The organism is Kordiimonas sp., assembly GCF_048264555.1.
In the GTDB taxonomy this organism is placed as follows: domain Bacteria; phylum Pseudomonadota; class Alphaproteobacteria; order Sphingomonadales; family Kordiimonadaceae; genus Kordiimonas.
Map to the genome: position 1 here is coordinate 111,062 of NZ_JBLXCX010000004.1, position 114,096 is coordinate 225,157.

General features: G+C 54.8%; 100 protein-coding genes (2 of these 100 only partly in view). 44 read left to right on the forward strand and 56 right to left on the reverse strand.

The genetic code is table 11. The annotated features are described in order from the left end of the window. Positions 1-865: the 3' portion of an alkaline phosphatase family protein gene (locus ACN0XZ_RS12510; RefSeq protein ID WP_417458111.1), read on the forward strand. 281 nt of this gene lie to the left of the window's left edge; 865 of the gene's 1,146 nt are visible here — the last part of the coding sequence; its start codon lies off the left edge, out of view; its stop codon occupies positions 863-865. A gap of 64 nt (positions 866-929) precedes the next feature. Here ACN0XZ_RS12510 and ACN0XZ_RS12515 read toward each other — a convergent pair whose 3' ends face one another. From ACN0XZ_RS12515 to ACN0XZ_RS12550, 8 genes are all read right to left on the reverse strand, one after another. Further along, positions 930-2,024 (reverse strand): alkaline phosphatase D family protein, encoded by a 1,095-nt coding sequence (locus ACN0XZ_RS12515; protein ID WP_417458112.1) that lies wholly within the window; start codon positions 2,022-2,024, stop codon positions 930-932. Between the two features lie 60 nt (positions 2,025-2,084). Beyond that, the gene (locus ACN0XZ_RS12520; protein WP_417458113.1) at positions 2,085-4,421 is read right to left on the reverse strand and encodes a TonB-dependent receptor domain-containing protein; all 2,337 of its coding nucleotides are present in this window, start codon (positions 4,419-4,421) and stop codon (positions 2,085-2,087) included. Positions 4,422-4,724: 303 nt separating this feature from the next. After that, entirely contained in the window at positions 4,725-5,309 is a 585-nt protein-coding gene (gene betI / locus ACN0XZ_RS12525; RefSeq protein ID WP_417458114.1) for a choline-responsive transcriptional repressor BetI, read from the reverse strand. A 67-nt stretch (positions 5,310-5,376) separates the two neighbouring features. Beyond that, positions 5,377-6,555, reverse strand: a complete 1,179-nt coding sequence (locus tag ACN0XZ_RS12530; protein WP_417458115.1) for an MFS transporter — start codon at positions 6,553-6,555, stop codon at positions 5,377-5,379. Between the two features lie 85 nt (positions 6,556-6,640). Beyond that, the gene (locus ACN0XZ_RS12535; RefSeq protein ID WP_417458116.1) at positions 6,641-7,741 is read right to left on the reverse strand and encodes a phosphonoacetaldehyde reductase; all 1,101 of its coding nucleotides are present in this window, start codon (positions 7,739-7,741) and stop codon (positions 6,641-6,643) included. Next, positions 7,741-8,868: a phosphonopyruvate decarboxylase gene (gene aepY / locus ACN0XZ_RS12540; RefSeq protein ID WP_417458117.1), complete on the reverse strand. Its 1,128-nt coding sequence runs from the start codon at positions 8,866-8,868 to the stop codon at positions 7,741-7,743. The genes ACN0XZ_RS12535 and aepY overlap by 1 nt, the downstream gene beginning before the upstream one ends. Further along, positions 8,868-10,166 (reverse strand): phosphoenolpyruvate mutase, encoded by a 1,299-nt coding sequence (gene aepX, locus ACN0XZ_RS12545; RefSeq protein WP_417458118.1) that lies wholly within the window; start codon positions 10,164-10,166, stop codon positions 8,868-8,870. The genes aepY and aepX overlap by 1 nt, the downstream gene beginning before the upstream one ends. A gap of 33 nt (positions 10,167-10,199) precedes the next feature. Beyond that, positions 10,200-12,221: a tetratricopeptide repeat protein gene (locus ACN0XZ_RS12550; RefSeq protein WP_417458119.1), complete on the reverse strand. Its 2,022-nt coding sequence runs from the start codon at positions 12,219-12,221 to the stop codon at positions 10,200-10,202. 247 nt (positions 12,222-12,468) lie between these two features. On the opposite strand from ACN0XZ_RS12550, the gene ACN0XZ_RS12555 reads away from it, so the two are divergent. Then, positions 12,469-13,494 (forward strand): hypothetical protein, encoded by a 1,026-nt coding sequence (locus tag ACN0XZ_RS12555; RefSeq protein ID WP_417458120.1) that lies wholly within the window; start codon positions 12,469-12,471, stop codon positions 13,492-13,494. A gap of 46 nt (positions 13,495-13,540) precedes the next feature. Here ACN0XZ_RS12555 and ACN0XZ_RS12560 read toward each other — a convergent pair whose 3' ends face one another. The 3 genes from ACN0XZ_RS12560 to ACN0XZ_RS12570 form a co-directional block, all read right to left on the reverse strand. Next, positions 13,541-14,626, reverse strand: coding sequence for an efflux RND transporter periplasmic adaptor subunit (locus tag ACN0XZ_RS12560; RefSeq protein ID WP_417458121.1), 1,086 nt, complete (start codon positions 14,624-14,626; stop codon positions 13,541-13,543). Between the two features lie 44 nt (positions 14,627-14,670). Then, the gene (locus tag ACN0XZ_RS12565) at positions 14,671-17,793 is read right to left on the reverse strand and encodes an efflux RND transporter permease subunit (protein WP_417458122.1); all 3,123 of its coding nucleotides are present in this window, start codon (positions 17,791-17,793) and stop codon (positions 14,671-14,673) included. 173 nt (positions 17,794-17,966) lie between these two features. Further along, entirely contained in the window at positions 17,967-18,347 is a 381-nt protein-coding gene (locus ACN0XZ_RS12570; RefSeq protein WP_417458123.1) for an ArsR/SmtB family transcription factor, read from the reverse strand. A gap of 135 nt (positions 18,348-18,482) precedes the next feature. On the opposite strand from ACN0XZ_RS12570, the gene ACN0XZ_RS12575 reads away from it, so the two are divergent. Next, complete coding sequence (locus tag ACN0XZ_RS12575; protein ID WP_417458124.1) at positions 18,483-19,133, forward strand: response regulator; 651 nt, start codon at positions 18,483-18,485, stop codon at positions 19,131-19,133. Here the strand turns inward: ACN0XZ_RS12575 and ACN0XZ_RS12580 are convergent. From ACN0XZ_RS12580 to ACN0XZ_RS12590, 3 genes are all read right to left on the reverse strand, one after another. Beyond that, a complete protein-coding gene (locus tag ACN0XZ_RS12580; RefSeq protein ID WP_417458125.1) occupies positions 19,102-21,165 on the reverse strand; it encodes an ATP-binding protein in 2,064 nt (687 codons plus the stop codon). The two genes, ACN0XZ_RS12575 and ACN0XZ_RS12580, sit on opposite strands and share 32 nt — an antisense overlap. Positions 21,166-21,322: 157 nt before the next feature. Beyond that, the gene (locus ACN0XZ_RS12585) at positions 21,323-21,913 is read right to left on the reverse strand and encodes an N-acyl amino acid synthase FeeM domain-containing protein (protein WP_417458126.1); all 591 of its coding nucleotides are present in this window, start codon (positions 21,911-21,913) and stop codon (positions 21,323-21,325) included. A gap of 211 nt (positions 21,914-22,124) precedes the next feature. Next, a complete protein-coding gene (locus ACN0XZ_RS12590; RefSeq protein ID WP_417458127.1) occupies positions 22,125-23,360 on the reverse strand; it encodes an MFS transporter in 1,236 nt (411 codons plus the stop codon). A 144-nt stretch (positions 23,361-23,504) separates the two neighbouring features. On the opposite strand from ACN0XZ_RS12590, the gene ACN0XZ_RS12595 reads away from it, so the two are divergent. Beyond that, positions 23,505-25,853 carry a glycoside hydrolase family 65 protein gene (locus ACN0XZ_RS12595; protein ID WP_417458128.1) on the forward strand — a complete coding sequence of 783 codons (2,349 nt, stop codon included), beginning with the start codon at positions 23,505-23,507 and terminating at the stop codon, positions 25,851-25,853. A 25-nt stretch (positions 25,854-25,878) separates the two neighbouring features. Further along, on the forward strand, positions 25,879-26,535 hold the full coding sequence (gene pgmB, locus ACN0XZ_RS12600; RefSeq protein WP_417458129.1) for a beta-phosphoglucomutase: 657 nt from the start codon (positions 25,879-25,881) through the stop codon (positions 26,533-26,535). Here the strand turns inward: pgmB and ACN0XZ_RS12605 are convergent. After that, a complete protein-coding gene (locus ACN0XZ_RS12605; protein ID WP_417458130.1) occupies positions 26,532-27,554 on the reverse strand; it encodes a LacI family DNA-binding transcriptional regulator in 1,023 nt (340 codons plus the stop codon). The genes pgmB and ACN0XZ_RS12605 overlap by 4 nt on opposite strands. A gap of 252 nt (positions 27,555-27,806) precedes the next feature. Here ACN0XZ_RS12605 and ACN0XZ_RS12610 point away from each other — a divergent pair, with 252 nt between their 5' ends. Next, positions 27,807-30,074 (forward strand): TonB-dependent siderophore receptor, encoded by a 2,268-nt coding sequence (locus ACN0XZ_RS12610; protein ID WP_417458131.1) that lies wholly within the window; start codon positions 27,807-27,809, stop codon positions 30,072-30,074. A gap of 186 nt (positions 30,075-30,260) precedes the next feature. Here ACN0XZ_RS12610 and glmS read toward each other — a convergent pair whose 3' ends face one another. The 3 genes from glmS to ACN0XZ_RS12625 are packed head-to-tail and all read right to left on the reverse strand — an operon-like array spanning position 30,261 to position 34,502. Then, positions 30,261-32,078 (reverse strand): glutamine--fructose-6-phosphate transaminase (isomerizing), encoded by a 1,818-nt coding sequence (gene glmS / locus ACN0XZ_RS12615; protein ID WP_417458132.1) that lies wholly within the window; start codon positions 32,076-32,078, stop codon positions 30,261-30,263. 3 nt (positions 32,079-32,081) lie between these two features. Further along, complete coding sequence (gene glmU, locus ACN0XZ_RS12620; protein ID WP_417458133.1) at positions 32,082-33,452, reverse strand: bifunctional UDP-N-acetylglucosamine diphosphorylase/glucosamine-1-phosphate N-acetyltransferase GlmU; 1,371 nt, start codon at positions 33,450-33,452, stop codon at positions 32,082-32,084. Then, positions 33,453-34,502: a phytanoyl-CoA dioxygenase family protein gene (locus tag ACN0XZ_RS12625; protein WP_417458134.1), complete on the reverse strand. Its 1,050-nt coding sequence runs from the start codon at positions 34,500-34,502 to the stop codon at positions 33,453-33,455. Between the two features lie 308 nt (positions 34,503-34,810). Between ACN0XZ_RS12625 and ACN0XZ_RS12630 the strand changes: the two genes are divergently transcribed. Next, on the forward strand, positions 34,811-35,920 hold the full coding sequence (locus tag ACN0XZ_RS12630) for a sensor histidine kinase (RefSeq protein ID WP_417458135.1): 1,110 nt from the start codon (positions 34,811-34,813) through the stop codon (positions 35,918-35,920). 35 nt (positions 35,921-35,955) lie between these two features. Next, positions 35,956-36,747: a hypothetical protein gene (locus ACN0XZ_RS12635; RefSeq protein ID WP_417458136.1), complete on the forward strand. Its 792-nt coding sequence runs from the start codon at positions 35,956-35,958 to the stop codon at positions 36,745-36,747. On the opposite strand, the gene ACN0XZ_RS12640 is transcribed toward ACN0XZ_RS12635, so the two are convergent. Further along, positions 36,744-37,643 carry a LysR family transcriptional regulator gene (locus tag ACN0XZ_RS12640; protein WP_417458137.1) on the reverse strand — a complete coding sequence of 300 codons (900 nt, stop codon included), beginning with the start codon at positions 37,641-37,643 and terminating at the stop codon, positions 36,744-36,746. The genes ACN0XZ_RS12635 and ACN0XZ_RS12640 overlap by 4 nt on opposite strands. Positions 37,644-37,687: 44 nt before the next feature. Beyond that, a complete protein-coding gene (locus ACN0XZ_RS12645; RefSeq protein WP_417458138.1) occupies positions 37,688-38,890 on the reverse strand; it encodes a DUF547 domain-containing protein in 1,203 nt (400 codons plus the stop codon). Between the two features lie 420 nt (positions 38,891-39,310). On the opposite strand from ACN0XZ_RS12645, the gene ACN0XZ_RS12650 reads away from it, so the two are divergent. The 5 genes from ACN0XZ_RS12650 (at position 39,311) to mmsB (ending at position 46,967) form a co-directional block, all read left to right on the forward strand. Further along, entirely contained in the window at positions 39,311-40,816 is a 1,506-nt protein-coding gene (locus ACN0XZ_RS12650; protein WP_417458139.1) for a CoA-acylating methylmalonate-semialdehyde dehydrogenase, read from the forward strand. 145 nt (positions 40,817-40,961) lie between these two features. Beyond that, positions 40,962-43,757 (forward strand): M16 family metallopeptidase, encoded by a 2,796-nt coding sequence (locus ACN0XZ_RS12655; protein WP_417458140.1) that lies wholly within the window; start codon positions 40,962-40,964, stop codon positions 43,755-43,757. Positions 43,758-43,864: 107 nt separating this feature from the next. Then, positions 43,865-45,004: an acyl-CoA dehydrogenase family protein gene (locus tag ACN0XZ_RS12660; protein ID WP_417458141.1), complete on the forward strand. Its 1,140-nt coding sequence runs from the start codon at positions 43,865-43,867 to the stop codon at positions 45,002-45,004. Positions 45,005-45,007: 3 nt separating this feature from the next. After that, positions 45,008-46,060 (forward strand): enoyl-CoA hydratase/isomerase family protein, encoded by a 1,053-nt coding sequence (locus ACN0XZ_RS12665; protein ID WP_417458142.1) that lies wholly within the window; start codon positions 45,008-45,010, stop codon positions 46,058-46,060. 16 nt (positions 46,061-46,076) lie between these two features. Beyond that, positions 46,077-46,967 carry a 3-hydroxyisobutyrate dehydrogenase gene (gene mmsB / locus ACN0XZ_RS12670; protein ID WP_417458143.1) on the forward strand — a complete coding sequence of 297 codons (891 nt, stop codon included), beginning with the start codon at positions 46,077-46,079 and terminating at the stop codon, positions 46,965-46,967. Between the two features lie 69 nt (positions 46,968-47,036). On the opposite strand, the gene ACN0XZ_RS12675 is transcribed toward mmsB, so the two are convergent. Continuing rightward, positions 47,037-47,759: a LuxR C-terminal-related transcriptional regulator gene (locus ACN0XZ_RS12675; protein ID WP_417458144.1), complete on the reverse strand. Its 723-nt coding sequence runs from the start codon at positions 47,757-47,759 to the stop codon at positions 47,037-47,039. 287 nt (positions 47,760-48,046) lie between these two features. Here ACN0XZ_RS12675 and ACN0XZ_RS12680 point away from each other — a divergent pair, with 287 nt between their 5' ends. The 4 genes from ACN0XZ_RS12680 to astB all read left to right on the forward strand — a co-directional run bounded on the left by ACN0XZ_RS12680 (position 48,047) and on the right by astB (position 53,280). Beyond that, positions 48,047-49,306, forward strand: a complete 1,260-nt coding sequence (locus ACN0XZ_RS12680) for a hydrolase (protein ID WP_417458145.1) — start codon at positions 48,047-48,049, stop codon at positions 49,304-49,306. A gap of 109 nt (positions 49,307-49,415) precedes the next feature. Further along, positions 49,416-50,462, forward strand: a complete 1,047-nt coding sequence (locus ACN0XZ_RS12685; RefSeq protein WP_417458146.1) for an arginine N-succinyltransferase — start codon at positions 49,416-49,418, stop codon at positions 50,460-50,462. 5 nt (positions 50,463-50,467) lie between these two features. Next, entirely contained in the window at positions 50,468-51,946 is a 1,479-nt protein-coding gene (astD, locus tag ACN0XZ_RS12690) for a succinylglutamate-semialdehyde dehydrogenase (protein WP_417458147.1), read from the forward strand. Next, the gene (astB, locus tag ACN0XZ_RS12695; RefSeq protein WP_417458148.1) at positions 51,946-53,280 is read left to right on the forward strand and encodes an N-succinylarginine dihydrolase; all 1,335 of its coding nucleotides are present in this window, start codon (positions 51,946-51,948) and stop codon (positions 53,278-53,280) included. The genes astD and astB overlap by 1 nt, the downstream gene beginning before the upstream one ends. An 18-nt stretch (positions 53,281-53,298) precedes the next feature. Here the strand turns inward: astB and ACN0XZ_RS12700 are convergent, their stop codons facing one another. Then, positions 53,299-53,895 (reverse strand): PAS domain-containing protein, encoded by a 597-nt coding sequence (locus ACN0XZ_RS12700; protein ID WP_417458149.1) that lies wholly within the window; start codon positions 53,893-53,895, stop codon positions 53,299-53,301. Between the two features lie 356 nt (positions 53,896-54,251). On the opposite strand from ACN0XZ_RS12700, the gene msrP reads away from it, so the two are divergent. Both msrP and ACN0XZ_RS12710 read left to right on the forward strand, forming a co-directional pair. Then, positions 54,252-55,220: a protein-methionine-sulfoxide reductase catalytic subunit MsrP gene (gene msrP / locus ACN0XZ_RS12705; protein ID WP_417458150.1), complete on the forward strand. Its 969-nt coding sequence runs from the start codon at positions 54,252-54,254 to the stop codon at positions 55,218-55,220. Beyond that, positions 55,220-55,849, forward strand: a complete 630-nt coding sequence (locus ACN0XZ_RS12710; protein ID WP_417458151.1) for a sulfite oxidase heme-binding subunit YedZ — start codon at positions 55,220-55,222, stop codon at positions 55,847-55,849. The genes msrP and ACN0XZ_RS12710 overlap by 1 nt, the downstream gene beginning before the upstream one ends. A gap of 34 nt (positions 55,850-55,883) precedes the next feature. On the opposite strand, the gene ACN0XZ_RS12715 is transcribed toward ACN0XZ_RS12710, so the two are convergent. Then, on the reverse strand, positions 55,884-56,336 hold the full coding sequence (locus tag ACN0XZ_RS12715) for a MaoC family dehydratase (protein ID WP_417458152.1): 453 nt from the start codon (positions 56,334-56,336) through the stop codon (positions 55,884-55,886). Between the two features lie 165 nt (positions 56,337-56,501). On the opposite strand from ACN0XZ_RS12715, the gene ACN0XZ_RS12720 reads away from it, so the two are divergent. The 7 genes from ACN0XZ_RS12720 to ACN0XZ_RS12750 all read left to right on the forward strand — a co-directional run bounded on the left by ACN0XZ_RS12720 (position 56,502) and on the right by ACN0XZ_RS12750 (position 61,877). After that, positions 56,502-56,849, forward strand: a complete 348-nt coding sequence (locus tag ACN0XZ_RS12720) for a CidA/LrgA family protein (RefSeq protein WP_417458153.1) — start codon at positions 56,502-56,504, stop codon at positions 56,847-56,849. Continuing rightward, entirely contained in the window at positions 56,846-57,529 is a 684-nt protein-coding gene (locus ACN0XZ_RS12725; protein ID WP_417458154.1) for an LrgB family protein, read from the forward strand. The genes ACN0XZ_RS12720 and ACN0XZ_RS12725 overlap by 4 nt, the downstream gene beginning before the upstream one ends. Positions 57,530-57,568: 39 nt before the next feature. Further along, positions 57,569-58,489: a DUF3108 domain-containing protein gene (locus ACN0XZ_RS12730; protein WP_417458155.1), complete on the forward strand. Its 921-nt coding sequence runs from the start codon at positions 57,569-57,571 to the stop codon at positions 58,487-58,489. Between the two features lie 100 nt (positions 58,490-58,589). After that, positions 58,590-59,894 carry an amidohydrolase family protein gene (locus ACN0XZ_RS12735; RefSeq protein WP_417458156.1) on the forward strand — a complete coding sequence of 435 codons (1,305 nt, stop codon included), beginning with the start codon at positions 58,590-58,592 and terminating at the stop codon, positions 59,892-59,894. A gap of 98 nt (positions 59,895-59,992) precedes the next feature. Continuing rightward, positions 59,993-60,646 carry a hypothetical protein gene (locus ACN0XZ_RS12740; protein ID WP_417458157.1) on the forward strand — a complete coding sequence of 218 codons (654 nt, stop codon included), beginning with the start codon at positions 59,993-59,995 and terminating at the stop codon, positions 60,644-60,646. A gap of 53 nt (positions 60,647-60,699) precedes the next feature. Next, positions 60,700-61,362: a hypothetical protein gene (locus ACN0XZ_RS12745; RefSeq protein ID WP_417458158.1), complete on the forward strand. Its 663-nt coding sequence runs from the start codon at positions 60,700-60,702 to the stop codon at positions 61,360-61,362. Between the two features lie 41 nt (positions 61,363-61,403). Further along, positions 61,404-61,877: a putative signal transducing protein gene (locus ACN0XZ_RS12750; RefSeq protein WP_417458159.1), complete on the forward strand. Its 474-nt coding sequence runs from the start codon at positions 61,404-61,406 to the stop codon at positions 61,875-61,877. Here ACN0XZ_RS12750 and ychF read toward each other — a convergent pair. The 3 genes from ychF to ACN0XZ_RS12765 are packed head-to-tail and all read right to left on the reverse strand — an operon-like array spanning position 61,874 to position 64,378. Further along, entirely contained in the window at positions 61,874-62,977 is a 1,104-nt protein-coding gene (ychF, locus tag ACN0XZ_RS12755; protein WP_417458160.1) for a redox-regulated ATPase YchF, read from the reverse strand. The genes ACN0XZ_RS12750 and ychF overlap by 4 nt on opposite strands. Position 62,978: 1 nt before the next feature. Then, positions 62,979-63,692, reverse strand: a complete 714-nt coding sequence (gene pth / locus ACN0XZ_RS12760; RefSeq protein WP_417458161.1) for an aminoacyl-tRNA hydrolase — start codon at positions 63,690-63,692, stop codon at positions 62,979-62,981. Between the two features lie 53 nt (positions 63,693-63,745). Beyond that, positions 63,746-64,378 (reverse strand): 50S ribosomal protein L25/general stress protein Ctc, encoded by a 633-nt coding sequence (locus ACN0XZ_RS12765; RefSeq protein ID WP_417458162.1) that lies wholly within the window; start codon positions 64,376-64,378, stop codon positions 63,746-63,748. Positions 64,379-64,777: 399 nt separating this feature from the next. Here ACN0XZ_RS12765 and ACN0XZ_RS12770 point away from each other — a divergent pair, with 399 nt between their 5' ends. Further along, positions 64,778-65,587 carry a substrate-binding periplasmic protein gene (locus ACN0XZ_RS12770; RefSeq protein ID WP_417458163.1) on the forward strand — a complete coding sequence of 270 codons (810 nt, stop codon included), beginning with the start codon at positions 64,778-64,780 and terminating at the stop codon, positions 65,585-65,587. A gap of 145 nt (positions 65,588-65,732) precedes the next feature. Then, positions 65,733-66,467, forward strand: a complete 735-nt coding sequence (locus tag ACN0XZ_RS12775; RefSeq protein ID WP_417458164.1) for a CPBP family intramembrane glutamic endopeptidase — start codon at positions 65,733-65,735, stop codon at positions 66,465-66,467. Positions 66,468-66,519: 52 nt separating this feature from the next. On the opposite strand, the gene ACN0XZ_RS12780 is transcribed toward ACN0XZ_RS12775, so the two are convergent. Further along, a complete protein-coding gene (locus ACN0XZ_RS12780) occupies positions 66,520-67,452 on the reverse strand; it encodes a ribose-phosphate pyrophosphokinase (protein ID WP_417458382.1) in 933 nt (310 codons plus the stop codon). Between the two features lie 156 nt (positions 67,453-67,608). Continuing rightward, a complete protein-coding gene (pgeF, locus tag ACN0XZ_RS12785) occupies positions 67,609-68,370 on the reverse strand; it encodes a peptidoglycan editing factor PgeF (RefSeq protein ID WP_417458165.1) in 762 nt (253 codons plus the stop codon). Positions 68,371-68,445: 75 nt separating this feature from the next. On the opposite strand from pgeF, the gene ACN0XZ_RS12790 reads away from it, so the two are divergent. Continuing rightward, positions 68,446-69,765, forward strand: a complete 1,320-nt coding sequence (locus ACN0XZ_RS12790; protein ID WP_417458166.1) for a hypothetical protein — start codon at positions 68,446-68,448, stop codon at positions 69,763-69,765. A 77-nt stretch (positions 69,766-69,842) separates the two neighbouring features. Next, positions 69,843-71,390: an amidohydrolase family protein gene (locus tag ACN0XZ_RS12795; protein WP_417458167.1), complete on the forward strand. Its 1,548-nt coding sequence runs from the start codon at positions 69,843-69,845 to the stop codon at positions 71,388-71,390. Here ACN0XZ_RS12795 and ACN0XZ_RS12800 read toward each other — a convergent pair. Together ACN0XZ_RS12800 and lgt are read right to left on the reverse strand one after the other, a co-directional pair. Next, positions 71,387-72,451 (reverse strand): class I SAM-dependent methyltransferase, encoded by a 1,065-nt coding sequence (locus ACN0XZ_RS12800; RefSeq protein WP_417458168.1) that lies wholly within the window; start codon positions 72,449-72,451, stop codon positions 71,387-71,389. The genes ACN0XZ_RS12795 and ACN0XZ_RS12800 overlap by 4 nt on opposite strands. Further along, positions 72,448-73,260, reverse strand: coding sequence for a prolipoprotein diacylglyceryl transferase (gene lgt / locus ACN0XZ_RS12805; protein ID WP_417458383.1), 813 nt, complete (start codon positions 73,258-73,260; stop codon positions 72,448-72,450). Before lgt ends, ACN0XZ_RS12800 begins: the two co-directional genes overlap by 4 nt. A 155-nt stretch (positions 73,261-73,415) precedes the next feature. Between lgt and ACN0XZ_RS12810 the strand changes: the two genes are divergently transcribed. The 3 genes from ACN0XZ_RS12810 (at position 73,416) to proC (ending at position 75,448) form a co-directional block, all read left to right on the forward strand. Next, entirely contained in the window at positions 73,416-73,667 is a 252-nt protein-coding gene (locus tag ACN0XZ_RS12810) for an accessory factor UbiK family protein (protein ID WP_417458169.1), read from the forward strand. A 317-nt stretch (positions 73,668-73,984) separates the two neighbouring features. Continuing rightward, on the forward strand, positions 73,985-74,497 hold the full coding sequence (locus ACN0XZ_RS12815; protein ID WP_417458170.1) for a YbjN domain-containing protein: 513 nt from the start codon (positions 73,985-73,987) through the stop codon (positions 74,495-74,497). 117 nt (positions 74,498-74,614) lie between these two features. Beyond that, positions 74,615-75,448, forward strand: a complete 834-nt coding sequence (proC, locus tag ACN0XZ_RS12820) for a pyrroline-5-carboxylate reductase (protein WP_417458171.1) — start codon at positions 74,615-74,617, stop codon at positions 75,446-75,448. On the opposite strand, the gene ACN0XZ_RS12825 is transcribed toward proC, so the two are convergent. After that, positions 75,445-76,311, reverse strand: coding sequence for a hypothetical protein (locus tag ACN0XZ_RS12825; RefSeq protein ID WP_417458172.1), 867 nt, complete (start codon positions 76,309-76,311; stop codon positions 75,445-75,447). The two genes, proC and ACN0XZ_RS12825, sit on opposite strands and share 4 nt — an antisense overlap. Before the next feature lie 619 nt (positions 76,312-76,930). On the opposite strand from ACN0XZ_RS12825, the gene ACN0XZ_RS12830 reads away from it, so the two are divergent. Next, positions 76,931-78,637, forward strand: a complete 1,707-nt coding sequence (locus tag ACN0XZ_RS12830; RefSeq protein ID WP_417458173.1) for a peptidylprolyl isomerase — start codon at positions 76,931-76,933, stop codon at positions 78,635-78,637. A 9-nt stretch (positions 78,638-78,646) separates the two neighbouring features. Here ACN0XZ_RS12830 and ACN0XZ_RS12835 read toward each other — a convergent pair whose 3' ends face one another. After that, entirely contained in the window at positions 78,647-79,540 is an 894-nt protein-coding gene (locus ACN0XZ_RS12835; protein WP_417458174.1) for a LysR family transcriptional regulator, read from the reverse strand. Positions 79,541-79,690: 150 nt separating this feature from the next. On the opposite strand from ACN0XZ_RS12835, the gene ACN0XZ_RS12840 reads away from it, so the two are divergent. Next, positions 79,691-79,990, forward strand: a complete 300-nt coding sequence (locus ACN0XZ_RS12840) for a hypothetical protein (RefSeq protein ID WP_417458175.1) — start codon at positions 79,691-79,693, stop codon at positions 79,988-79,990. A 50-nt stretch (positions 79,991-80,040) separates the two neighbouring features. Here ACN0XZ_RS12840 and ACN0XZ_RS12845 read toward each other — a convergent pair whose 3' ends face one another. From ACN0XZ_RS12845 to ACN0XZ_RS12880, 8 genes are all read right to left on the reverse strand, one after another. Next, positions 80,041-81,909, reverse strand: a complete 1,869-nt coding sequence (locus ACN0XZ_RS12845) for a PAS domain S-box protein (RefSeq protein WP_417458176.1) — start codon at positions 81,907-81,909, stop codon at positions 80,041-80,043. Between the two features lie 191 nt (positions 81,910-82,100). After that, a complete protein-coding gene (gene trxB / locus ACN0XZ_RS12850) occupies positions 82,101-83,069 on the reverse strand; it encodes a thioredoxin-disulfide reductase (protein ID WP_417458177.1) in 969 nt (322 codons plus the stop codon). A gap of 197 nt (positions 83,070-83,266) precedes the next feature. After that, complete coding sequence (locus tag ACN0XZ_RS12855; RefSeq protein WP_417458178.1) at positions 83,267-84,253, reverse strand: aldo/keto reductase; 987 nt, start codon at positions 84,251-84,253, stop codon at positions 83,267-83,269. A gap of 140 nt (positions 84,254-84,393) precedes the next feature. Continuing rightward, a complete protein-coding gene (locus ACN0XZ_RS12860; protein ID WP_417458179.1) occupies positions 84,394-84,651 on the reverse strand; it encodes a hypothetical protein in 258 nt (85 codons plus the stop codon). A gap of 87 nt (positions 84,652-84,738) precedes the next feature. Then, positions 84,739-85,251 (reverse strand): hypothetical protein, encoded by a 513-nt coding sequence (locus ACN0XZ_RS12865; RefSeq protein ID WP_417458180.1) that lies wholly within the window; start codon positions 85,249-85,251, stop codon positions 84,739-84,741. A gap of 39 nt (positions 85,252-85,290) precedes the next feature. Further along, positions 85,291-86,154, reverse strand: coding sequence for a hypothetical protein (locus tag ACN0XZ_RS12870; protein WP_417458181.1), 864 nt, complete (start codon positions 86,152-86,154; stop codon positions 85,291-85,293). A gap of 104 nt (positions 86,155-86,258) precedes the next feature. Next, positions 86,259-87,188: an aldo/keto reductase gene (locus ACN0XZ_RS12875; RefSeq protein WP_417458182.1), complete on the reverse strand. Its 930-nt coding sequence runs from the start codon at positions 87,186-87,188 to the stop codon at positions 86,259-86,261. A 156-nt stretch (positions 87,189-87,344) separates the two neighbouring features. Then, positions 87,345-88,028 carry an ArsR/SmtB family transcription factor gene (locus ACN0XZ_RS12880; RefSeq protein WP_417458183.1) on the reverse strand — a complete coding sequence of 228 codons (684 nt, stop codon included), beginning with the start codon at positions 88,026-88,028 and terminating at the stop codon, positions 87,345-87,347. An 80-nt stretch (positions 88,029-88,108) separates the two neighbouring features. Here ACN0XZ_RS12880 and ACN0XZ_RS12885 point away from each other — a divergent pair, with 80 nt between their 5' ends. Continuing rightward, positions 88,109-88,468, forward strand: coding sequence for an NIPSNAP family protein (locus tag ACN0XZ_RS12885; RefSeq protein ID WP_417458184.1), 360 nt, complete (start codon positions 88,109-88,111; stop codon positions 88,466-88,468). Then, on the forward strand, positions 88,465-88,809 hold the full coding sequence (locus ACN0XZ_RS12890; protein ID WP_417458185.1) for an antibiotic biosynthesis monooxygenase family protein: 345 nt from the start codon (positions 88,465-88,467) through the stop codon (positions 88,807-88,809). The genes ACN0XZ_RS12885 and ACN0XZ_RS12890 overlap by 4 nt, the downstream gene beginning before the upstream one ends. Here ACN0XZ_RS12890 and ACN0XZ_RS12895 read toward each other — a convergent pair. The 3 genes from ACN0XZ_RS12895 to ACN0XZ_RS12905 all read right to left on the reverse strand — a co-directional run bounded on the left by ACN0XZ_RS12895 (position 88,800) and on the right by ACN0XZ_RS12905 (position 90,612). Next, entirely contained in the window at positions 88,800-89,234 is a 435-nt protein-coding gene (locus tag ACN0XZ_RS12895; protein ID WP_417458186.1) for a GFA family protein, read from the reverse strand. The two genes, ACN0XZ_RS12890 and ACN0XZ_RS12895, sit on opposite strands and share 10 nt — an antisense overlap. A 273-nt stretch (positions 89,235-89,507) precedes the next feature. Beyond that, positions 89,508-89,933 (reverse strand): organic hydroperoxide resistance protein, encoded by a 426-nt coding sequence (locus ACN0XZ_RS12900; protein ID WP_417458187.1) that lies wholly within the window; start codon positions 89,931-89,933, stop codon positions 89,508-89,510. Between the two features lie 211 nt (positions 89,934-90,144). After that, complete coding sequence (locus ACN0XZ_RS12905; protein ID WP_417458384.1) at positions 90,145-90,612, reverse strand: MarR family winged helix-turn-helix transcriptional regulator; 468 nt, start codon at positions 90,610-90,612, stop codon at positions 90,145-90,147. Positions 90,613-90,801: 189 nt separating this feature from the next. Between ACN0XZ_RS12905 and ACN0XZ_RS12910 the strand changes: the two genes are divergently transcribed. Beyond that, entirely contained in the window at positions 90,802-92,229 is a 1,428-nt protein-coding gene (locus ACN0XZ_RS12910; protein WP_417458188.1) for a KAP family P-loop NTPase fold protein, read from the forward strand. A 137-nt stretch (positions 92,230-92,366) separates the two neighbouring features. Here the strand turns inward: ACN0XZ_RS12910 and ACN0XZ_RS12915 are convergent, their stop codons facing one another. The 4 genes from ACN0XZ_RS12915 to ACN0XZ_RS12930 all read right to left on the reverse strand — a co-directional run bounded on the left by ACN0XZ_RS12915 (position 92,367) and on the right by ACN0XZ_RS12930 (position 97,253). Continuing rightward, complete coding sequence (locus ACN0XZ_RS12915; RefSeq protein WP_417458189.1) at positions 92,367-93,689, reverse strand: M20/M25/M40 family metallo-hydrolase; 1,323 nt, start codon at positions 93,687-93,689, stop codon at positions 92,367-92,369. A gap of 142 nt (positions 93,690-93,831) precedes the next feature. After that, the gene (locus ACN0XZ_RS12920) at positions 93,832-94,482 is read right to left on the reverse strand and encodes a hypothetical protein (RefSeq protein WP_417458190.1); all 651 of its coding nucleotides are present in this window, start codon (positions 94,480-94,482) and stop codon (positions 93,832-93,834) included. A gap of 17 nt (positions 94,483-94,499) precedes the next feature. After that, positions 94,500-96,497, reverse strand: a complete 1,998-nt coding sequence (locus ACN0XZ_RS12925) for a hypothetical protein (protein WP_417458191.1) — start codon at positions 96,495-96,497, stop codon at positions 94,500-94,502. Between the two features lie 150 nt (positions 96,498-96,647). Next, positions 96,648-97,253 (reverse strand): peroxiredoxin, encoded by a 606-nt coding sequence (locus ACN0XZ_RS12930; RefSeq protein ID WP_417458192.1) that lies wholly within the window; start codon positions 97,251-97,253, stop codon positions 96,648-96,650. A 372-nt stretch (positions 97,254-97,625) separates the two neighbouring features. Here ACN0XZ_RS12930 and ACN0XZ_RS12935 point away from each other — a divergent pair, with 372 nt between their 5' ends. Both ACN0XZ_RS12935 and ACN0XZ_RS12940 read left to right on the forward strand, forming a co-directional pair. After that, positions 97,626-98,684 carry a helix-turn-helix domain-containing protein gene (locus ACN0XZ_RS12935; protein ID WP_417458193.1) on the forward strand — a complete coding sequence of 353 codons (1,059 nt, stop codon included), beginning with the start codon at positions 97,626-97,628 and terminating at the stop codon, positions 98,682-98,684. Between the two features lie 242 nt (positions 98,685-98,926). Beyond that, on the forward strand, positions 98,927-99,418 hold the full coding sequence (locus tag ACN0XZ_RS12940; RefSeq protein WP_417458194.1) for a DUF2147 domain-containing protein: 492 nt from the start codon (positions 98,927-98,929) through the stop codon (positions 99,416-99,418). Between the two features lie 78 nt (positions 99,419-99,496). Here ACN0XZ_RS12940 and ACN0XZ_RS12945 read toward each other — a convergent pair whose 3' ends face one another. From ACN0XZ_RS12945 to ACN0XZ_RS12960, 4 genes are all read right to left on the reverse strand, one after another. Continuing rightward, a complete protein-coding gene (locus tag ACN0XZ_RS12945; RefSeq protein WP_417458195.1) occupies positions 99,497-100,915 on the reverse strand; it encodes an amidohydrolase family protein in 1,419 nt (472 codons plus the stop codon). Positions 100,916-101,082: 167 nt separating this feature from the next. After that, the gene (locus ACN0XZ_RS12950) at positions 101,083-101,301 is read right to left on the reverse strand and encodes a DUF4287 domain-containing protein (RefSeq protein WP_417458196.1); all 219 of its coding nucleotides are present in this window, start codon (positions 101,299-101,301) and stop codon (positions 101,083-101,085) included. 143 nt (positions 101,302-101,444) lie between these two features. Then, complete coding sequence (locus tag ACN0XZ_RS12955; RefSeq protein WP_417458197.1) at positions 101,445-102,422, reverse strand: TraB/GumN family protein; 978 nt, start codon at positions 102,420-102,422, stop codon at positions 101,445-101,447. A gap of 94 nt (positions 102,423-102,516) precedes the next feature. After that, entirely contained in the window at positions 102,517-104,211 is a 1,695-nt protein-coding gene (locus ACN0XZ_RS12960; protein WP_417458198.1) for a hypothetical protein, read from the reverse strand. Between the two features lie 245 nt (positions 104,212-104,456). Between ACN0XZ_RS12960 and ACN0XZ_RS12965 the strand changes: the two genes are divergently transcribed. Beyond that, positions 104,457-104,936 carry an Lrp/AsnC family transcriptional regulator gene (locus tag ACN0XZ_RS12965; protein ID WP_417458199.1) on the forward strand — a complete coding sequence of 160 codons (480 nt, stop codon included), beginning with the start codon at positions 104,457-104,459 and terminating at the stop codon, positions 104,934-104,936. A 39-nt stretch (positions 104,937-104,975) separates the two neighbouring features. On the opposite strand, the gene ACN0XZ_RS12970 is transcribed toward ACN0XZ_RS12965, so the two are convergent. The 3 genes from ACN0XZ_RS12970 to greA form a co-directional block, all read right to left on the reverse strand. Continuing rightward, a complete protein-coding gene (locus ACN0XZ_RS12970; RefSeq protein ID WP_417458200.1) occupies positions 104,976-105,656 on the reverse strand; it encodes a class I SAM-dependent methyltransferase in 681 nt (226 codons plus the stop codon). Next, on the reverse strand, positions 105,653-106,147 hold the full coding sequence (locus ACN0XZ_RS12975) for an Rrf2 family transcriptional regulator (RefSeq protein ID WP_417458201.1): 495 nt from the start codon (positions 106,145-106,147) through the stop codon (positions 105,653-105,655). The genes ACN0XZ_RS12970 and ACN0XZ_RS12975 overlap by 4 nt, the downstream gene beginning before the upstream one ends. A 124-nt stretch (positions 106,148-106,271) precedes the next feature. After that, positions 106,272-106,745, reverse strand: a complete 474-nt coding sequence (gene greA, locus ACN0XZ_RS12980) for a transcription elongation factor GreA (protein WP_417458202.1) — start codon at positions 106,743-106,745, stop codon at positions 106,272-106,274. A gap of 267 nt (positions 106,746-107,012) precedes the next feature. On the opposite strand from greA, the gene ACN0XZ_RS12985 reads away from it, so the two are divergent. Together ACN0XZ_RS12985 and ACN0XZ_RS12990 are read left to right on the forward strand one after the other, a co-directional pair. Beyond that, positions 107,013-108,101, forward strand: a complete 1,089-nt coding sequence (locus ACN0XZ_RS12985) for a calcium-binding protein (protein WP_417458203.1) — start codon at positions 107,013-107,015, stop codon at positions 108,099-108,101. A 295-nt stretch (positions 108,102-108,396) separates the two neighbouring features. Beyond that, complete coding sequence (locus ACN0XZ_RS12990; RefSeq protein ID WP_417458204.1) at positions 108,397-109,125, forward strand: hypothetical protein; 729 nt, start codon at positions 108,397-108,399, stop codon at positions 109,123-109,125. A 70-nt stretch (positions 109,126-109,195) separates the two neighbouring features. Here ACN0XZ_RS12990 and carB read toward each other — a convergent pair whose 3' ends face one another. Both carB and carA read right to left on the reverse strand, forming a co-directional pair. Continuing rightward, the gene (gene carB, locus ACN0XZ_RS12995; RefSeq protein WP_417458205.1) at positions 109,196-112,447 is read right to left on the reverse strand and encodes a carbamoyl-phosphate synthase large subunit; all 3,252 of its coding nucleotides are present in this window, start codon (positions 112,445-112,447) and stop codon (positions 109,196-109,198) included. A 17-nt stretch (positions 112,448-112,464) separates the two neighbouring features. After that, positions 112,465-113,646, reverse strand: a complete 1,182-nt coding sequence (carA, locus tag ACN0XZ_RS13000) for a glutamine-hydrolyzing carbamoyl-phosphate synthase small subunit (RefSeq protein WP_417458206.1) — start codon at positions 113,644-113,646, stop codon at positions 112,465-112,467. Positions 113,647-113,910: 264 nt separating this feature from the next. Between carA and ACN0XZ_RS13005 the strand changes: the two genes are divergently transcribed. Further along, positions 113,911-114,096 carry the 5' portion of a GatB/YqeY domain-containing protein gene (locus tag ACN0XZ_RS13005; RefSeq protein ID WP_417458207.1) on the forward strand. The gene runs 270 nt beyond the window's last position, so 186 of the gene's 456 nt are visible here — the first part of the coding sequence; it begins with the start codon at positions 113,911-113,913; the stop codon falls past the right edge of the window.

A 114,096-nucleotide genomic window follows, 5' to 3' on the forward strand; every position in this document is an offset into this window, starting at 1 on the left:
CTATGGCAATAGAGATAAAGGTAGCGTGGGCCAGCTTACCAACACCTATCACTTCTCTTACCCCGGCTATAGCGAGATCCTCACCGGTTTTGCGGATGATGCGCGCATCACCAGTAATGACAAGTTCCTGAACCCTAACCAGACCATTCTTGAGTGGTTGAACGCCATGCCAGAAAACGCTGGCAAGGTCGCCGCTTTTGGGTCGTGGGATGTATTTCCCTATATCATTAACGAGGAACGCTCCGGCGTACCGGTCAACGCGGGGTTTGAGGTTTATGACGGGCTGGGTGCCAATGTCTCAATCCTCAATGAGTTGCAGGAAAAAATCCCCAGCCCATGGGATACCGTGCGGCTGGATGCCTTCACGATGGGGTTCGCGCGTGCCGCTCTCAATGAGCAGAAAATGAAGTTCGTTTATATCTCCGTTGGGGAGACGGATGACTTTGCGCATGACGGGCATTATGACCAATACGCTCATGCTGCCCACAGGAGCGACGCCGCAATCGCTGAATTGTGGACGTGGCTTGAGAGTGATCCTCGCTATGCCGGTAAAACAACACTCCTGATTACAACTGACCATGGCCGTGGCAGCGATAGTCTGGAAGCTTGGAAATATCACGGGCGCTTCCCCTACACCCGGGAGGACGGCACTAAAGCGGTAAGCGACTTCAAGGGTGACGACGCGATCTGGATGGCAGCGATGGGGCCTGACACTCCAGCCCTTGGTGAGGTTTCGGGTGGGGAGCCGGTTATACTCACTCAGGTCGCCGCGACAGCTGCCAAACTACTCGGGTATGCCTATAAGGGAAGCCATGAAACCCTGCGCCCCGGTGCGCCGATCCTGCCAATGCTGGGCGGAGAATAACCCATAATAAAGGGATCAGGTGTTCCCTGATCCCTTGTTCTCTGCCAGGTAGTTTGAGCCAGCGTCAGCGGGGAGCAAGTTGGCTCAAGAGCAGAGATTTCTCGAATACTGCCTCACCAGCCACATTCCTCGCCTGCAGCACCACGTGCGGGTCAGGCACGTTCCAGTCCACCTCGATAATGCCGAAGTTCGCTCTGGTGTACATGCAGCCGGGCAACCGGTACGCGTTTGGGCTCATGTTGTGCCATGTTTCCGTCAGGCCGCTTGAAGTGAAATCATACAAGGGGTAGGGCGTCTTGCCGTCGTCCTGACGCGAGATTTCTGCCCAGTGTGTGTCGCCACTGATGAAAACAACACCGCGGGCGTCTGTGGCTCGGATCAGTTCAATCATGCGAGCGCGTTCACGGGGGAACAGGCTCCATGCCTCCCAGCCGGGGAATGTGGATATGAACTGCAGACTGGAGCCTATAATGCGCAGGTCGGCGGGTTTGCGAAGTTCCCGCTCAAGCCAGGCCCACTGCTTTTCTCCCAGCATGGTGGCATCCGCCGCGCTCGTGGGTAGGTAAGGGCCAAACCCCATCTGGTCACGCCGTTTTGCGGCGGCTTTGCTCACATGGGTTAGCGCTGTGCGGTTCCACCTGAGGTCAAGAAGAATAACCTGTGTGCGTTGGCCCTCTTCACCATAGGTGTAGGACGTATAAATACCGTCGTCCGCACGGCGGCGGGGGCTATCCTTGGGCTCATTCCAAAACTCGAGAAACAGTTCCTTGGAGTGCTCTTTCTCCGGGTATTCAAAGCCTGCATCGTTCTCGCCATAGTCATGGTCATCCCATGTGGCGATGATGGGTGTGTTTTGCCGCAAGGCCTTGAAGCCTTCAATGCTGCCGAGCTTTTGATATTTCGCGGCCATCACATCCATGTCGCGCGTATCGCCATAGATATTGTCACCGAGAAAGATGAAAAGGTCGGGCTCAAGGGCGTTGATAGGTCCCCAGATCGGCTGGGGTTTGTTCTGGTTCGCGCATGAACCAAACAGGATACGGGAAACGGCGGCTGGCTTCTCCGCGCGGGCTTTGGTGCTGGCCAATAGTGCGGGGCCAAGCGCGGCAGTACCTGCGGCGGCAGCCATAAGTTTGAGCCCTGTACGGCGTGTGATCATGAGAACATCCCTATCTGAAAAAGGGCGGACGGCCGAAGCCGCCCGCAAGTTGCTTCGAACTTAAAACTTCAGTGTCAGGTTTGCGGTGACCTGACGGTCAGCACCAATGAAGTATGAGCCCGGCGTACCGCCACCAAGGTAGTTTTTGTTGGTGAGGTTCGTGACGTTCAGGCTTACGTCGATGGTCTGGATGCCAGGGATGACATTCTCGTCCACCGTATAGCCGACCCATGCGTCAACCAGTGTGAAGGACGGCATTTCCTGCGTGTTGGCAAAATCGCCGTAACGCTCCCCAACATGCTTGGCAGAAACACCGGCCCGCACACCATCCTTGAAGTAGCTGAGCGTACCCACGAGCTGGAACTCAGGGGCGAGCGCAACCTTGTTGCCTTCAATAACCTCTGCTGTGGTTTCGGTATACTCTGAGCTGTTGATGGTGAGCGAGCTGTAGATATTCCAATAGTCTGCGAAGTCGGCCGAAATGCTGGCTTCCACACCTTTGGATTTGATACCGCCAACGTTCAGGTATGTGCCTTCCCCTTCTTCCAGATAGTCGATGCCCCCGATTGGGTCGCCTTCCGAAACGAAGGTGATGCGGTTGTTGAATTTGATGTAATAGCCGGTCAGCGTTGCGCGCAGCCAATCATTGCTGAAGCGGAAACCGATGTCATAGTTGTCAGCCGTTTCACCCTCAAGATCAGGGATGTTCGGGTTGGTGGCACTTGCCTGGCCTTCAATGATGCCGTCTTTAATGGCGGCGAAGTTCTGCGAGAAGCCCGCGAACACCTCAAGGTTATCGGTCAGGTTATAGATGGCACCAGCGGAAAGCAGGATGTCTGAATTTGATTCGAGCGACTGGGTAGCCTCATTGCCAAAATTGTCGTTCCGCTCAAGGTCCACAAAGAATTTCTTCACACCACCACGAAGCGTCAGGTCACCAATTTCAAACGTGTCTTCCGCGTATGCCATGAAGGTATCGGTGATGAAATTGCGGTCATACTGGCGCCAGTAGGCTGTTTCGTCGAATTCGATTCCCACCATTGAATCAATGACTTTGTGCCAGTCGCGTGATTCGTCACGGTCGGAGCGTTCCCACCAGATACCGGCACGCAGGGTGTTCATCTCACCTATGCGGTAGGCCGCATCAGCTGTCGCGCCGATACGGGTTTTGGCATAGTGGGTGTGACGGTAAGACCCAACAGGGATGGCACCTGTTTGGTAACATGCCGGGTTGTTGGCCGGTGCGCCGCCGCCATAAGGGAAGGTGAGGGTCGCTGTGCAGCCCTCAATCGGCGCAAGCGGTGTACCGTTCGAATCCGTATAGGTGTATGAACCCGCTGCGCTACCGCCAAAAATGGTGCCGTTTGACTGCTCGTCACCACCGGTTACAGCCACAAGGTAAGGCGGGATCCAGTCACCGCGGCCCTCATTCTTGTGATAGTAAGGCGCGACGGTGAAGTCGAAACTATCGCCCTCATACTCTGCTTTCACATAGGCGAACCAGTTTTCACGCAGCGTGCCCCAGCCCGGACGATAAACCTGGTCTACATACGGAATACCGGTGATTGTATCCGTCAGGCGGTCCCAATCAGGGTCTTCCTCAAACTGGGCGAGGGAAATACGCTGGTAGTTGTTCTCATGGGTGTCATCCCAGGAAAGGCGACCGGTGAAGGTCCATTCATCCTGCTCAGACACAATTTTTGCCGCGAAGTGATCGCGTGTGGTGCCGCCAGCGTCGCCGATCCAGGCATCGTTGGTGGTGTTGGAGTAGCTGAGGTAAGCCCTTGTGCCAGAAGCGATTTCGCCAGTGTCATAGCGGAAGAAATACCGCTGTGCATTATTTTCCCCCACACTCAGGCTGGCCCAGAAACGCTGCTCTTCAAATGGGTTGCTGGTCACAAAATCAATGGTGCCACCGAGCGCTTCATGGGATGGGGAGGCGATATCGGCTGTGCCTTGCGATACCACAGCACGCGCGAGGTTTTCGCTATCGATATAACGGTTGGCTTTCGCGCCGCCGCCATAGTTGGAGTTACCGTTCGGCAGGCCGTCGATGGTCATGCCAACCTGTTGTTCTGAAAGGCTTACGGTGAAACCACGGATAGAGAGGGTGGTGGACCAGTCATCAGACCCGAAGGTGCCACCTTCCGAGACAAAGATGCCCGGCAGGTTGTCGATCACGGAAAGCACGCTCGCCGCGTCCGGTTCCTGGTCTTTCATGATGCTGTCGGTTGCGTTGTTCGCGAAGGTGGTTTTCTCAGCAGAAACAACGATTTCTTCAACGCCTGCGTCGTCAACGTAAGCGTCCGCAGCAGTTTCCTCCGAATGTGCTACAGCAGAAACGGCAACAAGACTGCACGCCCCCAGTAGCATTTTTTTTGTAATGTTAACTGTCATAATTCTGCGCCCTTGAAATGATAAAATTGATGCCGATTTTTATTGAATAATCATTCAATAAAAATCCCGCAGCAGCCTTAATGCGCTGAATTCTTTACGGTTTAGTGACGGAAATATGAGACCTCTGCAAAACTTTGCCGTGGGAGGGCGCGCTCTGCGTGTGGGTGGTTTTGCCAGCCAAAAGCACGGAGCCGGGGGTGTGGCACAGGTGTGGCGCAAGTGTGCGCGTTTCTGTGGCGTAATGTGGGTATATCGTGGGTGGATGTGGGGCGTATGTGTGGCGCAAAGTGTGGCGGGGAGTGGTTATGCCGTCGCGCGGATATAGCGGTTGATGCTCTCTTCAATTTGTCGCCTGATGGCAGGCAAATCCGGCGCGGTTTTCGCCATGGTGGACCGAAGCCAAAACCCGTCGATGAGTGAGGCGAATATCTCTGCGCCGTCCCTCGCGGCATCACCTGGCACCAGCTGGCGAAGTTCAAACGCAAGGTTTGAGATCAAACGCCGGTTATATATCCCCTGCAGGCGCTTCAACTCCGGTGAGAAGGGAACCTGCGCCCAGAAGGAAAGCCAGGCTCGCACTATTTCGGGTTTATATTGGTCGTCCTCAAAATTGGTATCGATAATGGCGGAGAGCCGCTCCCGCGGGCCGTTTGCGCCCTCAAGGTGTGTGAGGAAAGCATCATGCAGTTCAAAAAGTACCTGCGCCATGCTGGCTTCAAGAAGTGCCTGTTTGCCGCCAAAATAATGCGAGATAATGCCGACCGAAAGCCCGGCCTCCTTGGCGATCCGGCTCACGGTCGTCTCGGAATATCCCACACGGGCGATGGTGCGGATCGTCGCATCAATCAGTTGTTGCCGCCTGATTGGCTGCATGCCGACCTTAGGCATAAATCATCTGCTCCAATAAAACGGGGGTGTTCAGTGCTGCCATATTTTCCACAGAAGGGTCAAACCTTTACGCAGTTGCGGGCTTCATCAGGCGCGCGAAGAGGCGGAAGAGGTAGATGCCGCCAATCAGCAGGTGCACAAGCGTGAGGGTGATGAAAAGCGAGGCATCTCCCCACCATAGGCTCATGCCGCCAATCACAAGCGGCCCAATGAAAGAGCCAAAACCATTGAGGATGAGAAGCCCGCCGCTTGTGGCGATGCGTTCCCCCTCATCCACCGTATCTTGAATTTGCGCGACAGCGAGCGCGTAGATCGGCAGGGCAAAGGCCCCAAAGGCGGCGGCACATGCCATCACCATAACCTTATGCACGGCTGCAAGCAGCAGGAGGGCGCATAGGGCGGCGAGGAAGGTAAAGGCCGTCAGCACCAGCCGCCGGTCCAGCCGGTCTGAGAGGGCACCCGCGATATACTGGGTCAGCCCACCCCCAAATATAAAGGCGGCCACAAAAAAGGCGGTCTCGCTTGCGCTCAGGCCCTTATGCTGCCCGTAAGCGGCGGTGAGCCCCAACACAGCGCCAAAGCTCACCCCCACCAGCAGTGTCGCAAAAAAGCCGGAAGGGCTTGCCGTCATCACGGGCCGAAGTGGCATGGGTAGTGCAACCGCACCCTGCCAAACTTCATTTCGGATACGAAACATTAAAAAGCCTGACACGAGTACAAGGCCCGCCGCCACGATGAAGAGCACCCCGTGGCCCTCAGTATGCAGGCTCATGAACAGCGGCCCGCCGCCCGCGCCCAGAAACCAGAAAAACATATAAATGCCAAAGATGCGCGCGCGGTGGGTGCTGTCAGCTTCCAGGTTGAGCCAGCTTTCCACCACCACATACTGGCAGGCAATACCAAACCCCGTGACCAGTTGCAGAATGAGAAAAGTTGGCACACTGCCGGTGAAGGAGAAGAGCGCCGTGCAGGGCGCGTATAAAAAGGTAACGGCCATGAAGAGCCGAGCGAGGTTTAGCCGTGCCGCCAGCCGAGGTGCCACACAGGCCCCGAAAAGAAACCCCGCAAAATAGGCGCTCATCACCACGCCGGTGACAAGCGAGCTGGCGCCCGCACGCGCGAGGTCATAGGCCACCAAAGCATTCTGGAGGCTGCCGGCCGCCACAAATGCCGCCACTGCCGCAAAAAGCGGCCAAAGCGTGCGCAGTGCCTTGGTGATATCTGCTGTGCCGTGCTGCTGTGGCATCTGGTTTCCCTGCAAACGATAATCGGCGTTGGGTACAGTGCCAGTGTTTAGCTTGTGTGACAATAAAGCGAGATTGCGCGCCTTCCTAGGTCAGCAAGGCAGTGGTCAGGTCATCTTCCGTGAGGGTAATGGGGTGGTTGCCAAGCCGCTCAAGGTTGACCTGTGCGGCAAGCGCGCGCGCGTCTTCCGGGCTGATGTCTGCAATCTCCCGCACACGGGTTTTTAGTCCGGTCGCGGTCAATAGCGCGGTAAACCACGCTTTCGCGCCAGCGCCGTCCCGTACATCAAGAAGCTCAAAAATCTCACCCATGCGGGCTTTGGTGTCAGCATCGCCGCGCTCGGCATTCAAACTGAAAAAAGCGGGCAGGGTCAGCGCAACCGCTTGCCCGTGCGGCACGCCATATCGTTTGGTGATGCCGTAGGAAAGCGCATGCGGGGCTGTGGTTTTGGAGATGTTGATCGCACGACCAGACAGGTTGGCGGCTTTCGCCATATTGGTCGCGACGCTGAGGTCATCACCGGTCACATAAGCTTTCACATTGTCCCTGAGGAGCGGGATGGCTTCTGCGGCATAAACGCGGCTCTCCTCTGTTGCGTCCTTCGCCCAATATGATTCGATAGCCTGGCATAGCGCATCAATCGCGGTGCTGGCCCTGACGATGGGCGGGGCTGAGAGCGCAAGCGCTGGGTCAAGCACATAAGCTTCCGGCAAGCCTGCCTCGTGTGAGAGTGAATATTTCGCGTCCCCGATATAAACAGCCGCAAACTGTGTGCTTTCTGAGCCGGTGCCGAAGGTGGTGGGCACGGCAATGAAATGCCGGTCCGCCGCTGGTGGCGTGAGGTCTTTTTCACCCCTGAGGAGGCTCGCATGGTCGCTCGCATCATGCCCAGCCAATATATGCACCGACTTGGCGATGTCGATGGAACTGCCGCCGCCGATGGCGACGATGAGGTCACACCCACTTGCGCAGAATTTCTCCACGCCTGCGGTTATTTCGCTCAGTTGCGGGTTTTCGGTGAAGTCAGAAAACCGTACCACGGGGGTTTCACCGCACGCGACTTGAAACTTGGCCTTCGCGCCGGAGGCGGAGAAAGACCCGGTGCCTGCAACCAGAAACACGCCGCGCGCGCGGCCCAGATACTCTTCGCCCAAACTGGCCCATGATATCTGTTTCTGGCTTGGCATCAGGGTTTGTCCGCCTTGAGGAAGCGCATGAAGTCACCCTTGTTTTCCTGCGGGCTGGAGGTTGGCCGACCAAGGTCGGACCGGTGACCTTGTTTGACATTCACCTCAATAAGGGCTGGCTTCGGCAAATCGCTTTGCAGCAGGTTGGTAAGGGCCGTTTCATCATCCACACTATGCACGGCCTTATAGCCACAACCTTCGGCAATCTGGGGCATGCTGATATCGCGGGCCACTGTTGGCTGCCCGCCCACAGAGCCATGCACACCGTTGTTGATAACGATATGAATGAAGTTTGCGGGCGCCTGATTGGCGATGATGGCCATGGCCCCCATATGCATGAGCGCAGCCCCGTCCCCATCAAGGCACACAACAGTGCGCTCAGGCTGGTTGAGCGCAATACCAAGTGCGATTTGAGAGGCATGGCCCATGCCGCCCACGGTAAGGAAATCCCGGTGATGCCCTGTGCCTTCATGGGCGCGGGCTTCAAACAGTTCACGTGAGGCCATGCCGGTTGTGCCAACTACGGCGGCGTCTTCAGGTAATGTGCCAATGATGGCCTTGATCGCCTCTTCCCGCGTCATGGGCAGGTCTTCGGTTATGCCAGCGAGCTTATAGTCCGCGAAAGCACCTTTCTCGACCAGCAGCGCGTAGGGGGCATTATGCTCGGCGATATAGCCAAGCGCTTTATCAAGGGCGGCTTTGGCGCTCTCGCCGTTATGCCCGATGTTCGCGTAGGGGATTTCCATCGCGTCCAGCATGGCGCACATCACACGGCCCTGTTTTACGTGCTGCGGTTCATCCTTCACGCCCGGTTGCCCGCGCCAGCCAATCAGCATGAGCATGGGGGTGCTATATACCTCACGGTCAGCCAGCGACAGCAGCGGGTTGACGATATTCCCGAGGCCGGAGTTCTGCATATACACCAGCGGCACTTTGCCGGTTGCCATATGATAGCCGAGCGCAAGGCCAACCGCCCCGCCTTCATTGGCGGCGATGATATGCTGTTCGGGCGGCATGGTGGCTGTCACATAAGCGCAGAAGCTTTTAAGGAGCGAGTCCGGCACCCCGGTGAAAAAAGACACCCCGGCTTTCTGTAGCTCAGCATAAAAGGCCTGCGGTTCAATCATCACCGTGTTCCCGGAATGAGGTCGAGGATTTCCTTGATCGGCATGCAAAGCTCACTGCTTTCTGCGGACCGGCCGTGATGGAGGATGCTTTCCGCCACTTTCATCATGCTGGGGTATGCTGCGCGCAAAAGCTGGTTGGCGTATATCACGATCTTCACGCCGCGTTCCTGAAGCTCATGTTCATACACTTCATTGAAACTTGAAGGCACCACCACGAGCGGCTTGTCTGCACCAAGCGCCGCATACATCTCGCAGAAGGCGTAAATCTCATCCGGTGATTTCTGGCGGCTGTGGATCATGATGCCGTCTGCGCCCGCTTCGAGGTACGCTTTCGCGCGCGTGATGGCATCCTCAAGCCCTTGCTCAAGGATCAGGCTTTCAATGCGCGCGATGATCATGAAGTCGCGCGTGACCTGCGATGCCTTGCCGGTGCGGATCTTGTCGCAGAAGTCTTCAATGCTGGCCTGCTGCTGTGCAACCTCGTTACCGAAGAGGGAGTTTTTCTTCAAGCCAACCTTGTCTTCAATGATGACAGCAGAAACGCCAAGGCGTTCAAGCGAGCGCACGGTGAAGGCAAAATGCTCCGGCTTGCCGCCGGTGTCGCCATCAAAAATCAGCGGTTTGGTGGTAACCTCAAAGATCTCATTGAGGGTGGAAAGGCGGGTGGAAATATCCACCACTTCAATATCCGGTTTGCCTTTGACGGTCGATTCCGTGAGGCTGCTGCCCCACATGCCGTCAAACTCCAGTGTGCGGCCATCCTTGGATGACTTGGCGTGTTCGACAATCAGGCCGGAGATGCCGTTATGGGCTTCCATGATGCGCACGATGGGTTTGGCGTCGATCAGGCGCTTGAGCGTGCGGCGGCGGATATCGGGCGTGGTGCCCACTTCCTTGATGCTGCCATGAAGCTGGGTTGAGGAGATGCCTTCCGTGTAGGGAAACTCAACCAGCTTGCCGCCCCATTCAGCCAGCACTTCAATAACGCGCGCGCGGGTTTTTTTCTGTACGCCGGTTTTCCAGTCGTCCCCATGTACTACAATGTCGGGCTTATAGGTACGCAGATTAGGCTCATAATTGAGGGTTTCCTGTGGCACCACACGCACCACGCCCTTGATGTTCTCAACAACGCTTTTACGCTGCTCAAAAGTGAGAAAGGGCAGGCGCTTGTAGCTCGCGATGGCGCTATCTGTCAGCAGGCCGATGGTCAGCTCGCCAAGCTCGGCGGCTTTCTTGATAATGTTCACATGACCCGGGTGCAGGAGGTCTGCGCTCATCCCCATATATACTGTCGGCATTCGTATCGTTCCTGATCGTCTTCTTGTGTTTAATTAATGGTCTGTTTCCCAAAGAAACTCTGGCAAGGCTGCTTCAATCTGCCTGATCGCGTCCTGGTCTGCATAGGCTTCATGAAGTCGCACATTGCGGCCAGAGACTTCGGGGTCGAAATATTTATGTCTCGAAAGATGCGCGCCGATATTAAGCCGGCCCGCAAGTGCCATGCGATAGTCCTCCGATAGCACAAATTCCTCAAACTGGACGACAGTAATTTGGCCGCCCTTTAGCTGGGTGTTTTTCTGATCGCGCTCAAATTTTTGCCGGTAATCACGATAGCTTTTGATAAAGCGCGGCACGTCGCGGTGGAAGTTCGGGTTTTCCGCCATATTGGCGGTGAACTGCGCGCGCGGGTCTCGAAACACCGCAAAATAGTGGAAGTTTTCCAGATAGTCGCTCAGGGCCACATTCTGGCAGTGGATCACATTATCGAGAAGGAAGGTTTTGCCATGCTCAGGCGTGCAGCCAAGGATCGCCTCAATCACCGCATCCACCAGCGCATTGGTGGCGGCCTGAAGGGGCGCGGGGGATTGCCTGCCACCTTCCACAAAGCTGCCGTAGGCTCGCAGTACATTACCAACGGCCTCCGCGTATGTGGCGCTGTCGTTGCCCGCGCACCAGCGGGCTGACTGCACCGGGATATAACCGCCTTTGTCATCATAGGCCGCAAGGCCCAGTGCGATTTTAGCAAAGAAGGCTTGTGCGTGCGGCTCAAGCGCGCGTTTGCGCTTAATACCCTGCAAGCCGTCGCTATGCTCGATATGGCGAAACTCACCGTGGACCGGGGTGACACCTTCAAACTCGCGGAAAAAATCATAAAGCGCGCCGGAGCCGGACCAGCCGGTGCCCGCCACCATGATTTTCTGTAACGCGGGTGCGTGCAGAATGGTGGGTACAGCACCGGGCGTGGTTATACCACTGAGCGCATCGAAGGCTTCCAGCCACGCCTGCGCGGAGGTTTTGAGGCCAGCGGTATCAAGTGCCTCCGCGAAGCGGGCTCGTGCGGCCTCCTTGTCACCCGCATCCATCAGTTCGTAGGCGTCCTCCGCAATCGCGGTCGCGAGCTCAAACCGGGCCTCGGTCATCACTTTCTGGATGCTCGCTTCGGCTTTCAGTTCAGCGGGCAGGGTGTCTATAAGCTCAAGCGTGTGGGCCCACGCCTTGCTGCCGAATGCCACATGCACTTGTTTTTTGATGAGAGAGGGCTGGCCGGGGTGCTGCCTGAGACCCTCACCAATCACGCGCTCGGCATCATTGCGCTCGCCAGCGTTCAGGTGAGCGTCCGCGAGGCGAATGTATAGGCCGGGCACGGGGGTGGCTGGCGCTTGCTCGATGGCTTTTCGCCACTGCGCAGCAGCAGCGTCCCACTTGCGCTCAGCCATCAACAGTTCACCGAGCGTAACCTCAAGGTCAAATGTGTGCGATAGCGTTTCAAGGCCACTACGGATGACCTTATGGGCATCATCAAAGCGGTAAGCGTGCCTCAGACCCGTGGCGAGCTTGGTATACAGCGGCGGGATATCAAACGGGTGTTTCGCCTGCCAGATGGGCCACAGGATATCCGCCACCTTGGGCCACTTGTTTTCATGCTCAAGCGTGTTGATCTCTGCCATCAGCTTTGTGGTGCCCAGCACCGCTTGCAGCCTGGCGCCGTCTTTACACGCGGCGAGCAGACGCGCGTAGCCCGCGTGTTTGCCAAGGGCCGCGACCTTTGTGGTGCATAGGGCGAGCGCATCCCTCGCCTCCCCCATTTCAAGAAGCAGTGACGCCTTCTGGAACAGAAGCCCGGTGTGGTCTGGCTTCGCGCTTAGGGCTGGTTCAAGGCACTGAATGGCGGCCTGGAATTCTTGCATCTGCCGGTAAGCGCGCACCAGAAGGATAACCCCTTCCGGCCGCGGCGCGGGCCGTGCAGCAAGCGGCGCGAGGGACAAGGTAACACCTCGCCAGTCACCACGGTCAAACACCAGCCGCGCGCGGCGTATTGCCTGCTTGTCGCGCAACTTTTGTATCGATCTCATGGGATTGAACATAGGGTAGGCCTTGCGCTTCTGTTGGCGCGGTTTCTCGTCAGGTTGCTGAATGCATCTTGGTGTAGCATTTCCTTCACCGAAATGTCACGCAACCAGATGCCGTGCGCGCGAAGTTTCATGGATGGCAGATGAAGGCAGGATGAATAGGGCATTGCCTTGGGCTAAAGTGCGGGGCTATATGGTCCGCATGTGATTGGCGTTGCGGCAGCACACCACCACACGACCGGAGCGATAGATGACCACCACCTTGTATATTTATGTTGGGCATGAGAACTGCGGCAGCGGTTTGATCCGTCAAACGCTGGCGGCGGGCCATGGTGCGCTCATGAGTGCGGGTATTGGTCTATGCTCAGCGGCCTTTTCGGTGGTGGGCAAAAAAGCCAGCGTGACATTTCCTGATGCGCTGATAGCGGGCAAGTTAGAGGCGCAGCAGGCGGGTAAAAAGGTGGACCTCGCGGCTGAGTTTCAGGCGCTACATGCCAAGGCTGAGGCGCTGAAGCTGAAGGCGGTGATCCTCACAGGCGAAGGCCTGAATACGCCCGCAGCCGCTGATATGCTCGCCGCCGCAAAATCCTATTTCGACTGCAAGATCATCTATTATTTCGCCCGGCAGGATGACTGGCTGGTGGAAAGCTGGCGGCGCGGCGCGTTCAAAACGGGCGTTGGGCTGCACACTTATGTACAAGAGCAGCTATCGGCTGCAGACAAGGGCATCTACCAGGGTGTGCTGAGCGCTTACATGGGCGTGTTTGGCGCTGAACATATGCGTGTGCGCCTTACCTGGCCAAAGGTGCTGGAGGGCGGGCATATTGCCGCTGACTTCTGGTCTGCGGTTGGGGCAGAAGCCGTTTTGGCCCCTGAGCTGCCCACAGAAGAAGCCGGGCTGACCGATGAGTTGCGCAGTGCGCTCAAGGAAAGCCCCTATCTGTTTGATGGCACCAACGATAGTGAGCTGACGGATTTTATCACCAGCCTGCATGTCACCTCGGGCAGTGCGCAGGGCTATCCGCTTGACGACGACACGCGCCGGGAGATCATGGAGCGGTTCAAGGCCGAGAACCACTGGATCAAACACACTTTCCTCAAGAACTTCGCCATGCCGGGCTGGAACTCCGTGCCCAAGCGGCAAGGGGCTGAGCCGATTGAGAATGACCCGGTAACGGTGGCGGGGGTGACAGAAGCCTTGAACCTTAACCTCATGCTCCTTAAAGAGCTGCGGGAAGATATCAGCAAGATCAAAAAGAATATGGGCCTGAAGTAGCCACTACCTCAAGCCCATGGTCTTGGTTGTAGGGTCTAAGGGTTAGTTACCGACCCTGACCTTCGCTCTTGATCATGACGTCTTGACCGGGCATCAGCCGTTCACCGCCACGGATCACTACCTTATCGCCTTCAGCCAAGCCGTCTTTCAGGGAAACCCAAAGCCCGATCGCAGCCTGAACGTCTGCGGTGATCTGCTCGGCTTTGTTATCCGCGCCAACTTTGAAAAGGTACTGCGTGCCGCCCTTGAGGATAAGGGCGTCGCGCGGCACGGCCACGGCCTCTTGCGCCTCTTCCTTGGGCAGGCTTACCTTCACAGGTGTGCCCACCATCCAGAACTCGGGTTTTGAGGTCAGGCGAACTTCCACCATGCGTGAAACCATGTCCCCCACCGGCACAACGGCGCGGATGGGCAGCATGCGGCTTGTGCGCCCGTCATGAACCGCGACACTATCACCCGCCTTGAGGAAAGGCGTGATTGCGATGGGCGCCGGGATCACAACTTCGATATGCTCGTTGTCGACAAGACGGACAATCGGGTCGGCAATATTGACATACTCACCCTTGTTCGCGAGGCGCTGCACAACATGGCCTGGGAAAGGCGCACGGATTTCAGCGCGCGCGAGGTCGCCTTTCGCGCGGTCAAGCGTTGCTTCGGCATCGGCGATCTCCTGCATCAGCATATCGCGCTGGGCAGTGACTTCTTGCAGCTTGGCCTGTGAGGTGTTGTCGCTTTTCGCCAGTTCCTCATAGCGCTTCACATCCTGCTCGCGGAAGGCAAGGCTGGCCTGTAGCCGCTTGAGGTTTGCTTCCGCGCGCCGCGCTGCCACAGAAAGCAGCCTGTTGTCGATCCGCGCGATTACATCACCTTCTTTTACCGCTGTGCCAACCTGCGCAATCCAGGCAAGCGGGCCTTCAACTTCGCTCGCGATGCGGCTGTCATTGAGGCTGATCACCGTGCCTGATACCAGCATCTCGGGTGCCATCATGCGCGTCTCTGCCGTGGCTACTTCTACTTGCGCGGGCGGCATCTGCGGCATGTCCTGCGCCACAACAGGCGCGAGGGCTGTAAGGGCGAGGAGAAAAGCCGCACCCGCTGTTCGGGTTTTATGAAAAGAAATGTTCAAGGCCATCGTAAACTCGTTTCTATGCTGTTTTTTAAATGCTGGGCGCCCGGCTATTCTGCCGCTTTCGCCTTATTATCAAAATTGTCGTCACTATCCATGTCCGCGCCTTCGCTCGTCACGTTGCTGCCGGGCGTCAGTTGCAGCAGGCTTGGCAGTAACACGAGGGTGAAAAGCGTGGAAACACTCATGCCGCCCACAATTGCCGCTGCCATGCCGCGGTAAATCTCGCTGCCGGAACCCGGGAACAGGAGAAGGGGCGCCATGCCAAACAGGCTTGTCAGCGTGCTCATGAAAATGGGCCTGAGGCGCAGGCGCAAGGCCTGACGCACGGCATCAACCCTGCTGAACCCGCGGCTTTCCGCCCGGCGTGTCTGTTCAACAAGCAGAATGGCGTTGTTGACCACAAGACCCAGGAGGATGATGAAACCAATCATGCCAAGAAGATCGAGCGGCTGGAAGTTGATCAGGTTCATCAGGTTGATCGCAAGCACACCGCCAACCCACGCAAGTGGGATGGAGATGGCAACAAGGAGCGCATCGGTGAGTGACTTGAAAAGCCCTGCCATGATCAGGATAAGAAGCGCCGCCGCGAGAAGGAAGTTATTGATCAATTCGGCTACACCCTCATCAAGGTCTGCCGCGCTGCCCGCATAGGTGATGGTGCTGCCCTGTGGCAACATGGCCATCAGTTGCGGTTCTATGTCAGATTTCAGTGTAGCAATCAGTTCCTCAAGCGACATGCCTTCCGGCGGGTTGACCGAGAGACTATAGGCCCGGCCCCGGTCGAAGCGCGCAATCGTGTTGGGCCCCAGCGTTGTTTTGAGGGTTGCCAGTTCACCCAGCGGCACAAGCCCGCCTTTCGGTGTCATCACTGGCAGGTCTGCCATCTGTTCCGGTGTTTTGAACCGTTCGGATTTCAGGTAAATATCAAGCCGGGTTGTGCCGTCAAAATATTCACCAAGCCATGCCCCTTGACCAAGTTCCAGCACAACCATGGTGAGGTCGTCACGGGTCCAGCCTACTTCTGCAAGGCGTTCATCATTGGGCTCGAACCTCAACTCGGTCGCCTCGGCGAACGGGTCAGGCATCGGGTTTGCGTTAGCGCCGGGAATGGCGCCCATCACGATACCCATGCCGGCCATGGCCGCGTTCTTCACCGCGTCAAGGTCAGGGGACATCAGGCGCATTTCCACGCTGTTGCTGTCATCAAAGCCGCCAAAAAGGCTGCGGCGCATGGTGAAGCCAAACATATCCGGGATACCGGAGATAATCTCGGTTTGCACCACATTCTGCAGTTCTTCGAGCCGTGACCCGTCTTCACCGTTGAGCGCCAACCAGCCGCCGGTCGCGCCGGGGAAGGACCAGAAGAAATAGTCGCTGATCTTCGGTTCTTTTTCACCGTTCAGGTATGGCTGGATACGGGCATCGATCACTTGCGCGATCTCTTTGTCCGCTGTTTCCACATTGGTGCCGGGCGGGAAGAAGAGGAAGCTGTCCACCGTGTCCCGCTTCATGGAAGGCATGAAGTTGAAAGGCGGGCGCAGCACAAAAATAAGGGTCAACGAAATGGTGATGAGGCACCCAACCCACAGCAGCCGTTTCACGTGCGTGTTGGTCGCGGTCATTAAGCGGTCGGTGAGGCGGTCCCATATGGTGATGCCTTGCTCCGGCTCCGGCAGTTGGCGCATCCAGAACCGTGCCGTTGTCGGCAGGATCGTGACCGCAACAATAAGCGATACGCTTACGCCAATCGCGATAGTGAGAGCGAGGTCGGCGAACATCTGCCCCACAGCACCCTGAAGGAACATGATCGGGATAAAGATAGCAACCGTGGTGGCGGTGGAGGCGAGAAGCGCACCCCATACCTGTGTTGCACCCTTGTCGCTTGCCTCAAGCGGGCGTTCACCGCGTTCACGCAGGCGCACGATATTCTCAAGCACCACGATGGCAGCATCAAGTACCATACCGCTTGCAAACGCGAGACCCGCGAGCGAGATGACGTTGAGCGTGCGGCCTGTCATCTGCAGCACAAGGAATGTGGTCAGAAGAGACACTGGGATCGCAAGCGCAATCAGCATGGTTGCGCGCCACTGGCGCAAGAACAGCCAAAGCGCAAAAACCGCAAGCAGCATGCCGACAACAAGGTTGCCAGACAGCAGGCTGATGGACCGGTTGATGTAAACGCTCGGGTCAAAAGAGAACTGTGCCTTCAGGCCGCGTTCGGCAAAGGGACCTGCGTTCAGTTGGTCCATCTTTGCCTTCACGCCTTCAAGCGCTTCAAGCACGTTGGCGTCGTTGTTTTTTGAGATACCCATACGGAAGGACGGGTTGCCGTTCTGGTAGATAAAACCGTCAGCGCGGCCGATATCGATCTTGACCGTGGCCACATCACCAAGGCGTACCGGCAGGCCGTTCCGCCATTCGAGAATGAGGTCTGCAAGCTCGTCAGCGTCATACCGGCCTTCAAGGCGCACGGTATATTGCTTGCGGCCCACATCCACAAAGCCGCTGGAGATATCTACTGACCGACCAACACGGGCCGGTACCTTGGCAATGTCAATGCCGAGTTCTGCCGCGCGGTAGGGGTCGAAGATGATTTGAAGTTGCTCACCCGTGCCGCCGCTGCCATCATCAAACTCGATACGCGACACGCCATAGAGCGACTGCATCTCAGGCACGATCACGTCACGGATATACCGGCGGTTTTTGGCGACCTGTTCGGGGTTCAGGTCTTCCATCTGGATGTAGTAGTCGATCAATGTGTCGTTCGCGTCGCCCCATTCACCCATGAAAATCTGCGGTTTTTCGGCACTTGCGGGCAGAGGGCGCAGGCGGTTGAGACGGCTGATCACCTCGATAAGGGCGGTGGTCATATCCGTATCAAGCGCGAACTCAAGCTGCATGAAACCAAAGTTGGCCATATTCCAGGAAACCATCTCGGTCATGCCGGGGGTGCCCTGCAGCACTTCCTCAACCGGCACGGCGATTTCCGATTCCATCTCTGCGGGCGAGGCACCCGGCCACGAATTCACCACAGAAATGATAGGTTTCTGGATTTGCGGCAGCAGTTGCGCAGGCATATTCACGACCGACATGATACCCAGCAGCATTACAACTGCAGATACAATAGCAACGGCCGCCGGATTGTTGAGGCTTTGGCGTGTTAGTTTCATGGTTTGTCTCTGTCGTGTGTTGTGTTCTGTGCCTTGAGCGCCAAAAGTTCTCTATTCGTTCTTCTCTGGCAAGCGGTTTTGGCACTCTCGTTTGGCGTTTATATTACATTGCTCAAAACTGTCTGAAAAATGTCACGCTTTTGCGTGGTTCGCGTTTTGCGAGGTAATGGTTTCTAGCCTTTCGGTGATACTTTAGTTTGGTTTTGTGCCTGAACCCCGTCCTCGTCTTCCTGCACTTTGGTCAGGTAAGCGTCGAGCCGATCAAATCGTTCGCTCCAAAGCGCGCGTTGGCCGATCAGCCAGTCTTCGGCTGTGTCCAGCGTGGCGGGCTCAAGCTCACAGGTGCGAATACGCCCCGCCTTCGTTGACCGGATCAGACCGCTGCGTTCCAACACCTTGAGATGCTGCATAAAAGATGGCAGGGCCATGCCAAAGGGGGCTGCCAGTTCGCTGACCGTGATCGGGCCGTCAGACAGGCGCCGGATAACCGCGCGGCGTGTCTTATCCGACAGGGCATGGAAAACCTGATCAAGTGCTGCATTATTGTTAGTCATGTGCCTAACTATCATCCTCGGGTTATGTTGGCAACCAATATTTAGGTGGTTTGCTAACTATTATTGTGGGTGCATTCCATTGACGCCCTAGCTGGGTCCCCCTATGGATGATGACCATGGCCGTTGGGGGTGCTGATGAGCGATGACCGTAAAAAAGACAATAGCAGGAACGCTGTGCTCGCGGATGATGCGGCGGCGCTGGTCCATGACCTGCGCACACCGCTTTTGACCATTCGGGCGCTTGCAGCCCTTCTGGATGACGATGGCGCACAAGCCTCACCAGCACGCGAGATCGAAAACCAACTGGACCGGTTGAGTTGCCGGCTGGATGCTTTTGCACAGCTTATAGCGCCAAGCGTTCGGCAGGTGATGCCTGAGAGCGCAACGGGAACTCGCGCCGCATACCATGTGCTTTATGTTGATGATGACGAGCTGCACCGGGATATCGGCCGCAGGATGCTCGAACAAAGCGGGTGTAGCGTGGTGTTATGCGCGAATGGTGCGGAAGCCTTGACGTGGTGTGAGCGGGAGCATTTCGACCTTATTTTCCTCGACCGGAACACACCGATTATGAGCGGCGTTGAAGCTGCACGTGAGCTGGCATCAAAGAACGGGGGAGTTGTCCCCTATATGGTTGGCATGTCTAACGACCCACGCGGCGACCAGATGCGCGAGGAGTGTATGGGAGCTGGTATGAAGGACTATTTTGCCAAACCGCTAACGACGGAGAAGCTGGCGGTGGTGCTGCAGAATATCAGTTGCCACCAACCACCCGAAGACCGGTAGCGCCGCTGTCTCTCGGTTTCATGCGCTTTGCTGCGGGCAGGGAGAGATGAAACTCCGTGCCCTCACCGAGCGTGCTGGTGGCAGTGATGGTGCCGCCATGTTCCGCCACAATACGTTTGATAACCCCCATGCCAATGCCGGAACCGCCTTGAGCCCGGTGGCCGGTTTCAGACTTGTCCCACAGCGTTGCAATACGTTCCTTGCTCATGCCCGCGCCGTTATCCCTGATGGTGCAACTGATCATATCCTGATCGGCGGATGTTGAGATGGTGACGCTTGATTTCGCCTTGTTCAGCGCCCGGAAGGCATTTGAGAGGATGTTTGAGAGCATGATGCCGATCTCTTCCTCATAGCCATCGAACGGTGGCAGGTCATCAAGCTCAAGGCGCACGAGGCTCGCGTGGGTCGGGAAGCTTGAGACAACATCGCGAATGGTTTCATTGAGGTTGAAACGGCTGAAGGTCTTTTTATGTTGGCCCTTCAGCATGCGGGCCATGGTGGAGACAAGCGCATGACCCTTTTTCACCTGTTCAAGAATTCTGGCCTGCTGCTCCTCAGGTGAAAAGGCGTCGCCCGCCAGCAAAAGCGCTTCGATATTGGAAAATGGCGTTTTGACGTCATGGTTATATTCGTTGAGGCGAGACACAACGGTCAGGGTTTTCTCGGCTTCGTTCAGGCTGCTTTCAAGCAGGTCGTGTGCCGTCAGCCGCTCAAGCGCCGGGCCAATCTCAGTTGATATCCAGTCCAGCAGGCGAATGTCGTCTGCGGTAAATTGTTCGCTCTTGAGCGGGCGGCCAAGGGTAATGAAACCGGCGATATCCCCACGCAGCATGATCGGCACACAGGCACTGGCGCGAACGTCAGCAAAAGCCGGCCTGCTATCTTCAGGTGCCTCGTCATGGAAAGTGATGCCGCGCTGGTTGGTAAGGTGTTTGAGAAGTGCCTGGCTACCGTCAGGTGTTGCTTGCAAAGACGCTTGTTTGCTGTCGCGCATTGTGTGCAGGCGCAGCCAGTCTGATTGACCGTCCGTACCAAAATGCGCCGCATTCAGGTCTATCGCATAGTCCTGGACCTGCACGAGCTTCAGGAAAACATCGTCACACAGATCTGTTAGCCCGCTGAGGGAGGAGCAGTTTTTCAGCCCCTTCAGCATCCATGTGGTGGTGTATTCATAATTATAGCTGGGCCGGGTGAAATATTTATCACGCAAGCCGGTAAGCGCGAGCGTGAGGCGCGGGTAAGCTTCTACCATGGCAAAGAGCGCTGTGAAACGCAGGAAGCCAAGCTCATAAAGCGTCAAGCTGGTTTGGGCGATCGCGAGCTCAAGCAGCGCGAAACCCGCACCAAGGCTGACCAGTGAGATCGCCTTGATAAGGCCTGTATGCACCGCCGCGCCAACGCTGATCATATGGTGCCGCAACAGCGCATAAGCGAGGATGGATAGGCCAAGTATGTTGCCCGCCATGCCAAAAAGTTTCGAGGAACCAAAACTGATGATGCCAAGTGTGGTGCCGCTGATAATGGCAACCATCAGCCAGCGCATGCGCTGCCGCTCCCGGAAGATTGCTGTCTTGAGGGTGTGCCCAACAAGCATCAGGCAGAACAGGCTGGCGCCGACAAAATTGACCTCATGCACCGTTGATATCAGGTCAGGGGCTGTGACAAAGCCTTCTGCTGTGGCCATCAGTTGGCTTGGTTTCCAGAGCAGGTTCGCGCCGTAGAGCGCGAGGCTTGTCAGCGATGAAACTGCAATTACCCCCTTGAGGGCGGGGTTTAAGCGTGCCTGTGTGATCTGGGTAAAAAATATAATCATGCAGGGTGCTATAAAGAACATGCCGAAGCGCAAGCCGTGGAACCACGGCGCGAGGGCAGTGATGTCCGCCACTGATGACGCGAGGAACAGGTCAAGGGACCAGATGCCGAAGCAGAACCACAGAAGGGCAAAAGACACGGCTGTCTTGCTGCGCGAAGCGCGCAGGACGTAGATCGATACCGCGAAGTCGATCAACGCAACAACAAGATAGCCAGTCACTTGTTAATCCCCTGTCTCCATCAATATGGAGTAATTGTGCATACTACATACTATAGGGCTTTATTCTTTCGCGCTACATGTATCACGTGTTTTTTTGCATCTTTAGATGAAATAAGTGTTAACCGGGGCCAAAAAATGGCCCCGGCTTTAGTCGTGTTTAACAAAGCCCGAAACGCCGCAGGGTCTTATATTTGGGGTCGCTGTTCACAAGTTGACGTGCTTCGCGCAGGTTGCACGCCATCAGCACAACGTCAAAATCCAGGGCGAGGGAACGTTTTACGCCCGATATGGGTTCGAACTGCATGCTTTTGTAAAAATCAACCTGGGTGGCGCGGGGGGAGGTGACAATATAGTCGGCACCAACCTCGAGCGCCTTGTCGAAGACATTTTTGAAAAGCTTGAACTTCAGGCGCAGCGCCTTGTGCTGGAAGGTGGGGTGAACCACGAACTTATTGGATTCCACCACCCGGGCATCGAATCCGATATGGCCTTCCATCTCATCGGGGAAAAGTTCCTGCGCCGGGATGCCGAGGTCCGGCCGTTCAGGCTGATAGACACACGCGCGGATCGAACCAGCGGGAATGCCCTCAATATATTCAATGAAGGAATGACAGTTGGGGGCTGTGTCATAGGGGTCCATGAAGGTGTGCTGGTTGTTCTCCTTGATGGACGCTTTGTCGAGATAGGCTGTGTAGCGGAGCTCGTAAATTTGCTGTTCCGCTGATTTCTGGGTTTGGGTCGTTAACATGAGTTTCTCCTGTTCAGCTAAAAACGTTAGCGGGCATGCTATCCCACACTTATTTTAAGCTGTAAGGAAACTCTTGGTTACAGGAATACACTTATTAGACGTAAAATATTGGTTTCACGGGAAAAATTGCGGCTCAAATGCAACAAAACCGCCGGAAATCCGGCGGTTTAGATGAAGCTCTATAGGCTTTTAGGGCCTTTTTTTGCGCTGCTTATTCGACCGTTTGGTTCTTCACCGTTTCCCGTTTGAAGAAAAACAGGGCGATGAGAATGCATGTAAGCGGCACGAGGGAGAGATAAAAGGCGGTGCTGCCGCCAAAGTTGCCGAACACGTTACCGGTGATGATGGACCCTGTGGTGCCGCCAAGGGCTGAGAAAATGACGATGAGCCCGGTCATCTCCGAATGCTGGTATTTGGGTAGTGCGCTCAAGACCGCTGAATTGATCGCGGGATAGATGGGCGCAAGAAATAGCCCGATCAGCGGGAAGATATAGGCGGCCGCCGGTGCATCGGTCCAGGTCACATTTGGGTTGTGCATGATGTTTTCCGCCATGGGCAGGCTTATAAGTACAAGCGCACCAACCGCGAGAATGCATACATTCAGCACCGGATACCAATCGAAACGCGCCATCACAACGCCTGCGCTCAGGCGACCAATCGCCAGTGTGGCTGCAAAAATACTGGTGGCCTGAATGCTCATGCTCTCCGGCAGCATCAACACTTCATTGTTGAAGGTTGGCAGCCATGTGCCAATGCCCTGTTCAATCAGCACATAAAGGAAGGCGGAGATGACAAAAATGTACCCAATGGGCCGAATGACAAGACGCATCATATCCATGAAGTCGTCTTTGAGACTGCTGCCTTCGTGATGGGCCTCGCTTTCATCAAGCGGGGTGAAGTAAATGATGACAATGCTCAGTGCCGTCAGCACAGCAAGCGGCCAATATACACCGAGCCATGTTTGTGAGTAGCGGTTCCCGTCCTCAACGAAGTAGCTGAACATGCCGTAGCCCGTCAGCACGCCAACCATGAAAATACCCTCAAGCGTATTCATGAAACTGGCGTGAGATTTTTTGCCGTCAGTGATCAAGCCGACCGTGGAATAAACCGAGACTTTCACCAGTGCAAAAGAAACGCCAACCGTCAGGAAAAGCAGCTTGGTGGTCAGGAAGGTGGGCACAAGCGGCATCGCGATACAGGCTAGCGTGACGAGCAGAAGCCCGGTCATCATGGCGTTACGGAAGCCAAAGCGGGGGAGGAAGGATGCGACCAGAAAGGACACTATTGCGATGGGCAGGTCTTTATAACCTTCAAGCACGCTCGCGTCCGCGTGTGTCAGATCGAAGTTTTTGATCACTTGCAGGATCACCGTGCCAACGCTGTTCAGCAGTATGGCAAAAACGAAATAGATCAAAAACAATGAGAACCTGATACGCCAGTTGCTCATAACGCCTCCCACAACTTTCCCCTCAGCATCACAGTAGGATCTTCCCAATCTCTACTGAAGCCGAAAGCGAACATATCAGTATTGCAATCGATTGCAAAGAAGATATTATAGCGGTGATTCTAGGGGTCGAGTGAAGGGAAGATTGTGACCGTGAGTTCTGCTGATAAGCGCGGCAATGCCGCACCTCAATTCAAGGCCGACCCATGGTGTTTGGTGGAAGAAGGGTTTGATGGGGAAGCGCTTGCGGTCGGGGAAACCTTGTTTGCCCAAGCGAATGGCTATATTGGCACACGCGGCACATTCGAAGACCCCGTCGCACCCGGCGCCCCGTCGGTTGAAGGCACATTTATCAATGGTGTCTACTTGAGAGAACCCATCCATTACGATGAAGGCGCTTTTGGCCTCGCGACCCATAATAACAAAATGATCCTTGTGCCGGACGGCAAGCGTTTTGAGCTGAGCGCCGGTGGTGACGTGTTGGTGCAGGGTAAAAGCGCCTCTGTTTCCCAGCGTCGTTCGCTGGATATGCGCACGGGCGTGCTGGAGCGGCTAACCCGGTGGCAACTGGGGGCGGGGCAATATCTCGATGTCAGGTGTGAGCGTTTTGTCTCACTTGCCCAGCCCGGGTTAATTGCCTTCCGTTACACTGTTGTCTCAGACGGATACCGCGGTGAGGTCAAGATCAAGACAGGCCTTGACGCTGCCTACGGTGCGACAGGCCGCGGCGGAGACCCGCGGGCGGGTGCACTTTCAATCAAAGACTGCCTGACCACACCAAAGGCTGAGCTGGTTGCCGGTGGCCGTGTGGTCAGCCATAGCGTGACCGACAGTGACGCTGTGGTAAACGCTGGTTATGTGCTGAGCTTTGGTGAGCGGATGAGTGGCGGTGAGGTTTTGTCTCCCGGCTTTTGGGGGCACGAGGTTTCCGCGACACTGACCCCGGGCAGCGAGATTGAGCTTACCAAATATGTTGCCTATAGCGACGGGAAGGTAGCTGAACAACCGCGTTTGATGGCTCTTTTGCGGGCTGAGCTGGAAGCGGCGCAGAAAACCGGTTTCGGCCGCTTGTTGGCCGAGCATAAAAAACGCTTTGAGGATTTCTGGGGCACGGCAGACATTACTGTTGCGGGGCCGGTCGCCGTGCAGCAAGGCATGCGCTTCAATCTCTTTCATCTGTTCCAGAGCGCCGGCAAGGACGGCAAGCGCGCGTTAAGCGCCAAGGGCCTTACTGGTGCAGGGTATGATGGGCACTATTTCTGGGATACGGAGATATATGCCGTCCCGTTTTTTGTTTTCACCAAGCCGGAGGTCGCGCGGGCGCTGCTTTCTTACCGTATCAGCACGCTTGATAAAGCGCGCGAACGGGCCCGCACCATGGCGCATAAAAAGGGTGCTTTGTTCCCCTGGCGCACCATCGGCGGTGAGGAATGCTCAAGCTATTTCCCGGCAGGGACCGGACAGTATCACATCAATGCGGCCATCGCCTATGCGGTGCTTCAATATGTGGGGGCAACGGGTGATGACGCTTTCCTAAAGGAAGGCGGTGCCGAGCTGTTGTTTGAAACCGCCCGTATCTGGATGGACCTTGGCCACTTTAATGCGCGGAAGGGTGGCAAGTTCTGCCTGAGCGAGGTAACAGGCCCTGACGAATACACCGCAATGACGGACAATAATCTCTACACCAACATGATGGCGCAGCATCACCTTGAAAACGCAGCCGCACTTGCCGGGCGGATCAAGGCAGATATGCCGGATGTATATGCATCCCTGAAAGCGAAGATCGGGCTTGAAGAGGCGGAGGTTCAGGCATGGGCGGAGGCGGCCGCAAACATGTACCTGCCTTATGACGCGGCGCTCGGCATTCATGAGCAGTGTGACGGGTTCCTCGATAAGCCGGAGTGGGATTTTGAGGGCACGCCGAAGGATCATTATCCGCTTCTCCTGCATTATCACCCGTTGGTGATCTACCGGCATCAGGTATTGAAACAGCCGGATGTGGTGCTTGCGCAGATGCTGCTCTCAGACAAATTTGATGCGGCAGACAAGCGCCGGAACCTTGCCTACTATGAGCCCCGCACCACGCATGACAGCACACTTTCAGCCTGTATGTATGCAATCGCTAACGCCGAGGTAGGGGACAAGGCGAAGGCGCTGGAGTTCTTTGAAGAAACCTATCGTATGGACATCGATAACAGGCACGGCAATACCCACTATGGTGTGCATATTGCCTGTATGGCCGGGTCGTGGATGGGCGTTACCTATGGTTTTGCGGGCATGCGCTTTGGGGCTGGTAAGCTCTCATTCAGGCCGTATTTGCCTGAAGGTTGGGATAGGTACAGTTTCAAGGTTCAGTTTCAAGGCCAGGTGCTTGAGGTAGAGGTCAGCGCAGAGGGGGCCGCGTATAAGCTTCTGGGCAACAATCAGCTGTCGATTGACCATGCCGGTGAAACCATCAAGCTGCTTCCCGGTGAGCCCAAGTTGATGGAAATCTAACCCCTATATGTGCAGGAGTGTTCGTGTGTCTTGTTTTCGAGCCTGTATTTTTGATCTTGATGGGGTGATTACTGATACCGCCCATTATCATTTCCTCGCGTGGCAGCGGCTTGCGCGGTCTGTGGGCGTTGAATTTGATCATGCTGACAATGACCAGTTGAAAGGCGTGGGGCGGATGGAATCGCTGGAGTTCATTCTGGCGAAGTCTGCCAGGGTTTTCTCTGACCCCGAGAAGGCCGCGCTCGCACATCAGAAAAATGAAGATTACAAAGAGTTGATCCGTGAGATATCCCCCAAAGACATTCTGCCCGGTATCCAAGAGGCGTTTGATTGGCTTAAGGCGGTAGGTTGGAAGATCGGGCTGGCTTCAGCCAGTCGCAACGCGCCACAAGTGATCAGCAGTCTCGGAATAGAAGGCGTGTTTGATTATGTTGCTGACGCGGGTGCGATCCCGAACGGGAAACCGGCGCCAGATATATTCCTTGATGTCGCTGATGCCTTTGGTTTGCGTGGCAGCGAATGTATTGGCGTTGAAGATGCGGCAGCAGGCGTTACGGCGATCAAGGCTGCAGGCATGACGGCAATCGGGGTGGGGGACGCGGAAACCTTGCGCGAGGCAGATTTGGTGTTGCCCACAACAGAGATGCTTCTGGAAAACGGATTGAAAGTTCTGGCGCGTTAGGCGTTCCCGCACGACTGCCGTACAACCAGCTCAATTGGCATGGCTGTATGATCTACGGTTTTCCCGCCAATGATATCGAGCAGGTTGCGTACCAGCAGTTTGCCACCAAGGCGAATATCTTGTCGCACAGTCGTAATGCCCGGGGTAGCGAAGACCGCCAGCGGGTTATCGTCAAAACCAACAATTGCCACATCATCGGGTACGGCAACGCCAGCTTCGCTCAACCGTTTCACGACGCCAAGCACGATGTTGTCGCTGACCGCAAAAATCGCATCACACTTGAAGGTGGGGTCAAGGATGATGTGATCGGTTTTCATGTAACCGTCTGAGCGGGAAAAATCGGTGGGGATCACTAGGTCTGCATCAAAGGGTATGCCAGCATCCCGCAGTGCGTCACAGTATCCATCAAGCCGGTGTTCCATCTCCGGGTGGCGGGCGTCTCCCATGAAGGCGATGCGCTTGCGCCCGTTCCTGATCAGGAGAGAGGTGGCTTCATAGCCGCCGGTGCGGTTGTCACTACCGACGGTAAGATAGTCATGTTCCGGCATCTCAGCCCCCCACACAATGAAGGGCGTACCGCTGGCTGCCAGACGGTCAAGGCGCGGGTCATTGCGTCCCTGGCCGATGATGATCAGGCCGTCCGCACGCTTGCTGTCGATGTAATAATCGGCAAGGTCGTCAATATCATGCGGGTTGGTGGACAGCAGCAGGTCATAGCCATGATGCGCTGCTTCATCGGCGATGCTGCCCAGAAGCACCATCAAAAACGCGTCTGAAACCTCATGCCCCCACTCTTTATCAACCAGCAACACCACGGCCAGTGTGTGGGTCTTCTGGGTGCGGAAGTTCCGCGCGGCGGTGTTGACCTTGTAGTTATGTTCGCGTGCGATGCCCTGGATGCGTGCACGCGTTTCTTTGTTGATCAACTCACTGTTTTTAAGCGCGCGAGAGACCGTCGCCTCAGAGACGCCAGCCAGTTGCGCGATATCCGCCATGGTCAGGGTTTTGCTTTTGTTCATAGGTTTTTACTACATGCAGTTTTGCCTCATTGTCGAGGATTATTACAAAATCATGCAATCGATTGAAATTTTGTATTGCAATCGATTGCAAAGAAGCGTAGCTATAATGCATCAACGCCTCTGTGCGCGGTTGGCTATAAGTATTATTTGCCGGTTGGTAGCTTTATAGGTCAGGCTCCCATCATGGTATCAGCCCAACAGGTCGCGGCGTTAAGAGGTCAAGGAAATGTAAGGCGTGGGAGGGCCAAACTGATGCGTTTTTCACATAGAGTATTAAAATCATCGACCGCGATTGCGGCGATTGTTGCCATGTCGGCAACGGCTGTTTCGGCGCAAGACGCGGAAGCGAACGCAGATGCCGACAACATGGCATTTGAAGAGATTGTCGTTTTGGGTACACCTGGCGGTGCCGGTGTGCGCAAGCAGGATGCAAGCTTCGCTATCACAACAATGAATGCTGACACCATCGGCCTTGCAGGCGCCAAAAGCACCGCAGAGCTGTTTACGCTCGTGCCCGGTGTTTGGGCGGAAAGCTCAGGCGGTATCGCTGGTGCGAACATTGACGTACGTGGCCTGCCGGGTGGTGGTGATGCACCTTTCGTGACCATGTCGCTGAACGGCGCCCCTATCTACGGCACCGAGATGCTGTCGTTTTTTGAACAAAGCTCCATCTTCCGGGTGGATGAGACCATCCAGTCCGCAGAAGCGCTGCGCGGTGGTCCCAACTCAGTATTCTCGAACGGTGAACCGGGTGTGACACTTAACTTCAACCTGAAGAAGGGCGGCCCTGAAACCGAAGGCCGCGTGAAATACACCACGTCAGATTATAACCTGCAGCGCGTTGATGCCGTGCTTTCGGGCCAGATTGATGATGGCCTTTATTATATGGTGGGTGGTTATATCCGCAGCTCGCACGGTGTGCGCGACGCTGAGTTCAACTCCGAGAAGGGGAACCAGTTCACTGTTCACCTGACTAAAGAGTTTGATAATGGCGAGATCAGCGCATTCACCCGTGTGACCGATGATCACGGACAGTGGTACCTGCCAATGGCGCTGTTTACCGGCAATGATCTTGGCGAGTTTTCGCAACTTGGCAACAACACCCGTTTCCGTACGCTTCAGGTGCATGGCAACGGCGAGACGGAACAGTTTGATTTTGCCGACGGTCGCGGTTGGGATGGTTCCATCTCCGGCCTGAAGATCGACTTTGATCTGGGCGATGGCTGGCGTGTTCGTAACAACACATCCTACACCAAGGGTGCGGCCGATACATATGGCCTGGTGCCTGATGGGAGCCCGGTGCAGGTGTCTGCGCTTGCAAGCGGTTCCGCAACCACACTCGGCGGTGTTGACCTCGCGGGCAGCGAGTATGTCCAGAACTATGGCCACTGGGTGGTGCAGAAAGATTTGGAAAGCTTCACCAACGACCTCAGCCTCAACAAAATGGTTGGCGATCACGACGTTACCTTCGGTTACTATAAGGCAACATGGTCGTCTGATGATTTCTGGACGATCGGTAACTTTACCCCGCTGCATAACGTGGCAAATGGTGATTTCCTCGACGCGGGTACAGCCTGTTCTGCCCTCGCGGACGCAGGCTCAGGCTCCGGCTGCTGGGCCTATGGTCTCGACAGTGCGGGCGACGCGACGGCAGATGCGCTCTATATCGCCGATAGCTGGCAGATCACACCTGAGTTGCGGTTTGACTTTGGCCTGCGCCATGAGTGGTTCGAGATCGACTATACGCTCGATAGCGGCCCGGGCTTCCCTGACGGCACACGTGATCTTGCAACAACGCTCAATGACAAAGAGTGGGCATACACTGCCGCTGTAAACTATGATTTCAGTGACGATCTGGGTGTGTTCGCGCGCTATTCCGATGGTTACCTGATGCCTCACTTCGATGACGTGCGGGAAAACAACCTCAACGTCAACGGCGTGAAGCAGCTTGAGGGTGGCGTGAAGTTCTCGAGCGACCATGTTGGCCTGTTCGCGACTGTTTTCTATAACAAGAACGACAGCTTCTCGAGCGTGGTAGGCAGCACCGTTGGTGCGGTTGCGTTTAAAACCCGCTCCGTTGGGGTGGAGTTTGAAGGGCACTATACGTATGACGCCTTCAACCTCTCCTTCCTTGGCACATTGCAGGATGCGGAGATCACCGAGTCCACCACAGCGACAGACATCGGCAATCAGGTTCTTCGTCAGCCAAAATGGCAGGCTCGCATCTCACCAAGCTATGATTTCGAGATCGGCGATATGACAGCAACGCTATATGGTGCTGTACAGCTTGTCGGCAAACGTTTTGGTGACAACGGCAACTCTGTTGAGCTGGCGGGTTACGAGAAGGTTGACGCTGGCGTGCTCGTGCGCACAAGCTCAAATCTCTTCTTCCAGGTTCACGCAGATAACCTCACAGACAGCCACGGCATCACCGAAGGTGACCCGCGGAACCCTGCTGCGCCGAACGGTCGCCCGATCCTGGGTCGGTCCTTCAAGTTCAGCATTGGCTACGACTTCTAAGTTTCGAGTATTGGCCATGGGCGTTAGTTCGCCCTTGGCTACTCCCTATGGTTTCCCACCCAGTATTTGGGGCCTGGCGCTACATCTCTTCCCGGGGTGTAGCGCCTTTTTTATATGTACTGGTTTGGTTACAGAACCTAGGCTGTGAGATTTCACTAGCGGCTGGTTCAGAAAAGAAGTTGAGCCTTATTCGACAGTGACCGATTTGGCCAAGTTACGTGGCTGGTCAACGTCCGTACCTTTCTCAACGGCTGCATAATACGCCAGAAGCTGCACCGGTATGGCGTAGATGATCGGGGCCACAAGCTCACCTGCGGTTGGCATTTCAAAGCGGGCAAACATGCCTTCGGCTTCGCTTTCAGCATTGTCAGACAGCAGGATAACCTTGCCTTGCCGCGCCATAATTTCCTGAAGGTTTGAAACGGTTTTGTCGATCAGGTCATCGTTCGGGGCAATGCCGATCACAGGCACATTCTCGTCGATCAGCGCGATGGGGCCATGCTTCAGCTCGCCGGCGGCATAACCTTCAGCGTGGATATAGCTGATTTCCTTGAGCTTGAGCGCGCCTTCCATCGCGATGGGGAAGTGGATACCCCGCCCGACAAAGAGCACATCACGGGCATGCGCGATGGAGCGCGCGATATCCTGCAACTTCTCGTCATGATGCAGCACCTGCGCCATGAGCTTGGGGGCTGTCTCCAGCTCGCTCACATAGGCGTCTTCCTGCTCGTCGTTGATCTGCCCTTTGGCTGCGGCGAGATTGATGGCGAATGCGGCCAGCACGCTAAGCTGACACGTGAATGCCTTCGTGCTTGCGACCCCAATTTCCGGCCCGGCATGGATGGGCAGAATAACATCTGCTTCCCGCGCCATGGTGGACCCCATGACGTTTACCAGCACACCAATGTGCTGCCCGGCGGCTTTTGCGTGCCTTAGGGCGGCCAGAGTGTCTGCTGTCTCTCCTGACTGCGAGATAAAGAGGGCGAGCCCACCGTCAACATACACCGGGTCGCGGTAGCGATATTCTGACGCGATATCCACATCAACCGGTACACGGGCGATTTTCTCGATCCAGTAACGGGCGACAAGGGCCGCGTAATAGCTCGTGCCGCAGGCAACCAGCGTGATCTTGGGCACTGTCGCCAGTTCAAACGGCATGTCGGGCAGGCGTACTTTGCCTTTGTTCGGGTCCAGGTACCGCCCCAGTGCTTGCGCCACTACCGTCGGCTGCTCAAAAATTTCTTTCTGCATGAAGTGGCGATGGTTGCCCTTGTCCACCATCGTTGCGGCAACCTGACTGATGGTGGTGGGGCGTGTGACAGCCTTGCCTGCCGCGTCGTACACTTGCACGGCCTCGCGGCTCAACTGGGCCCAATCACCTTCCTCTAGGTAAATGAGCCGGTTTGAGAGGCTCGCAAGCGCCATGGCATCCGAGCCCAGGTAGTTCTCACCATCCCCAAGGCCAACAACCAGTGGGCTGCCTTCCCGCGCGCCGAACATCATATTCTGTTCGCCCTTGATCAGTACACAAAGGGCAAAAGCCCCTTCCAGACGACCAAGGGTTTTATGGAAAGCGTCTTTAGGCGCGAGACCTTCACTCAGGTAACGGGTCAGAAGGTGAGCAACGACCTCAGTGTCGGTTTCGCCTTCAAACTTGGTGCCTTTGCCCAGCAGTTCTGCCTTCAGGCTGCGGAAGTTTTCAATAATGCCATTATGAACAATGGCAATGCGGTCGGTCATGTGAGGGTGGGCGTTGGCCTCTGTTGGTTCCCCGTGGGTTGCCCAGCGGGTGTGACCGATGCCGCTGTTGCCAGCCAGAGGCGTTTGCCCGAGTTTGGCGCTTAAGTTTTCAAGCTTGCCCGGCGCACGACAGCGGGTTAATTCACCGCCATCAAGCGTGGCGATGCCTGCGCTGTCGTATCCGCGGTATTCAAGCCGTTTCAGGCTCTCCAGAATGCGCGGTGTAGCCGCAGATTTGCCTAATATTCCGACGATCCCACACATGGACTAGCGCCCCTTTTTCTTGTCTGACTGTGCCGCTTTTTTTGCGGCTTGTGTTTCACGGAAAGTGGCAGCGAAGCCAGCACGGTTACGCTGTTGGCCACGGGCGACAGCAAGTGCGTCACTTTCTACATCCTTGGTGATCACGCTACCGGCACCAACAAGGGCGCCGTCGCCAATGGTGACCGGAGCAACAAGAGCGGAGTTGGAGCCAATAAAAGCCCCAGCGCCGATATGTGTCTCAAACTTGAGGAAACCATCATAATTACAAGTGATGGTGCCCGCACCAATGTTGGCTTCTGCGCCAATGGTTGCGTCACCGATATAAGACAGATGGCTTACCTTCACCCCCTGCTCAAGTTTGGCTTTTTTCACCTCAACAAAATTACCGACCTTGGCATTTTCACCAACATCCGCACCTGGCCGCAGGCGTGCGAAGGGGCCGATGGTCGCGCCGGTCCTGATGTAAGCCCCGTCAATATGGGAATAGGCCTTGATGGTGACACCATCTTCAATAGTTACGTTCGGGCCGAAGACCACGCCGGGTTCAATGATCACATCAGTGCCGATGTGTGTGTCATGGCTGAAATACACGGTGGACGGGTCGGTCATCGTGACGCCGCCAGATAAAGCCCGTTGGCGCATTTTGTTTTGGAACGTTGCTTCCGCGAGGGCGAGGTCTTCACGGCTGTTGATGCCGAGCACGTCTTTCTCCGAGGCTTCAACCACGCTGACGTTATAATCGTCCGCACGAGCGGCAGCGACCAAATCAGTCAGATAATATTCACCAGACGCATTATTGTTGGAAAGGGACGCCAGCCACGGGAACATCTTGCTGCCGTCTATCAGCATCATGCCGGAGTTGCAGAGGTCGATCTGGCGCTCACTGTCCGTTGCATCCTTAAATTCAACGATCCGTTCCAGAGCGCCATCAGGGGTGGTGACAAGGCGGCCATATTTTGCAGGGTCTTTCGGGCGGAACCCCAGCACAACAAGACCTGTGTTTGCGGTGGCCGCCTTCGCAGTGATCATCTGCTCCATCAGCGCGGTTGGGATGAAAGGCACGTCGCCGTATAAAACCAGCACATCGCCTGCGGTGCCTTGAAGAGCGGGTTTGGTGACCATAACAGCGTGGCCCGTGCCCAATTGTTCCGTTTGCGTAACAACCTCACAGTTGCGGGCCTGGGCCTCAACCTGCTCACGGTCAGCACCAACGACCAACACCGTTTTCTGTGGTGACAGTTCCTCGACGCTATCCAGCAGATGATGCAACATGGGTTTGCCGCCAATGGCATGCAAAACCTTATGCAGCTTGGATTTCATTCGTGTCCCTTTGCCCGCTGCAAGAACAACGACTGAAATTTGGTGCTTAGGCATCTATTTTTCGCTCCCCGGCTGGATATCCCCCAGCATGTCTTTTGCATCAATAAGATGCCAGCTTGACCTTACCCCCCGCTTTTTAGCCTGTTTGTCCATATGACGCCAATAGGCTTGCAGGAAAAAGTGTTGAACGGCCCCCATGAAGCGAAAGCCAAAACCCGGCCATGGGTTAAAGGGGTTATGGCGACTGAACGCCCATATCTCAAGCCGGTTGGCACCGTGCTTGGCCTGCCCGCGACCATGGAAACCGTTGGTGTTGGCGATAACAAGCGTACCTGCTGTTGCCGTGATACCCTCCGGCGCAGGCAGGTTCATTTCTGTGAGATCAGCGGCATCTGCGCGAAATGACCCTTTTTCCGAGTATCCGTCCCGCAGGTGAGATGCATTGCAAGACCGCCGGTATTCCCACTTTAGCCGCCGGAAGGTAAGGCGATTTGAGGTGCGAACATAGGTGAACGGGCCTTGCTCAGGTTTCACATCCTCCAGAAACAGCCAGGCTTTCATGGTGGGGTGGAACGTATCGGAATGCATGGTTTTCTGGGGGTCTGCCTTGCCCTCCTGATATCCGTTGCGAATGCGCTGGATATAGAGCAGGGGCATGGTTACTTTCGCACCGGCATATTGTAGCAAGCGTAGTAAGCGGCGGCCTTTGGTCACAGAAGCGAGAGTAGGGCGCGCCACGAGTGCATTTTCGGTGATCAGGATACGCTGGGTTGCGGTATTGCCCTGAACCATCTGCCGGGTTTCCCCATCAAAGCTTGAGAGTTCTCTTCTGATGGCCATTACGTCATCACGGCTTAGAAAATCAGGGATGATGCAAAAGCCGTTCTCCGCATATTCTCTGCGAAGCGCGCGCGGCATCTTGTAGCGCAGGAAAAACCAGCGAAGGTGTGCGGCACCGCGGGCAACGAGCAGGCGGATTATATGAAGCCCCAGAATATTGAGGAGACGTGCGCCAATGATGGGGTTTGCCTTGAACGATTTCCCCTGACCAAACACACCAAAAAGCCATATGGGCCACATGTAAATTTTAAAAAATCTCGGCATGATATGGCTGATCAGATATCCTGTGGAAGCATCAAGGTGTTGATAGCTGTTTTGCCGCAGTGGCTACCCAAGCGCAATGACATAATCTCATAGTATCAAGTTTGAGGACCTGGAAGCGAGCGCCGGAACGGGCGCCGAGACCTATATTTTTTTCGGGACAGGCAAAACCCGGAAGAAATGTTAGACACCAATGCAGGTAATTTGCTTAAATCTGCTATGCTCGACCGGTTTATTGGGGACCTTATGTCAGATCAACAGCTGTATTTGCGCGGCGGATGCGCCATTAGCTCTTCCCGGAGGAGGCGCTGATGGGCATTTTGCATGCGGACCTGCTTATCCTGATCGGCGTGGTATTGGTGCCGGTTACGCTTCTTGCCAAGGTACGGCGGTTGACCGGGCTGGACCGTGGTTTGAAGCTTATACTGCTCGGTTCATTTTTCCTGTGTATGGCAGCGCTCGTTGATTATCTGGAAGAAACGGCGCTTAAGCCCCATCTCGATGCAATGGCCAGCAAGGATGCCTGGAATTTGATGGTTGCCGCTTTCGGGTATGTGCCGGGCCTATTCCTCACAGCCCTTGGTCTCTCCCGCTGGTTTAAGGTCTCCCTGTTGTGGGAAGAAGAAGTAAAGCGCCGAAAAGCGGCGGAAGCTGAGCTGAGACACAGAACCAAGCAGTTGCAGCAGGCTGTGGAAGAAGCCGAGCGCGCGAGCCGGGCGAAAACAGAATTTCTGGCCAAAATGAGCCATGAACTTAGAACACCCCTCAATGCAATTATCGGGTTTTCCGAGGTGATGAACATGCAGGTGTTTGGCCGCCTTGGTGAACGCCGGTATGAAGAATACAGCCATCTGATCAACCGGAGCGGTAAGCTGCTATTGGATATTATCAGCGATATCCTTGACCTCGCGAAAGTGGAAGCGGGTAAGCTGGAGCTGGACGAGGAAGATTTCTGCCTCGGGGAACTGCTTGAAGAATGCTTGCCGATTGTGGAGTTTAACGCGCGAGATAAGGGCCTGATTCTCGAACAACAGATCGTAAAACCGTTGGAGTTGAAGGCCGATCGGCGGATCGTAAAACAGATGATCCTCAATCTGTTGTCTAACGCTATCAAGTTTACAAAAGCAGGCGGTACTATCACGGCCATATCGCTCAAGATGCCAGATGGTAGTTATGCCTTGATGGTCAACGATACCGGCGAGGGCATGCTGACGGAAGAGATTGCCATTGCGCTTGAACCGTTCGGGCAGATCGAAAGTGTTATGACCCGCAGTCATGAAGGAACCGGGCTCGGGTTATCACTTGTGCGCACCTTCATTCAGCTGCATGGCGGCGAGATTTTTATTGAGAGCAAAAAGGGTGTAGGTACAAGTGTCTGCCTCAAGTTCCCTGAAAGTAGGGCGCTTAAAAACGCATCCTAGCAAGTTGGCTTAACCTCTTAATTTGTGAGTGACCTGTGAGACATATAGTTCTGATATCTCTATCGTTAGCCATTGCTGTGTCGAGCAGTGTCTTCGCTCAGGATAAGGCGGACAACCCATTCACGCCGGGTAGCTGCCTTGCCGCTCAAAGTGATGGCGTGCGCTGGAAGCAATATTGTGATGAGGCCCAGGCGCTTCATGCAGGCCTTACTCAGAGATCAAGAACAGCCTCTATCGAGCTTGCGCAGCTTAAGAAGCTGCTACTGGATGCTGGCGATCTCTCCATGTGGCAGTTCCTCTCCTTGAGCCTGGCCGAGCGTGGCCCCTATTACGCAAGCGTGCCGCGAAAGATGGCCTTGATGGATGAGATTGAGGCGACACTCAACCTTGAAGCTAAACCTGACAGGTTCGTGGGGCTGGCGATCAAGGTTGTCCGGGCAAACACAGTGGGGAATGGCCCCGCTGAAGGCGTGGTTGAAGAGGCCATCTCGTTAATTGAGGGGGAGACGAACCCCCATCTTTTGGAGATGCTAAGCTCAAGCCTGATCAAGCACACTAACGCCCTTGTCGGTGTTGAAAATTATGACGCGGCCACAGCATCGCTTCACGCTTGTGAAAGCGCTTCGGATGCTTGGGGAAACCCGCTTATGCCGCAGCGGTGTTATAATCTTGTGCGGTTAACCGGGCGCGAACCAGCGACATTTTTGCAAACCGTGGCGCTGCGGGAAGAAGCACTGACCTGTGGGCGTGACCTGGTTCCGCTTTGCAATTTGTTCAGGAAGTCAGGCCACGGCAAATATCTGCCCGACGCCAGAGCCGAGGGTTAATTGGCCCCAAGTAATGCCCGGCGCTCTGACGTAACCAGTGTTTTCAGGAATGATGCAACCCGGTCGATGTGCGGCTCGGAATGTAGTTCCGCGTGTACCACCAGCCACAGGTCACGCAGGATCGACAGCTCATTCGGCAAAACGGTAGTCAATCCTTTCATTCGGTCAGCCAGATAGCAGGGTAGAAGCGCGATGCCCAAACCCGCTTCTGCGGCATGTGCCTGGCCTGTAACGCTGGTCGTCCGAAAAATTACCTGCGGGTTACCGATGGCTTTATCGAGCATCTGCAACTCCGGCACGGGCAAGAGGTCCTCAACATACCAGATAAAATGATGATGGCTCAGGTCAGGCAAGCGCACCACCGGCGGATGTTTTTGCAGGTAGCTAGGGGCGGCATATAGCCGGAGGCGATAATCGCCAAGTTTTTCAGAGACCACGCGGCCGTGTCCGGGCGGCGAAAGAGTGATGGCAGCATCCGCATCCCGGCGACTGAAGTTGAGGGACCTGGTCTCCGCAACAAGTTCAAGCGTGATGCCGGGGTTGTGGCTTCGAAAGCTGGTGCAATGCCGGGCGAGAAACTGGCTGCCAAATGCCTCTGGTGTTGCCAGTCGTACCGTGCCGGATGGCCCTGCGGTTGCCGCCGGGGCGATCTCATCCAGAAGGGCAACGGACCCTGCTTCCATCTTCTCGGCATGAACAAGAAGTCGTCTGCCGTTTTCATTCATCTTGTAGGAACGGTTCTCGCGGTCAAAAAGCTTGAGGTCAAGTTGGTCTTCAAGTGCTGCAATCCTGCGCGCCACAGTGGTGTGGTCAACACCAAGACGCAAAGCCGCCGCAGCAAGTTTGCCGCGGCGCGCGAGTTCGAGAAAGTAGCGCAGGTCATTCCAGTCAAACATGCCGTATCCTTACGACAAGGAATGCCCTGCGCAAAGGGCTTTAGTTATTTCGGTGTTTCTTCCGTTTTGCCCTCATCAACTTCTTCAATCTCAACTTGGCCTTGTTTGGCAGCTTTGTTCTTCCGCATCTGCCTCAGGTAGTCCACCACATGCGGTGGGAAGCGCACACCGATATCTGTTGAAGGCATGCCGCTATAGTTCTCGAACGAGAAGTTGCTGATGCCGTTGCTGGAGCCTGCAGCCGCTGGTTTACCTGCGTTCACATGTACAATACTGTCGTAAAGGGCTGCTTCATTGGTGGCAGCGGAGGAACCAACAGCAGAGTCACCACCAAAGAGATCGGCAATAAAATAGTCCTTGGTTTTTGCCTTGATCTTTTTGGCGTTTCTGATGCGGGAATGCAGCCCGGAATCGGTCAGGCTGATAAAGTGTTTTTTCAGGTCCTCTTCCCAGTTTGGAAACAGGGCTTCATTTTCCTTGTAGAGGGTGGAAATTTCAAGAGATGAACCTACGGGCCGCATGCCACGGTTTGAGTTAACAAACTCTTTGGCATTGTCGACCAGTTGCCGGTGCACCTGATCGCCTGTATAGGCTTCCTGGCGTACATTGGGGCCACCCACAAATCCTTGGAACAAACCGTACATCACGAGGGTAGAATCCCATTTTTCAATAAGGATTTCGTGAATATCATCAAGCGAGAGGTTTTGCCCTGCGACGGTCAGTACCTTTCTTTTCCATGGTGAAGGATGTTTCTTTGAGCCTTCCCGCAGCTTCTTGAGCGACTGGACAGGATATTCTTCCGCCAGAAGTTCAATGAGCGTCATGTTGTAGAGGTTCAGCCAGTAGGCCAGCTGTTCATTTTTCGTCCAGGTGTTCATCGGTGCCTGATCGGGCACTTTTTCCAGCTCTGTGCGAATTTTATGGAGGAAAGCTATATTTTCCTCAGTGTAGGCGGGGAACAGAAGGCGGTTGCCTTCATTGCGTGTGCGGCTCATGTTGCCCCTTACCACCCGCGTGCCAATTTGAGCCTCTGGGGCGGAAGCCAGCTCTCTGCCGGCTGTGCCGGAGTCGATGACGGTGGAGCGCAGTATGGCAGTCCAGTCATCATATCGTATCTGAATGGGTGACCCGCGTGTTTCCCCCCGGAACACTTCGGGAATGTTTTTCTCGTCAGCAAAACCTGGCGCACTGAACAAACCGGCTGTCGCCAACAGTAAACCTGTAACTAAAGCGGTCGTTTTTTTCATGTCGTCCCCCTGTAACGTAAGTGCCCTATCTCAACTCACAACAACCCCATAGGAAAGTTTATGACTTTCGATATTATTTTAGGGGCGAGGCGGGAAAAAATTCAAGCCAAAGTATGGGGTTTTGGATAGTTTCGACCGGCTACATGAGTCTTTTGTTTATTTTAAATAACTTTAGTTTATTTGCTTCATCACGCACGCGCCACAGTGGCTCGCGGCGATGTTTCTGCTGAATAGCGACAAGTGGAAATATGTGCATTAATGCACAAAATATGATGCAAAACTTCTTGATGATCTGCAATATCGCATGATGTATGCTCCGCGGGATTTTGGGACGGAGCATGCTGCTCAAAGGACAATAACCGTAATACCTGCTTGCCCCGGAGGGGCTTGTTCTTAAGCGGCTAATTTGGAGATTTTATCATGTATGAGCGTCATCATTATATTAATGGCGAAACTGTAGAAGGCACATCCGGTCGTTTTGGCCCTGTGTTTAACCCATCAACTGGCGAGCAGGCTGGTAAAGTTGCCCTCGCGAGCAAATCTGAAGTTGAAAACGCTATCGCTGCAGCCGAGGCTGCATTTCCTGAGTGGTCTGCCACCTCGGTTGTGAAGCGCGCACGTGTGTTGCAAAATCTTGTTCACATTCTCTATCGTGAAAAAGACAAGCTGGCAGAGGCGCTTTCTTCTGAGCACGGCAAAGTGTTCTCGGACGCGCAAGGCGACGTACAGCGCGGCCTTGAGGTTGCAGAGTTTGCGCAAGGCATCCCGCACCTCATCAAAGGCGAGTTTTCAGATAATGTCTCAAGCGGCATTGATATGTATTCCATGCGCAAGCCGCTTGGCGTGGTAGCGGGCATCACGCCTTTTAACTTCCCTGCCATGATCCCGCTGTGGATGAGCTGTGTGGCTATCGCATGCGGCAACACCTATGTGCTGAAGCCAAGTGAAAAAGACCCAAGCGTGCCGTTGATGCTGGCGGCATGCTGGAAAGAAGCAGGGTTGCCAGACGGCGTGTTTAACGTGGTGAACGGCGACAAGGAAGCCGTGGACACGGTGTGCACAGATCCCCGTGTGAAGGCTGTGTCTTTCGTGGGTTCCACGCCGATTGCGCAATATGTCTATGCGACAGCCACGGCGCATGGAAAACGGTGCCAGGCTATGGGCGGCGCGAAGAACCACATGCTGATCATGCCTGACGCAGACCTTGATCAGGTAACAGACGCCCTTGTTGGCGCGGCCTATGGTTCAGCCGGTGAACGCTGCATGGCGATTTCTGTTGCTGTTCCGGTTGGTAAAGCAACCGCTGACAAGCTGGTAGAGATGCTGAAGCCGCGTGTTGAAGCGCTCAAGATCGGCCATTCCATGGATATGGAAGCGGAGATGGGTCCGCTTGTGACCGCTGATCACCTCGCGAAGGTTCGTGGATATCTTGATCTTGCCGAACAGGAAGGGGCGACAGCAGTCGTTGATGGCCGCAACTTCGAATACAAGATGCAGGGCTTCGAGAATGGCTATTACCTTGGCGGTTCTCTCTTTGACAATGTCAAACCCGGTATGCGCACCTACAAGGAAGAAATCTTCGGGCCAACGCTTCAGGTTATGCGGACCGAAAGTTTTGATGAAGCTGCAAGCCTGCCGTCTATCCATGAATTCGGCAATGGTACGTCAATCTACACCCGTGACGGTGACACGGCGCGCGAATATGTGAACCGTGTTGAGGTTGGCATGGTTGGCGTGAACGTGCCGATCCCTGTGCCGCTCGCGTTCCATACTTTTGGTGGCTGGAAGAACTCAGCCTTCGGCGACATCAACCAGCACGGTATGGAAGGGGTTCGCTTTTACACCAAAACAAAAACGGTCACTTCCCGCTGGCCAACTGGCATTCGTTCAGGCGCGGAGTTTGTCATTCCGACGCTGAACAGCTAAATTACGAAACCCGAAGGGCTTGAGCCCTTCGGGTTTATCCGTCACGAGGCAAAATAATAATAGTATCAAGTGCTTCAGCGCCTTCGTGACAATGTGCAGACCGTAAACCATGCCGTCTGCTTGAACACGCGGGGAGATGATTCTCATGATGATTAAAAACTTTATAGCTGGCGCCGCGATTGTTACCGCGCTGGCAGGGTGCCAAGCTGAGAACAGTGGCTCGGCAACCAAGGGTGAGCAGCCAGTTGTTGATACCAGCGTTGACCTGAACGTTGAGATACCGTTTGAGAAGTTTACGCTCGATAACGGCCTTCGGGTGATTGTACATGAAGACCGCAAGGCGCCAATCGTGGCTGTTGGTGTTTGGTACCATGTTGGTTCGAAAGACGAGCCAGCAGGTAAAACCGGGTTCGCGCACCTTTTTGAACACCTTATGTTCAATGGCTCCGAAAACTATAACGACGAGTTTTTCAAGCCGTTCGACGCTGTTGGCGCCACCAACATGAACGGTACAACGTGGTTTGACCGCACAAATTATTTCCAGAACGTACCAACCCCGGCGCTTGATATGGCGCTGTGGATGGAATCTGACCGCATGGGTCACCTCCTTGGTGCTGTCGATCAGGAGAAGCTCGATAACCAGATCGGTGTTGTGCAGAACGAGAAACGGCAAGGCGATAACGCGCCATATGGTCTCGTGGAGTATCGCCAACTGGAGGGCCTTTTCCCGGTTGGACACCCTTATCGCCATTCTACCATTGGTTCGATGGAGGATTTGTCCGCCGCGTCGCTCGAGGATGTGAAAGGCTGGTTCCGTGAATATTATGGCGCCGCCAATACGGTGATCGTGCTCGCGGGCGATATTGACGCCACCACAGCCAAACCTTTGATGGAAAAATATTTCGGCGACATTGAGGCTGGCCCAGCGCTGAAACAGCATAAAGCATGGGTGCCGACCCGTGTGAACAACACGATTGAAGAAATGGTGGACCAGAAGGCCCCGCAGGTGCGCATCTACCGCAACTGGGCCGTGGCACCACGTACCGACCTGACTTCTGCAGAAATGTTCCTGACAGCGGACCTTCTTGGCGGGGGCAAAAACTCGCGCCTCTATCAAGCGCTTGTGTATCAAAACCAGCTTGCCGTGAGCGTGAGCGTGAGCATGCAGCCGTTTGAACTGGCGTCCATGTTTGAAATTCAGGTTACCCTGAAGCCGGGTGCGGATGAAGCAGAGGTTGAGCGCTTGATCAATACGGAGCTGGAGAAGTTCCTGGCGGAAGGCCCCACCAACGAAGAACTGAAGCGGGTGAAAACCAGTATTCTCGCGAACCAGATCAGAGGGCTGGAACAGATTGGTGGTTTTGGTGGTAAGGGCACGGCGCTGGCGCGCGGTGAACTATACGCTGGCGACGCGGGCTTCTACGCAAAAACCATTGACCGGCTGAACCATGCAAGTGCTGCGGACGTCAAAAGCGTTGCCAATAAATGGCTTGGCCAAGGCTATTACCAGCTGACAGTGCGGCCTTACCCTGAATATAAAACTGTGGCGTCAGACGTTGACCGCTCGAAAGGGTTGCCAGAAGTTGGCGATTTGCCAGACCTGACCTTCCCTGCGATTGAGGAAGCCACGCTTAAAAACGGTATGCGGGTTGTAGTTGCTAATCGTCCAACCGTTCCTGTGGTGACAATGGCGATGCAGTTTGATGCCGGTTATGCGGCAGATGCCGGGCGAGCCCTTGGTACGGCAAGCTTTGCGCTTGCGATGCTTGATGAGGGCACGACGTCCCGTTCTGCGCTTGAAATATCAGCAGAAGCTGAGGGGCTTGGTGCAAACCTTTCAACTGGCTCCAACCTCGATATGAGCACCGTTACGCTTTCCGCGCTGAAGCCGAACCTGAATGCGTCCCTTGCCCTCGCATCTGACGTGGTGCGCAACCCGGCGTTTGATCAGGGCGAGATGGACCGGTTGCGTCAGCGCTGGATACAGTCTATCGCTCAGGAGAAGGCCCAGCCGGTTCAACTGGCGCTGCGGACTTTGCCTGCGATCCTCTATGGTGAAGGGCATAGCTACAGCGTGCCATACACCGGTTCTGGCACGGAAGCGGCCATTGAAGGCCTCAGCCGTGATGATCTGGTGAAATTCCACACCGATTGGATACGCCCAGATAACGCGACCATCTTCATGGTTGGTGATATCACGCTTGATGAAGCAACAACATCGCTTGAGAAAGCGTTTGGTGATTGGTCCGCGCCTGCGAGCCCAGTACCAACCAAAAATATCACCGACGCAGACCTGCCGTCTGAAGGCCGTGTGATCATCATGGACAAGCCGGGCTCGCCGCAATCCCTGATCCTGGCGGGGCATCTTTATCCGTCAACGGGCAACGACGCCTATATGACACAAGAGATGGCCAGCAGTATCCTGGGCGGTGAGTTCACGTCCCGGGTGAATATGAACCTCCGTGAGGACAAAGGCTGGGCATATGGTGCTTACACATTCACAACCGATGCTCGCGGGCAGCGTATGTGGCTTGTTTATGCACCAGTTCAGACGGATAAAACCAAAGAGTCGATTGCGGAACTCAATAAAGAGTTCGCGGCTTATCTTGGCGACCGTCCGGCCACACAGGAAGAGCTTTCCCTGTTTGTTGCCAAACAGACCAACAGCCTGCCGGGTGATTTTGAAACGGCGGGTGCCGTTCTTGGCAGCCTTCTCTCCAACAACCGCTTTGGCCGCTCGAACGATTATGTGCCGAGCTTGAAGGCGAAATATGAGGCACTTGATATCGACGCGATCAAGGTCGAAGCCAAAGCAAACATTCACCCCGGTAAACTGGTGTGGCTGATTGTTGGTGACCGTGCGCAGATTGAAGCAGGTGTCCGTGAACTTGGCCTAGGTGAGGTTGAGGTCTGGGACGCAAACGGTAACAAGCTGAACTAGAGTTTTGCGGGCGGGGTTTTGGCCCCGCCTGTCCTGCCACAGATTGGGCCTGCGGCTTGTCGAGGCAGCTGTATTCCTGCCGATTATTTGTAACCAAGGGGGTAGTCTTGGACTTTTCACTCAATGAAGATCAACGTGCTATTCAGGAAATGGCGCGCACATTCACAGCGGACATGATTACGCCAGACGCCCATAAGTGGGATGAAGATAAAGTCTGGCCCAAGCATGTGGCGAAAGCTGCTGGTGAGCTGGGTTTTGGCAGCATTTATGTATCTGAAGACGGTGGCGGTTGTGGGCTCAGCCGTGTTGAGAGTGTTCTGATTTTTGAACAGTTGGCTCAGGGCTGCCCCTCCACGGCGGCAATGATCTCCATCCACAATATGGCGACATGGATGATCGATTGTTTCGGGAACGAAGATCAGCGCGCCCGTTTGGTGGGTGATCTCGCAACGCTCGATAAAATGGCGAGCTATTGCCTGACAGAACCGGGTGCCGGGTCAGATGCAGCCAGCCTCAAGACCAAAGCCGTTAGAGACGGTGATGACTATGTGCTGAACGGTGCCAAGGCTTTTATATCCGGCGGCGGCGAGAGCGACGTTTATGTGGTGATGGCCCGTACGTCTGATGACGGCGCCAAGGGCATCAGCTGTTTCATCGTTGAGAAGGGCACCGAGGGCCTCTCATTTGGCGCGCAGGAAAAGAAGATGGGATGGCATAGCCAGCCTACCTCTGCCGTTATGTTTGATGACTGCCGCATCCCGGCCGCAAATCTTGTCGGGGAAGAGGGGCAGGGTTTCAAGATCGCCATGCAAGGTCTTGATGGTGGTCGTTTGAACATTGCCGCCTGCTCGCTTGGCGGCGCACAGCGCGCCCTTGATGAGGCGGTTACCTATACAAAAGATCGTAAGCAGTTTGGCCGTGCGATTGCCGATTTCCAGGCTACTCAGTTCCGTTTGGCTGACATGGCGACAGAGCTTGAAGCAGCCAGGCTGCTGCTTTATTCGGCCGCGCAGAAGGTGACAGCGAAAACCCACGATGCTGCTTCTGCGGCGGCGATGGCAAAACGCTTTGTGACAGATGTGGGCTTTGATGTCACCAATGCGGCGCTTCAGCTACATGGTGGTTATGGTTATCTGCAGGATTATCCGATTGAGCGCATCTTGCGCGACCTTCGTGTGCATCAAATTCTGGAAGGTACCAACGAGATTATGCGCGTGGTGATTTCCCGTGCGCTGTTGAAGGATTGATTTATGAGTGAAGCGGAAATTCTGTTTGAAACGCGCGGGAATATTGGCCTTGTTACGCTTAACCGACCGCGGGCGCTTAATAGCCTGACACACAATATGGCTGTTGAGCTCAAGCGACAGCTGGACGAGTGGGCGATTATGCCGTCGGTTCAGGCCGTTGTTGTGGTTGGTGCGGGCGATAAGGCATTTTGCGCGGGCGGTGACGTGGTGAAGGTCACTCAGTCCTATCAGGCAGGTACAACCGAGTGGCGCGATTTTTTCCACGACGAGTATCTGATGAATATCGCGATTGATGAGTTCCCCAAGCCCTACATCAGCCTCGTTGATGGAATAACCATGGGCGGGGGCGTTGGGGTTTCTATCCCCGGTGACCTGTGGGTCGCGACGGAGAAAACCCTGTTTGCCATGCCGGAAACGGGCCTGGGTCTTTTCCCCGATGTGGGTGGCGGATGGTTCCTGCCGCGCCTGCCGGGTGAGACGGGCATGTATCTGGCGCTTACTGGCGCGCGGATAAAAGCGCCGGACCTCTATGCGCTGGGTATTGCCAGTCACGTGATTTCATCTGAGCAAGTGGGTGCAGTGATTGAAGCCTTCGCGGGGGCAGAGATCAAATCGCTTGATGATGCAAAGGCGGTGCTCGATAGCTTCCATACAGACCCAGAACCAGCGCCGCTCGCAGAAGTGATGGACGATATCGACGGCGCTTTCTCAGGTGTGCGGGTAGATGAGATTTTGCACGCACTTGAGCTTGATGAAAGCGAGTGGGCGCAGAAGCAGTTCAAGATTTTGATGAGCAAGTCGCCTACAAGCCTGAAGCTGACCTTCGCCCAGTTGCGGCGCGGCGAGGTGCTGGAGAACTTCCGCGACAACATGCGTATGGAATACCGCATGGTGAATCGTGTGATGGAAGGCAATGACTTCTTTGAAGGTGTGCGTGCAATTCTGATCGATAAGGACAATGCGCCGGTTTGGTCTCCAAACACGCTCGCTGAGGTAAGCGACGCTGAGATCGACGGCTATTTTGCAAGCCTTGATGCGCTTGAGCTGAAAATTTGAGTTGGGAGGAAAAGAAATGACAACAGTTGCGTTTATTGGCCTTGGAAACATGGGCCTGCCAATGTCCAAAAACCTGCTTGGCGCCGATATGACGGTGCGGGGTTTTGACCTTTCAGCTGATGCGCTTGACGGTTTGCGCCGCGCAGGGGGTGAGGGCTTCACGAGTGTAGGCGAGGCCGTGAAGGGGGCAGATGTGGTCATCACCATGCTGCCTTCAGGCACCATCGTTAAAGGTGTTTATGAGAGCGAAGACGGCGTGCTCGCGAACGCCAAAGAGGGTGCGCTGCTGATTGACAGTTCAACCATCGACGTAGAGACCGCACGGGCTGTTGCTGAAGCCGCCAACCAAAAAGGGTTCGAGATGGTGGATGCTCCGGTATCGGGCGGTGTGGGTGGCGCGGCCGCCGGCACGCTGGCCTTCATGGTTGGTGGTTCAGACGCGGCGTTTGAGCGCGCGAAACCTGTGTTGGAACCCATGGCAGGCAAGATCGTGCATTGTGGGCCATCGGGTAACGGGCAAGCCGCAAAAGTTTGTAACAATATGTTGCTGGCTATTTCTATGATCGGTGTATCGGAAGCTTTCAACCTTGGTCGTGCGCTTGGGCTTGATGACCAAGTGTTTTTTGATGTGGCCTCTAACGCATCCGGCCAATGCTGGTCGCTTACCTCCTATTGCCCTGTACCGGGGCCGGTGCCAACATCTCCTGCCAATAACGACTATAAACCCGGCTTTGCGACCGCATTGATGTTGAAGGACCTCAAGCTTGCGATGCAGGCCGTGGCATCTGTCTCCGCGAATACACCGATGGGGGCAAAGGCGGCAGAGATTTATACCGAGATGGACGATAACGGCCATGGCGGGGTGGATTTTTCCGGTGTGCTAAAGCACCTCACCGGCGCGCTCTAAAAAGGTAAAGATAAACACAAAAAAGGCTGCCAATCTGGCAGCCTTTTTCCGTTTCGGTTTTAAACTTGTTTAGCTCGCGTTCGCGTACATCCAGCTATCGTTTTGCGACGGACGCGGATTTACGTTTCCCACTGCGCCATACCGAATAACGGCTTGCGTGCGGTTGGAAACGCCCAGCACCTTGAAGATCGCATGCATGTGCGCCTTCACCGTGCCCTCAGCAATAGAGAGGCGAGCAGCAATTTCCTTGTTGGGAAGACCATCTGCAGCCATCGCCAGAATTTGTTTCTGACGGTAGGAGAGGCGGCCAAGGTCGATGCTGTCGATTGCTGAACGACTTGGTGCGGCATTTTCCTGGAAACGGTCAAACTCATGCCGCAAGGCGCCACGGACATCAGGGCGCGAAGGTTGGTTGGAAACAGAACCAAAACCATCAAGGGGAAGTTTAAGCGCGCGACGAATGGCTGTAACCATCTGCCCCACACTTGCGTTGCGCAGCACGGTTACCATGTTGCCCAGGTCGCCAACGTTTTGGCCTTCTCTGTCAAGCATGGCGACAAGCGCCGCGTCAGGGTAAAGCCGTTGAACAAGGCGCAGGCAATCAGCGCCGTCGTTACCTAGACTGGAAGGATGAACGACGATCAGGGACAATTCGTCGTGGCTGGCGGTGCGCGCCAGAAATTCGTGTTGGCTACCAGCTTCCAGAATTTCCTGGAAGTTGCTGGAGACAGAAATGACCTCCTTCAGGGAAAGGCGGATCAGTTCCTCACCGTCGACTATTAGTGCTTTCATTGTATTTCCTCGCTGTTGAATTATGTCCCATGACCTTTGCGGTTCTCTCTTAGGACAATCGAAAATATATACCTCCTCATGGCTCTCATGTTTTTTTGTGAAAAAAGTTTAGCAACAAAGTGTTTGAACTTTCGTCCAATGCGGTGAAATGAGTGGAAGATGCGATGAGCAACCGCTGTTGCACGCCTTTTATTTCCAAAGTTTAGGCGGCTTGACGCAAGGCGTGGCCTCGCTTACTCCTGCCAGATAGAGAATCAATCATCTCAAGCACCGGAAATGGGGGCCATATGTCATCGCCAATCTCAGTTCTCAATAAAGACAAGCTGGCGCGTGAGGCTCTCGCGCGGGTCGATGAGAGAGCCAAGGCGATGATTGATACGGTGATCGCTTGGTCAAAAGTTAATAGCGGCAGCAGGAACCTTGAGGGGCTATCGCGGATGGAAGGGCTTGTGCTTGAAGCCTTCGCACCGCTGGCGCCTGAAGTTGAACTGATCTCCCTCGATGATGGTGAGATGGTGAACGAAGCTGGTGAGGTGGAGACCGTGAAAAACGGCCGTACCATACGCCTGTTCAAGCGGCCACAAGCAAACCGAAAAGTTCTGATGACGGGTCACACCGATACGGTTTTTGCGCGAGACCACAGCTTTCAGGAACCGGTCTGGCTGGATGACAATACCCTCAACGGCCCCGGTGTGGCAGATATGAAGGGTGGCATCCTTGTGATGCTGAACGCGTTGCGGGCTTTCGAAGAAACACCCCTTGCTGAACAGGTTGGCTGGGAAGTTCTGCTCTCACCAGATGAGGAAACAGGCTCGTTGGCAAGCGCTAAAATCCTGGCTGAACGGGCCAAGGCGGCTGATATCGGGCTCACCTATGAGCCCGCACTTGCAGATGGCACGCTGGCCGGTGCGCGCAAGGGCAGCGGCAATTATACGGTGGTTGTTAAAGGTAAAGCCGCCCACGCGGGGCGCGAGTTCCATAACGGCCGCAATGCTGTTGTGGCGCTTTCAAGCATTATTACCGCTCTGGCGTCGCTTAGCGGTGAGCGACCTGACATGACGGTAAACCCCGCTGTGATAAAAGGCGGTGTTGCGCCCAATGTCGTGCCCGATATGGCTTGGTGCCGGTTTAATGTGCGCCTGAAGGAACCTGAAGACGCCCAGTATTTTGAGCGTAAAGTTGGCGAGATTATCGCGGCGTGGGACGGTGTTGACGGCTATAGCGTACAGCTTCACGGCGGTATCAATCGCCCGCCAAAGGCGTTGAGCGACGCGAACATCCTGTTGATGGATGCGATCAAGGCTTGTGGGGCCGAGCTTGGTATCAATGTCGATTATGTTCCCACAGGCGGCTGTTGCGAGGGTAATAACCTTGCGGCGGCAGGGTTGCCTAACGTAGATACCCTTGGAGTGCGCGGCGGTATGATTCATAGCGCTGATGAATTTGTTTGCGTGGACAGTTTCGCAGAAAGAGCTAAGCTGTCTGCACTGATTCTGATGGCCTTCGCGAGCGGCGAGCTCGACCATGTATTGAAGGCCAAGGGATGAGACGCGTAGGAGGAGAATAGGACACGCGTTTCACTCCTTTCATGGCCGTTCGGCCATGAGGCAACCGGGGCCCTCACATGCTGCCCGGATCTAAAATGAGGAAACACTCATGTTTGTGGTGCGACCAGCACGATTGAAAGATCTTGATGGATTGCAGGCGCTTGCCAAAAAAACCGGCACAGGCCTGACAACTTTACCAGACCACCGACCCACCCTTAAAAGCAAAATCCAGGATTCGCTGGATGCTTTTGCATCAGACCCTGACCCAACAAAAAAGCGCAGCTACCTGTTGGTGCTTGAGGACCTCTCTGACGGCACCATCGCGGGTACCAGCGCGCTAATCGTGGGTATCGGGCTTGATAAACCCTTCTATAGCTACCGGTTGTTGCACCAGACACAGGTAAGCCATGACCCGGAAATGCGTGTGGATACGGAGCTCCTGCAGCTCTCCAACGAGTTTATTGGCGCCACTGAAGTGGCCACGCTGTTCCTTGATCCTGACTATCGCCGTGACAATCTGGGCAAGTTGCTTGCAAAAGCCCGCTACATGCTGATGGCGGCGCATCCTGACCGTTTCGCTGACCGAGTGATTGCTGAAATCAGGGGATGGGTGAACGAGGAGCACCATTCTCCGTTCTGGGAAGCCATTGGCCGGCATTTTTTCGGTATGGACTTCAAAGAAGCAGATGAGATCAATGGGCGTGGCAACAGCCAGTTTATCGCTGACCTGATGCCCAAATTCCCGATCTACACGGCGTTGCTGCCAGATAGTGCACGTGACGTTATCGGCAAACCGCATGACGGGGCCCGCCCTGCCATTCGGCTTCTGGAGAAGGAAGGTTTTCGGTTCTCCGGCTCGGTAGACATCTTTGATGGGGGCCCGGTGATGGAAGCTCACAAGCGGGGTATCTGGACTGGCCGGAAAAGCGTTGTCGATGTGCTCGGTGGCACGGTGGAAGGTGAAGGGCAGCGGCCCGCACACCTCGCGGTTAACCCTGCAATCGATAAGTTCCGTGTCGTTCTGACAAATGTGGTGGAAGGGTCAAGCGGGGTTTGGCTTTCCCATGATGCAGCGAACGCACTGGAGCTTAAAGAAGGAGACACCCTTCGCTATGGGCCGTTGGCACGAACGGACAAACCGCAGGGTGAGGAGTAGAACATATGACACATTATATTGCTGGTGAATGGCGCCCCGGGGATGGTGAAGAATTCCAATCTTGTGATCCCTCTAGTGGTGAGGCCATATGGCAAGGGCGGGAAGCATCGCCTGCGCAAGTTGAAGCCGCCGTTGAAGCCGCGCACGCAGCTTTTGATGGTTGGGCGCTGACCCCGTTTGACGAGCGTGTCGCTATCGTTCGGGCATACGGTAAACTCGTGGCAGACAGAAAAGCTGAGCTCGCAAAGCTGATCGCACAGGACGCAGGCAAAACGCTTTGGGATGCCACGGGCGAAGCAACCGCCATGGCAAACAAGATTGAAATATCACTGACAGCTTATGCTGAACGTACGGGCTTCAAGGAGGCGGTGAACGGCGCTATTCGTTCAAAACTATCACACCGTCCGCACGGCGTAATGGCTGTGTTTGGGCCCTATAATTTCCCCGGCCACCTACCTAACGGTCATATCGTACCGGCGCTTATTGCAGGCAATACTGTGGTGTTTAAGCCGAGTGAGATAACCCCCGCTGTTGCGGAGTTGATGGTCAAACTTTGGGCTGAGGCTGGTTTGCCAAGAGGTGTACTTAACCTCGTGCAGGGCGGGCGAGATACAGGTGCGGCACTCGCGAGTGCTGGGAAGATTGACGGGCTATTATTCACCGGAAGTGCCCGCACAGGCCTCGCGATATCGCGTCAGCTTATTGAACGGCCAGAGGTGATACAGGCCCTTGAGATGGGCGGCAATAACCCGCTTATTGTTCATAAAGCGAAAGACCATCAAGCAGCAGCGCTGATGACGGTTTTGTCTGCCTATATCAGTTCGGGCCAGCGGTGCACATGCGCGCGCCGGCTTATTGTACCAGAGGGTGGGGAAGGCGACGCGTTCGTTAGCACGCTTCTCGAGGTTATCGACGGCATCACAGTCGGTGCTTGGGATGACGCAGAACAAGCCTTTATGGGGCCAGTCGTGAGCGAGAAGGCGGCCGAGCAGGTGCTGAAAGCGCAGAGTAAGCTCGAGCAAGCTGGAGGAGAGATTTTACGTCGGTGTGAACCGCTTGAACGTGGCAAGGCCTTCCTGACACCTGGGCTTATTGACGTAACCCATGCAGATGATCGCCCAGATGAAGAGGTGTTCGGGCCTCTTCTGCAGCTCATTCGAGTGCCGGATTTTGAAAGCGCGATCAGGGAGGCGAACAATACACGCTTTGGTCTGGCTTCAGGACTGCTGTCCGACAGCCGCACGCTTTATGACCAATTCTACCCCCGTGCCAAGGCGGGCATCGTAAACTGGAACCAGCAGCTCACAGGTGCGGCGTCAACCGCCCCCTTTGGTGGCATTGGTCTCTCCGGCAACCACAGGCCTAGCGCTTATTATGCGGCCGACTATTGTGCTTATGGTGTTGCGACCATGGAGCAGGCTGAGGGCAAAGTGGCCGTTGGTGCCTTGCCTGCAGGTCTTAAACTTAAAGCTGGAGACGCATGATGGCGTGGCGTGAAGTAAACTTCGACGGCATTGTTGGGCCAACCCACAACTATGCCGGGCTCTCCTACGGCAACGTGGCGTCGGCAAAAAACAGGGGGGAGGTTGCTAACCCCCGCGAAGGTGTGTTGCAGGGGCTTGAGAAAGCCCAGCATCTAATGAGCCTTGGCATGACACAGGGCGTGCTGCCGCCGCATGACAGGCCCAGTTTGCGGGCATTGCGTGCGCACGGGTTTACCGGCAGCGATCGGGAAATCCTCGCGTCTGCGTGGGCGGCCAGTCCGGCGCTGGTGGCAAATGTGACCTCAAGCGCCACCATGTGGACGGCAAATGCGGCCACTATTTCCCCTTCGCCCGATACAGCGGATGGACGCACACATTTTACCCCCGCCAACCTGGCGGCCATGTATCACCGGTCTATCGAATGGCCGGTAACCTCGCGTGTACTCAAGAAAATTTTCCCGGAAGGTGACCGTTTTGCGCACCATGACGCGCTTGAGGGCGGTACTCATATGGGAGATGAAGGCGCAGCCAACCATAACCGATTTTGCGATGACTATGGTGGTGAGGGTGTGGCGCTTTTTGTGTTTGGGCGTGGTGCGTTTGAAAACGCCTCAGACCTGACATACCCGGGGCGTCAAACGCTGGAAGCCAGCCGTGCGGTTGCCAGACAGCATGGCTTGCGCGATAAAAAAACGTTGTTTGTGCGTCAAAACCCTGTGGCGATAAACGCGGGTGCTTTCCACAATGATGTGGTTGCGGTCTCGAACCGGGATGTGTTTTTCTATCATGAAGATGCATTTGTTGACCCGGATACGCTGGAGCGCGATATAACTGCCGCGATGGGTGAGGTACCTGTGCGGTTCGTGCGCGTGCCCCGTGCCGCCGTGCCGCTTGCGGACGCAGTGAAGAGTTACCTCTTCAACAGCCAACTTATCTCCACACCTGATCGGAATGGCATGACACTTATTTTGCCGTCCGAGGTTGCTGAGACGCCGTCAACCAAAGCCTATGTTGATCAACTCTTGTCATCAGGTGGGCCGATCACAAACGCTGACTATCTGGATGTGCGGCAAAGCATGCGCAATGGCGGCGGGCCCGCGTGCCTGAGGCTGCGTGTTGCCCTCTCCGACGATGATATGAGCGCACTTGGCGCAAATGCCGTCCTGAATCAGGAGCTGATAAGCCAACTTCAGGCTTGGGGCAGCAAACACTATCGCGACCGGTTAATGGCGGACGATCTTGGCGACCCGTTATTGATGGAAGAGAGCTTTGCAGCCCTTGATGAGCTTACCCAGATACTACACCTGGGTAGCATCTACGATTTTCAGCAGTAGCGGAAAACAGGGATACTATTATCCTTTAGGGCGGGCGCTTCCATCATCGGAGGCGCCTGTTTTATTCTCGTTAGGAACGCCAGCACCAATGTCGAAAAAGCGCCGCTCAACAAGCCGGGCTTTTTTGAAATCAGTATCTCCAAACTCAGCTTCCATCTGTTTGCCCTCGATCACAAAGCCGGTGCCGACAAAATACCTGACGTTATGGAACGGGTCGATCAGCGGCAATTGTACAGTGCGGTAGATGAAGGGTTTGTCAGCAAAATTGATCATGGAGCGTGTAATGAGGCCAGCGCAGGGCTGGTCACGCAGCGCACGGTAATACAGTCGTTCGTCATGCACGAGCTCTGCCGGCGTCATGTCGAAAATATTTTTGCCGGTCATATCGAGGCCGATCAAGCGGTCCAGCACCGTACCAGCTTGCACCACGACAAGTGCATCATCGCTGTACCATTCGCTTAAGAAAACTTCTGGCAGGGAGCCATTAATGCGCGCGGATGAAAAATCTGAGCGTTTTGGGCACACGGAGCCCGCAGGACGAGGCAGGTTGAGCCAGAAGCGGATCAATTCCTGTGTCGCCTTCGAATGGTGCAACGTCTCCAATACATTTTTCATCGAAAGTGCGGCCTTCAAATCTCTAACCCCCCGGCCAACTTTTTTGGCTGTCGTATGCGTCCTTGTACCCAGCTTGTTACCACCAACGCCACTGCACTTAAGTTTATAGCAGACAAGCAAGGTTTGTGGCCAATTCTTCCCGTTTCTGGCGTGTCGTGCTCACCCCATATCCGGACAAGAATTGAACTGGTTTTCTTCTTTATAGTTTAGATATTTGGCGAAGTCATAGGCTTTAGCAAGCCAAAAGGTGTAGATTTGGCGTTATCTGCTCTCAGCGCGTTCACGCAGTTGGGACCGAGACGTGACTGGACCGTTTGGCGACAGGTGGTAAGTTGAGCCGGATAGGAGAGCCAGACATGTTGATCAAATCACGAGAAAAATGGGAAGAACGCGAAAGCGCAATCACGCCGGAAGCGGTTTATATGAACCGGCGGTCTTTCATGTCTGGAGCCTTAGGCGCCGCGTCTGCTGTGGCGGCAACTGGGGCGTTGGCAGATGCCGCTGTCGCATCAACAGAGCGAACGCTGAAAGAACTTGAAGCCACGACAACATCCTATAACCCCGGTGAGGCGTTGACGCCGTTTGAAGCGGTGACCCAGTATAATAACTTTTATGAATTTGGCACGGGCAAGTCTGACCCGGCAGAGAATGCGTGGCGATTGCAGCCCAAACCGTGGATGGTGAAAGTTGATGGCATGGTCGACCGGCCGGGAATGTATGATTTTGACGATCTGGTCGACATGAATGCGCTTGAGCAGCGTATATATCGCCTGAGGTGTGTTGAGGCCTGGTCTATGGTCATTCCGTGGATTGGCATCCCTCTTTCCAGCATTCTCAAGAAAATTGAACCTCAGTCGGGTGCGAAATATGTCGCGTTTGAAACACTCGCGGACAAAAAGCAGATGAACGGCGTGAAGAGCTTCTTCAATGTGCTTGATTGGCCGTACAGAGAAGGCTTGCGGATGGACGAAGCCATGAACGAGCTGGCTTTTATGGCTGTTGGTCTTTATGGCGCAGAGCTTCCAAACCAGAACGGCGCACCGCTTCGGCTTGTTGTGCCATGGAAATATGGCTTCAAGTCCATCAAATCCATCGTGCGTATATCGCTGACAGACAAGATGCCCGAGACAAGCTGGAACCTCTCCGCACCACAAGAATACGGGTTTTATTCGAACGTAAACCCCGAAGTTGATCATCCTCGTTGGAGCCAGAAACAGGAGCGACGCATCGGCGAGTTTGGTCGCCGTGAGACGCTGATGTTCAATGGATATGGTGAGAAGGTCGCAGACCTTTATGCGGGCATGGACCTCAGGAAAAATTTCTGATGCAGGTTTCTGTTCGCGCGGTACGGCTGGTTGGAAAACCTCTGGTTTTTGCGGCAGCATTGCTGCCGTTCGTGTGGCTTGCTCATCAGTGGTGGCTGGCCTTTGGCAATATGCCTCATGACCTGGGTTTCAACCCGAATGAGACCTCAAACCGCTTCTCGGGTGACTGGGCGCTCAGGATGCTTTTAATCACGCTGGCGATTACGCCCATGTCACGCCTCTTCAAAGCACCGAAGCTTCTGATGTTTCGCCGCATGATGGGCTTGTTTGCGTATTTTTACGTGTGTGTGCACATGCTGAGCTATGTTTGGCTCGACATGCTGTTCAATTGGCCTGAGCTGTGGGCAGACGTTCTCAAACGTATTTATATCACCATCGGCATGGTGGCTTTTTTGTTGCTGACGCCACTCGCGATCACCAGCACAAAAGGGATGATAAAACGTTTGGGCGCCCGGCGCTGGCAGCGGCTTCACAAGGCAGTCTATATAATCGGCCCACTTGCGATCATTCACTTCTTCATGATGCGTAAGGGGTTGCAGCTTGAACCGCTGGTGTATGGCGGTATTCTCGCTATTCTCCTGCTGGTGCGATTGATCCCTAAACGAGGCAAGAAAAAAGCGGCCGCATAAGGGCCGCTTTCTATCTGATGGCTGTGCGGTCAGATTATTTCCCGCGTTTTGCTACCATCACATTGCCGCGCATGATCATCACCACTTCACCTTTCTGGTTTTTGACGTGGTAGGTGGATTTTGCGAGGCCGAGGTTAGGGCGTGACTGACTTTCCCGTTTGTCGGTAACTTCGCTTTCAAGGGAGAGTACATCTCCCGGGAAGACGGGTTTCTTCCACTCAATGCCGTCAATGCCGGGAGAGCCGAGGCCGGCAAAGCCGGTTTCCATCATGTGGTCAACCATCATGCGCATCATCATTGCGGATGTATGCCAGCCGCTCGCACAAAGCGCACCAAACACGGATTGTTTGGCGAAATCTTCGTCGAGGTGAAAGGGTTGGGGGTCATATTTGGAAGCAAAATCAATCACTTCTTCTTTGGTGACTTCATAAGCCCCAAAAGCTTCTTTTTGACCAACCACAAGATCTTCGTAGAAAATTTTGAACATGACAGTCTCCCTGATTGTTGTGTGAATTGGGGTGGCAATGGTTGGAAGTCAAGTAATTGGATGCATGCTTCAGTCTGCATGCGGCATTTGTCATATATTCTATTGTCTGGGAAGCAAGGCGCGCGATAGTCTCTGGTGTCGTATCGGGGAGGAGGCAGCAGACGCATGATCAAAATCATTGGGGGGATTGCTTTTCTTTTACTTCTGCTCCTGGCGCTTGATGGATTTTACGAGGCGCTTGGGTTCGCCATTCCGTCTCCCATATTGGCGATGGCAGTGCTCCTGCTGTTCCTGGTGGTCCATGGAAGAGTGCCTGATTTCATCGATGCTGCAGCGAGTCTGCTGTTTCGGATATTTCCGCTTCTTTTTATACCAGCGCTTGTATCCACGATTGCGTTGATGGATGTGGTGAGAGTGCATTGGTTGATGCTGCTGCTTGTGGTGACGGTTAGTAGCTTCTTCGGGTTATTGGGGGCGGCCCTGGTATTCAAGGGAATGAGGAAAAGCTCGTGAACGCTGTGATGCCGGTTCTCTGGTTTTTTACCACGATCACATTGTTTGCACTCGCTGACCTGCTGTACCGGCGAACGGGCGGGAAAGCTTGGGCGCATCCAACCCTGATGCCGACGTTGGTGCTCATACTCGTTTTCACCTATACGGATTTTGACTTTACTCACTATCAAATTGGTACGCGGATATTTGATCTGTTGTTGGGGGCGGCGGTTGCGGCCCTCGCTGTGCCTTTGTTTAGAAGCCGAAAGGTTCTGGCAACGGAAAAGCAGGCGGTATTTGCGGCGACAGCGGCGGGGTCCCTGATGGGCGTGGGAAGCGCACTTTGCATAGCGCTCCTGCTGCGTTCACCTGCCGATATGGTGGCGAGCGTGGCGACAAAATCCGTCACCACGCCGATTGCCGTGGTTGTTGCGCCGTCTATCGGTGGTGTGCCGGGCCTTGCGGCGGCAGTGGTGATAGTGACCGGCTTGGTGATCGCCATATTTGGACCACCATTTCTAAAGATGCTTGGTATAGAAGATGATATTGAAAAAGGCGTAGCGCTCGGCACCGCCGGTCATGCCATCGGCATGGCAGAAGCTGTCAGGCGAAGTGAGTTGATGGGGGCTGCTGCCGCGTTTTCAATGGCATCAAACGGGCTGGTGACGGCATTATTACTGCCGATCATATGGCCGCAATAGGACTTAGAACAACTGAGCCGGATAGTAGCGAGGAACACTGTGAGATATATCAGAATACTGGGGATTGGCTGTCTTTGTGCTTTAGGCTCCATGGCCGCCAACGCAGCAGACAGGGTTGAAGCAACCTATAATTTCATCTGGAATGGGCTTGTGGTGTTTACCGCCGAAGCGGTGGTTGAGAAGGAAGTTACCTCATACGCCGTTCAAATGGATGTGAGGACCCGTGGGTTGATGCGCCTGTTTAGCAAAGGGCAGGGGCATATGGTGGCGGAAGGGGACCTGGGCCCCGATGGTCGTTACACTGCTCGCCGTTTTCTCTCTGAAGGACGCTGGAGCGGTGACGATTATAGGAAAGAGATTTTCTTCTCTGAAGATGGCAAGTTTAGCCATTGGACACGTGACTGGCCGGAGGAGTGGCTCGAGGATATCGAACGCGAGCCAGTGCCAGATGAGATGCAGCAAGGCCCAGACGGCCTTTCAACTGTAATGAGCCTGATGCTGGGAAACTCGGTATTTGAAAACGTGCAGGAGCCGTTGAAACACCGTGTTTTTGAAGGCGATCACGTGACTGAAGTTGGCATTATTTGTAGTTCTGAGGACGGCTCTATCAAGGAGAGCCGTCATTCGCCGCTTTTCGGGCCCGCGAGGAAGTGTTGGTTTGATGCCAAGACTGTCGCCGGGGAGGTCATCGAGACCGAAAAGCTGAAGGAAAAGCGCCTGCGGGAAGAAGAAAAAGCCCGCAAAAAAGCGGAACGATATCGGAAACGTCAGCAGAAAGACGACGAAGAGGACGACCCTGAAACTGAAAACGACCCCGATGGCTTGCCTGTCTGGTTTCAGGAAATCAAGGAACTGGGGTACGCTCTTCCCGTTCGCGCCAGCTTCAACACCGGCTGGGGCAAGGTGCGCATGTACCTGAAAGAGCTTAAGACGTCCGACGGTCTACATCTCCAGCCATAGGCTTCATCACGTTATCGTATCTCCGTTTGATTTTTCCGTCGTCTGTGACAGACTGCGGCCCAAGTTGAGATTTGAGTATAAAAGTCTAAGGGGAGACGAGATGAAACGCTCACTAAAAATGGCGGTGGCTGCCGCTCTGTTGTCGACTGCTGCTGGTGGTGCCACACTTGCGGCGGATATTAAGGTGATCCACGCAGGGGAACTTCTGGCGGTGCCGGGGAAGGCGGCCAAGAAGAACCAGACCGTTGTCATTGAAGACGGCATGATCAAGGCTGTCGAAGACGGTTTTAAGGCTGCAGCCGATTATGGTGATGACGCGACCCTGATTGACCTTAAAGACAGTTTTGTCATGCCGGGCTTGATGGATATGCACGTGCATATTCAGGGTGAGTTGAGCGCCAACGCGGATAGCCAGACCTTGCGCTGGTCATCTGAAGATGTGGGTATGCACAGCGTATATTTCGCAGACAAGACACTGCAGGCTGGTTTTACCACGGTCCGTAATTTGGGAGCGTCATCACCACAGCATATTTATGCACTTCGTGATGCTATCGACCGCGGCTGGGTTGATGGCCCGCGCATTGTCGCCTCGGGTGGCGTGTCACCCACCGGCGGCCACGGCGATGTGGACGGCATGCGCCACGACCTGTTGGAGCTTTACACCAGCAAAACAATTTGTGATGGCCCATTTGATTGCCGCCGCGCTGTCCGTGAAGCGGTGAAGTTTGGCGCAGACGTGATCAAGATCACGGCGACCGGCGGTGTGCTCTCCGACACAAACACAGGCACAGGCCAACAAATGGCGGATGATGAACTTAAAGAGATCATGGATACCGCGCACAGCCTGGGGCGCAAGGTTGCCGCTCACGCGCATGCGGCGGAAGGCATCAATGCGGCGCTTCGGGCCGGTGTTGATAGCATCGAACATGGCTCATATGCGGACGCAGAGTCCATTCGTCTGTTCAAGAAGGGTGGGGCCTATCTGGTGCCAACCCTTCTGGCGGGCGACACAGTGGTCAATATGGCCAAGAACAGCAACTTCATGTCTGAGGATATCAAGTCAAAGGCGCTGCGGGTTGGTGGCGATATGATGGCGAACTTCAAGGCGTCATATAAAGCGGGGGTGAAAATCGCCTACGGCACCGATAGTGGTGTTTCTCGCCACGGAACAAACGCGCAAGAAGCGGTGCTGATGCACCACGCGGGCATGAAGCCGATGGATGTGTTGGTTTCTGCCACCGTTAGTGCGGCCGACCTGATTAACATGTCCGATAGCCTTGGCACGATTGAGGTTGGCAAGCATGCCGATATTATCGCAACTCATGGTAGCCCACTTGAAAACATTGAGGAACTTCTTGATGTTGACTTCGTTATGAAGGCTGGCAAACAGGTTAAAAAGCAGTAGCATAGGCGCTGTAGACAGTTACCGCCGGGGTGATACCTTGCCTCGGCGGCCATCCCACCCAAAATCAGGGTGGGGACCAAGAGGAACCAAGTAGCGGAATGGCCGGAAAAATTCAGGATTCAAGAGCCTTCTTGGGTGCGCTGGCGCTGCTGATTGTGGGCGCGATCATGGCGTTCAAGGTTGGTTTTTTCTTCGCTCCCGAAATTTTTGGTTCTGGTGCGCTCACGTCCCGCTGGTGGTGGGAGATTGTCCTTAATCTACAGATATTGTGCCTGGCGTTCATGTGGTTCTGTCATCACAACCGCATGCAACAGGGCGAGGGAAGGTGGCGGCTCAGGGCCGTAGTCAACTTCATTATTGGCATGATCTCGGTGTCTTATCCGGTCATACTCCTCATCGTGGGGGCTTATTATGACTGGTTTCGCATCGCACCGCCCGAAAGCTCGGTCATCGTTCTGATGCTAGCTGGTATGGGCTTATGGGCGGTTGGCGCTTTTGTGATGCCCATTCTCACCACCATGATTGTCGGTCGCAGCGAGCTAGGTGCGGCTGGCGAGAGGTTGGGGTTGAACCCTGCTGCATGGGTGAAGATTTTCTGGCCAACTTTTGTGATTGCGGCCATTCTAGCGGTAGAGGCGATACGGGGCAGCGTAACGCTTTATATGCTTGTACCCATTTTCATGTATATTCAGGGCGCGTTACCCTATTTGAAGAAGGCCTATCACGCGTCGCCGCGGGACAGTGATATTTAAACCTTTTCGTTACTTCTTACAGGGTAGGCTGTTCAAAGTACTGAGATATAAAAGTGCTGGGGCTATCTTTATTGCGAATACGAGTTTCAAATAACAGATCTATCCTGACAGCGATCGCCATGCTGCTCACAGGCTGTGTATTGACGTCTATGAGCGGCGCCTATTTCACCACACTAACGGATGTTGGTTTCAGCCGGTCACGATTGTGGTGGGAAATCGTTCTCAATGTTGAAATTCTCTGTGCCGCGCTTGTGTGGTTTTCCTTTGTTGAGCGCATCAAAGCCGCAGAAGGCAAACGCTACTATGTGCTGTTGGCGCAGTGTTTTGTGGCCATGTTTGCCACGCTACTTCCTGTATGGATTGCGTTGGCTGGGGCGTCGCTTGGTTGGTTTACGAAACGCCCGGAGCTGGGTGCCATCAACTGGCTTGTGGTTGCGTGCCTTGGGCTGTGGGCGGCAGGGATGGCCTTGCCGATTTGCGTGCAGTTGATTTTGGGTCGCTCGTTGTGGCTTCCACCGTTTTTTAGGGGGGCGACGCCTATGGTCATGGTTCTGCGCTTCAGCCCCCTTCTCTTAACCTTTGGACTGGTTTGGTGGCAGGAGAGTGTTGGCGGATATCTCCATTATATTTATGCTCCCATACTACTTTATACTCAGGGAGCTCTCTCCTACCTGATACGATCATTTCGTTTTGTAGAAGATACAGGTTCCGCGTAACGTCGGGGTAGATGGTGTTTCCAAAAGCCTTGGGGGACGAGGTGAGAATACTTTTCGAAAGCAGCGACTACACTGACGTGCTGGTTAAAAAGGCGCTTCTGGATCAGGAAGGTTTTTTGGTCCATCTTGATAACTTCGAGGCTGGCAGCATCATGCCGCACCTCGCGCTCTCACAAGGCTACCGTATATGGGTGGCTGATGATGAGTTTGAGCAGGCCCTTGCTTTGCTCTCCGACAAGCCGGTCGCTGTCACACAGCCTGTAGCGGAAGACCAGATAGACAGCTGCCCCAAATGTGGTTCGGAGAACGTGGCGCGGTACCGATCGCCACTTTGGCTACCGGTGTTTATTTTGCTTGATTTCCTGATCCCCGGGCCGCAGGGGAACCGGCGTAAGTGTTTGAGCTGTGGCCACATATATAAAACAAGCGACCCCGAGTTAACGAAGCCGCTTGTTATTTTATTCATTATGATTGCCGCAGTGGCGCTATTTAGCGTTGTGGTTATGCTGTCTTAGTTCGCGAAGCGGAAGTGCAGTACATCGCCATCAACAACGATATATTCTTTGCCCTCTAGGCGCATCTTCCCTGCGTCCTTTGCGCCTTGCTCACCGCCGAGGGTTACAAAGTCGTCGTATGCGGTTGTCTCCGCGCGGATAAAGCCTTTTTCAAAGTCGGTATGAATAACACCTGCTGCCTGTGGTGCCTTGGTGCCCTTTGTAATGGTCCAGGCACGGGCCTCTTTTGGGCCAACGGTGAAATAGGTGATAAGCTCGAGAAGGTCGTAACCTGCGCGGATCACACGTGCGAGGCCCGTTTGGCCAAGCCCCAGGGTCTCGAGGAATTCGCCCTTTTCGTCTTCATCTTCAAGCTGTGCGATCTCCGCCTCAACAGCCGCTGAGATCACCACACAACCTGCGCCCTGACCTGCGGCCATCTCTTCCACGGCTTTGGAGAACGCGTTGCCTGTGGCGGCACTGTCTTCGTCTACGTTGCAGATATAGAGAATCGGTTTGGAGGTCAGGAGCTGGAGACCAACAAGAGTGCGCTCTTCCTCTTCATTGTTCAGTGTTACCATGCGGGCAGGTTTGCCGTCCTTGAGGATGGGAATGACACGTTCGATCATATCCATGGTTGCCTTGGCTTCCTTGTCGCCACCACGAACGCGGCGGCCCAGACCATGAATGCGGCCTTCCAGACTTTCGAGATCAGCAAGCATCAGCTCGGTTTCAATTGTTTCTGCGTCAGAAACCGGGTCAACCTTGCCGTCAACGTGCGTGATATCGTCATCCTCAAAACAGCGCAGAACATGGCAGATGGCGTCTGTTTCACGGATGTTGGCGAGGAACTGGTTGCCAAGCCCTTCACCTTTGGAGGCGCCGCGAACAAGCCCGGCGATATCAACGAAGGACAGCTGAGTTGGGATAATTTCTTTTGAGCCTGCAAGTTTCGCCAGCGCATACAGGCGCTCATCAGGTACAGGGACCTGGCCAACATTGGGTTCAATGGTACAGAAAGGGTAGTTGGCAGCAGCTGCATTGGCGGTGTTCGTCAGCGCATTAAAAAGCGTTGATTTGCCAACGTTGGGAAGGCCAACAATGCCACATTTGAAACCCATGTTACTTGTCTCCTTTTTTCGCGCCGCCCATCAAGGCGCGCAGCGCGCTGGCCATCGGGCCTTCGTTATCGTTTTGTTCGCCACTTGTGGGTGGCGTTGATTTTGATTTTTTTGTCTGCTCAGGGGCGGTGCCCGTGCTTGGTCGGGCAGGTTGCAGGTGGCGCGCTACCTCAGACATGAAACGGGCGTTATCACCTTCTGCCAGAAAGCTTACTTCGCTCGTGATGGCGCGGAGCACATCATCAAGCTGGTCTTGTTCCGCCTTCGCAAAGTTTCCAAGCACATGGTTATGTACCAATGCCTTGTCGCCCGGATGACCAATGCCGATACGCACACGGGTAAAATCAGCACCGATATGGTCTGTGATTGAGCGGATGCCGTTGTGCCCGGCAGCACCCCCGCCGATCTTGACCTTGACCTTGCCAAACGCGAGATCAAGTTCGTCATAAAAGACGACGACATTCTCGGGGTTCAGCTTAAAAAAACGCATAGCCTCGCCAACGGCCTGGCCGCTGCGGTTCATGAAGGTCTGTGGTTTGATGGCGATGATCTTGTTGGCTGACAGACGGCCTTCAAAGGTCTCTGAGTGCCAGCGCTTAGGTCCAGTAGAAAAAATATGGCGCTCGACAATCTGGTCAAGCGCCATGAAACCTACGTTGTGCCGGTTTTTTTCGTAAGTGCTGCCTGGGTTGCCTAGTCCGACAAAAAGCAGCATGGAAAGTCCTCCGGCTACAGCGGGGCGCTAATTATGCGCCCCGGATAGCGTTATCAATCGTCGCTATCGTCAGCTGCGTCTTCAGCATCATCGTCAGCAGCTGCTGAAGCAGACTTCAGACCGCTAGGCGCAACGATGGCACAGATAACGAAGTCACGGTCTGTAATCGTTGGCGTGCAGCCTTTTGGCAGGGTCACGTTGCTGATTTTCACAGATTCGTTGATGTCGAGCGCAGAAATGTCTGCTTCGATGTACTCTGGGATCGAGTCCGCAGGAACATGAAGTTCTACTTCGTGACGGGTGTGGTTGATCACGCCGCCGCGCTTGAGACCAGGCGATTTCTCTTCGCCGACAACTTTAATCGGAACTTCCATCACAACTTCAGCGCCTTTGCCAAGACGCAGAAAATCGATGTGCATTGGAAGGTCGGTTACCGGGTGCAGTTGCAGATCACGAGGAAGAACGGTTGTCTTCTTCTTGCCAACCTGAACTTCAAACGTGTGAGACATGAAGCCACCACGGTTGAGCAAACGGATGATCTCGTTTTGTGGGATCTGAATTGATTCCGGTTCCTTGTTGTCGCCGTAGATTACGGCAGGCACTTTGCCTGCACGACGCGCGGCGCGGGAGGCTCCCTTACCAATCCGTTCGCGCGGCTCGGCAACGATGGTTACAGCGTTAGCCATACTATTTCTCCAAACTATCAAACACCGGCCGGACCATCCGAACACGGTGACCGTCGCTTCCTCCAGGGATGCAAGGACGGAGTTGCCGTTATGGGCGATCCCATAGCGGTCGGGCGCGATTTACCGCGATTTGCCGGGAAATGCAAGGCTCAAACGCTACTTTGCGTCTTAATCTGTAACGCACGGCGTGCGTGAGGGTACAAATGTGGGCTGGCATGCCTAGGCATAGTAACACAACCCGACGGGCCCACCCCTTATTTATACCCATGAGTTTAGTTTGCAATCTAATATAGAAATTTCCTGAAAAACGGGAGAATCACTGATGTTTCAGGCAGAGATTTATTCCTTCTTAAGAAGTTTTGAGGCAGAGTTTAAGGGAGAGTTATGCGGAGATATTAGTTGCGTTTTTGGGCAGGGAGCCAGACGGGAGCATTTGCTCTTGTTGTTTTAGTAACGTTCTTTGAGCTCTTCTCGTCAGCAGTGAGTGCCGACGAGAAGAGTGGTCGTCGTGCTGTGGTGGTTGGCGGGTATCAATTTGAACCCTTTGTCGAAGGTGAAGGAGGGGTTTCGCCCGATTTCGCTACTATGCTCAACGAAGCGCAAACCGAGTTTCTGTTCAAGTTCACTCACATCCCCGCCAAACGCCGCTATGAGCAGATTGCAGACGGCAAGATTGACATGATGTTCTTCGAGATGCCTGTGTGGGGGTGGACTGAAGTTGCATCGCATGTGGAAACCTCAGCACCGATACTTTCCGGCAGAGAGATTTTTGTCTCCCGGGTAGGGCATAAGTTGGGTGACAATGTGTTCCGTGACCTTCGGGAACGCCGCATAGCCATTACATTTGGATATCACTATGCCTTCCTCGGCTTCAACGCGGAGCCTGAACAGATAAGGTCGCGCTATGATGTGGTGTTTGCGAACCAGCAGCGTTTCACTCTTCGCCATATGCTGATGGGTAACGCTGATGTAGCGATTGTGAATGATGCATTTCTACGGCGTTCAATAAACGCTAACCCAATGCTTGCTGACCGCGTCATGGTCGCGCCATTTGCGGATCAGCACTATGAATTGCCGATCATGATACGGAAAGGTGGCCCCATCAGTCTAGATACCCTTCAAGGCCTACTTTCCCGCCTGAGTGCAGATGGGACGTTGAAATCTTTTTTTGACCGTGAGGGACTTGGCGACTTCCTCATCTACCCCTGATACTTGCCTATAGTTAATCTTCCTGCGCTGAGGGGGGCGTTGGGGGCTCTCGCGCCGATAACTCTGTTGCTTCATGCGTAAAGCTGCTACTTGGCAATACATAAGCCAAACACCGATAAAGGTGGGCGAAACGCGAGGATACATAATGAACACGACCAAACGGAAAGCCGACGAGGCTTCTGGACTATTACCTTTGCCTAACCCGGCACCGCACGACTGGCACGCACTCAGTGATCTCATAACTGTTGTAGGCATTCTGGTTGCTGTGAAGCAGGGTTTGCTGCTTTTCACCCAGCTTTATGCAGGGCCTGCGTCGACGTTAACTGCCATGGTGGTGGCAACATGGTTGTTGAAACGGCGCTCTCAGGGGTGGTCGGACCTGGGTTTAAACTGGCCAGAAAAGTGGAGCACAACCCTCGGCCTTTCGGTGCTTACCTTCGCAGTTATCATCATGATATCTGGCGTGATGGGAGAGGTGGCAGACCTTATCGCTGAGGACGTTGGCACCAGCGGGCGGTTCGCACATTTGGAAGGCAACCTTGGTGCCTACTTGCTCATGCTGGTCCTCGTCTGGACACATGGGTCGTTCTTTGAAGAGCTTTTGTTCAGAGCATTCATCATCACGAAAATCAGTGTGTTACTGGGTGGAAACAAGAAAGCCGATGTGATCGCCGTGCTCATAGCCAGCGTTTTTTTCGGCTACCGTCACGTATATTATCAGGGGCTCAACGGTGGGCTGGTGACAGGCTCTATCGGCCTCGGTCTTGGCTTGCTGTATATCTGGTTTGGCCGCCGCAATATCATGCCGCTAATCTTTGCGCATGGTGCGATCAACTCATTAGGTATGACCATGCGGTATCTTGGTGTCACCGGAGACTAGAAAAAAAGCCCCGCTCAGAGGGCGGGGCTTTTAAAATTCTATCGCGCAAACCTTAGTCAAACAGGCTTGAAACGCTGGTTTCATGCGCGATGCGGTTCATCGCTTCCGCGAGAAGCGGCGCCACAGTCACAACCCGAATTTTGGGGTTCACGTTGCATGCTTCTGTTGGTCGGATGCTGTCAGTGATGACAAGCTCGTCCATGACGCTGTTTTCAATGCGCTCATAGGCTGGGCCGGAGAGTACACCGTGCGCCACATAGGCTGAAACGCTGGAGGCGCCTGCATCAGCAAGTGCTTTTGCCGCGTTGCAGAGTGTGCCTGCGCTATCGACGATATCGTCGACGAGTACGCAGTGATAATCTTTAACGTCACCAACGATGTGCATCACTTCAGAAACACCGGCGCGCTCGCGGCGTTTATCGATGATGGCGATCGGTGCATCAAGGCGTTTTGCGTAAGCACGGGCGCGAACCACACCACCAACGTCAGGCGACACGATCATGGTTTTCTTGCCCGCGTATTTTTCCTTCAGGTCACGCACGAGAACTGGCATGGCATAAAGGTTGTCAGTCGGGATATCGAAGAAGCCCTGAATTTGTCCAGCGTGCAGATCCATCGTCAGCACGCGGTCGGCGCCCGCTGTGGTGATCAGGTTTGCAACCAGTTTTGCAGAAATTGGTGTCCGTGGACCAGGCTTCCGGTCTTGGCGTGCATAACCAAAATAAGGAATGACGGCAGTGATGCGGCGGGCAGATGCACGCTTGAGCGCATCAATGCACACCAGAAGTTCCATCATGTGGTCATTGGCAGGGAAGTTGGTCGGCTGGATCAGGAATACGTCTTCACCACGAACGTTTTCATGAATTTCAACAAAAACTTCCTGATCGGAAAAACGTTTCACAGCAGCTTTGGCAAGCGGCATGTTCAGGTAGGCGGCAATGGCTTCCGCCAGTTCCGGGTTTGAGTTCCCGGTTAGAATCTTCATGCCCATAAAGGCCTCCGTGCAATGAAGATGTTGCGTGTGCGGTTCGTTTAACAGCGTGAGGCGAAGCTGTAAAGGCAGGAGGCGGCCCTAAGGCTTATTTGTGGTTTGATTGGCGTAAAACGGGTGATTGCGGCATGATTATTACAAAAAGCAGGCTTAGCCCCGTAGCATGATTGCCGAGAGCTGGCGGCCATAATCAGGCTCTTGCCTGTGAGTCGTTCTGCGGTATGAAAAATGTGCGTCGCTTGTATAAGTGTTGGTTGCGGCGTTCCAGATGCCGCCAATTTCCTCGCTTTCCAGTCTATGCTGCACAAACTTTGGCAGATCGAACTGAAAGTGATCAGTGTCTCGCCCCTCACCAAAGAAGGCGGAGAAGTTTCTATCTTCTGACAGGAAGCGGGCATAAAATTCGGCGCCAACCTCATAGCTTTCTCGCGCGATCGTAGGGCCAATGGCTGCCCGAATATTGCCGCGAGTTGCGCCCATAGCTTCCATGCTTTTGATGGTTTCCGCGAGCACCCCTCTGATGGCACCTTGCCAGCCAGCATGTGCAGCACCAATAACACCAGCCTTGGCGTCCTCAAATAATACGGGGCAGCAATCCGCCGTCAGGATGCCGAGTATAAGACCGGGGGTGCAGCTTACCATGGCGTCCGCTTTGGGACGTTCATCACCCCAGTCGCTCATGGCTCTGGCAACCGTGTTGCCGTGAACCTGGTAACAACTAAGCACCGGCGTGTTGCTATCACCACTGATGATGCGTGCCGCGATGCGGCGGTTCATGGCAATATGCTCAGGTTTGTCATTGGAGCCTGGGCCGCAATTTAATCCAGCGTAAATGCCTCCTGAGACGCCATCGTCACGGCTTAAAAATGCGTGAGAAGATTGGAAGTGCGGGCAGGTTTTGTGGTTTGTCATGAGCGGTCTTTATGCTTGCGTGCGGAACAGGGAATGCCACTATAAGCAAGATAGTGGCGAAAAACAGGGGGTAACATGCGCGCGCTTATCATTCTCTTGCTTGCAATGATGCATACGGGCGCCGCATTTTCAGACGTGACCGGGCGGTTCACTTTTGAGCGGTTGGGAGGTGATGTCTGGCGCGCGAAATACTGTTTTGATGAACCCGTTGAGATTCTCGGTTTTGAGCGGCCTATAGAAAATTTCAGGGAAAGCAGTTGGCGTACGCTGCTCCCCGAATACGAACTCTCCTTCCACGGTGGCGCGGCTCAGATTGCGCGCGCAGACGGTGAACCTTTCCACTGCACCGGTGTGGAGATGGATACCTACACCGCGGTGCCGATAAAAAACTATATGGCCTTCTCGTCGTTCACGGATGGTGGGATGGTAGCCTACACCGGCTATATGACCGGGAAGGTTTTCAAAGATGGCGTGTGGCAGGCCTATGATGTTCGCGCGCGCTATAAAGGCCTGCCGGGCGAAACCGTGATTGCGCGCGACCCGGAGGTGCTGGATCATCAATATGTTTATTTCGGCCCTCAGACAGGGCTGACCAGCGCTAATATGCTAACGGTCATTGACCCCGGAATGCCTACAGCAGCGCGTGAGGGCATAGAAAAATCACTGCCGGAAGCGAGCAAGCTGCTCGAAGATTTGTTTAGCTTCAAACCGGTAGATCCCTTTCATGTTTTTATGGCAGCCGGGGAGTTGATGACCTCTAAGGAAGACCACTCAAAAGGAGGCTCGCTCAAGCGGCAGATACTCTTCACGCTTAAGGGGAAGCGCTCAGCCGACTGGGCGATAGGGTCGCCGGATTTTTATCCCAAGCTCGCCGCGCATGAAGTGCTGCACCTTTGGCAAAATGAGGTCTGGTATGGGCAGTTGGGGGAAGACGCGCCCTGGGTGCACGAAGGAGCCGCAGACGCGATCGCACATGAGCTGATGCTGCGCACCGGGGTGCATACTGCCGAGCGATATAATGAGGTCTGGAAAACAGTTGAAAGCCGCTGCGCTGGTTATCTGGAAGAAACCAGTGTTGATGGGGCAATTGAAGCTGGAAAGTTCGATACGCTCTATCAATGTGGTGCGCTCATCAACCGTATCATCGCCCAGGCTCTGAATAGCGATGAGCCGAGCGAAGGGCTCTTCCGGTTCTGGCGCGCGATGGCAAGTTGGGATGAAACCGATATCCGACAAACTCCGAGCGCGGCGCTCTTTTTTGCCACCATGAACCAGCTTGGGTTTACAGAAAGTCAGATAGGCCGCTTGAAGGAATTTCTGGCTCAGAAGCATACGGATGGCGAGGCTAGTGTCAGTGCTCTGCGGTCCGCGTTTAGTCTTTCAAATCATCAATAGTTGCCTGCCATCGGTTGTTTTATGCATCATTTAGATATATATCAATTTGATGTATATAATAGGCAGAGGGTAGTGCGATGAAATTTCTCAAGTTTGTGGCAAAAGGCATAGGGCTCTTGCTCTTTTTGGCCGTTGTGGTCTTTTCTCTCGGGGTGCTGTGGCCACTTGAGCGACCAGAACCCCATCAGGCGTCTAAGCGTCTTCTCATCCAGAACGCTTCCGTCCTTGATATGGAAACCGGCGCTTTGCTGCCGGGGTACTCTATATTGGTGGAGGGCGGTGTTATCAAAGCGGTTGATAAATACCTGGCTCCGGAGGGCGCGGAAGTCGTTGATGCTTCTGGCCTCTATGCCGTGCCTGGCATGTTCGACATGCATGTGCACACAATGAAAATGGCGCCGGAGCTTATGCATCCGCTTTTTATTGCGTCTGGTGTGACAGCTGTACGGGATATGGGCGGGTGTATTGGTATCGATGACGCATGGGTTGCTTGTGAAGGCGATAAACGCGCGTGGACGAGCGCTGTGAATGCGGGCACGCTTGTGGCTCCGCGCTATGATCACGTTACTGGTCTTGCGATGGATGGTGGAAGTGAAATTCCCGATGAAGTTTCAAAGTCGCTCGGTGGGATGAATGCTGATGGTGCCCGAGCCCGTGTGCACCATGATAAAGCGCTCGGTATCGATTTTCTCAAAACCTATACCAACCTCCCACGTGAAAGTTACTTTGCGCTCGCAGATGAAGCAAAAAAGGAAGGCATGTATCTGGCGGGACATCTTCCGTTCGCGGTCTCCGCGTCTGAGGCCGTTGATGCCGGTCAGCGCAGTTTTGAACACGGATTTCTCTTTATCTGGGATTGTTATCCTGGCACCGCGGCTCTGCGCGAAGAGGGAGACCTCTACGCGATGTTCACAAACGAGATGCGCCAGAAAATGATCAAGGGGCATGATGCGCAAATGTGCGCGGATTTATATGCAAGAATGGCAGCGAGCGGTACCGCAATTGTGCCAACCCACACCACGCGAAAGCTGGATGCGTTTGCGCTTGACCCCACTTACAGAAGCGACGCGCGGCTTAAATATACCCCCAAACCCCTGAGAGCTATATGGCTTGATGATGCTGATGGCATGGCGCGGCGTGCCGGTGCAGGTGGGCAGGAAAGCTATATGGGAATCTATGATTTCGGGATTGAGTTGACCGGCGAAGCACACAGAGCAGGTGTGGATGTGATGCTTGGAACTGACGCACCAGATAGTTTCGCTTTCCCGGGCCTTGGTATCCATGATGAGTTTGCGCACCTGACCCGCGCAGGTCTGTCCCCGATTGATGCACTTCGCGCCGCCACGACAACACCGGCGAAGTTCCTTGGGCTTGAAGGAAAAGCAGGAACGCTTACTCCCGGTGCGCGTGCCGATATTGTTCTGCTGCGTGCCGACCCACTGGAAACTGTAGACGCGCTTAAGGAGGTGGAAACCGTGGTGCTTGCTGGTGCGGTTTATACCCGCGAAGATCTGGACGGCATGCTTGAAGCGGCTGAGGGGAACGCCAACAGCTGGAGCATGTGGATCAAATTCGCATGGCAAATTATCCGTAGCCCCATCATGCTGAAGCAGATCGGGGACTAGAAACCGGGTGGCGTAGTAAGACCTGGGGACTGCAGGGCCAACACCTTGAAAAGTTGGCCCATCGCCTCCGGTGCGGTCAGGCGTTTAAGCTCGGCTAAAATGCCTGACTGCTTGTTGGCATCCTGCCCATTGGCCAACTGTTGCGCGCGGGCCCCGAGGCCTATACCCATCAGGAAAGTGCCTTGCTCGGTGGCGCCAAACGCGTTTACACCCTTCTCCCTCGCGGCTTGCGCGAGTTGGTCAAACGCTACATGGGCGGTGAGGTCGGCTTTGCCGGGTTTCTGAAAGGGGTCTACATATTTGTGAGCCTTCAGGGCTTGGAAGCTGTCCCCATGGGTGGACTTCAGATAGCCGTAGTCAAGAATGAGCGCCGCGCCGGGGGCAGTTGATGCGCGCTCGGTAATATCCCCAATGACAGAGAGAGCCGCAGGGCATACCTCAGCGATAGCGCCGTCAGCACCCGCTCTCAGCGCTTCAGGTATCAGAACCGAGGCTGTGGTGGTCGGCAAGAGAGCTGGGATCAGGTCTCGCCCGTCCGTGGACACGCCGCGCTCAAACCATTCGCCGTCTCTTTTTTCAAACTGCCTGATAGGTAGCGCGTCGAAAAATTCGTTGGCAACAATGATGGAAGGGCCGTCTGGTATTTGGCTTAACGTGTCATGCCAATGCGCGTCCGGCACCTTGGTTTTTTGCATTGCTCGCAGTTGCAAGCTTGTTTCAACAAAATGCACTTGGGTTGCTGTGCGAAACTCCGCGACAGATGACGCAGCCCGCAGCATATCAGCCATCAAGGTGCCGCGTCCCGGGCCAAGCTCAATGAAGTGAAACGAAGCGGGCTTTCCCATTGCTATCCAGCGGTCAGCACACCACAGGCCCAGCATCTCGCCAAACATCTGGCTTACTTCCGGCGCAGTGATGAAATCGCCGTCTACCCCAAAAACACGTTCCTGCTGATAGTAGCCGTACGCCGGGTGCATCAGGCACTCTGCCATATAGTCAGCTATTGTGATCGGACCTGTGGCCTCAATCCGTTTGATCAGGAGGCTTTTAAGTGGCGTCATTGCTCAGCCTGTTTTGCGCGGGTAACCCCTTTATAGATAAGCCACGCTGCGAGCGCGAACATCGGGACGCTGAGCATCTGCCCCCGCGAGATACCGGCAGTCAAACCAAGGTGCGCATCAGGTTCCCTTACAAATTCAACTACGATACGGGTGAGGCCATAGCCTATGAAAAAGGTGCCCGCGATAACCCCGGGTGCGCGCTTGGCCAACGACGTTTTATGATAGAGGAACTGCAGGAGGATAAAGAGCAGCAGCCCTTCACCGAGCGCTTCATACAGCTGGCTCGGGTGCCGAGGTAGCGCGAGCGCGTCATGCGGGAAAATCATAGCCCACGGTACATCGGTTGGCCGTCCCCATAATTCACCATTTATGAAGTTTGCGATCCGCCCAGCGAACAACCCTATGGGTGTTACAATGGCCACAATGTCTGCCACGCGCATGAGGTCAAGTTTGTGTTTGCGGCAGAAGAAAATCACGGCCAACACAACCCCGAGCGCGCCACCATGAAATGACATGCCGCCGTCCCATAGCCGGAAGATTGCAAGCGGGTCTTCAATATAGGCTGGCAGATTATAAAACAGGACATACCCGAGCCGCCCGCCAGCGATGACCCCGATAATCGCCCATGTGATAAAATCATCGATATGCGCAGGAGACATCGGCGCCCGCGGTTTTGCGGTCAGCCGTCTGATGTACCACCACCCAAAGAGGATACCGCCAATATAAGCGAGGCTATACCAGCGAATGGCAAGGGGGCCGAGCTCAATAAGGATTGGGTCAATTTCCGGGTAGGCGATCACGCCCAATATGCCTGCGAGGCTCATGCTGTATCCCTATCGTTGTTTGTGGACATCATCCCCGCCTTGGGTTCCATGTCAAGCGATCACGCCCTGCGGCAACTCGCCCATTGCAATCATCGACAGTTTCGCCCATATCAAAGGCACCACAACAAGGATACGAGACCATGCAGACAAGTAACAAATTCTTTGACGATATGGCCAAGCTGGCAACCGGTGCAGTAGGCGCGGCGCATAGTGTTAAAGGTGAAATGGAAGGCCATTTCCGGGCATGGCTCGATCGTCAGCTCGCGGGGCTTGATCTTGTAAGCCGTGAAGAATTTGAAGTGGTTCGCGACATGGCGGAAAAAGCCCGCATGGAAAATGAAGACCTCCGCGCGGAAATCGAGCTTCTCAAAGCCAAGAAGGCAAAGAAGTAAGCCGCACGAGCAATTATCTTGCGCGGAATACCCCGGCCAGTTTTTGGATGAAGAGTGGAATCTAAGGTGCTGTCCCCAAGGCACTAATCCATAAACTAGAACGAAGCCCTAGATAGTTTTCCACAAAAAAAATGCCAAAAAGCTGAATTCTTCCTTGCCAGCGAGTCCTCGCTTTGGCACGCTACATATAGTGTTAAGTCAGATTAAGGGAGCCAGATTTCGTGATTCTGGTATCGAGACGACAACGCTAACCGGCGAAACCTGAGTTCGTCGGTCAAGCAAAAAGCCCGGCGGCCTCATCTCCAGGGGGAAACGAGATGACGACACTGAACACCGGGCATTCTGAAGTTCTGAGCCAAAATCCGGTTGATCTTGCAGAAGAGCTCGCTGGCGCCAATGAATGGGGCGTCGAACGTCACGGCGAAGATGAACTGACTATGTTCATTTCAGGCCAATATACTGATCTGCAATTCCGTGTCTTCTGGCGTGAAGATTTCAAAACCCTCCAGTTCGCTTGCCTGTTCGACCTTCGGGTTCCGGAAGGGCGGCGCACTGACATTTACCACACCATCGGTCTGATTAACGAACGCATGTGGATTGGCCATTTTGAGTATTGGGCAGAGGAAGATGCGCTTCTTTATCGGCACGCCAGCCTCGCGAATGACCCGCTTCTTGGTGTGATTGGCGAAGAACATATGAGCACGATGGTTGAAACCGCACTTGGGGAGTGTGAGCGTTTCTATCCTGTGTTCCAATTTGTGATGTGGGGTGGGCAGACGCCAGAGCAGGCGATTGACGCCGCCATGCTGGAGTGTGCAGGCACAGCCTAAGGCGAAGGCCTAAAAAGTAGGACCTGCGCCACTCAAATCTTGGCGGTACAGGCGGCATGCAATACCATGGGGTGAAGCGATTGCTTCGCCCCTTTTTCGTGGCTGGAGGAGTTTTCCGTGCAGGGTTTTAATGAAGAACAAAAAATGCTGCTCATCGGCTGTGGCCATATGGGACACGCACTTGCCATGGGGTGGCTCCGCGCAGGATTGGCACCTGACCACCTCTATGTGGTTGACCCCGGTGCCGCCCCAAGCTGCCTCCCGAATGTGGTGGAAGACCAGTTTGTAAAAAGTGCGGGAGAGTTGCCACGTTCATTGAAGGCGAGGGTTATCGTGATTGCTGTCAAGCCACAGGTTATTGGCGGTATACTGCCACTGCTTGCGCCGTTTACGGACGAGGAGACCATGATCATCTCCGTGGCAGCGGGTGTCCCCATTCGTACATTGGTCGACGGTGTTGGTGCAGACGCCACCTACGTGCGCGCAATGCCCAATACACCAGCAGCAATTGGCGCGGGTATTACGGGCCTATGCGCTGAAGATACCATCAGCGACAACAACAAGGCGCTCGCGCGAGAGACACTGCACGCGGTAGGCGATACGGTCTGGCTGAATGATGAAGCCCTGATGAATGCTGTGACGGCAGTTTCAGGTAGTGGCCCGGCTTATGTGTTTCATTTGGTTGAAGCTATGGCTTACGCGGGCACAGAACAGGGCCTTTCGCCCGAGGTGGCGATGACGTTGGCGCGCCAGACAGTGATTGGTGCGGCACGCCTTATGGACGCAGAGGAAGACCAGACAGTGGCCGCGCTTAGGCGGCGAGTGACAAGCCCTGGCGGCACCACGGAGGCGGCACTGAAGGTTTTGATGCACGCAAATGATGGCCTTGGGGATTTGATGGCGCGTGCTGTGGATGCCGCGCGTGCTCGCGGGGAAGAGCTGGGTGGTTAGTCCTTCACCCCCTGATACCAATAACGGTCGGGAATGGAGCGGGTCGCGTCGCTCATGTCCGGGATATCAATCCAGTGAATTTTGCGAGGGTGGTCTTCAAGCTGCTTCATCGCATAAGCCATGTTGGGGTCAGCATCGAAATGCGCCATGAAACTGCCATCCCCATAGGCTTTCTTTAGGCCGTTTTCCACGATGCGTGCGAGATCTTTCCGGTTTTTAGCGACATAAAAGAAGGTGTCGTATTTGTAAGCGAGCATGACGTTTGGCGCGATGATCAATGGGTTCTCGGCATCAACACCATGGCGTTCAAGCTCCGGTTTCACTTCAATCACAGACCTTGGGAAAGCGAGAAAACGCCCCCGCTTTAACATAGGCCATAAAGCATCCGTCGGCGCGGTGATGACCTGCAAGCCAGCACTTTGCATGATCTTGGTATCCGGCCACGACGCGTTAGCCCCCAAGGTGACCACGGACTTAAACGCCTCGAAACCATGTAACTGCCGTATCAGGTCTGCACTTACCTGGCGAATGGCGAGAAGGCGATATCCCAAAAGGCCCCGCGCCAGAGGCACGTTTACCTGTATGAAGGTTTGCTCTCTCTCCCTTGAGTAGCCCGTGTAGAAGATATTAAACTTGCCCCCTTCAAGTTCTCGCATGGTCCTGAGCTGTCCTACGGTATGGTCGTGGATGACAAGCTCATGCTCGCCTCCGTCCGCCTTCAGGGCAAGACGCAAAACTTCAGCGAAATACTGATCATCCGAATCATAAAGGGGCAGGTGAAATTCTGCTGCGCGAGCGGGTGAAATTATGGTTAATAAAAAGTTTACTATAATTGCCGTGAGTATGAGGAAGGTTCTTGTCATAACGGTTTATATGCTGACAGGCAGGGTGGTGGGCGTTTGTGTTGACGCTTCTGAATAGTCGATTTGCATGAATTGCCCCCTTAGGTTGGCACTGCCAATTATCTAAAAGATACACAGCCAACTGTCCGTATGGTGGCAACTCCGGCTGATCATTGTCAACTCGAATCAGTATCGGTGCCGGGCAAAAAAAGAGGCCCCAGCAAAACGCCGGAGCCTTGATAAAAAGTTTGTCAACATAGGGAGGTTCGTCGTGTCTCACTCAAGAGACGAAAGTAAAAGGGTCGATCCCGGGGGGGAAGTGGGGGAGGGGGGAGGAACCCCGGGACCGACCTTTATGACGGTATTCCGTCAAACTCAAAAACACGTCGCCGCGGAGCCTTGGCTTGGGGGGAGATCGGGGGGAGTGATCAAAGCCCGTGCTCGTTGGCGGTGAGGTGTATATATGTTTGGGGAGCCAAATAGAAAACCCATTTTTCTGTCTTGGCAGCTATGCGAATTATGCATGGCTTGAGCATATAGTGCATTTGATTAACGAATGGCTCAACCGGTGAGAAAAAATAGTGCAGCAATGCTGACTGAAAAGGCTATAGTCTACAGGTAATTAGCGGGGGAACTTGCCATGAAGCTCAAGCATGTAGCCGTTGTCGGCTTGTTAACATTTACCAGCATCACGCCCGGTTTTGCGTGGCAAAAAAATGATGAAGTTAACAAATTTAACGGTTTGAATGCCCAAATGCTGGCAGCGACCGATGCACGTGATGCCCTGAATCAGGTTTTCGACCAAGCTTTATCAAAGGGCGATTACCGGGCACTCGAATATCTTGGCCAGATTGGCGGTGAGGGATGCAAAAAAATAGCACCTTACCTTACCAGCGACGATATGCACGCCCGTGCGGCGGCGCGCAAAGGGGCCATGCTGTGCCATGACACGGACCTGAGCGACGCTCTGCTCGCCTTTCCTGAGGCTCTTCCGCCCTCTGCGGGAGATGACTATCTTTACCCCGCGCTTGGGTTCTCTGGCGGACCAGCGGCACGCAAGCTTCTTATCGAGCAGGTAAACGCTATCCAGCCGGGCCAACCATTTAATGTGGGCTACCCCGATAATGCACGCACCATGCCGCTCTTTGGGCTGTTGCAGTCAGTTGTCTATGACCAACTGGCGGCGAGCGCCATGGAAGGGCTGAATTTTGGCAATCTGCTCGCCCTTACGGGTGAGATGGGCACTGCCGAGGCTGCCGCTTATTTGCTGACGCGATTCACAGGCCTTGATGCCGTGCTTGAGCAAGCGGCGGTTGAGGCAGCGATCACAAGCGCAGATAACGTCATCGTTCGCACGCTTCTCGTCAGGGTTTTGCGTCAGTTTGGCAATGCAGCCGCTGGCACGCTGATGACATTGGCTCAAGGTGATGAGGCACCGGTCAAGCTCGCCGCTCTCCGCGCCATGGGATATTTGTCGGATGGGGAAACGATGAAGTTTCTGGTTCGTGCTGCAAGTCGTGGTGATGACCATAGCCGTCAGGTTGCGCTGGCTGCCCTTGGCGGGCGCAATGCCGGAGCCCCGCTTGTTGTCAAAAAGCTGAAAGAGACGTTGGGAGACCAGAATGGCTGGTTGGCAACAACAGCGCTTGAAAGCCTGCACGCACACTCCGAGGATGAGGCGATCCGTTTCGCGAAAATCTGGCTGCGGCGTGAGGACTATTATAAGTCTTTTAAAGCGATGTCTGTGCTGAACAGAAGCGAGGAAGGCAAAACTGTTTTGCAGGAGTATGCGGACGCGAACCCGGATACTAATCGTGGAAGAGAGGCGGCAATTGCGCTCGACCCTTCCATCGAAGCAGTAACAGAACCCCGGGACACGCCTTCGATCAAGCTGGTGGCCGGATATCAGAAACGCGAGCTGGTGCTTGAAACCACTCGCGGCAACATCTGCATCGCCCCCTCTGGCGCTGCACCTTATGCCGCCGCCAACTTCATGCTGCTGGCTGATGCGGGCCGGATGGACGGTATGTTATGGCACCGTGTTATCCCGAACTTTGTAGCCCAAGCGGGGCAAACTGAAGACCCGGAGATCAACAAGTGGGGCAGCGTCCGTGAGGAGTGGTTCGAAAGCAACCACCAGATCGGTACGGTTGGTGTTGCAACCGCGGGGCGGGATACGGGCGGCACGCAGTTCTTTATCAACACCGCCTATAATATGCACCTTAACGGCCGCTACACCGTGTTTGGCAGGGTAAGCAAGGGGCTGGAAGCAGCCTTTGCGCTACAGGAAGGTGATGTGATCACCAAGGCCAGCACTATCGCGGCAGGGGATGAGGCTTGCCAGTAGGCCTGATGCCTACAGGATATTACTCTCTGCCCTGATCTGCCGCACCATGAAGTCGCGGAAGAGGGCAACGCGCAGTGACCCTCTGAGCTCGGGTGCATAACAATAATAGGCATTGAACGGTGTGCCTTCCACCTTGGGTAAAACGCGCACCAAATTTTGCCTGTTGTGCACCAGATAGTCAGGCAACACCGCGATGCCCATGCCGGCCTCAACCGCATGCATCACGCCGTACAGGTTGTTGACCTGCAGACGCGGTATGCGGCTTTTACGCGGTGTGCCAACAGTAAGCAGCCAGTTAAGCCCACGGATCGTTGGTACATTGCTGATGCCGAACGTGATCAGGTCATGGTTGTCCAGATCATCTGTGGTGACTGGTGTGCCGCGTGCATCCAGATATTCGGGGCTTGCGTAGATATGGCTGTGGAAGGTTGCAAGCGGGCGCTGGATAAGCTCTGCCTGTTCCGGCTCATGAAGGCGGATCGCCACGTCTGCCTCACCTGCGGAAAGGTCGAGGTCCGCGTCATCGAGAATCAGCTTGATGTCGATATCGGGGTACTCGGTCATAAACTGTTCAAGGTGAGGTGTGAGCCAAACGGCGCCAAAGGTCACCATGGTGGTTACCCGCAACAGGCCAGATGGGCGCTCCCGGCTCTCCATCAGGCTGCGCTCGGTCTCCTCAATGCGAAGCACAACTTCGCGGGCGGTATTATATAGTTCCTGCCCTTCCTGGGTTAACACGAGGCCGCGCGCGTGCCGCGTGAACAGGGAAACATTCAGGCTTTCTTCAAGCGCACGTATCTGCCTGCTCACGGCAGACTGGCTACAATTCAGCCGGGCGCCCGCGTTGGTGAAGCTGCCGCTTTCCGCAACGGTATGAAAAATACGTAGCCTGTCCCAATCCATCAGGTTTCTCCCGGTCGTTTACAACAACACCAAAGCCTTGATAGACGTTGTTGCTGTAACTCTTTGTTTTGCATACTATCTGATCAAGATGGGGGAGCAAGCCCCGAATGCAGCCATGAAGCGGCCTATTATTGCCTGAGGGATCATAGCGTGAGCAACAAAGCTGTTCTTGAACAAGCAGCCAGCTATTTCAAGACCCAGTATCCGGGCCTGACGGCAGAGGCTATTATCTGTTTCCTTGTGGTTGTGGACCTCAATGAGCCAACCGTTGGCGACGTGGCGCGCGCGGTTGGCATGACAGAGCCTCAAGCCTACCAGCATATCTCCATGCTGACGCCAAGCGGGGCGGGCATCGTGCAACTGCAAAACGCCGGGGACGGTCGCAACCTTGTGCATCTGACCGAGGCCGGTATGGCGGCAAAATCCGCTATTGAAGCAGCTTTGAACTAGGCCGTTAGCAAAGGGCTCTTCATATTGGGAAGAGCCCTTAACTCATACTTCTATGAGTTTGTGCTTCTATAAAGCGTGATACCTTCTTCAGCATAATCGTTCGCGGTTGCGATATTATCCGTCAAGGCCACGAGGTTTTGATTAATGTCTGAAACCGCCGTGGCTGCGGTGTTCATGCTGCCTGATATCTCACGGGTTACGGTTGTCTGTTCATCAATCGCGTTTGTGATCTCCATCACATTGTCCTGCAGATTGGTGACGGAGCTATTGATCTTGCTCAGCCGATGCACAACGTCCGACGAGATGCTTTGCATGCGGTCAATTTCTTCGGAGATCTGGTTCGTTGCAGAACCGACCTGATTAGCAAGGTTTTTCACTTCGCTTGCAACGACGGCGAAGCCTTTCCCCGCTTCTCCTGCGCGTGCTGATTCAATGGTTGCGTTCAGTGCCAGGAGGTTGATCTGAGAGGCGATATCGTTAATGAGGGTAACGATCTTATTCATCGCTTCGGCAGCGGAACTCAACTCCTTGGTTGAGGCATCGGCGGAGCCTGTTTCTGCAGCGGCCTCTTTTGCTACCTTCTGCGCGCTCGCGACGCTTGAGGCAATTTCCTGAAACGAAATATTGAGCTCTTCGGCTGCGGCAGCAACTGTTTGTACCATGGAGCCAGTTTGGCTTGATGCGCTCGCGGCGGAGCTGGACTTCTGCCTCGCGTCCAGAACCGAAGAAAGAATATTTTCTAGGTTTGCGTCAATCAAGGCTGCGATGCGCGCTGCCTCGTCACGAGCGAGAACGGCCTCCGTGATGTTGGTGGCAAATTTCACTACCTTGAAGGGTTTGCCGTCCGGGCCATAAATCGGGTTATAGGTCGCCTGTAGCCAAAGATCGTTCCCTTCTTTGTCAATGCGCCGGTATTCACCGCTCTGGAATGTGCCGTTTGCCAGATCCTTCCAGAACGCAGCATATTCTTCAGAAGGGCGCATCGCGGGGTCAACAAACATGCGATGATGCTGGCCTTCAATCTCTTGAAGTGTATAGCCAACCGTGTTCAGAAAGTTGTCATTGGCGGTAATGATGGTGCCATCAAGCTCGAACTCGATGATGGCCTGGGCTTTGTTCAGGGCCTCTATTTTGCCGCGGAAGTCCGAGTTCATGATTTTTCGCTCAGTGATATCGGTTGCAAACTTCACGATCTTGAGCGGTGTGCCATCCCGGTCCACAACGGGGTTGTAGATGGCCTGAAGCCAGACTTCCTCGCCACCTTTTTTTACACGTTGAAATTCCGCGTTTTTGAACTGGCCTTCACGTAGGTCCTGCCAAAACTGCACATATTCTTTGCTTGAGGCCACCTCGGGTTTAACGAACATGCGATGATGCTGGCCTACAATTTCATCGAGGCTGTATCCCATGGTGGAAATAAAATTCTCGTTGGCCGTGATAATGGTTCCATCCAGCTCAAACTCGATAACCGCTTGCGCTCGATTGAGAGCCTGAAGCTTGCCTTCCGCATCAATGTTTTTAAGCTCCGCAGCTGTGATGTCGGTCGCAAACTTCACAACTTTGTCAACCTGCCCGCCTTTGCCCTTCACCGGAACATAGATGGCTTGCAGCCACAAGCGGTGACCGTCTTTGGCGATACGCTGGAAGGTGCGGGACTGATAAGCTCCGCTCCGAAGGGTGGCCCAAAAGGCTGCATACTCAGCGCTTTTAGCCTCAAGGGGCGGTACAAACATGCTGTGATGTTTTCCGACAATTTCGTGTCGTGCATAGCCCATAGTGCTGAGAAACAGCTCGTTGGCATCCAATATGGTGCCATCCGGCTTGAATTCGATCATAGCCTGCGACTGTGACAAAGCGTTGATTGACGCTACTGCGCTGTGGTCAGTCGATTTTTGTAGTTTCTTAATTGCATCGAACACGGATTCTTCCCTCTTGGCTGAATTTATTCAACCAATACATGTGGTTAACCTTGTTCGACCCCCTTTGGTGTGTGCAATGTAATCGATTACGACGAAAAGGAAACTATAATCGATAAAGTTCGGGCGGTTTACGCCCAATATCAAGGCGGCCATTGCCGCCTTGATTGATGAATATTTCAACGACAGTGGTTTTATTCTGCGGCCTTGGAGGCTGCGTGGTGTAGCTCTGCCAGATATTTCTCGGCCTCAAGTGCAGCCATGCATCCCATGCCCGCTGCGGTTACGGCCTGGCGGTAAACCTTGTCGGTTACGTCACCAGCCGCGTAAACGCCGGGGATGTCGGTTTGTGTGCTGTCCGGCTTTTTGATCAGGTAGCCCTCATCATCCATGGGGAGTTGGCCTTTGAAAAGCTCGGTCGATGGTTTGTGGCCGATGGCAATAAACACACCGTGCACAGCAACCTCTTCCACATCGCCCGTTTTCACATTCTTGAGCTTCACACCGGTAACACCCAGTGGGGTGTCTGTACCAACAACTTCATCCAGCACCGTGTCCCACTTTACTTCCACATTTTTGGTGGAGAAAAGGCGTTCCTGCAGGATTTTTTCTGCGCGGAATTCATCGCGGCGGTGAATGATGGTGACTTTTGAGCAGATGTTGGAGAGGTAAAGCGCCTCTTCAACGGCTGTGTTGCCGCCGCCGACCACAACTACGTCCTTACCGCGGTAGAAGAAACCGTCACAGGTCGCACAGGCCGAAACACCGTACCCGTTGAACTTCTGCTCGCTTTCAAGGCCTAGCCACTTGGCTTGCGCACCCGTCGAGATAACAACCGCATCCGCCGTATAGATCGTGCCGCTGTCGCCAACCGCGCGTTTTGGCGTGGCTTTGAGGTCAACTTCCGTAATCAGGTCATAGACGATGTCTGTGCCTACATTTTCCGCCTGCTGGCGCATGGCTTCCATCAGGTCCGGGCCTTGCACAGCTTCAGCGAAGCCTGGGTAGTTTTCCACGTCTGTTGTAATGGTGAGCTGGCCACCTGCTTGCATGCCGGTCACAATGGTTGGGTTCAGGCTTGCGCGCGCAGCATAAATCGCAGCCGTGTAGCCCGCAGGGCCCGAGCCAATGATAAGCAGATCGGTATGTTTGGTTTCAGCCATGTCTGGTGTCCTCATCTTGCCGGTTCGGCCATGCGCCGCACACGGGGTCATTACTTTCTTGCCCCTTACATAAAAGCTCCCCCGCCATTTGCCAAGCGATAGGAGCGCGATACTCAATGGAATGTTTCGATGAGGGTAATCGGAAGTGCAGATAAATCAGCCGAGGGAGGAAAATCCCCCGGCTGAGTAGCGTGTTATCACGCATCCACGAGCTTCATGCCAAAGTCGCTATAGCGGCTCCCGGCAACCTTGGCTGCCAGGGGCGCGAGCCGCTTCAGGTCTTCACCGGTGAGGTCAACACTGTAGGCTCCAAGATTTGATATCAGGTTCGCCAGTTTTGTGGTGCCGGGTATGGTGACAATGCGCTCATTTTGCGCAAGAACCCATGCGAGCGCCAGTTGCGATGCCGATACGTCCTTTTGCCCTGCGAGGCTGATAACCTCATCCGCCAGCGCACGATTGGCGTTCAGGTTCTCTTCCTCAAAACGCGGCAGAGAGACAGAGCGCCAGTCATCGGCCTCTGGGCGTTTACCGTTTTGGTAGGCACCCGCCAGCATGCCGCGCCCGAGCGGCGAGTAAGCTACAAGGCTGGTGTTGAGGTCCTTAAGCGCCGGGAAGAGGGTTTCTTCAATGGCGCGCGTGAAGATCGAATATTCCGACTGCACCGCCGCGATGGGGTGAACCTTTGCCGCGCGGCGCAGGCTGTCGGCCGACACTTCCGATAGGCCGATGGCTCTGATCTTGCCTTCTTCAACCAACCTGGCCATGGCGCCGACGGTTTCTTCAATCGGTGTTTCAGGGTCCAGCCGGTGCAGGTAATAGAGGTCTATATAATCTGTTTGCAGCCGCCTGAGTGACCCTTCAACTGCGCGGCGACAGTTTTCAGCGCTGCCATCAAGCGCGCCCTTGCTGCCTGTATGCGCAGGGGCAACGATGCCAAACTTGGTGGCCAGGATCACTTTCTCCCGGCGGTCTTTCAGCGCTTTCCCGAGCAGCGTCTCGTTGGTGTGGGGGCCGTACATCTCGGCAGTGTCGAAATGATCAACACCGCGCTCCATCGCCTCATGGATCAAGGCGATGCCGTCTTGCTCCTCAACCGGTTTGCCGTAGAAGGCCGTGAGGCCCATGCAGCCTAGTCCAATTGCATTAACCTCAAGGCCAGAGTTGCCAATCGTCCGTCTCATGCTGGAATTCCTTTCGCTCAACTGATGAGGAACCAACATTGGGCATGGCTGACCCGATACAAGGCGTGCCCGAAGCTTCAGGCATTCATTTGCAGGATCGGTTATATTATTGTCGGGAAACGCCGGTGTTCTGGTCGCTTCTAGCGTGTTTTGCCGCTGAAAAGCATGGCAGCGCACAGGGTAATCAGCACCACCGGCACAAGGGCGAGCGCGACCGCAAGCACCCCTTCAAGGCCCCAGAAAATGCCTGCGAAAACCCAGAGCATAACAACATTCAAAAGCGCAAAAATCAGGGCTTCATCACTTTTGCCTGCGTCCTTGATCAAGCCGCCAACGAAGGGTAGGGTCTGGAACAGGCGCGAGAGCAGTGACGGTTTCTGGTATACGGTATCTGACATGGCTGAACATCCCATCGGCAGGTTTGAAACTGCTTGGAACATAAGGCGCGCCGCAGCCTTTGTCAGTGTGGGTAATTGTCGCAGTCGTTAGTTGATATTCGGCACGGCGTCCGGCGCTTCCTCATACACAAACTCATTGGCCTCACCCCAGACACCACCGATGAGCAGCTTTGACCACCCGTGCATCCGGCCGTTCTCAATCCGGTAGGCAGAGAGAGTTTCCGTAGGGCCGGATTTTGACCCTCGTACAAACTCATGCACCTCAATGCCGTTTTCAACCGGTGTGATCACACCGTCGGTATAAAACCCGGCTGTGGTAACATAGCGGTAGATGATCTTGCCTTGCACATCGTCCCAGTGGATCAGGCTTTCGCCCGCGTATGAACCGTCGCCAATGCTGTGGGTGATGCGTACCACCCGGCCATGGAGTATCCACTCCCACTTGGATGTATCAACAAAGTTGTCGGAACCATCAACGCTGCCATCAATCGTGCGCCAGGTTTTGCCTGTGAAGGGGGCGAGGGATGCCAGTTCCTTGATAGGCTCCGCGCTTGCGGGAGCAGAGACGAGAAGGATAAGAGCAGCAATCAGAAAACGCATGGCATGATCCTTTAAGCTCACAGCGCCGTAGGGCGGTGTTTATTGAAATGTCAGCCTGTAGGCCGAAACCCGGTGGTCATCCTCCCCAATGATGCGCGGCATCACAAGAAGGCCGGTCACAAAATCATACTGGAAATCAACAGCGTGAAAAGCCTCGTCTGAGATCGGGGCCGCTACGCCGTCGGCGCCTAAGCGCCAGAGCCGCGTATCATCCACCATGGAGAGGATGAAAGCTTCCCCGTCCCACGCCACGCCATCAACATCCTTCACATTGGCTTGTTGAGTAACGGGGCCGTCTGCCAAAGGTTCGCCTGTGTTCCGGTCCCATATCCATATCTGCCAGCCGCCGCTCAGGAGCATATTGTTGGCCACGTAAAGCCCGTTAACGAACTTGAGCGCATTGTCATCCTCAATGAGCGCGGTAAGGGCACCGTCCCTGAGCGTATAGATTTTCTGGCTACAGCTCGCAGAGATATAAACCGCGCCGTCGGTTGCGATCGCAACATCATTAAAACACGGGCGCACATCAGGCGCAGGGTATTCATGAATGATCTCGCCAGTGCGAACGTCCGCGACCTTCAGCATGTTGAAGTCAGCGAAGTAAAGCTCTTCACCCCTGAGGACCATGCCCGTCGGCGCATCCAGCCCTTCGATCCATTTCTCCGCGATCATGCGGCCCGACATGGACAGCTTGCTGATATAGCCTTTGCCGTTTTTGCCGTACCCAACCACGTTGGATACATAAATCGCGCCCTGTTCTTCATCAATGGCAACAGACTCCGGCTCAAAAAGCCCGGTGTCCACTGTCCAGACATGACGAATAACGGCGGTGTCAGCGTGAAGTGGTGCACGCGCAGTGAAACAGGCTGCGGCAAGGGCCGCGAACAAAATGAAACGGAACATTATCTTCCCAAATATCAACTCCCCACGCACAGCATAGGCATGCAATGTCAAATTGAAAAGCCGCTTTGCGGTAGTGCGTGGCAGATCAGGGAGGACTTGATCACCTAAGGCAATTTAGCCCCCATGCTGGCCTGAATAACATCGTACCAGTCGCTGCGGCTCATCTTCACTTTCGCGGCATTCGCAGCTTCCTTGATGCGGGCAGGGGTTTGTGTGCCAATAATCGGGATAACACCGGCTGGGTGAACCATGGTGAAGGCGAGGGCTGCGGCGGCCCGGTCAGTGTTGTTTTTCTCTGCAATCACATCAAGCGCCTTGATGGTGTTGTCGAGCCGCTCCTGATCTTCCGCAGTGTTTGCTTGCCCTGTCATCAGCCTGCCGCCACCAAGGGGCGACCATGCAAGCGCAAGCGCACCAAATTCCTGGCACTGGTCAAGGGTGCCATCAAAAATGGGTGAAAGCTCAAGCGCTGAGAACTCCGGCTGCTGGGAGGCAAGTGGGAAATCCATATGCGTCTGAAGTGCCCGGAACTGGCCTGGCGTGAAGTTGGAAACCCCCGCTTCGCGTATCTTGCCTTGTGCGCGCAGGGCTGAGAGGGCTTCCACCACTTCTTCCATGGGGGTGAGAAGGTCTGGCCGGTGGATTTGATAGAGGTCGATCGTTTCCGTCTTCAGCCGCTTGAGGGACTTTTCGCACGCCGCCATCAGGTATGGCTTGCTGGAGTTATAGGGCGTACCGGGGTTGATACCGCCTTTGCTTGCAAGCACCATATCGTACCTGAGGCCCGGCTGTGCTTTCAGCACATCGCCCAAAAGCTCTTCGGCGCTGCCGAAACCGCCGGGCGTGCCCTTGCCGTATATGTCTGCGGTGTCGATCAGTGTCATTCCGCAGGCGAGAGCGGCTTCGATCTTGGCTTGTGCCGGTTTCACCTCGGTGCCTGCGAAGCGCCAGCAGCCATAAGCAATAGGCCCCACCGACAGGCTGGATTGACCAACATTAAACTTGGGCCGGGCGTGGAGAAGGTCATCTGCCATGGTGAAATCTCTTACTCATTGTTTTAAAAGTGTTTTTATCGAGGGATGGCGCCGGTTGACGGCGGGCGTTTTTCATTGCGCCAATATCGCTATATTTGACAGCGCTGTCAAACAGCTTCTCATCACCGGCGGCAGTGTTGACACGGTTTTGGCTGGTCAGGCTGGGCCGAAGAAGCGGTTAAACTCTTCAAGTCCGGTGCCGGTGAAGGCAACCTCGCGGCTGCCGTTCTTTCGCCGTGCCCAACCTTTTTCGTATATATGGTCAAGAAGCGCTGCACCCAAGGCACCCGCCAGATGGGTGCGGCGTTCACTCCAGTCAAGGCATGCTTTACAGAGCGGCCGTTTGGCGCTTGCGAGTGTTTCAAGTGGTAGGCCGAGGCGCTTCATGAAGCCTTCCCCAACCGGTGTGATCACGGGCTCGCCTTCATGCTCAAACAGAAGACCGCGCGCGAGCAAGCCCTCATAAAGCTGGATGCCCATATCACCCGCCAAATGGTCATAACACACCCGCGCGTGCCTGAGCGCCGGGTCTTTGGGGCCGGGGCGAGTGCGCACATGGCCCGTGCGAACCGCAACGCCCATCAGGGTTTCAAGGAGATCAGCAATATCTGACCCGGAAAGCTGGTAGTAGCGGTGCCGACCCTGTTTGCGGATGCGCAAAAGGCCGCCGGCCTCCAGCTTGCTCAGGTGGCTTGAGGCGGTCTGTTTGGTCACACCTGCTTCGTCAGCCAGTTCCGTGGCCGTTAGCGCAATGCCGCCCATGAGCGAGACAAGCATATTTGCCCGTGCCGGGTCACCAATAAGCGAAGCGATGAGCGCGATATCTGGTCCGTCTTTCATAGTTCGATGTTAGTCGAAACAAGGATGCACATCAAGCGGCTACAATGCCACCTACACCTCATTGTGAACTGGAGTATGAAATGAGCATGCTGTGTTGTATCCGCTATGAAATTGACCCCTTCAAACTTCAGGAATTTGAAGCTTATTCAAAGGCCTGGGCTGAGATCATTCCGGCCTGTGGCGGTGATCTGTTCGGCTATTTCCTGCCGCATGAAGGCACTAATAATGTGGCGTTGGGGCTTATCTGTTTTGATAGCCTTGCGGCCTATGAAGTGTATCGTGCACGGCTAAAGACGGACGCTCGCGGGCGCGAGAATTTTGAGTTTGCGCAGCGCGGGCGGTTTATCCTGAAGGAAGAACGCACCTTCCTGCGCGCGGCGGAAGGTGCGGAGCTTCTGAGGTTTTTCACGAGCGAACCATCAAGGGAGAACGCCTCATGATTGCCGTGATTTTTGAGCTGATCCCAAAAGCTGGCATGGAGAGCAGGTATTTTGATCACGCCGCCGCGCTCGGGAAAATTCTGCCAGAGATGGATGGTTTCATCTCGGTGGAACGCTTTGAGAGCCTTGTGAAAAAAGGGAAATATCTGTCACTTTCCTTCTGGCGGGATGAAGCTGCGGTGAAGGGCTGGCGCGAACGCATGGAGCATCGCGGCGCGCAGGCCGACGGCCGCGCCCATGTATTTGAAAATTACCGCCTCAGGGTTGCGCATGTGGTGCGCGACTATGGCCTCAATGAGCGGAGTGAAACGCCAGAAGATTCAAAGGGTTATCACCGGTAGTCACCGGTGAAGGCCCCGTCGGAGGATTTCGCAAACTGTGGCAGGCCATCTGTGATCTCAACAAAGCCTGCTTTTTCGCCTGTGAAGATATGCCCCATGGTTTTGAGGCCCGATGCGTCATCCAGTGAGCCTGCGAGGATGCCGGTAGCGTCCAGATCAAAAGGCTGCCAGAAGAGGCTTGAACCGCACTCCCTGCAATACCCCCGCTCGGCCACATCAGAGGTTTTATAGAAGCCGAGGCCGTCGTCTCTGGTGATTTTAATGTTTTTCTTCAAAGCTTTAGTATGTGCGCCAAAGCTGCCGTGAAGCTTTTGGCACATGCTGCAGTGGCAGTTCACGATGTCGCGCAGCGGCCCGGCGACCTCATAGCGCACAGCGCCGCAGAGGCATCCGCCGGTGGTGATTTTGTCTTGGATATTGGTCATCATCTTGTCTCCCGTCGCGCACCCGGATGACATAGATGGGCATAATCGGCAGATTTACCACCCGACAAGACAATTTTCCGTGCGGGATGGGAGCGCCTCTGCTTTTAAAAGTACGGTGAATTTTCACCTAAAATTAAAAGAGCCCCTCAAAAAAGGGGCTCCTGGTTAGCTTTCATCCACAAAATTACAACAAGGGTGTGGCGACTCTGTGGCTAAAAGTGCGGCGCAGGTGTGGCGGTTTTTCGTCGTAATTTGGGTGTGCGCCGCCACACTTTATAGAATGTTGAGGGTCACCTCGATATTGCCGCGCGTGGCGTTTGAATACGGGCAAACCTGATGCGCCGCCGCCACCAGTTTTTCAGCCGCTTCACGGTCAAGGCCCGGCAGGTTGATATTCAGCTCAACCTCAATGCCAAACCCGTTCGGGATCGGGCCAATGCCAACGCTTGAGTTGATGGAAACATCCACTGGCACCTTGATGCCGGTTTTGCCGCCCACAGCTTTCATCGCGCCGATGAAACAGGCCGCATAGCCCGCCGCAAAAAGCTGCTCAGGGTTGGTGCCGTCACCGCCTGCGCCGCCAAGGCCCTTGGGGGTTGAAAGTTTCACATCCAGCACGCCGTCATCGGTTTTGGCGGTGCCTTCGCGGCCGCCGGTTGCGGTTGCATGGGCGGTATAGAGGGTTTTTTCGAGTTTCATAGTTTAGTCTCCTTTGGGGTTTAGGGTTTAGTTTGTTCGGGTCTCAGGGTTGATACTCATTCATTCGTTAACAATTAAATCGTGCACTATTTATATGGCAAAACCATGATAGGGGGAGAGCGCTGGGGCCGAGAGGTGAAACTACCTCGCTTGATGCCTCGCTTCTGACCTCAGCCGCTGCCCTCAGGCTGTTGCTTTCAGGCCACCGCGCTTATCCGGTTGCTGCTATCAGGTCTGTCCTCAGTTCTTTCAAGCGGTCGCGCAGCGCGACCAGCTCATCTGGCGTGCAGCCAGACGCCTGAAACGCCGCCACCGGCGCCGCGCCCGCCTGGGCTTCAAGCTCAACACCTTGTTTCGTTAGCGAAACAATCACCTGCCGCTCGTCATCTTCCGCGCGTTTGCGGCTGATAAGGCCCTGGCCTTCCATGCGTTTCAGCAAGGGGGTGAGCGTTGCGCTATCAAGGAAAAGCTTGTCGCCAATCTCGCTCACACGCTGGCCGTCCCGCTCCCACAGCACCATCATCACCAGATACTGCGGGTAGGTAAGCCCAAGCGTATCAAGCGCGGGCCGATAAGCCTTCTTGAGCGCGCTGGCCGCCGAATAAAGCGCAAAACAAAGCTGGTCATCCAGCTTTAAAGACAGCTTCACATCATCCGCCATGTCCTGCTCCTTATCCATCATCTGGCACACGCCAATTCATTAACATGTATCCTATATAATCGTGCACGATTTAATTTCAAGGGGAGGATGAATAAAAAAAGTTGAGAGGAGACTAAATTTGAGCCGGGAGAATCTGTTTCGGCAATGCGGGGGATAGCGTTACACTAGTAGTGTAGCGGGTACACAGAAATGCAGATGGGGGTACAGATGCTAAATAAGTACGAAGCAGAATTAATCGACAAGGATGACCCTTGGGCCAGAGATAAATTAAAGCGCCAAGCTGTTGCGCAGTATTTAACCCCATTGATCGCGAGTGTCCGACAGCCGTTTGTGATTAGCCTTCATTCACCATACGGCACGGGCAAAAGCTTCTTTTTCGAGTGTTGGAAAGCTGACCTCGAAAATCAGGGCTACAAGGTTGTGCTATTTGACGCTTGGAAAACTGATTTTTCGGATGACCCGCTTTCTGCCTTCATTTCCTCAATAAAAAAACAACTATCCAATGGCGATAGCAAAACAGAGAAAAAATTTGATGAACTAGCGAGACGCACAGGCGGTTTTCTAAGATCAAAATTTTTGCCACTTGTGTTGAAAAGCGCGAGCCGAAAGTTGATTGGCGATGAGGGAATAGAGGAATTTCTCGAAGACATTGGTGCGAACCCTGATGAGGTATCAGACATGTTGGGTTCAGTGGCGCTGGAAGCTCTGGCGACACAAGAAATGGCAGAAGATTCCATGCGGGATTTCAGGGAATTTTTGTCCGAAACTGTTAATGAGATAGTCGCGGACGCAAAATCGGAAGATCATCAAAAGCTTATCATCTTAGTTGACGAGTTAGACCGCTGCAAACCAAGCTACGCCATTGAAGTGCTGGAAAGCATAAAACATCTCTTTGCCGTTCAGGGCACGGTGTTTGTGCTTGCGTTTGATGAAACGCAGATAAGGGAAACTATTGCGCAAAGCTACGGGCTTCATACAAGTGGGGAAGGGTACCTACGTAAATTCATCGATTGGCAGTTTAAGTTACCTGAACCCGAAGTGAAAAGGTATGGCCTTTTTCTAGGCGAGAGATTGTTTGCAGACACGCAAAGTGAGGCTAAAAAGTCAACGCAGGCGGACTATTTGCGAGATGGTGTATCGTTGATTGCTGAGACGCACAACATGACGTGTCGACAATTGGAGCACGCATTGTTGCATGCAAATATTGTTTTTAGAACGCACCCAGATCTTGACAATATTCACTTACTCGTCGTGGGTATTGTAACCGCTCTCTATGTTATTGATCGTGAGCGAGCGCATGCCGTGGTTGAAAATTTTCAAGAGGCGCTCGCCTTAAGAGACAAGCTAGAGAAGGGGATTACCGAAGATAGCACTAAGGCTAGATTTGGAACCGCCATTTCAGCGGGTCTTATTCTTGCTTATTTTATGACGGAAGACATCTATCAAGCTATGAAAGTTGGTGATGAATTCGAGAAACAAGACAAGATATTGCAGGCATATGAAACCGATAGAATTCTAAAATTATATAGAGAGCTGTCGATGGAGTTTTACCGCGCCCAAGATAGCCTTGCTAGTATATGCTTAGGTTATGTCTCTGGTGTTGAAAAAGTCCACGCGCTGGCCCGTAAGATGTAAGCCCTATCATTGAATTAGGGTGATAGGTAAATTCACAATCCAAGGGTTTGGTTTAACAACTTCATCGACTACGAGGTTTAAGAAGGACTAGGTTTTCTATTGCGAGCGTTAGGTTTCCACGCAAATTTCCTCCCCTATCACTCCTCGCGCATCAGGCGATAAAGCAGAATTGCGGCGCGGGTGGTGGCGAACTGCTGGCGCGAAAGGTCCAGCCATTCATCGGGTGTGTGGCCTGCACCGCCAAAGGCACCAAGGCCGTCCATGGAAGGGGTGTGGGGGGCTACAAAGCTCACGTCCGCCGCACCACGCTTTTCGGGTGGGTAGGCAGTGATGGGCCCCGCGCCCAGGGCAATATTCACATCGCTCATCACGCCCAGCATGCGGGTGTTCTCGGGTCCCTCCTGCATGGCGGGGTAGCTGTCCTCAAACGTGATGGTGGCGCCGGTGCCGGGCAGGTGGTCGGCCACAATTTCGCGCATTTTGGCGCGGGCGCGTTCTTTCTGCTCTTCGCTCATGAACCTCAGGCCCCCGTGCACCACGGCCTTTTGCGCCACCACATTGGTTTTGCCAAAAGCGGTTTGGGTGGAATCGTTCTCCCCCTCGGTGATGAAAGTACCGCCTGCCAGCACGCCGGGGTTGAAGGTCAGGCCATGCTCACCGCGCACTTCACCATAGAACCGGTGCAGGATGCGAGACATCTCAAACACCGCGCCTGCGCCTACTTCGTCACTGAACACACCGCTTGAATGCGCGCGTTTGCCGGTTGTCTCAAGCGACCAGTTGGAAGAGCCACGCCGCCCGATCACGGCCATGCCATCTGAGCCGCCCTCAAAATTGAGCGCGAAGTCTGATGCCTTGCCTGCCTCAATGAGGTCCTTACGGGAAATGGATAGCGGTTTGCCGGTCGATTCCTCATCGCCGGTGAAAATCACGCGGTAGCTGCCGGTGTCCAGATGTCCGGTGGCTTTAAGCGCCTTGAGCGCATAAAGCACGATCACATCGCCCGCTTTCATGTCTACAACGCCGGGGCCTTTCACCCGGTCGCCGTCACGCTCAAATTTCTGGAACGGGCTGTCTTTCGGGAACACAGTATCCAGATGGCCGATGAGCAGCACGGATTTGCCGTCGCCCGCCTTATAGCTCGCGTCAAAATGACCGGCACGGTCCATCTCCGCGGGCATATCAATCCAGCGGGTATCAAAGCCCAGCGCCTTGAACTCAGCATCAAACGCGCGGCCAACTGCCCGCACGCCTTCAAGGTTGCGGGTGCCGCTGTTGATGTTGGTGATTTTTTCAAGGAAGTTGATCTGGGCTTCATAGTCAGCCGCCACGGCCGCCGCGATGGCTTGTTCCTCCGCGCTCAGGGTGGTCTGCGCGAAGGCAGGGATGGCTGCGGTGAGCGTGAGCGCGCTTGCGGCAATGCTGGCCCTGAAGGTGGCTTTGAGTGTTGTTATGGTCATCTGGTCCCCCCGACTGTTTTTTGCTGGATGCTTGCGCGTGAGGCTAGCCGTATTGTGCTTTAAAAAAAAGCCCCGGATTTCTCCGGGGCTTCTGGTGGGGCCGGTGGGCTACGGGGGAAAGCCGGGAACCGGCGCTGCTGGATCAGCGGCTTTTGGGGGCCGGGGTGAACCAGTATTGGTTGGCGTCCTCGCCGGGGGTTATAAGCTCCTGCGTGGGGCCGCCGGGCGCTTTGGTGAAAATGAACGAAGCTGTTTGCCCGTCACACCACCAGGCAAGGCTTTCTTCCCATGAGGGCCAGTAACGCTCTTCCTTGCTTTTGGTGCCGAGCGGCATGGGTTTGCTCACCTGCCGGATGCCATAGTGAACGGCACCGTCTGTGCCCAGTTCATCAAACGGCGCTTCGGTGCGGGGTGGCCAGTTGAAAAGCGCGTGCGCTGTGGCTTCCGCCTGTTTCACCACGGTGACCTCGCTGCTGACCGGGATGGCGGTGGTGGAGATCGAGAGCACATATTTGCTGCTGGCGGTGACGATATGATCCATATCCACCATATAACCGCCGCGCACGGTATCGAACTGGCCTTCTTCCTGCGCGAAGATGCGAAAATAGCTGACCGCGGACGCGCTTGGCTTGAACGATTTGTTGAGCACAGACGTGAGCCAGCTCATATGGCTGTTGACGGCCATCTTTTCCTGCACCGTTGAGGGGGTTGAACCCTTGTCGGTCGGCGATGTCATCAGCAAGGCGCCGAGGTCCGCGTACGGTGGGGTTTGGGTGGTTCTTGTAACGCTCATGATCTATCTCCCCACATTTAATTTTGCCACATGAAGCAGCCGGGTATGCCAAAGGACAGAAACGGTACGACAGTGCCAGGGTATGGGTCTTGTACATATCCGTTCTGCCAGAGCCAGCCAATGCCGCCGCCTCCGTTCAGGAACCACCAAATCCAGTCGCCTGAGAAGACAAGTGGGGCCAAGCCATTGGCGGCGTTGAAGCCGGGCGGTATGCCGTTGGCCGGGTCTACATAGTCGGTGAAGACATGGTTATACTCGGCGTAATAATTGTCCGCGTTGATGTCGCGGTTGTTGTCCGCCAGGATCACTTCGCCGATGGGGTAGAGGCGCGTGTTGTTGAAGATGGTTACCCCTTCAAAGTTGTTCACGCCGCCATGCTGGTCAACAAAGCCGAGGGACTGTTGCGCCGGCAAAGTATTCGGCATCAGGAAATTCCTGGTATACGGCATATGAAGCGCGCCCTTGATTGCGCCAACCATGGGCGGATAAGGGGCGATGTCCGCACGGCGAGGCTGCGGGTAATCCGTTGCGTAGCCCAGGAGGTTGCCCATGCCGTAGTTAACCACAAAGGGTGCAAGGCCAAGGATTTCATTGAGCAGCACAAAGGCGACCGCGAGGTTGTGGCACTCAGCCCAGGCTTCGGTTGCGGGCAGGTGGCCCGGCGGTGCCGCGCCAGCGAGAGGCTTCATTGACATCCAGAGATAGGTATGAAGGGGTGGCTGTGTGCCGCCGACCGTATTGTTGAGGCCGGTCTGATTGACGGCTGTTTGCCAGCGGTAGCCGAGCGCGAAGCTGACCCCGATATCCTTGAGGAAAAGGAAGCTTGCGTCTACGCAGTCTTCCGCGGTGGCGTAGGTAAAGCCGGGCACGCCTGCGATGCCGCCCGTGCTGCCGTCGCGCACCGCCTGGATGGCAAGCTCAAGCCGCGCGGGCGTGACCGACTGAAGCGGCCCGCCAAGGGCAAAATTATTTGGCCCCGGTGACACCACTGTACCGGCGGGTGCACCGAAGGTGAGGTACACCCGGCTGACGGCGGCGATATTGTCCGTCATCGCAGGGGCGTTTGAGTTCACCGTGATGCTAAGCCCGAGGTCTGCAACGCCGATCTCAGTCGGGAAGTTGGCGCCCCCTGTGAAGGTGAGCGTGAAATCCTGCGTGGCACCGTTTGCGATGACCGCAGGCGCCCCCGGCAGCATGCCGTTTTGATTGAGCGCAATATTAAAGGGCCCCGGGCCATAATTGGCACCGTTGATTTGACCCGGGGTGCCGGTCAACTGCCCGGCGAAGCTGGCGACGGTAACATTACCGCCAACAGCGCCCACCCTGCACACAACGGTAAGCGTTGGTGCTGTGTTCTGTGTTTGTGAAAAAGGCTCTGGTCCGCCACCACGTGCTACGTCCCATTCCTGTGCATTATAGGCAGCGACGCTGTTATCAAGCACTGTAGCGACATTTCTGCCATCTGAGCGGGCATAGGTGTTGGCACCATTTTGCACCAGAAGTTTTGCGCCAAGTGCGTTGGCATGACGGCTTGTGAACTGGACCGAACGGATCGCAATCGTCGCCGTGCCAACCACAGGTGGCGGGGAAGGCGGCCCCGGTGGCGGCGCCGGTTGCGGGCTATACTGAGACGCCGCCACCATCTTCATGATGCTGTCTTCAAGGCTGCCGAGCAGCTTGTTCTGGCCGAGCGCCACGGTTGGCTCGATCGTGCGGTCGGTGTTGAGCTGGCCCATGCGCGAAAGCGTAATGTTTGATGACATCATCAGGTTTATGTCAGGCTGGATTGGCTCACGTGTCATGCGCAGGAGCGCGTCAGCGTCCTCCTGGCTTTGGGACGCTTGCGTGGTGAGCAGAAGCTGTTTGTAGGCGGTCAGGTCGCGGGTTTTTTCCTGCACATCAAAAGGCGCTCTCGGGTTCGAGAAATCCTTCCGCGACATCAGGGACTGAATGACCGGGTTCAGGTTTTTCAGAACCGAAGCAATGGCCTCGTTAAACTGGCTGTTGAGTGGCATGGGCGATCCCTCGAGCACATCTGGAAACAAAGTCTTGATGGTGAGACGGGGAAGGCCGGGCTTTGTGAGGAAGATTTTGAGCGGGCAAAAAAGAAAAGCCCCGGGCGCATGGCCCGAGGCTTTCCGGATGAAGCTTTAAAGCTTTATGGCTTAGAGGTCGCCAGCGTGCTTGCCGAGGTAAGCGGCAACGCCAGCAGCGTCGGCTTTCATGCCTTCGTCGCCTTTGTTCCAGCCAGCAGGGCAAACTTCGCCGTGCTCTTCATGGAACTGAAGGGCTTCAACAAGACGTACAAACTCGTCAACGTTACGGCCAAGCGGCAGGTTGTTGACTGTCTGGTGCCATACGATGCCGTCTTTACCAACGAGGAAGGTACCACGAAGGGCAACACCGTCTTCTTCGATCAGCACGTCATAGTCGCGGGCGATCTGTTTGGTGATGTCTGCAACCATCGGGAAATCAACCGGGCCGAGGCCGCCTTCTGATGTTGGCGTGTTGCGCCATGCAGCGTGGCTGAACTGGCTGTCAACAGATACAGCAACAACTTTAACGCCAAGCTCTTTGAACTTTTTCATGCGGTTGTGGAACGCGAGGATCTCGCTTGGGCATACAAAAGTGAAGTCGAGCGGGTAGAAGAACAGCAGACCATAGTCGCCATCGAGGTATTCTTTGAAGTTAAAGTTTTCGTTGATGCTGCCATCTTCCATAACGGCAACAGCGGAAAAATCTGGAGCTGGTTTTGCTGCGAGAACGGCCATGCGTTCCTCCTTAATCTTTGGGTGGTCTATAAAGGTTCAAACTGAATAGGCGCGCAACCCTATGGGCAGAAGCCGCAAACAGTTGTCGGCGCCAGCGAGGCTTACTTTATGCTTCTGGCCATCAATTGCAACCGAGCAAGTTCGATTATTGTTATCGAGTGTGTCGATTATTTTAATGTGATGTGAGGTATTGGTTAAATTTATACCGGAGACCAAACCACCTTGCAAGCCTGAAGAAGGCGGTTCTTGCCCGGCTAGGCCATACATTCCTGCATAATGGAACTTTCAGGACAGGGCGTCGCAGCCTCTGGTTTTTTGGTCCGGCACTCCTTATATGGAGAAGAAGACCGGGCTACACGGCGGGGACATGGTTTGGAAACATTTGACAACCTGATGCGATATGGGTCGATCAGCCTTCTGTTTTGGCTGGCCGTGCTTGTATACCGCGATTTCTGCTGCCATGTGCGTGGCAAGCTGGGGGTGGCTTTGGCTCTCAGCGAAATCGCCTATCTTGTCAGCACAAAGGTTGACCCCATCGTTGGTGGCTTTTCATTTGGCGCACTGCTCATCCCGCTTTGTTTTCCGGGTACCGCTTTTGCGTGGCTCTTCTGCCTGTCGCAGTTTGACGATCATTTCTCCATGAAACCCTGGCACTGGGCGGTGCTGGCGGCACAGTTTGTGGTGGGTCTTGTTACCACAGCTAGCCTCATGGCGGGGTATGCGGAGATTACAACGGTAGGGTTCGCCGCTTCAAAGCTGATCACACTTGCCACGCTTTTCCATCTGGTGTTGATCACCTGGCAGGGCCGGCAGGATGACCTGATGGAAAGCCGCTGTGTGTTCAGACGCATGTTTGTGTCTGGCGTGGTTGTGCTTTCTGTCGCGATCCTGATTGCAGAAACCTTCCTTGTGAACCGGGGCTTTGACGAGTATCTGCTGGTAGTGCAATCCAGCTCATTTTTCATCATGACCTTCTTCGTGCTGTGGCGCATATCGGGCCCGGACGGTATTGACCTGTTTGTCTTTAGCGATGCAAAAGCCAGCGAGCCGCACACCGTTGTGCCGGTGGAAGACAAACACGACCTTGATGCCCTCAAACGCGTGATCAAGGATAAGGCTTTCCTGGAGCAAGGCTTGACCATTGCGGGCCTCGCGGATCAGCTCCGCATGCCGGAACACCGCTTGCGGCGGCTCATTAACCAGCAGCTTGGTTTCCGTAACTTCTCGGATTTCCTCAACCATCACCGTGTTTCCGTCGCGCAAGAACGCCTCGCGGACTGCGCAGAGCGCCATGTACCGGTGCTGACTATTGCGATGGATTTGGGCTACGGCTCGCTTGGGCCCTTCAACAGGGCGTTCAAGGAACGCACAGGCCTGACCCCGTCTGAATATCGCAGGCAACTGCTGAGCGATTTGGAACTCGCGTCCTAAACCAGCCCAAGTCTATTCCAGGCGTATTCCGGGCGCGTTTCCGGCTCGCTGATCCTTTCAAAAGCTTGCTGATTTCTGAAAAGACTATCCGATTTCGAAATCGGCAAGTCAGAACCCCGCGCATCTCCTACATAAAGGCCATGAAGCGTCGGCACCCCAGTCGCCAGAACCGATGCTCATACGGACGCTCAACCTTGGCCAGCAGGCTACCGGCTTGAGTTATGAACGCGAGGAGCAGACACATGACACGCATTTTTGCGCAAGCAAATCATTCGACCAAATTTCTGAACAAATTCTCCCTGGGCCTGGCAACGGCTTTTCTTGGGGTAACGCTTATGGTGGGGTCACCCGCCTTGAGTGCTGGCCCGGGTGACGCTGAGGCTCCCAGCCCCACCGGGTTCTGGCAAACTTCCGGTGGGGAAAAAATGATCGAGGTTGCGCCATGCAGCGCAAAAACCTCGAAGCTCTGCGGCACTATCGTCTGGTCTGAGGATCGGGACGAGGTGGACGCGGTGGTGCTCAAGCGCTTCCATGAAGTGAGCGGTATCTGGGCGGGCGGCAAAGTATATACACCAGGCAAACACCGTGGTGAAGATGGCCGTCTGGCGCTTCTTGAAGCCAATAAACTTGAAGTGAGCGAATGCAAGCGCGGGCTTTGCACCCAGAATGTGTGGGAGCGGGTGAGCGCGTCGGACGTTGCGGCACGCCGTGACAAGCTCACCGCACAGAACTAAACCCCGTCACAAGGTGTTATAAAGAAAGGCCCGGCGATAGTGCCGGGCCTTTGCTTTTCTGGGGACGCTGTTATGCCCTCAGGGCTTCGTATCCGGTGCCTTCTGGTTGCTGACAAGGGGCGCGAGCGGCAGGGCATCAATGTCCACAACCTGACCATCCTTGATCACCGTGTTGATGGTGCGGTAGTTGGCGGCGGCGTCCAGCGGGTTTTTATCAAGGATAACGATATCCGCTATCTTGCCTGGCTCAAGACTGCCAAGGTCACTATCAAGCTTATAGGCCTTCGCGGTGTTCAGCGTTGCGCTCCGCAGGATCTCTAACGGTGCCATGCCAAGCTCTTCAAGGGCGGTGAAAGCGTTGAAATGCCCTTCGCCAAGCTCGGTGCGCATATCCACTTTTGGCTGTTTGCTCTCCGCCATCATAAGCGGGCTTTTCACGCCTGCGTCGGTGGAGAGAAGAATGCTCACCCCCGCTTTGATCATATTGGCGATGTTCTTGCGGCCAATGCCTTGGTAGGTGGCCATCACCTGGTTTGGGTCTTGCTCAATATAGGCATCAAGGCGGCGCTGGGTGATGGGCACGATGGAGCATGGGATACTGTGCTCAACCATCTTGGCAAGTGTTGCCTCAGGGATGGTTTTCACCGGCCCGGTGATGTCACAGTGGGTGAGGATATCAACGCCCGCGTCAATTGCCATATCAAGGCTTTCGATAGAGGTTGTATGCACCTGTACGGTTTTGTCTGCCGCGTGGCCCGCCGCGACAATTTCTTTTTGTACGCGCGGGGAGAAGGTGATGAACTCCATCGCCACATGGCCACTGGCACCATATTTCAGGAAGTCCATATCCTTGGCGGCATAGGTGTCTACCTTCTCACGTACCTCTTCAGGGCCCATCCACATCAGGTCGCGGCCGGTGTCCTGCTCCCAATCTGCGTTGAGGCGCGATACCATGGCTTTGCTTACATGAGCAGCGGCAGCCTCGCGGAAGTCTGCGGACAAGGGACCATCAAACCCGATGATGTTGCCTGCAAAATAGACCCGCGCGCCTGCGGCTTCACCAGCGTTTAGCATATCGCGGGCTTTTTTCAGCGCGGGGTAGGGCCCCCATGTATCAAACACCGTTGTTTGCCCGGTTTTGAGCGCCAGTTGCGCCCCCTCAATGATGATATCCTCATACCGGCCCTCATATTTGATCAGGGTTTCAAGGTCGAGGTTCAGGTAAAGGTGCACGTTGGCGTCCATCAGGCCGGGGATGATGAACTTGCCGCTTGCGTCAATGGCTGTTGCGCCTGCCGGGATGGTCACGGATGCACGCGGGCCAGCGGCCTGGATGCGCCCGTCTTTTATCACCACAACGGCGTCCTCAACCGGGCCGGTGCCAGCGCTATCAATGAGCGTGCCGCCGGTGATGATCGTTGTTTCAGCCTGTGCGCCAGCGCCAAAGCCCAGCATGGCAGCAAGGCACAAAGCCGTTAGATGTTTGAAATGTCGCATCAGTCTTCCCCAAAAAAGTGTAGTTCCAAAGCCCAAGTGGGACAGCAGAGCCAGTTGATTGCAACAAATATAGCGGGGCACCGCCCGCAAGAATGTTGCGGTCGGCTGAAATAATACTTTGGTCAGCTATTTTTGGGGTCAGCTATTTGGGGGCAGATGCGTTAGGGCTAGGACCGCTTGCCGTTCAGGTAGGCGTAGATCGCCATGGCATGGCCGTGCCCGAGGTCGTAGTCCTCTTTCAGCCAGGCGACGATCTCACCCGCTTTTACGCCTGCTTTTACCTTGTCGCCTTCGGTTAAGTTTTTGGCGGCGGCTAGTTTCTGGAAATCACTAGGGGAATTGCCGGTCTTTTTCTCAATATTATCCAGATAGCTTTGGAAGCTCATTTTCTATCGTCCTCGTTATCGTTTGAGACAGGAGGAGGTTTCAGCCTCCCGTCGTTTTGTAGTTTTCTCCTATCACGTATATAGGTTGATATCAACCTATATACGTCGAGAGACCTAGCGGGAAATTAAAGGCTTAAAGGTGATTATTGCCTGACGGCGACGAGGCCGAGGTCTGCTAGCTGTTCCTGCAACGAGCCCTCACCGGCCAGATGGCCCGCGCCAACCGCAATGAAGGCTGTGCCTGCGCCGTCCATCAACTTCTTGATGTCTTTGGCCCATTTCTTGTTGCGGTCGTCCAGAAGTAAGGTTTTCAAGCCTGCTTGCCCAACCATGGCGCCGTTCAGTTTTTCACCCAGGGCTTCTACACGGCCCGCCCGCCAGTCTTCGGTGACTTCATCGAGAAGGTCGGGGTCTTCGATCATCTGCCTGAGGCCTGATTCAAAGAAAGCCAGCTCGTCCGCCATGGTCATACCACCAAAGAGGCTGATCTGCTCTTCCATGGTTTCAAAATACCGCAGATCTTTGCCAATAACCTTGGCTTCTCGCCACAGGATCTTGTCAACGCCCGCCTCTGGGTCACCACCACGGGACTGCACCTGAAGCGCGCCAAGCGTTACACCGGCGAGCCAGGGGCGGTAGACAGCAAACTGCTGTTTGATGGTCTCCGGCAGGCCGAGGTTTTTAATGGTGGTGTTGAGGTCAACCGAGCCTTGCGCGCTCAGCCGGGTCAGGAACGAGGTGCCCGTTTGATTGACGCCATATTTGGCGATCAGCGGTTTCATTACCTTCTCGTCCGCTTCAACCACCGGTGCTTCGCTATAGAAGATATCTGCGTGCAGGAAGGCGTTATTGATCGCCTCATTGCGCCATGTGAGATTGGGGTTGAGGATATGCACGGTGCCAAAAAGCCAAATCTCGCTATCCTCATCTGTGAGTTTCCAGAGGCCCGGGTTTGGTGTGACATCATCAGCCCGTGCGTGAGCTGTGCCAACCGTGAGCGCGATGAAACCAAACACAAGTGCCATCAAAGCGGAGAGCATGATGCGTGTGGTGGATATCTGGTTTGTTCGCGCAATGGCCCGCGCTTTTGCGCGCGGCATAAACGGTCGTGCTGTCGTCATTATACATGCATCCTGATGCTGTTTTCTTTCACCATAAGGTGGTGAAAGAACATGGCCAAATCAAGGAAAGGTGATGGTGTGCGGCTTTGGTGGTTTAGCCGATCTGGTCTTTAAGCGCCCGCACACAAGCCATGGCGATCTCCGCCTGCAGGCGGGTTTGTGTCGCGTTGCCGTCTTTGCTGGCATCCACAAGCCGAAGAAGGGCTTGTTCAAGCAGCTCAATGGTGGCGGCGGCTTCCGCATTACCTGCAAGTTTGGGGGCGGAAGGCGCGGGCGAGGCATCATCATCCGTTTGCTGGCCACGGCCATAGCGGGCGATTTCCTCGCTTGGGCTCATGGGGGCGCCCAAGGTCTCCGACACCACATTGCGCACCATGGCGGCTGCCATGCTGGTGATGGCGGATGGCGAGGTGGGTTTTTGTATGGCGCTCGCCTGCTGGACAGGGGGGCTATCAGCATCAGCCGTCTCGTCCGCGCGAGCGCGGCTTTCATCGTTCCAGGCCTTCTCAAGGAGGCGGGCCTGCATCACATCGGGCCGTTCGGCCATGGCGGCACGCACGCGTTTTGGCTGAGGCGCGGGGTCGTCAAGAAACAGCGGGTCGTCATCCTCGGCCGGTGCGTCCAGATGGTCCATGGCGGGTTTTACCGGGGTCAACACGCCCTCATAACCTTCAAATACACCGCCGCAAGGGCTGAACACAGGGCCTGCCTCGAGCGTCCAGTGTTGATGGTTGTGACCAAGGTCAGGTAGATGGATCGGGGCATCATGAATGGTGCTGCGGCGCTGGAACGCACGACTGACGGGATGCCCGAGCTTGGCGTTGAGGCCGAGCAGATCGAGCATGCCCATGCCAAGGGCTGCGTCAACACTACCCAAAAGCTTGCAGCCCTGAGGGGAAACGGCGGTGATAAGGCCATCCCTGTCACTGCGCCACGCCCAGCCGCCAGGGCCAGGGTCTTTCAACTCGCTGGCGCTCTCATCTGGCGCAGGGTCTTTGGCTGCGGCTTGCTGTGGTTGCGGGTCGGTTGTTGTGTCCTCTGTGCTCTGTTCTGGCAGGTCCGGGCTGCTATCGGGCGCGTCAGATGCCTCGGGCTCATCATTTGCGGCTTCCACCATTCGGGTGGGGGAGGTGGTGCTTGATTGGGTCACCCGTTCCGCGATCAGGTCTTCATCGGTGCGCAAAATCCTGAGGCTTGCCGTTTTTTCGGGCCTTAGCGCAGTTACCGTTGCGCCAAGCGAAGTATCGTCATGCTGCGCGCCAAGGTCGTCGCGCCAAAGCGCAAGGGTTGACCGACTATCAAACGGCGGGGCGGCAGGGGCCGCGCGGGCAAGGGCTATCCACACATTGGCGGAAAGGTCGCTGCGGGTCGCAAGCGCCTGATGGTGCTCACGTCCGGTTTCGCGGATCAGATCAATGATATCATCTTCGTCAAACGGAGCTTTATGCAGCAGCGCTTCGCAGAGGCTCGCCCTGTCACGGCAGATGCGTAAAACAAGATCCATCGGCGGTGTTGTCTGGCTCGCGAGAAGGTCGCTCACGGTGCGGCGGCTTTCGCTATCTACATGCGGGAGAAGCGCTTCAATCACGTCGAGAAGCTGGCTGCGCGTGGGTTCGCGCATCGGGGCTTTGCCGGTAAGGAAAAGGTCGACAAGGTTGCGGAACAAAGTCGTGCGGTCTTCGCCATCGCGCTCCCGCGCGTAGGCAACCAACTCCCTGATACGACTGTCCAGCGCGTTCATGTCAAACGCTGACGCTTTACCCACTTTTGCACCCACTTCAACTGTCACACATCACAACTCTTGCCGGTGATGCGGTGGCCGTCCCGCCTGGATTTTTACCAGTGAATTTTATTTTAAGTGGGGTGAAAGATAGCTCCCGAATCACCCTGCGCGCTTATACTACTCAATTTGAATCGCGATACCAGCAATGATTAAAGTTAGAAATATAATTGTTTGAATTTGGAACTTTATTTCCGAAACACCCTTCTGTAGTATGCATTTCGGGCGGGGAGTTTTTTCAAGGAGTTATTCTGATGGGGCGTGTCAAACTTGATGCCGTCGACCGCAAAATTCTGTCGTGCCTTCAGGCTGAAGGGCGCATTACCAACGTGGAACTTGCGGAACGTGTTGGCATAACAGCACCGCCATGCCTCAGACGTGTACGCGCGCTTGAGGAAGAAGGATATATCAAAGGCTATCACGCAGACCTGGATCAGGAAGCGCTAGGTTATGGCCTGACGGTATTCGCCATGGTGGGGCTTCATAGCCAGGCCGAACACGACTTGCAGAAATTTGAGCAGCAATGCCACAATTGGCCGATGGTGCGTGAATGTTTCATGCTGAACGGCGAGATTGATTTCATCCTGAAAATTGTTGCGCGTGATTTGGCGGCCTTCCAGCATTTCCTGACGGGCGAGTTGACGCCTTCACCCAATGTGGCCAGCGTGAAAACCTCACTTACCATCCGTACCAGCAAACACACCCCCGGTGTGCCGCTGCCGGAAGTTTCCTGATTATACGACTGCGTCTACAGGCTGGGATGCTCGCGAAAATCACGCATAAGCTACCCAGCCACGGAACGTGAACCCCGTATAGAAAATCTCAACACCTGAAAAACCGGCCTCCCGAAGAAGTTTTTCGTCTTCCTCGGGGCTTAGGAGATTGAGATGAGCTTCGATGGCGGAGCGCATATGTTCGACCTTCTCTGCCTCAGCTCCTGAGCCAAGTGCAAACGCTGCATAGCGGGCGAGCCAACGGCCGCGGGTATCACCCTGTGGGAAGCTCGAGTGCGCGGCGATGAATGGGGCGCCCGGTTTCAGCCGTCGCCGGATTTCTCGCAGGGTATGCAGGCGTTCAGGGGTGGAGAGAAAGTGAAGCACAAGCATGCATGTTGCGGCGTCAAAAGGTCCGTCGGGCGCGGTGTCAATATAGCCTTCGATTAACTTAGCGCGCGGTGCATGCTCACCAAGCACCTCATTCGCGAGCGTGAGCATTTGCGGGGCCGGGTCAATGCCCGTGAAGGCCCAGGCTGGATGCGTGTCAGCGAAGGCTTTCATCTCCATACCGCCACCAGCGCCAACAACAAGAAGATGGGCATCGGTTGGCACTTGCTCGGCCAACAGGATGCACGACATTTTATGCAGCCCGGCAAGGCCAGGTATAAAGCGGGGTGGTCCCTCGACATATTTGGAAATGGCTTCCGGGTCAGAAAAGTGTGCGAGAAGATCACTCATGACAAAGGCTCCGATTGGTTTGGGGCTCGTGTGTTCTGCGCCGGTCCACCATGATGATGGCGGTGATGGTTCTTGAAGCGCGTGTGAAAATCCGCGCTCAGGCTCGCGAGGGTTACCTCGCCAAACCGGTGCAGGATCAGGGTCTCAGCCTCCTCAAATGTGTCGCCGAGTGCTGCGTTCACTGCTTGCTCTACTAGGCAGTTGGGGTTCTCGGAACGGTTGCCCATAGCGAGCAAGGCCGGGCTGCCGAGCGCTGCGTATATGTCGCGCAAGGTGATATCCTCAAGCGGGCGACATATGACCCACCCGCCACCGTGCCCTTTTTCTGACGCCACATAACCTGCGCGCCTGAGGCCCGCCATAATACGCCGTATCACAACTGGGTTAGTGCACATGGCTTTCGCAAGTGCCTCAGATGTGGTGGGGCCATCGTGTTCTGCCATATGGAGGAGCACGTGAAGAATGCCGGATAGTTTGCTGTCTCTTTTCATGTAACTTTATATGTTACGTAAAGGGTGGCATGTCAAGGTATGCTGGTAAGGCGCGCAATAAAAAAGCCCGCTCAGGCAGAGCGGGCTTTTTGCATTCATGGCTTACAGGGGCCTATATGAGTGCTTATTTGAATTCGAGCTTGAGGATTTCGTAGTAGCGCTCACCGCCCGGTGTTTTTACCTCAACCTCAGCGCCCACATTGCGGCCAATAAGCGCACGTGCGATCGGAGATTGATAGGAGATTTTACCTTTTTTGACGTCGCCTTCATCGGCGCCCACAATCTGGTAAACAACCTCATCATCGTCTTCATCGATGAGGGTCACGGTTGCGCCAAACACAACACGGTCACCCGAAAGAGACGCGGGGTCGATCACCTGGGCGCGGGAAAGCTTGCCTTCAAGCTCCATAATGCGGCCTTCAATGTGACCCTGCCGTTCTTTCGCCGCGTGATATTCAGCGTTCTCGGAAAGGTCACCGTGTGCACGCGCTTCTTCAATAGCGCTCACCACAGCAGGGCGTTCGACAGATTTCAGATTCTTGAGTTCTGCAGCCAGACGGTCATAACCGTCCTGAAGCATGGGGACTTTTTCGTTCATGTATCCCGTCCATTTTCATTCTTATTGAGCGCGTGCATCTCATGGGCCGCGCTTATACAAAACAGGAGCGCCGACCCAGAGGGCCGGCGCACCTAGAACTTACTTACCTGCGAATTTCATTTTTTTCAAGCCTGATTCGTTCTGAAGCCCGGGAACCATAGCCCATTTGGGTCATGTGAGCTTTTCCTCGCGGGCGTAAATCACGCTTCAGGAACGGCGATCCGGGGGCGGAAAACGTCAATCGACAGTTTGAATGGAGCAAGGCCAATGTCTGACGATGTATTATGCGAGCTTAAAATTTCGGATTTTAAGGGGGTGTTTGATTTAGCGTACCAGATTATCGGATCGCATGAGTTTTCATGGGACGAACTTCTGGGGCGTCTTCTCACGTTCCCGCTTGATGATGCGACCAAAGAAACGCTTACCGAGAGCATTGAAACTATTAAGGCAAACCCTGAGCTTATCGACCTCAGTAAAGAGAAGGTGGATGAGTATTTTGCCGAGTACGGCGATATCACATTGTGCGAACTGTCTGAGAATATCGGCGGTGATGCTGGTGGCGATACAGGTGGTGATACGGGCGGCACAGATGGTGGTGTTGGTCCGGATGTGAGCCCGTTGGTTCCGGGCAACCCCTTGTTCGACGCCATTCAAAAGGGTGCAAACGGTAACGACAAACTGTTTGGCGACGCGATCAACGACCGTATTCAAGGGTTGGCGGGTGACGATACCATCGCGGGTGGCGCGGGTTCAGATGTGCTCTTCGGCAAATTGGGCAACGATATACTCTATGCAGACGACTTTGAAAGCGCCCTCGCACCCCTCGCAGACGTCCTGAATAAACTGTGGGGCGGCGCAGGCAATGACTCGCTCTACGGCGGTGGGTCATCCGATGTACTCGGCGGTGGGTCTGGCGATGATTATGTAGAAGGTGGTGCTGGGGACGATACCCTGTTCGCGCGCGATGGTAACGATGAGCTGGATGGTGGCTCAGGTGATGACCTGATGTTTGCAGGTGACGGTGATGATTTCCTGGAGGCACGTGATGGTGACGATACCCTGTGGGGTGGTGCTGGCGATGACAATATGGATGGGGGCGCCGGTGCTGATACATTCGGTTTCAGCGGAAATTCGGGCGATGATGAGGTCTGGAGCTTCAATGTAGACGAAGACAGTCTCGACCTTTCCGGTACAGTTTATGACTTTCAGGATATCCATGATGTGGCCTTACACGCCAGCTCGTTTACCAACGCGCAGAATGTATCGGGTGTAATGATTGACTTAGGCGGCGGCAACAGTGTCTGGCTGGCCCAGGTTGATTATGGCGATGTCGCAAGTTTGAATATCGTATTCTAGCGGTTGCTCGCTATGGCCAGAGAGAAACACCGCCATACTATGTGGCGGTGTTTTTTTTATGCACCAGCGGCTGAGGCCGCGTTGATGCTTTGGCCGGTTTTTTTATGATCTGATGGATGGTGGCTGAAAACACTATGCAGCTGTGAGGCTTCACGGATGATCAGGAGGGAAACTTCTCGGTGAGAGCAAGAATACACGTATAAATTGATCATTGTAAGTGAATCGGCTACACTAACAAAGTGAAGTAGTCCTTAGTCGTTTTTACTCCCCGCTAATAGTCATGGAAGGATATCCGATGCAAACTCGCAACAATCTCTCAGCCCTCATCGTTGGTGTGCTAATGATTTCAGGCGGGTCTGGTGTGGTCGCAATAGAGGCGGGCCGTACGGCTGTGCAGGTGGAATATTCAAATGCAATGGAGCAGCACATTGGCTCCCTGACACGCAGGGAGCAGAAATGGATCAAGTCATCCTGCGCTCAAAAGCGTGACCCCAGAGGTTGTTTGCTAAACTATGATGAATTTGGCGATATGGGTGATTTTGCGTTCGATGAATTTCTCAGCACTTTAGTCACACAGGGATATTTAACCCGCACGGGTGTGGCGCTCGATGGTCATGTGCAGGTTAAGATCAAACATGTTAAGATCAGCGACAGCCCTTATGTGGTGTTCCGAGGTCCACGAAATAACGTGACTGGTTCGAATGGGGCGAAGGGTGCCGTGGTTGGTAACAGCGGTAGCGGTGTAATGCGCGCCGGGCGCGATTCCGTCAAGCTTGAGGTTAGCCGGGTCAATGCTTCCGGTGAAGTTGTTAAAACCACCGATATCACGGCAGATCTTTGGGACCTGTATGGTGAAGACTATGCGCGTTACGGTTTTGCACTCTATAACCGCCATGAGGTTGAAAAAATATACGGGGAGCGTTCGTTTATGACACCATTGATGGCGGCGGCAGCGTTCAAGGTGGTGGAATGGCTTAGCGACGATGCAGCTACAGCCGAGAATGGCAGCGCGTCAAACTCCTGAACCTAGACAATCAGCTATAAAAAAAGCCTGCCAGTTTGGCAGGCTTTTTTGTTTGATGGGCAGTCTTGGCTTAGGCCGCGAAATCCTGCAGGCGTTTCACATCCAGCTTTTTGGCGCGCAGGGCCTTAAGCGCCTGCACGGCTGCGGCTGCCGCAGCCATGGTGGTGAAGTACGGCAGCTTCATCAGGAGGGCAGTATTCCTGAGCGCATAGCTGTCCTTGATTGCCTGTTTGCCTTCAGTTGTGTTGAACATGAGCTGGATTTCACCATTTTTCATGATGTCGAGTACGTGCGGGCGCTGGCCGTCTGTTACCTTGAACACGCGTTTTACCTCATGCCCGTTGGCCTTCAGATAATCAGCCGTGCCGCCCGTGGCAACAACTTCATACCCCATGGCAAGCAGGTCTTTCACTAGCGCCACAAGCGCGTATTTGTCGCTGTCCTTCACGGAAACAAACACCTGGCCTTTTTCGGGCAGCTTCACGCCTGCCGCAAGCTGGGACTTGTAGAAAGCCATGGCAAAGTTGGTGTCGATGCCCATAACCTCGCCGGTTGATTTCATCTCCGGTCCGAGAAGCACGTCAACGCCGGGGAAGCGCGCCCATGGGATCACAACTTCCTTCACCGCCACATGTTCGGTGATTGGGTCCTTGAGTTCAAATTCCGTGAGCTTGGCGCCAGCCATCACCCGGGCTGCTATTGCTGCCACAGGGTAGCCTACAGCTTTCGCGACAAACGGCACGGTGCGGCTCGCGCGCGGGTTCACCTCAATCAGGTAAACTTCACCGTCTTTCACCGCGAACTGCACGTTCATCAGGCCCACAACATTGAGGGCTTTAGCCAGTGCTTTGGCCTGGCGCTTCACTTCATTCACGATACCTACAGGTAGGCTATATGGCGGCAACGAGCAGGCGCTGTCGCCAGAGTGGATGCCCGCTTCCTCGATATGTTCCATGATGCCAGCGATGTGGATGTTTTCACCGTCTGACAGTGCGTCTACATCAACCTCAATGGCGTCCTTGAGGAAGCCATCGATCAGCACAGGGCTGTCACCAGATACCTGCACCGCTTCGTTTATGTAACGGTCGAGGCCTTCTTGGTCATGCACGATCTCCATCGCGCGGCCGCCCAGTACATAGCTCGGGCGAATAAGGACAGGGTAACCCACACGCTCAGCCACTTTCACAGCTTCTTCATGGCTGCGGGCGAGGCCGTTTTCAGGCTGTTTGAGGTCAAGGCGCTGCACGAGGTCCTGGAAGCGTTCGCGGTCTTCCGCAAGGTCGATCGCATCCGGGCTGGTGCCAAGGATCGGAATGCCCGCGGCTTCAAGCGCATGCGCGAGCTTGAGCGGCGTTTGGCCACCAAACTGGACAATCACACCCTTCACTGTGCCGCTTTCCTGTTCCTTGCGGATAATCTCGATCACATCTTCGGCCGTCAGCGGCTCGAAATACAGCCGGTCTGATGTGTCATAGTCGGTTGAAACCGTCTCCGGGTTGCAGTTGACCATGATGGTCTCGTAACCAGCGTCAGAGAGGGAAAAGCAGGCATGACAACAGCAGTAGTCAAACTCGATGCCCTGGCCGATACGGTTTGGCCCACCACCAAGGATGATAACTTTCTCACGGTCTGATGGCATGCTTTCGCATTCCGCGCCTTCACCGTCCGCGAAAGTTTCATAACTTGAGTACATATAAGGTGTGCGGGCATCAAATTCTGCCGCGCACGTGTCAATGCGTTTATAGCTTGGGCGAACGCCGCTGTCGTGCCTTGCCTTGAAGACAGCCGCTTCGGTGAGGCCAGCAAGCTGCGCGAGGCGGGCATCAGAGAAACCCATCATCTTCAGCTTGCGCAATTTGCGGGTATCAGATGGCAGGCCGTTTGCTGCAACCCCGGCCTCTGCGTCGATGATCGATTTGATCTGGCGCAGGAACCACGGCTCATAGTGCGTAATGGCGTGGATGTCCTCAAGGCTCATGCCTTCGCGCATGGCCTGCGCGATACGGAGGATACGGTCTGGCCGTGCAACCGCAAGCTCACGCCGGATCGCCTTCACGTCGCCGGAACCGGGTTGGTAATTCTTGAACTCAACCTCGTTGAGGCCAGTGAGCCCGGTTTCCATTGACCGCATGGCTTTCTGTAGGCTTTCGGTAAAGTTCCGGCCCACAGCCATGGCTTCACCAACCGATTTCATCGCGGTTGAAAGCACAGGCTCGCTGCCCGCAAACTTCTCAAAAGTGAAGCGCGGCACTTTGGTGACCACATAGTCGATGGTGGGCTCAAACGATGCAGGCGTTACGCCTGTGATGTCATTATCAAGCTCATCGAGCGTATAACCAACCGCAAGCTTGGCGGCGACCTTGGCGATCGGGAAGCCTGTGGCTTTTGATGCCAGTGCAGATGACCGGCTCACGCGCGGGTTCATCTCAATTACAATCAGGCGGCCATTTTCCGGGTTCACGGCGAACTGTACGTTCGAGCCGCCGGTTTCAACACCGATCTCGCGCAGCACAGCAATGCTGGCGTTGCGCATCATCTGGTATTCTTTGTCCGTCAGCGTCAGCGCAGGCGCCACGGTGATGCTGTCACCGGTGTGTACGCCCATCGGATCAACGTTCTCGATCGAGCAGATGATGATACAGTTGTCGTTTCTGTCGCGCACAACCTCCATCTCATATTCTTTCCAGCCGAGGATGCTTTCTTCCACCAAAACTTCCGTGGTGGGGGAGGCATCAAGGCCGGATGCAACGATTGAGAGGAATTCTTCCTTATTGTAGGCAACACCGCCGCCGGTGCCACCCATGGTGAAAGATGGGCGGATAATGGCTGGCAGCCCGATCCACTCCAGAATTTCAAGGGCTTCGTCGATGGTGTGTGCGGTTTTGCCCCGGCAGGTCTCAAGGCCGATCTTTGCCATGGCTTCATTGAAGCGCTTACGGTCTTCCGCCTTGTCGATCGCATCCTCAGACGCGCCAATCAGCTGCACACCGTATTTCTCAAGCGTGCCATCCTGTGAAAGCGCGAGCGCGGTGTTGAGGCCGGTTTGCCCGCCCATGGTGGGCAGCACTGCGTCTGGGCGTTCTTTCTCAATGATCTTGGCAACCACTTCCGGCGTGATGGGTTCCACATAAGTGGCGTCCGCCAGTTCCGGGTCGGTCATGATTGTGGCAGGGTTCGAGTTCACGAGGATAACCCGGTATCCTTCTTCCCGAAGCGCCTTGCAGGCCTGTGTGCCGGAATAGTCGAATTCACAAGCCTGACCGATCACAATGGGACCGGCGCCGATGATCAGGATGCTTTTGATGTCGGTGCGTTTTGGCATTGGTGGTCCCTTATATCTTAGGCTGCGTTTTTGGGTGTCTGGATCATGTCCATGAACTGTTCGAACAGATAGAAGCTATCCTGTGGGCCTGGGCTGGCTTCCGGGTGCTGTTGAACAGAAAAGATTGGTTTATCGACGCACTCAATCCCGCAGACGGTTTTGTCAAACAGGCTGATGTGGCTGATTTTCACATGGTCCGGCAGGCTATCCCCATCGACTGAGAAGCCGTGGTTCATGCTGGTGATTTCCACTTTGCCGGAGCGTAGGTCTTTCACCGGGTGGTTAGCGCCGCGGTGGCCCTGATGCATCTTGTAGGTTTTGCCACCGAAGGCGAGCGCGAGAAGCTGGTGGCCAAGGCAGATGCCAAAGATCGGCAGGCCGGTTTCAATCAGCTTCTTGATCACAGGCAGCGCATATTCACCTGTCGCGGCCGGGTCACCCGGGCCGTTTGAGAGGAAAATGCCGTCAGGCTTATGGCTCATGATCTCATCATAGCTTGCGGTGGCAGGCACAACCGTGACCCGTGCGCCTGTGGCCGCAAGGCAGCGCAGGATGTTATCTTTTGCGCCATAGTCTACGGCCACAACATGCGCTTTGGCGTTTTCAAGTGCGCCGTAACCATCTGCAATGGTCCAGCGGGTGCCGGTCCACTCGTAAGGTTTGTCACAGGTGACCTCTTTGGCGAGGTCCATGCCCTCAAGGCCGGGCCACTGTTTGGCCTTGCCGTGCAGGGCCTTAATGTCGAACTTGCCGTCTTTATTATAGGCAACCACACCATTTGGTGCGCCGTTGTTGCGAATGTAGCGGGTAAGTTTGCGTGTATCGACGCCGGAGATGCCAACAAGGCCCATCTTCTGCGCCCAGCCATGCAGGTGGCCGCCTGAGCGGAAGTTGGCGGGGTCTGTTACCTCATCGCGGATCACAAGTGCGCGGGAAGCTGCTGTGGCACGCTCCATGTCTTCGTCATTCGCGCCCACATTACCCACATGCGGGAAAGTGAAGGTGATGATCTGGCCTGCGTAAGACGGGTCTGTCAGGATTTCCTGATACCCGGTCATGGAGGTGTTGAAACACACCTCACCAACCGCGTCGCCCTCTCTTCCAAATCCATATCCCCAGAAAACGGTGCCGTCTGAAAGCACAAGAACAGCAGTAATATCATCTGCCGGTGGTTTTAGGGGAAGTGTGGATTCGGTCATGGGGGCGGTTTCCTCCTGCCTGATGGGTCACACATATCCCTTGCATATCAAGGGATTAGCCGGTAAAACGTCCCGCCCGTGACTGGGGCTCGGCTCCGGCCAAATTGACGGGACAATAAGCGTAAGGCTCTATCGGGTCAAGTAAAGAATTTAAAAAAATATCCAATAAAATCAATGGCTTAAATGGTGCGTGTTTGATTGCCTGTCGCGGTGGCTTCAGGTATGATCGCGCCTTCCTAACCATGGAAACAAGGTGACAGGGCAATGTTACGGGACGAACTAAATCAATCGATGAAAGCAGCCATGCGGGCGAAAGAAGCTCGCAAGCTATCCACCATCCGCCTTATTCTGGCGGCTGTAAAGGAAAAGGATATCGAGCTGCGGACCGCGAATTCTGACGACCGAGACGATGACGCCGTTATCACTGATATTCTGTCCAAGATGGTGAAG

What these genes read in the sequence shown, in the direction of transcription:
- ACN0XZ_RS12835 (WP_417458174.1), bottom strand. Translation starts at nt 79,540, where the DNA reads ATGGATTGGGACAGGCTACGTATTTTTCATACCGTTGCGGAAAGCGGC.
- ACN0XZ_RS12975 (WP_417458201.1), bottom strand. Translation starts at nt 106,147, where the DNA reads ATGAAAAGAGACAGCAAACTATCCGGCATTCTTCACGTGCTCCTCCAT.
- ACN0XZ_RS12740 (WP_417458157.1), top strand. Translation starts at nt 59,993, where the DNA reads ATGGCCGGAAAAATTCAGGATTCAAGAGCCTTCTTGGGTGCGCTGGCG.
- ACN0XZ_RS12570 (WP_417458123.1), bottom strand. Translation starts at nt 18,347, where the DNA reads ATGACTAACAATAATGCAGCACTTGATCAGGTTTTCCATGCCCTGTCG.
- aepY (WP_417458117.1), bottom strand. Translation starts at nt 8,868, where the DNA reads ATGATTGAACCGCAGGCCTTTTATGCTGAGCTACAGAAAGCCGGGGTG.
- aepX (WP_417458118.1), bottom strand. Translation starts at nt 10,166, where the DNA reads ATGCCGACAGTATATATGGGGATGAGCGCAGACCTCCTGCACCCGGGT.
- ACN0XZ_RS12910 (WP_417458188.1), top strand. Translation starts at nt 90,802, where the DNA reads ATGCTAAATAAGTACGAAGCAGAATTAATCGACAAGGATGACCCTTGG.
- ACN0XZ_RS12735 (WP_417458156.1), top strand. Translation starts at nt 58,590, where the DNA reads ATGAAACGCTCACTAAAAATGGCGGTGGCTGCCGCTCTGTTGTCGACT.
- ACN0XZ_RS12575 (WP_417458124.1), top strand. Translation starts at nt 18,483, where the DNA reads ATGAGCGATGACCGTAAAAAAGACAATAGCAGGAACGCTGTGCTCGCG.
- ACN0XZ_RS12550 (WP_417458119.1), bottom strand. Translation starts at nt 12,221, where the DNA reads ATGAGATCGATACAAAAGTTGCGCGACAAGCAGGCAATACGCCGCGCG.
- ACN0XZ_RS12645 (WP_417458138.1), bottom strand. Translation starts at nt 38,890, where the DNA reads ATGAAAAAAACGACCGCTTTAGTTACAGGTTTACTGTTGGCGACAGCC.
- ACN0XZ_RS12890 (WP_417458185.1), top strand. Translation starts at nt 88,465, where the DNA reads ATGATTGCCGTGATTTTTGAGCTGATCCCAAAAGCTGGCATGGAGAGC.
- ACN0XZ_RS12955 (WP_417458197.1), bottom strand. Translation starts at nt 102,422, where the DNA reads ATGACGACAGCACGACCGTTTATGCCGCGCGCAAAAGCGCGGGCCATT.
- ACN0XZ_RS12515 (WP_417458112.1), bottom strand. Translation starts at nt 2,024, where the DNA reads ATGATCACACGCCGTACAGGGCTCAAACTTATGGCTGCCGCCGCAGGT.
- ACN0XZ_RS12560 (WP_417458121.1), bottom strand. Translation starts at nt 14,626, where the DNA reads ATGGCCTTGAACATTTCTTTTCATAAAACCCGAACAGCGGGTGCGGCT.
- ACN0XZ_RS12780 (WP_417458382.1), bottom strand. Translation starts at nt 67,452, where the DNA reads ATGAAGATTCTAACCGGGAACTCAAACCCGGAACTGGCGGAAGCCATT.
- glmU (WP_417458133.1), bottom strand. Translation starts at nt 33,452, where the DNA reads ATGCCTAAGCACCAAATTTCAGTCGTTGTTCTTGCAGCGGGCAAAGGG.
- ACN0XZ_RS12520 (WP_417458113.1), bottom strand. Translation starts at nt 4,421, where the DNA reads ATGACAGTTAACATTACAAAAAAAATGCTACTGGGGGCGTGCAGTCTT.
- ACN0XZ_RS12655 (WP_417458140.1), top strand. Translation starts at nt 40,962, where the DNA reads ATGATGATTAAAAACTTTATAGCTGGCGCCGCGATTGTTACCGCGCTG.
- ACN0XZ_RS12555 (WP_417458120.1), top strand. Translation starts at nt 12,469, where the DNA reads ATGACCACCACCTTGTATATTTATGTTGGGCATGAGAACTGCGGCAGC.
- ACN0XZ_RS12700 (WP_417458149.1), bottom strand. Translation starts at nt 53,895, where the DNA reads ATGAAAAATGTATTGGAGACGTTGCACCATTCGAAGGCGACACAGGAA.
- pth (WP_417458161.1), bottom strand. Translation starts at nt 63,692, where the DNA reads ATGCTGCTTTTTGTCGGACTAGGCAACCCAGGCAGCACTTACGAAAAA.
- ACN0XZ_RS12685 (WP_417458146.1), top strand. Translation starts at nt 49,416, where the DNA reads ATGTTTGTGGTGCGACCAGCACGATTGAAAGATCTTGATGGATTGCAG.
- ACN0XZ_RS12865 (WP_417458180.1), bottom strand. Translation starts at nt 85,251, where the DNA reads ATGCGTTTTCTGATTGCTGCTCTTATCCTTCTCGTCTCTGCTCCCGCA.
- ACN0XZ_RS12665 (WP_417458142.1), top strand. Translation starts at nt 45,008, where the DNA reads ATGAGTGAAGCGGAAATTCTGTTTGAAACGCGCGGGAATATTGGCCTT.
- ACN0XZ_RS12940 (WP_417458194.1), top strand. Translation starts at nt 98,927, where the DNA reads ATGACACGCATTTTTGCGCAAGCAAATCATTCGACCAAATTTCTGAAC.
- ACN0XZ_RS12675 (WP_417458144.1), bottom strand. Translation starts at nt 47,759, where the DNA reads ATGAAAGCACTAATAGTCGACGGTGAGGAACTGATCCGCCTTTCCCTG.
- ACN0XZ_RS12535 (WP_417458116.1), bottom strand. Translation starts at nt 7,741, where the DNA reads ATGCCAAGCCAGAAACAGATATCATGGGCCAGTTTGGGCGAAGAGTAT.
- ACN0XZ_RS12640 (WP_417458137.1), bottom strand. Translation starts at nt 37,643, where the DNA reads ATGTTTGACTGGAATGACCTGCGCTACTTTCTCGAACTCGCGCGCCGC.
- ACN0XZ_RS12565 (WP_417458122.1), bottom strand. Translation starts at nt 17,793, where the DNA reads ATGAAACTAACACGCCAAAGCCTCAACAATCCGGCGGCCGTTGCTATT.
- ACN0XZ_RS12830 (WP_417458173.1), top strand. Translation starts at nt 76,931, where the DNA reads ATGAAGCTCAAGCATGTAGCCGTTGTCGGCTTGTTAACATTTACCAGC.
- ACN0XZ_RS12895 (WP_417458186.1), bottom strand. Translation starts at nt 89,234, where the DNA reads ATGACCAATATCCAAGACAAAATCACCACCGGCGGATGCCTCTGCGGC.
- glmS (WP_417458132.1), bottom strand. Translation starts at nt 32,078, where the DNA reads ATGTGTGGGATCGTCGGAATATTAGGCAAATCTGCGGCTACACCGCGC.
- ACN0XZ_RS12810 (WP_417458169.1), top strand. Translation starts at nt 73,416, where the DNA reads ATGCAGACAAGTAACAAATTCTTTGACGATATGGCCAAGCTGGCAACC.
- ACN0XZ_RS12970 (WP_417458200.1), bottom strand. Translation starts at nt 105,656, where the DNA reads ATGAGTGATCTTCTCGCACACTTTTCTGACCCGGAAGCCATTTCCAAA.
- ACN0XZ_RS12880 (WP_417458183.1), bottom strand. Translation starts at nt 88,028, where the DNA reads ATGAAAGACGGACCAGATATCGCGCTCATCGCTTCGCTTATTGGTGAC.
- ACN0XZ_RS12950 (WP_417458196.1), bottom strand. Translation starts at nt 101,301, where the DNA reads ATGAGCTTCCAAAGCTATCTGGATAATATTGAGAAAAAGACCGGCAAT.
- ACN0XZ_RS12680 (WP_417458145.1), top strand. Translation starts at nt 48,047, where the DNA reads ATGTCATCGCCAATCTCAGTTCTCAATAAAGACAAGCTGGCGCGTGAG.
- ACN0XZ_RS12765 (WP_417458162.1), bottom strand. Translation starts at nt 64,378, where the DNA reads ATGGCTAACGCTGTAACCATCGTTGCCGAGCCGCGCGAACGGATTGGT.
- ACN0XZ_RS12605 (WP_417458130.1), bottom strand. Translation starts at nt 27,554, where the DNA reads ATGAACAAAAGCAAAACCCTGACCATGGCGGATATCGCGCAACTGGCT.
- ACN0XZ_RS12795 (WP_417458167.1), top strand. Translation starts at nt 69,843, where the DNA reads ATGAAATTTCTCAAGTTTGTGGCAAAAGGCATAGGGCTCTTGCTCTTT.
- ACN0XZ_RS12720 (WP_417458153.1), top strand. Translation starts at nt 56,502, where the DNA reads ATGATCAAAATCATTGGGGGGATTGCTTTTCTTTTACTTCTGCTCCTG.
- ACN0XZ_RS12775 (WP_417458164.1), top strand. Translation starts at nt 65,733, where the DNA reads ATGAACACGACCAAACGGAAAGCCGACGAGGCTTCTGGACTATTACCT.
- ACN0XZ_RS12905 (WP_417458384.1), bottom strand. Translation starts at nt 90,612, where the DNA reads ATGGATAAGGAGCAGGACATGGCGGATGATGTGAAGCTGTCTTTAAAG.
- ACN0XZ_RS12990 (WP_417458204.1), top strand. Translation starts at nt 108,397, where the DNA reads ATGCAAACTCGCAACAATCTCTCAGCCCTCATCGTTGGTGTGCTAATG.
- ACN0XZ_RS12650 (WP_417458139.1), top strand. Translation starts at nt 39,311, where the DNA reads ATGTATGAGCGTCATCATTATATTAATGGCGAAACTGTAGAAGGCACA.
- ACN0XZ_RS12590 (WP_417458127.1), bottom strand. Translation starts at nt 23,360, where the DNA reads ATGAGCAACTGGCGTATCAGGTTCTCATTGTTTTTGATCTATTTCGTT.
- ACN0XZ_RS12945 (WP_417458195.1), bottom strand. Translation starts at nt 100,915, where the DNA reads ATGCGACATTTCAAACATCTAACGGCTTTGTGCCTTGCTGCCATGCTG.
- betI (WP_417458114.1), bottom strand. Translation starts at nt 5,309, where the DNA reads ATGCCTAAGGTCGGCATGCAGCCAATCAGGCGGCAACAACTGATTGAT.
- ACN0XZ_RS12610 (WP_417458131.1), top strand. Translation starts at nt 27,807, where the DNA reads ATGCGTTTTTCACATAGAGTATTAAAATCATCGACCGCGATTGCGGCG.
- astB (WP_417458148.1), top strand. Translation starts at nt 51,946, where the DNA reads ATGGCGTGGCGTGAAGTAAACTTCGACGGCATTGTTGGGCCAACCCAC.
- ACN0XZ_RS12965 (WP_417458199.1), top strand. Translation starts at nt 104,457, where the DNA reads ATGGGGCGTGTCAAACTTGATGCCGTCGACCGCAAAATTCTGTCGTGC.
- ACN0XZ_RS12530 (WP_417458115.1), bottom strand. Translation starts at nt 6,555, where the DNA reads ATGCCACAGCAGCACGGCACAGCAGATATCACCAAGGCACTGCGCACG.
- ACN0XZ_RS12585 (WP_417458126.1), bottom strand. Translation starts at nt 21,913, where the DNA reads ATGTTAACGACCCAAACCCAGAAATCAGCGGAACAGCAAATTTACGAG.
- ACN0XZ_RS12815 (WP_417458170.1), top strand. Translation starts at nt 73,985, where the DNA reads ATGACGACACTGAACACCGGGCATTCTGAAGTTCTGAGCCAAAATCCG.
- ACN0XZ_RS12800 (WP_417458168.1), bottom strand. Translation starts at nt 72,451, where the DNA reads ATGACGCCACTTAAAAGCCTCCTGATCAAACGGATTGAGGCCACAGGT.
- ACN0XZ_RS12875 (WP_417458182.1), bottom strand. Translation starts at nt 87,188, where the DNA reads ATGGCAGATGACCTTCTCCACGCCCGGCCCAAGTTTAATGTTGGTCAA.
- ACN0XZ_RS12710 (WP_417458151.1), top strand. Translation starts at nt 55,220, where the DNA reads ATGCAGGTTTCTGTTCGCGCGGTACGGCTGGTTGGAAAACCTCTGGTT.
- ACN0XZ_RS12855 (WP_417458178.1), bottom strand. Translation starts at nt 84,253, where the DNA reads ATGAGACGGACGATTGGCAACTCTGGCCTTGAGGTTAATGCAATTGGA.
- trxB (WP_417458177.1), bottom strand. Translation starts at nt 83,069, where the DNA reads ATGGCTGAAACCAAACATACCGATCTGCTTATCATTGGCTCGGGCCCT.
- carA (WP_417458206.1), bottom strand. Translation starts at nt 113,646, where the DNA reads ATGACCGAATCCACACTTCCCCTAAAACCACCGGCAGATGATATTACT.
- ACN0XZ_RS12790 (WP_417458166.1), top strand. Translation starts at nt 68,446, where the DNA reads ATGCGCGCGCTTATCATTCTCTTGCTTGCAATGATGCATACGGGCGCC.
- ACN0XZ_RS12625 (WP_417458134.1), bottom strand. Translation starts at nt 34,502, where the DNA reads ATGCCGAGATTTTTTAAAATTTACATGTGGCCCATATGGCTTTTTGGT.
- ACN0XZ_RS12860 (WP_417458179.1), bottom strand. Translation starts at nt 84,651, where the DNA reads ATGTCAGATACCGTATACCAGAAACCGTCACTGCTCTCGCGCCTGTTC.
- ACN0XZ_RS12885 (WP_417458184.1), top strand. Translation starts at nt 88,109, where the DNA reads ATGAGCATGCTGTGTTGTATCCGCTATGAAATTGACCCCTTCAAACTT.
- msrP (WP_417458150.1), top strand. Translation starts at nt 54,252, where the DNA reads ATGTTGATCAAATCACGAGAAAAATGGGAAGAACGCGAAAGCGCAATC.
- greA (WP_417458202.1), bottom strand. Translation starts at nt 106,745, where the DNA reads ATGAACGAAAAAGTCCCCATGCTTCAGGACGGTTATGACCGTCTGGCT.
- ACN0XZ_RS12925 (WP_417458191.1), bottom strand. Translation starts at nt 96,497, where the DNA reads ATGCCACTCAACAGCCAGTTTAACGAGGCCATTGCTTCGGTTCTGAAA.
- astD (WP_417458147.1), top strand. Translation starts at nt 50,468, where the DNA reads ATGACACATTATATTGCTGGTGAATGGCGCCCCGGGGATGGTGAAGAA.
- carB (WP_417458205.1), bottom strand. Translation starts at nt 112,447, where the DNA reads ATGCCAAAACGCACCGACATCAAAAGCATCCTGATCATCGGCGCCGGT.
- ychF (WP_417458160.1), bottom strand. Translation starts at nt 62,977, where the DNA reads ATGGGTTTCAAATGTGGCATTGTTGGCCTTCCCAACGTTGGCAAATCA.
- pgeF (WP_417458165.1), bottom strand. Translation starts at nt 68,370, where the DNA reads ATGACAAACCACAAAACCTGCCCGCACTTCCAATCTTCTCACGCATTT.
- mmsB (WP_417458143.1), top strand. Translation starts at nt 46,077, where the DNA reads ATGACAACAGTTGCGTTTATTGGCCTTGGAAACATGGGCCTGCCAATG.
- ACN0XZ_RS12915 (WP_417458189.1), bottom strand. Translation starts at nt 93,689, where the DNA reads ATGACCATAACAACACTCAAAGCCACCTTCAGGGCCAGCATTGCCGCA.
- ACN0XZ_RS12870 (WP_417458181.1), bottom strand. Translation starts at nt 86,154, where the DNA reads ATGTTCCGTTTCATTTTGTTCGCGGCCCTTGCCGCAGCCTGTTTCACT.
- ACN0XZ_RS12825 (WP_417458172.1), bottom strand. Translation starts at nt 76,311, where the DNA reads ATGACAAGAACCTTCCTCATACTCACGGCAATTATAGTAAACTTTTTA.
- ACN0XZ_RS12630 (WP_417458135.1), top strand. Translation starts at nt 34,811, where the DNA reads ATGGGCATTTTGCATGCGGACCTGCTTATCCTGATCGGCGTGGTATTG.
- ACN0XZ_RS12920 (WP_417458190.1), bottom strand. Translation starts at nt 94,482, where the DNA reads ATGAGCGTTACAAGAACCACCCAAACCCCACCGTACGCGGACCTCGGC.
- ACN0XZ_RS12930 (WP_417458192.1), bottom strand. Translation starts at nt 97,253, where the DNA reads ATGGCCGTTCTCGCAGCAAAACCAGCTCCAGATTTTTCCGCTGTTGCC.
- ACN0XZ_RS12715 (WP_417458152.1), bottom strand. Translation starts at nt 56,336, where the DNA reads ATGTTCAAAATTTTCTACGAAGATCTTGTGGTTGGTCAAAAAGAAGCT.
- ACN0XZ_RS12985 (WP_417458203.1), top strand. Translation starts at nt 107,013, where the DNA reads ATGTCTGACGATGTATTATGCGAGCTTAAAATTTCGGATTTTAAGGGG.
- ACN0XZ_RS12900 (WP_417458187.1), bottom strand. Translation starts at nt 89,933, where the DNA reads ATGAAACTCGAAAAAACCCTCTATACCGCCCATGCAACCGCAACCGGC.